79 protein-coding genes, 6 tRNA genes, 1 pseudogene and 2 riboswitches are annotated in these 85,646 nt (G+C 73.9%); of the genes and pseudogenes, 56 read left to right on the top strand and 30 right to left on the bottom strand.

The window, feature by feature from the left end:
- Positions 1 to 12 precede the first annotated feature (12 nt).
- From ACFFHC_RS08240 to ACFFHC_RS08210, 7 genes are all read left to right on the top strand, one after another.
- Positions 13 to 651: an ATP-binding cassette domain-containing protein gene (locus ACFFHC_RS08240; protein ID WP_379804554.1), complete on the top strand. Its 639-nt coding sequence runs from the start codon at positions 13 to 15 to the stop codon at positions 649 to 651.
- Positions 652 to 665: 14 nt separating this feature from the next.
- A complete protein-coding gene (locus tag ACFFHC_RS08235) occupies positions 666 to 1,895 on the top strand; it encodes a hypothetical protein (protein WP_141494823.1) in 1,230 nt (409 codons plus the stop codon).
- Positions 1,889 to 2,491, top strand: coding sequence for a hypothetical protein (locus ACFFHC_RS08230; protein WP_070705689.1), 603 nt, complete (start codon positions 1,889 to 1,891; stop codon positions 2,489 to 2,491). Before ACFFHC_RS08235 ends, ACFFHC_RS08230 begins: the two co-directional genes overlap by 7 nt.
- Before the next feature lie 111 nt (positions 2,492 to 2,602).
- Positions 2,603 to 3,820 carry an alpha/beta hydrolase family protein gene (locus tag ACFFHC_RS08225; RefSeq protein WP_379804530.1) on the top strand — a complete coding sequence of 406 codons (1,218 nt, stop codon included), beginning with the start codon at positions 2,603 to 2,605 and terminating at the stop codon, positions 3,818 to 3,820.
- Between the two features lie 83 nt (positions 3,821 to 3,903).
- Entirely contained in the window at positions 3,904 to 5,202 is a 1,299-nt protein-coding gene (locus tag ACFFHC_RS08220) for a polyphosphate kinase 2 family protein (protein WP_379804527.1), read from the top strand.
- Between the two features lie 5 nt (positions 5,203 to 5,207).
- A complete protein-coding gene (locus ACFFHC_RS08215; protein WP_379804523.1) occupies positions 5,208 to 6,056 on the top strand; it encodes an aldo/keto reductase in 849 nt (282 codons plus the stop codon).
- 2 nt (positions 6,057 to 6,058) lie between these two features.
- Complete coding sequence (locus ACFFHC_RS08210) at positions 6,059 to 7,450, top strand: protein adenylyltransferase SelO (protein ID WP_379804520.1); 1,392 nt, start codon at positions 6,059 to 6,061, stop codon at positions 7,448 to 7,450.
- A gap of 105 nt (positions 7,451 to 7,555) precedes the next feature.
- On the opposite strand, the gene ACFFHC_RS08205 is transcribed toward ACFFHC_RS08210, so the two are convergent.
- Positions 7,556 to 8,176, bottom strand: a complete 621-nt coding sequence (locus tag ACFFHC_RS08205; protein ID WP_379804517.1) for a superoxide dismutase — start codon at positions 8,174 to 8,176, stop codon at positions 7,556 to 7,558.
- A gap of 103 nt (positions 8,177 to 8,279) precedes the next feature.
- Here ACFFHC_RS08205 and ACFFHC_RS08200 point away from each other — a divergent pair, with 103 nt between their 5' ends.
- The gene (locus tag ACFFHC_RS08200; RefSeq protein WP_379804514.1) at positions 8,280 to 8,720 is read left to right on the top strand and encodes a Fur family transcriptional regulator; all 441 of its coding nucleotides are present in this window, start codon (positions 8,280 to 8,282) and stop codon (positions 8,718 to 8,720) included.
- Positions 8,721 to 8,895: 175 nt separating this feature from the next.
- Here ACFFHC_RS08200 and ACFFHC_RS08195 read toward each other — a convergent pair.
- From ACFFHC_RS08195 to ACFFHC_RS08175, 5 genes are all read right to left on the bottom strand, one after another.
- A tRNA-Gly gene (locus ACFFHC_RS08195) sits at positions 8,896 to 8,971 on the bottom strand.
- Between the two features lie 24 nt (positions 8,972 to 8,995).
- Positions 8,996 to 9,070: transfer RNA gene (locus tag ACFFHC_RS08190), tRNA-Val, on the bottom strand.
- 48 nt (positions 9,071 to 9,118) lie between these two features.
- Positions 9,119 to 9,189 (bottom strand) — tRNA-Cys (locus ACFFHC_RS08185).
- Positions 9,190 to 9,226: 37 nt separating this feature from the next.
- A tRNA-Gly gene (locus tag ACFFHC_RS08180) sits at positions 9,227 to 9,299 on the bottom strand.
- Positions 9,300 to 9,449: 150 nt separating this feature from the next.
- Positions 9,450 to 10,280 carry a thioesterase family protein gene (locus ACFFHC_RS08175; protein WP_379804511.1) on the bottom strand — a complete coding sequence of 277 codons (831 nt, stop codon included), beginning with the start codon at positions 10,278 to 10,280 and terminating at the stop codon, positions 9,450 to 9,452.
- Between the two features lie 61 nt (positions 10,281 to 10,341).
- On the opposite strand from ACFFHC_RS08175, the gene ACFFHC_RS08170 reads away from it, so the two are divergent.
- The 4 genes from ACFFHC_RS08170 to thrS all read left to right on the top strand — a co-directional run bounded on the left by ACFFHC_RS08170 (position 10,342) and on the right by thrS (position 14,134).
- Entirely contained in the window at positions 10,342 to 11,286 is a 945-nt protein-coding gene (locus ACFFHC_RS08170; RefSeq protein WP_379804508.1) for an aminotransferase class IV, read from the top strand.
- Positions 11,283 to 11,780, top strand: a complete 498-nt coding sequence (locus tag ACFFHC_RS08165; RefSeq protein WP_379804504.1) for a TIGR02611 family protein — start codon at positions 11,283 to 11,285, stop codon at positions 11,778 to 11,780. Before ACFFHC_RS08170 ends, ACFFHC_RS08165 begins: the two co-directional genes overlap by 4 nt.
- Positions 11,781 to 11,874: 94 nt before the next feature.
- Positions 11,875 to 11,948, top strand: a tRNA-Val gene (locus tag ACFFHC_RS08160).
- 203 nt (positions 11,949 to 12,151) lie between these two features.
- The gene (thrS, locus tag ACFFHC_RS08155) at positions 12,152 to 14,134 is read left to right on the top strand and encodes a threonine--tRNA ligase (protein WP_379804501.1); all 1,983 of its coding nucleotides are present in this window, start codon (positions 12,152 to 12,154) and stop codon (positions 14,132 to 14,134) included.
- Between the two features lie 131 nt (positions 14,135 to 14,265).
- Here the strand turns inward: thrS and ACFFHC_RS08150 are convergent, their stop codons facing one another.
- Positions 14,266 to 14,757 carry a C40 family peptidase gene (locus ACFFHC_RS08150; RefSeq protein WP_379804498.1) on the bottom strand — a complete coding sequence of 164 codons (492 nt, stop codon included), beginning with the start codon at positions 14,755 to 14,757 and terminating at the stop codon, positions 14,266 to 14,268.
- Between the two features lie 301 nt (positions 14,758 to 15,058).
- Between ACFFHC_RS08150 and ACFFHC_RS08145 the strand changes: the two genes are divergently transcribed.
- On the top strand, positions 15,059 to 15,613 hold the full coding sequence (locus tag ACFFHC_RS08145) for an HIT family protein (protein ID WP_101848878.1): 555 nt from the start codon (positions 15,059 to 15,061) through the stop codon (positions 15,611 to 15,613).
- 90 nt (positions 15,614 to 15,703) lie between these two features.
- Here the strand turns inward: ACFFHC_RS08145 and ACFFHC_RS08140 are convergent, their stop codons facing one another.
- Entirely contained in the window at positions 15,704 to 15,970 is a 267-nt protein-coding gene (locus ACFFHC_RS08140; RefSeq protein WP_379804494.1) for a GlsB/YeaQ/YmgE family stress response membrane protein, read from the bottom strand.
- Between the two features lie 184 nt (positions 15,971 to 16,154).
- Here ACFFHC_RS08140 and pgsA point away from each other — a divergent pair, with 184 nt between their 5' ends.
- From pgsA to ACFFHC_RS08075, 13 genes are all read left to right on the top strand, one after another.
- Positions 16,155 to 16,790, top strand: a complete 636-nt coding sequence (gene pgsA, locus ACFFHC_RS08135; protein ID WP_141494615.1) for a phosphatidylinositol phosphate synthase — start codon at positions 16,155 to 16,157, stop codon at positions 16,788 to 16,790.
- Positions 16,787 to 17,983, top strand: coding sequence for a glycosyltransferase family 4 protein (locus ACFFHC_RS08130; RefSeq protein WP_141494616.1), 1,197 nt, complete (start codon positions 16,787 to 16,789; stop codon positions 17,981 to 17,983). The genes pgsA and ACFFHC_RS08130 overlap by 4 nt, the downstream gene beginning before the upstream one ends.
- Complete coding sequence (locus ACFFHC_RS08125; RefSeq protein WP_379804488.1) at positions 17,980 to 18,618, top strand: hypothetical protein; 639 nt, start codon at positions 17,980 to 17,982, stop codon at positions 18,616 to 18,618. Before ACFFHC_RS08130 ends, ACFFHC_RS08125 begins: the two co-directional genes overlap by 4 nt.
- A gap of 59 nt (positions 18,619 to 18,677) precedes the next feature.
- Entirely contained in the window at positions 18,678 to 19,574 is an 897-nt protein-coding gene (gene pdxS, locus ACFFHC_RS08120) for a pyridoxal 5'-phosphate synthase lyase subunit PdxS (RefSeq protein ID WP_070704230.1), read from the top strand.
- Complete coding sequence (gene pdxT / locus ACFFHC_RS08115; protein WP_379804485.1) at positions 19,571 to 20,263, top strand: pyridoxal 5'-phosphate synthase glutaminase subunit PdxT; 693 nt, start codon at positions 19,571 to 19,573, stop codon at positions 20,261 to 20,263. The genes pdxS and pdxT overlap by 4 nt, the downstream gene beginning before the upstream one ends.
- A gap of 71 nt (positions 20,264 to 20,334) precedes the next feature.
- Complete coding sequence (locus tag ACFFHC_RS08110; RefSeq protein ID WP_070704225.1) at positions 20,335 to 21,096, top strand: YebC/PmpR family DNA-binding transcriptional regulator; 762 nt, start codon at positions 20,335 to 20,337, stop codon at positions 21,094 to 21,096.
- Between the two features lie 4 nt (positions 21,097 to 21,100).
- A complete protein-coding gene (ruvC, locus tag ACFFHC_RS08105) occupies positions 21,101 to 21,727 on the top strand; it encodes a crossover junction endodeoxyribonuclease RuvC (protein WP_379804480.1) in 627 nt (208 codons plus the stop codon).
- Positions 21,724 to 22,353, top strand: coding sequence for a Holliday junction branch migration protein RuvA (gene ruvA, locus ACFFHC_RS08100; protein ID WP_379804477.1), 630 nt, complete (start codon positions 21,724 to 21,726; stop codon positions 22,351 to 22,353). Before ruvC ends, ruvA begins: the two co-directional genes overlap by 4 nt.
- The gene (ruvB, locus tag ACFFHC_RS08095; protein ID WP_141494618.1) at positions 22,350 to 23,426 is read left to right on the top strand and encodes a Holliday junction branch migration DNA helicase RuvB; all 1,077 of its coding nucleotides are present in this window, start codon (positions 22,350 to 22,352) and stop codon (positions 23,424 to 23,426) included. Before ruvA ends, ruvB begins: the two co-directional genes overlap by 4 nt.
- Before the next feature lie 98 nt (positions 23,427 to 23,524).
- On the top strand, positions 23,525 to 25,429 hold the full coding sequence (gene secD / locus ACFFHC_RS08090) for a protein translocase subunit SecD (RefSeq protein ID WP_379804473.1): 1,905 nt from the start codon (positions 23,525 to 23,527) through the stop codon (positions 25,427 to 25,429).
- Positions 25,429 to 26,625 (top strand): protein translocase subunit SecF, encoded by a 1,197-nt coding sequence (secF, locus tag ACFFHC_RS08085; protein WP_101848886.1) that lies wholly within the window; start codon positions 25,429 to 25,431, stop codon positions 26,623 to 26,625. The genes secD and secF overlap by 1 nt, the downstream gene beginning before the upstream one ends.
- Complete coding sequence (locus ACFFHC_RS08080) at positions 26,622 to 27,203, top strand: adenine phosphoribosyltransferase (RefSeq protein WP_379804469.1); 582 nt, start codon at positions 26,622 to 26,624, stop codon at positions 27,201 to 27,203. Before secF ends, ACFFHC_RS08080 begins: the two co-directional genes overlap by 4 nt.
- 105 nt (positions 27,204 to 27,308) lie before the next feature.
- Complete coding sequence (locus tag ACFFHC_RS08075; protein ID WP_379804466.1) at positions 27,309 to 29,534, top strand: RelA/SpoT family protein; 2,226 nt, start codon at positions 27,309 to 27,311, stop codon at positions 29,532 to 29,534.
- Positions 29,535 to 29,571: 37 nt separating this feature from the next.
- Here ACFFHC_RS08075 and ACFFHC_RS08070 read toward each other — a convergent pair whose 3' ends face one another.
- Both ACFFHC_RS08070 and ACFFHC_RS08065 read right to left on the bottom strand, forming a co-directional pair.
- Positions 29,572 to 30,900, bottom strand: a complete 1,329-nt coding sequence (locus tag ACFFHC_RS08070; protein ID WP_379804463.1) for a M18 family aminopeptidase — start codon at positions 30,898 to 30,900, stop codon at positions 29,572 to 29,574.
- On the bottom strand, positions 30,897 to 32,459 hold the full coding sequence (locus tag ACFFHC_RS08065; protein ID WP_101848889.1) for a DUF349 domain-containing protein: 1,563 nt from the start codon (positions 32,457 to 32,459) through the stop codon (positions 30,897 to 30,899). Before ACFFHC_RS08065 ends, ACFFHC_RS08070 begins: the two co-directional genes overlap by 4 nt.
- A gap of 124 nt (positions 32,460 to 32,583) precedes the next feature.
- Here ACFFHC_RS08065 and ACFFHC_RS08060 point away from each other — a divergent pair, with 124 nt between their 5' ends.
- Positions 32,584 to 33,282 (top strand): MBL fold metallo-hydrolase, encoded by a 699-nt coding sequence (locus ACFFHC_RS08060; protein ID WP_379804459.1) that lies wholly within the window; start codon positions 32,584 to 32,586, stop codon positions 33,280 to 33,282.
- Here ACFFHC_RS08060 and ACFFHC_RS08055 read toward each other — a convergent pair.
- On the bottom strand, positions 33,264 to 33,884 hold the full coding sequence (locus ACFFHC_RS08055; protein ID WP_101848891.1) for a hypothetical protein: 621 nt from the start codon (positions 33,882 to 33,884) through the stop codon (positions 33,264 to 33,266). The two genes, ACFFHC_RS08060 and ACFFHC_RS08055, sit on opposite strands and share 19 nt — an antisense overlap.
- 27 nt (positions 33,885 to 33,911) lie before the next feature.
- Here ACFFHC_RS08055 and ACFFHC_RS08050 point away from each other — a divergent pair, with 27 nt between their 5' ends.
- From ACFFHC_RS08050 to ACFFHC_RS08005, 10 genes and pseudogenes are all read left to right on the top strand, one after another.
- On the top strand, positions 33,912 to 34,865 hold the full coding sequence (locus ACFFHC_RS08050) for a site-specific tyrosine recombinase XerD (RefSeq protein ID WP_379804455.1): 954 nt from the start codon (positions 33,912 to 33,914) through the stop codon (positions 34,863 to 34,865).
- A 130-nt stretch (positions 34,866 to 34,995) separates the two neighbouring features.
- Positions 34,996 to 35,958, top strand: a complete 963-nt coding sequence (locus ACFFHC_RS08045) for a ParA family protein (RefSeq protein ID WP_379804452.1) — start codon at positions 34,996 to 34,998, stop codon at positions 35,956 to 35,958.
- A 21-nt stretch (positions 35,959 to 35,979) separates the two neighbouring features.
- Positions 35,980 to 36,846, top strand: a complete 867-nt coding sequence (locus tag ACFFHC_RS08040; RefSeq protein WP_379804449.1) for a segregation and condensation protein A — start codon at positions 35,980 to 35,982, stop codon at positions 36,844 to 36,846.
- Positions 36,839 to 37,417, top strand: a pseudogene (gene scpB / locus ACFFHC_RS08035) (SMC-Scp complex subunit ScpB); the annotation flags it as partial. The gene ACFFHC_RS08040 and the pseudogene scpB, both read left to right, overlap by 8 nt.
- A gap of 170 nt (positions 37,418 to 37,587) precedes the next feature.
- Positions 37,588 to 38,442, top strand: a complete 855-nt coding sequence (locus ACFFHC_RS08030) for a pseudouridine synthase (protein ID WP_070705441.1) — start codon at positions 37,588 to 37,590, stop codon at positions 38,440 to 38,442.
- Complete coding sequence (gene cmk / locus ACFFHC_RS08025) at positions 38,442 to 39,194, top strand: (d)CMP kinase (RefSeq protein WP_379804443.1); 753 nt, start codon at positions 38,442 to 38,444, stop codon at positions 39,192 to 39,194. The genes ACFFHC_RS08030 and cmk overlap by 1 nt, the downstream gene beginning before the upstream one ends.
- Positions 39,191 to 40,735 (top strand): ribosome biogenesis GTPase Der, encoded by a 1,545-nt coding sequence (gene der, locus ACFFHC_RS08020; RefSeq protein ID WP_379804440.1) that lies wholly within the window; start codon positions 39,191 to 39,193, stop codon positions 40,733 to 40,735. Before cmk ends, der begins: the two co-directional genes overlap by 4 nt.
- Positions 40,736 to 40,838: 103 nt before the next feature.
- Positions 40,839 to 40,915 (top strand) — tRNA-Pro (locus ACFFHC_RS08015).
- Positions 40,916 to 41,054: 139 nt separating this feature from the next.
- Positions 41,055 to 44,930 carry a Pls/PosA family non-ribosomal peptide synthetase gene (locus ACFFHC_RS08010; RefSeq protein WP_379804437.1) on the top strand — a complete coding sequence of 1,292 codons (3,876 nt, stop codon included), beginning with the start codon at positions 41,055 to 41,057 and terminating at the stop codon, positions 44,928 to 44,930.
- A gap of 59 nt (positions 44,931 to 44,989) precedes the next feature.
- Positions 44,990 to 46,306 carry a M1 family metallopeptidase gene (locus ACFFHC_RS08005; protein WP_379804434.1) on the top strand — a complete coding sequence of 439 codons (1,317 nt, stop codon included), beginning with the start codon at positions 44,990 to 44,992 and terminating at the stop codon, positions 46,304 to 46,306.
- 36 nt (positions 46,307 to 46,342) lie between these two features.
- On the opposite strand, the gene ACFFHC_RS08000 is transcribed toward ACFFHC_RS08005, so the two are convergent.
- Entirely contained in the window at positions 46,343 to 46,873 is a 531-nt protein-coding gene (locus ACFFHC_RS08000) for a 4'-phosphopantetheinyl transferase family protein (RefSeq protein WP_101848896.1), read from the bottom strand.
- Between the two features lie 57 nt (positions 46,874 to 46,930).
- Here ACFFHC_RS08000 and fdhD point away from each other — a divergent pair, with 57 nt between their 5' ends.
- The 10 genes from fdhD (at position 46,931) to ACFFHC_RS07950 (ending at position 56,865) form a co-directional block, all read left to right on the top strand.
- Positions 46,931 to 47,785: a formate dehydrogenase accessory sulfurtransferase FdhD gene (fdhD, locus tag ACFFHC_RS07995; protein WP_379804430.1), complete on the top strand. Its 855-nt coding sequence runs from the start codon at positions 46,931 to 46,933 to the stop codon at positions 47,783 to 47,785.
- A 61-nt stretch (positions 47,786 to 47,846) separates the two neighbouring features.
- The gene (locus ACFFHC_RS07990) at positions 47,847 to 48,674 is read left to right on the top strand and encodes a DUF881 domain-containing protein (protein ID WP_101848897.1); all 828 of its coding nucleotides are present in this window, start codon (positions 47,847 to 47,849) and stop codon (positions 48,672 to 48,674) included.
- Positions 48,671 to 49,003, top strand: a complete 333-nt coding sequence (locus ACFFHC_RS07985) for a small basic family protein (protein ID WP_379804427.1) — start codon at positions 48,671 to 48,673, stop codon at positions 49,001 to 49,003. The genes ACFFHC_RS07990 and ACFFHC_RS07985 overlap by 4 nt, the downstream gene beginning before the upstream one ends.
- The gene (locus tag ACFFHC_RS07980) at positions 48,996 to 49,736 is read left to right on the top strand and encodes a DUF881 domain-containing protein (RefSeq protein WP_379804424.1); all 741 of its coding nucleotides are present in this window, start codon (positions 48,996 to 48,998) and stop codon (positions 49,734 to 49,736) included. The genes ACFFHC_RS07985 and ACFFHC_RS07980 overlap by 8 nt, the downstream gene beginning before the upstream one ends.
- Positions 49,737 to 49,798: 62 nt before the next feature.
- On the top strand, positions 49,799 to 50,179 hold the full coding sequence (gcvH, locus tag ACFFHC_RS07975; RefSeq protein WP_379804421.1) for a glycine cleavage system protein GcvH: 381 nt from the start codon (positions 49,799 to 49,801) through the stop codon (positions 50,177 to 50,179).
- 76 nt (positions 50,180 to 50,255) lie between these two features.
- A complete protein-coding gene (locus ACFFHC_RS07970; RefSeq protein ID WP_070705524.1) occupies positions 50,256 to 50,711 on the top strand; it encodes an FHA domain-containing protein in 456 nt (151 codons plus the stop codon).
- Between the two features lie 26 nt (positions 50,712 to 50,737).
- A complete protein-coding gene (gene ftsR / locus ACFFHC_RS07965; protein WP_379804417.1) occupies positions 50,738 to 51,412 on the top strand; it encodes a transcriptional regulator FtsR in 675 nt (224 codons plus the stop codon).
- An 81-nt stretch (positions 51,413 to 51,493) separates the two neighbouring features.
- Positions 51,494 to 52,045 (top strand): MerR family transcriptional regulator, encoded by a 552-nt coding sequence (locus tag ACFFHC_RS07960; RefSeq protein WP_379804414.1) that lies wholly within the window; start codon positions 51,494 to 51,496, stop codon positions 52,043 to 52,045.
- Positions 52,046 to 52,106: 61 nt separating this feature from the next.
- Positions 52,107 to 52,192: riboswitch (glycine riboswitch) on the top strand.
- A gap of 127 nt (positions 52,193 to 52,319) precedes the next feature.
- A complete protein-coding gene (gene gcvP, locus ACFFHC_RS07955) occupies positions 52,320 to 55,223 on the top strand; it encodes an aminomethyl-transferring glycine dehydrogenase (protein WP_238329899.1) in 2,904 nt (967 codons plus the stop codon).
- A 133-nt stretch (positions 55,224 to 55,356) separates the two neighbouring features.
- Positions 55,357 to 56,865 carry a glutamate-cysteine ligase family protein gene (locus ACFFHC_RS07950; protein ID WP_379804411.1) on the top strand — a complete coding sequence of 503 codons (1,509 nt, stop codon included), beginning with the start codon at positions 55,357 to 55,359 and terminating at the stop codon, positions 56,863 to 56,865.
- A gap of 7 nt (positions 56,866 to 56,872) precedes the next feature.
- Here ACFFHC_RS07950 and ACFFHC_RS07945 read toward each other — a convergent pair whose 3' ends face one another.
- A complete protein-coding gene (locus tag ACFFHC_RS07945; protein WP_141494421.1) occupies positions 56,873 to 57,586 on the bottom strand; it encodes a histidine phosphatase family protein in 714 nt (237 codons plus the stop codon).
- A 19-nt stretch (positions 57,587 to 57,605) separates the two neighbouring features.
- Here ACFFHC_RS07945 and ACFFHC_RS07940 point away from each other — a divergent pair, with 19 nt between their 5' ends.
- Positions 57,606 to 58,061: an OsmC family protein gene (locus ACFFHC_RS07940; protein ID WP_070703966.1), complete on the top strand. Its 456-nt coding sequence runs from the start codon at positions 57,606 to 57,608 to the stop codon at positions 58,059 to 58,061.
- Positions 58,058 to 59,389 (top strand): APC family permease, encoded by a 1,332-nt coding sequence (locus ACFFHC_RS07935; protein ID WP_238329898.1) that lies wholly within the window; start codon positions 58,058 to 58,060, stop codon positions 59,387 to 59,389. The genes ACFFHC_RS07940 and ACFFHC_RS07935 overlap by 4 nt, the downstream gene beginning before the upstream one ends.
- On the opposite strand, the gene ACFFHC_RS07930 is transcribed toward ACFFHC_RS07935, so the two are convergent.
- Positions 59,331 to 60,173 (bottom strand): aldo/keto reductase, encoded by an 843-nt coding sequence (locus ACFFHC_RS07930; RefSeq protein ID WP_141494419.1) that lies wholly within the window; start codon positions 60,171 to 60,173, stop codon positions 59,331 to 59,333. The two genes, ACFFHC_RS07935 and ACFFHC_RS07930, sit on opposite strands and share 59 nt — an antisense overlap.
- 85 nt (positions 60,174 to 60,258) lie before the next feature.
- Between ACFFHC_RS07930 and ACFFHC_RS07925 the strand changes: the two genes are divergently transcribed.
- Together ACFFHC_RS07925 and ACFFHC_RS07920 are read left to right on the top strand one after the other, a co-directional pair.
- Positions 60,259 to 61,503: an alanine racemase gene (locus ACFFHC_RS07925; RefSeq protein ID WP_141494418.1), complete on the top strand. Its 1,245-nt coding sequence runs from the start codon at positions 60,259 to 60,261 to the stop codon at positions 61,501 to 61,503.
- A complete protein-coding gene (locus ACFFHC_RS07920) occupies positions 61,500 to 62,834 on the top strand; it encodes a D-arabinono-1,4-lactone oxidase (RefSeq protein ID WP_181443110.1) in 1,335 nt (444 codons plus the stop codon). The genes ACFFHC_RS07925 and ACFFHC_RS07920 overlap by 4 nt, the downstream gene beginning before the upstream one ends.
- 3 nt (positions 62,835 to 62,837) lie before the next feature.
- On the opposite strand, the gene ACFFHC_RS07915 is transcribed toward ACFFHC_RS07920, so the two are convergent.
- From ACFFHC_RS07915 to ACFFHC_RS07900, 4 genes are read right to left on the bottom strand one after another with little or no spacing between them, the layout of a single operon-like run.
- Positions 62,838 to 64,220 carry an aldehyde dehydrogenase family protein gene (locus ACFFHC_RS07915; protein ID WP_141494416.1) on the bottom strand — a complete coding sequence of 461 codons (1,383 nt, stop codon included), beginning with the start codon at positions 64,218 to 64,220 and terminating at the stop codon, positions 62,838 to 62,840.
- Positions 64,221 to 64,229: 9 nt separating this feature from the next.
- Complete coding sequence (thrB, locus tag ACFFHC_RS07910) at positions 64,230 to 65,132, bottom strand: homoserine kinase (RefSeq protein WP_141494415.1); 903 nt, start codon at positions 65,130 to 65,132, stop codon at positions 64,230 to 64,232.
- Positions 65,129 to 66,673 (bottom strand): threonine synthase, encoded by a 1,545-nt coding sequence (gene thrC / locus ACFFHC_RS07905; RefSeq protein ID WP_141494414.1) that lies wholly within the window; start codon positions 66,671 to 66,673, stop codon positions 65,129 to 65,131. The genes thrB and thrC overlap by 4 nt, the downstream gene beginning before the upstream one ends.
- Positions 66,670 to 67,920 carry a homoserine dehydrogenase gene (locus ACFFHC_RS07900; protein ID WP_070705361.1) on the bottom strand — a complete coding sequence of 417 codons (1,251 nt, stop codon included), beginning with the start codon at positions 67,918 to 67,920 and terminating at the stop codon, positions 66,670 to 66,672. The genes thrC and ACFFHC_RS07900 overlap by 4 nt, the downstream gene beginning before the upstream one ends.
- Positions 67,921 to 68,149: 229 nt before the next feature.
- On the opposite strand from ACFFHC_RS07900, the gene ACFFHC_RS07895 reads away from it, so the two are divergent.
- Positions 68,150 to 69,322: a hypothetical protein gene (locus ACFFHC_RS07895; protein WP_181443109.1), complete on the top strand. Its 1,173-nt coding sequence runs from the start codon at positions 68,150 to 68,152 to the stop codon at positions 69,320 to 69,322.
- A gap of 139 nt (positions 69,323 to 69,461) precedes the next feature.
- Positions 69,462 to 70,826 (top strand): MFS transporter, encoded by a 1,365-nt coding sequence (locus ACFFHC_RS07890; protein ID WP_379804397.1) that lies wholly within the window; start codon positions 69,462 to 69,464, stop codon positions 70,824 to 70,826.
- Here the strand turns inward: ACFFHC_RS07890 and ACFFHC_RS07885 are convergent.
- The 8 genes from ACFFHC_RS07885 to ACFFHC_RS07850 form a co-directional block, all read right to left on the bottom strand.
- Positions 70,794 to 72,047 (bottom strand): acyltransferase family protein, encoded by a 1,254-nt coding sequence (locus ACFFHC_RS07885; protein ID WP_379804394.1) that lies wholly within the window; start codon positions 72,045 to 72,047, stop codon positions 70,794 to 70,796. The genes ACFFHC_RS07890 and ACFFHC_RS07885 overlap by 33 nt on opposite strands.
- A gap of 388 nt (positions 72,048 to 72,435) precedes the next feature.
- Positions 72,436 to 73,686 carry a glucose-1-phosphate adenylyltransferase family protein gene (locus tag ACFFHC_RS07880; RefSeq protein WP_101848908.1) on the bottom strand — a complete coding sequence of 417 codons (1,251 nt, stop codon included), beginning with the start codon at positions 73,684 to 73,686 and terminating at the stop codon, positions 72,436 to 72,438.
- Positions 73,687 to 73,701: 15 nt separating this feature from the next.
- The gene (locus ACFFHC_RS07875; protein WP_202876732.1) at positions 73,702 to 74,841 is read right to left on the bottom strand and encodes a ThiF family adenylyltransferase; all 1,140 of its coding nucleotides are present in this window, start codon (positions 74,839 to 74,841) and stop codon (positions 73,702 to 73,704) included.
- Positions 74,838 to 75,731, bottom strand: coding sequence for a thiazole synthase (locus tag ACFFHC_RS07870; RefSeq protein ID WP_141494410.1), 894 nt, complete (start codon positions 75,729 to 75,731; stop codon positions 74,838 to 74,840). The genes ACFFHC_RS07875 and ACFFHC_RS07870 overlap by 4 nt, the downstream gene beginning before the upstream one ends.
- Positions 75,728 to 75,943, bottom strand: coding sequence for a sulfur carrier protein ThiS (gene thiS, locus ACFFHC_RS07865; RefSeq protein ID WP_070706105.1), 216 nt, complete (start codon positions 75,941 to 75,943; stop codon positions 75,728 to 75,730). The genes ACFFHC_RS07870 and thiS overlap by 4 nt, the downstream gene beginning before the upstream one ends.
- Positions 75,940 to 77,118 (bottom strand): FAD-dependent oxidoreductase, encoded by a 1,179-nt coding sequence (locus tag ACFFHC_RS07860; RefSeq protein ID WP_141494409.1) that lies wholly within the window; start codon positions 77,116 to 77,118, stop codon positions 75,940 to 75,942. The genes thiS and ACFFHC_RS07860 overlap by 4 nt, the downstream gene beginning before the upstream one ends.
- 4 nt (positions 77,119 to 77,122) lie before the next feature.
- Positions 77,123 to 77,207, bottom strand: a riboswitch (TPP riboswitch).
- A 12-nt stretch (positions 77,208 to 77,219) separates the two neighbouring features.
- Positions 77,220 to 78,419, bottom strand: a complete 1,200-nt coding sequence (locus tag ACFFHC_RS07855) for a methyltransferase domain-containing protein (protein ID WP_379804386.1) — start codon at positions 78,417 to 78,419, stop codon at positions 77,220 to 77,222.
- On the bottom strand, positions 78,419 to 79,147 hold the full coding sequence (locus tag ACFFHC_RS07850) for a glutamine amidotransferase (RefSeq protein ID WP_101848911.1): 729 nt from the start codon (positions 79,145 to 79,147) through the stop codon (positions 78,419 to 78,421). The genes ACFFHC_RS07855 and ACFFHC_RS07850 overlap by 1 nt, the downstream gene beginning before the upstream one ends.
- A 55-nt stretch (positions 79,148 to 79,202) precedes the next feature.
- Between ACFFHC_RS07850 and ACFFHC_RS07845 the strand changes: the two genes are divergently transcribed.
- A complete protein-coding gene (locus ACFFHC_RS07845) occupies positions 79,203 to 80,000 on the top strand; it encodes an alpha/beta fold hydrolase (protein WP_101848912.1) in 798 nt (265 codons plus the stop codon).
- A 97-nt stretch (positions 80,001 to 80,097) separates the two neighbouring features.
- Here the strand turns inward: ACFFHC_RS07845 and ACFFHC_RS07840 are convergent, their stop codons facing one another.
- The 4 genes from ACFFHC_RS07840 to ACFFHC_RS07825 form a co-directional block, all read right to left on the bottom strand.
- Positions 80,098 to 81,675: an MDR family MFS transporter gene (locus ACFFHC_RS07840; protein WP_101848913.1), complete on the bottom strand. Its 1,578-nt coding sequence runs from the start codon at positions 81,673 to 81,675 to the stop codon at positions 80,098 to 80,100.
- A complete protein-coding gene (locus ACFFHC_RS07835; protein WP_101848914.1) occupies positions 81,672 to 82,313 on the bottom strand; it encodes a TetR/AcrR family transcriptional regulator in 642 nt (213 codons plus the stop codon). The genes ACFFHC_RS07840 and ACFFHC_RS07835 overlap by 4 nt, the downstream gene beginning before the upstream one ends.
- Before the next feature lie 74 nt (positions 82,314 to 82,387).
- Positions 82,388 to 83,443, bottom strand: a complete 1,056-nt coding sequence (locus ACFFHC_RS07830) for a DUF2207 domain-containing protein (RefSeq protein ID WP_379804380.1) — start codon at positions 83,441 to 83,443, stop codon at positions 82,388 to 82,390.
- Between the two features lie 18 nt (positions 83,444 to 83,461).
- A complete protein-coding gene (locus ACFFHC_RS07825) occupies positions 83,462 to 84,490 on the bottom strand; it encodes a helix-turn-helix transcriptional regulator (RefSeq protein ID WP_070705993.1) in 1,029 nt (342 codons plus the stop codon).
- Positions 84,491 to 84,551: 61 nt separating this feature from the next.
- Between ACFFHC_RS07825 and ACFFHC_RS07820 the strand changes: the two genes are divergently transcribed.
- On the top strand, positions 84,552 to 85,367 hold the full coding sequence (locus tag ACFFHC_RS07820) for a DinB family protein (protein WP_070705995.1): 816 nt from the start codon (positions 84,552 to 84,554) through the stop codon (positions 85,365 to 85,367).
- Between the two features lies 1 nt (position 85,368).
- On the top strand, positions 85,369 to 85,646 hold a 278-nt coding region (locus tag ACFFHC_RS07815; protein WP_379804375.1), incomplete at its 3' end, for an alpha/beta fold hydrolase.

Raw genomic sequence — 85,646 nt, 5'->3', positions numbered from 1 at the left:
AGTCCTCAGATCATGCCCGGGACCTCGACCCCTACCCCCAAGCACCCACGCTCAACTCCGAAGAGCCGGAAGACCACGCTCGTCGAGACGCTCGCTGGCCTGCGAAGGCCCAGCACCGGACGGGTGCACCGCTCGGGTCAGGCGGCCTTCGTCGCGCAGTACTCCGGTCGTTTCCGAGGCCTGCGCGTGGCCGAGCAGGTGGCCTACTCGGCCTGGTTGGCCGGGCGAGACCGGGCGGCGTTGCCGCGTGAGGTGGACCGCGCACTGGCCCTGACCGACCTCGGCGGGTTACGTGACCGACCGGTGATGCAGCTGTCGGGTGGTGAGGCCCGTCGCCTCGCGCTGGCCGAAGGACTGGCCGCCCCTGGTGAGCTGGTCATCCTGGACGAGCCCACCGCGGGTCTCGACCCGTTGCAGCGGGCCCTCTTCCATCAGGCGGTGGACCGCGTCGACCGCCCGGTCCTCGTCACCACGCATCTCGTGGAGGACCTGGCCGACGAGGCCGACCACGTCACCCTGCTCGATGCCGGCCAGGTGGTGTTCGATGGGTCACCGGCGGACTTCGTCCGCGTGGACGGCCAGACCCTGTCACCGCAGGCCGCATTCTCAGTGCGGGTTCAGCGAGCCTGGGGGTTGGAATGGGTGTGCTGAGACCGTCTACGCTGATGCGTCTGACCGCCTGGCCGCTCGTTCTCCTGCTCGCCGGGGGACTGCTGGCCTACCACTTGTGGATGGTCGGGGTGGAAACGGTCCATCCCCTCACGAATGCCCTTGACGCCCACGGGGGGTCGGTGCTCGTGCTGCCGGTCGTGGCCGCCGGGGCCACCGTCGTCGCGGCTCGTCTGGTTGAGGGTGAAGTCTTCAGGAGGCGCCTCGCGCCCCTCAAGGAGCTGGCGCTCTGGGCGGTCGCCGTGCTGCCTGTCGCGAGCGTCGGAGCAGTCGTGCTGCTCGGGGGTGCCTGGGTCCAGCTGCTGCGGGCTGGCCACCTGGCTGGCATCGCCGGGTGGCTGGCCGCGGCCATGGTTCTCAGTCCGCTGGCCGCGGCCTCGTGGGGAGCCCTGGCCGGGCGCACCCTGCCCTTGTACGTGGCCCTGCCCACCAGCATCGTGGTCGCCTATCTCGCCCTGGGGGCCTTCGCCTCCATGGAGAACGGCCCTGCTCGGCTCATGATGGCGCCTCCAGTCGCCTGCTGTGTCAGCCAGACGGAACCCACAGCGGGTGCCTCGACTGCCTACCTCCTGACCGTGGCCGCCATGGTGCTCCTGCTGGCGGCCGCGTGGTGGGCCCTCCAGCGACCGGTCGTCTCGACAGCTCTCCTTCTGGCGGCACTGTTGACCGCTCTGGCGGGGTGGCAGGCTGCTCGAACCAGCCCTGTACATGGTCTGCGCCTTCGTCCCGCGGTCGCTGGTTGTCAGGCTGTGGCGTCGGGCGGACTCGACCGAGCAGTGGAACTCTGCCTCTGGCCGGAGAACGAGGACCGTCGCGCAGAGATCGCCGGCGAGGTCGAGCGGCTCGCGGCCGTCGCGGGGGAGAACGGTATCTCCTTCCCGCGTCGCTTCACCGAATACCCGGACTCACAGGGGCGACTCCTGCCCCTCGACGCTGCCGACCACCAGAGCTGGGCCAGGACCCTGCTGTTCTCCGTGGCCGAGGCACCCCGGTGCGGTCCGGATCAGGTCCTGCCGGAGGGTGACGGCCAGGCCACCGCTGCTTCCGCTCCCCCCGATGCCGCACCTTCGGCTTCCGCGTCCGACGTGGACGCAGCTGCCGTGGAGTGGTGGGAGAAGGCGCTGGGAGAGCGTCCGGACCTCTCGCCACGGGCTCGGGCCATCCTCGGGGAGTCTCCCGCAGCACAGCTGAAGACGCTGCGGGAGCACTCGGAGCAGTCGTGTTGAGGGGCCCGGTCTCCTGGTTCCTTCGGCAGCGCCTCACGGGAGCCTCCGCGGCCCTGTGGGCGGCCGGACTGCTCACGACGGTGTGGGTGGGCTCCCGAGACCTTCCGATCCCACGCCTGGCCCCGGGTCTCGTCCAGTACGCGGAGTTCCTGCCGAGCCTCGCGGCGGCGGGCATCGTGGCGAGCATGGTGGCGCCGCGCCATCGCATCCCCGAGGTGCGCTCGCTTCGTGGGGTGGCCGCGTGGGAACGCATGGGGCTGGCGGGGGCCCTCGTGCTGACCTGCGCCGTGTGGGTCGTGGCCGCCGTGGTCGGGACGGAGTCGACCCTCCTGGTCGTGGCCAGCCGTGACCTCCTGGGGTACACGGGGATCGGTCTGGTCTGCCGGGGGCTCGGGTGGGGCCCGTACGCACCGGCTGTCTGTGTGCTGGTCGCAGCTGCCGCGACGGTGCTGGGGTACCCCGGGCAGTGGTTGTTGCACTGGCCCTTGGAGCCGGTCGAGTCGTGGCCGGCAGCCTCTATCGCCGTCACCCTGCTCTGCGCGGGCTGGTGGGTGGGAACCGGCCCCCGCCCGATGTACTCCGACGCGACGCGCTGACATGGGGGGCACGCGAGTGGCTGCTCAGGGCAGGGGATCCGCGAGCCGGACGGACGCGCCCACCTGCTGGCTGCCCCCACCCTGACGGCCGAGAACAACTAGGATCCCGGCATGGCTCTGACGACCGCCGTGTGGCGACGCATCGGGGCGGTGACCGGCTGGGTGGTCGGCAGCGCCGCCGCGCTGACCGGGGCCGCCGTGGTGGGGACGGCGGTCTACTTCGGTCGGCGGGTGCTCACCCCCGATGCGGTGCACCCGGACGACTGCGAGCTGCTCGCCGTGGACCTGCACGCCCGCACGGTGACCTTGGCCGCCAACGGCCTCACCCTGCAGCCCGGCCGCTACGGCCTGTGGACCACGGGCGGCGACCGGCACCTGCGCTTCAGCGACGTGGTCGAGCACCACGAGGAGTCCGGCCGCGTGGTGCGCCGTCTCGACGCCGTGGACGGCCCCGCCCCGGAGCCGGGCCCGGCGCGCCTCAACCCCTACTACTTCCCGCGCGACCCGCGGCAGGCCCTGGGCCTGCCCGCCCGCGACCTGTCGCTGCACTCCGACATCGGCGAGATCCCCTGCTGGCAGGTGCTCCCCGACGGCGTGGCCGACGGTCCGGCGCTGCAGCACGACCGGTGGATGGTCACCGTGCACGGCCGGGCCGCCCGGCGTGAGGAGGGCTTCCGTGCCGTGGCCCCCTTCCGCGAGGAGGGCTGGGCCTGCCTGGTGCCGGCCTACCGCAACGACAGCGAGGCCCCGCGCAGCGCCGACGGCCGGTACAACCTCGGCCTCACCGAGTGGCGTGACGTGGAGGCCGCGCTGGAGTACGCCGTCGCCCACGGGGCGCGCGAGCTGGCCCTGGTGGGCTACTCCATGGGCGGGGCGATCGTGCTGCAAACGCTGGTGCGCTCCCGCTTCGCCGACCGCGTGACGTGTGTGGTGCTCGACGCCCCGGTGGTGGACTGGGGCCAGGTGCTGGCCCACGCCGCGGTGCGGGCCAAGGTCCCGGCCGCGGTGGAGCAGCTGGCCCGCCACCTCATGGGGCGCCACGAGGCCAGGTTCCTCTTCGCCATCACCGAGCCGCGCGACCTGGCGCAGATGAACTGGCTCGACCGCGCCGCCGAGCTGCGGCACCGCATGCTCATCGTCCACTCGGTGGCCGACGAGGTGGTGCCGGTGGGCACCTCCCGGGAGCTGGCGGCGATGCGGCCGGATCTGGTGACCCTCGCGGAGTGGCCGGCCGGGATGCACTGCCGGGAGTGGAACACTGACCCCCAGCGCTGGGAACAGCTCGTGCGCCGCTTCGTGCAGTCGCGTCCCGCGCCCGAGGCGCCCTGACCCGGCGCCGGTGCCGGCCCCGGCGCCCCGGCAGCGGCGCCCTACGCCCGCCTCCCGGGGCGCCGGATGGCAGAGTTGGCCCCATGGCCAAGAAGAAGAACGAGGTCCCCGGACCCTCCGACAAGCAGCTGGCGAAGGCTGCCGGGCAGATCCAGGACGGCGCCACGCCGTTCAGCGACGCCCTGCGCGCGGAGCGTGGTTTCCGCCTGTCCGAGCTGGACCCCCGCTCGACGCCGGCCTTCGAGGGCGACAAGGTGCAGGGCAAGCTGGCGATGATGGCCGCCGACGCCGAGGTGGACGAGCTCCAGGAGCGTCTGTGGGCCAACGGGACCCGCGGTGACAAGCGTCGCCTGCTCGTGGTGGTGCAGGGCATGGACACCTCCGGCAAGGGCGGGGTGATGCGCCACGTCATCGGGGCCATGGACCCGCAGGGCACCCGCATCGCGTCCTTCAAGAAGCCCACGGCCGAGGAGCTGCGGCACGACTTCCTGTGGCGCATCCGCCAGCAGGTCCCCGCGCCCGGTGAGATCGGTGTGTTCGACCGCTCCCACTACGAGGACGTCCTCGTGGTCCGCGTGCACGACCTCGTGCCGCCGGCCGAGTGGCAGAAGCGCTACGCCCTCATCAACGCCTTCGAGCGCCAGCTGGCCGCCCGGGGCGTGACCATGGTGAAGGTGATGCTGCACGTCTCGCCCGAGGAGCAGGCCGAGCGACTGCTCGACCGCCTCGAGCGCCCGGACAAGCACTGGAAGTTCAACCCCGGAGACCTCGACGAGCGGGATCACTGGGCGGACTACCAGAAGGCCTACCAGGTGATGCTGACGCGCACCTCCACCAAGGGTGCGCCCTGGTACGTGGTGCCGGCCGACCGCAAGTGGTACGCCCGCCTGGCGGTGCAGCAGCTGGTGCTGGAGCACCTGCGTGGCCTGGACCTCCAGTGGCCGGAGGCGGACTTCGACGTCGAGGCCAGCACGGCCCGCCTGCGCTCCCAGCGGGGGCTGGCCCCCGAGGAGGGGGCTGAGCAGGACGCCGCCGAGGTGTCGGAGGCACCCGCTCCCGGCACGGACCGGGGCGCCCAGTCCGAGACGCTGCCCTTCGGCAGCGCGGACGCCCCGGGAGTGACCGAGGTGGCCATGGCCCGTCCGGCCCCGGCGAAGAAGGAGGACGAGCCCAAGAAGGCCAAGAAGTCCGGTGACAAGAAGGCCGCGAAGGCCGAGAAGCCGAAGAAGGCCAAGAAGGCCGCGAAGGCCGGCGACAAGCCAGCCGAGAAGCCGGCCAAGAAGGCCAAGAAGTCCGGCGACAAGAAGGCCGCGAAGGCCGAGAAGCCGAAGAAGGCCAAGAGCACCAAGAAGTCCACGAGGTCGACGAAGAAGGGATCCTGACCCCGATGGTGAACCCCACTGACGTCCCCACCCTGACACTCAACAACGGCGTCGAGATCCCGCAGGTCGGGTTCGGCACCTTCAAGGTCGACCCCAAGGGTGCCCAGCGCGCCGTCGAGGCCGCTCTGGAGGCCGGGTACCGCCACATCGACACCGCCGCGGTGTACGGCAACGAGGAGGGCGTGGGCGCGGCCATCGCGGCCTCCGGCATCGCCCGCGACGAGCTCTTCGTGACCACCAAGCTCCGCAACGGCGAGCAGCGCAAGGATCTCGTGCACCCGGCGTTCGAGGAGTCCCTGCGCAAGCTGGGCCTGGGCCACGTGGACCTCTACCTGGTGCACTGGCCGGCCCCGGGGCTGGGCACCTACCGCGAGGCGTGGACCGAGCTCGAGGGCATCTACCGCGAGGGCGGCGCCCGCGCCATCGGCGTGTCCAACTTCCTGCCCGAGCACCTGCACTCGGTGCTCGAGGTGGCCGAGGTGGTGCCGGCGGTCAACCAGGTGGAGTTGCACCCCAGCTTCCAGCAGCCCGAGACCCAGCAGGCCAGCCTCGAGAAGGGACTGGCCGTCGAGGCCTACGCCCCCATCGGTCAGGGTGCCGACCTCGAGCTGCCGGCCGTCACCCGCATCGCCGAGGCCAAGGGCGTCACGCCGGCCCAGGTGGTGCTGCGCTGGCACCTGCAGTCCGGCCGCGTGGTGATCCCCAAGTCGGTCACCCCGGAGCGCATCGCGAGCAACATCGACCTGTTCGGCTTCGAGCTCTCCGAGGAGGAGATGACCGACCTCACCGCCCAGGACACGCCCGAGCGCATGTTCCCGGACCCGGCCACCGCCGACTTCACGATGCTGGACTGAGCATGACCACCCGCCCCCGCCTGGAGCAGGGGTACGCCGCGGCCGTCCCGGAGCTCTCGCTCCCGTGGGCGGCCGCGCCCGTCCCCGAACCGGCCCTGCTCGCCCTCGACGAGCAGCTGGCAGCCTCCCTCGGCCTCGATGCCGGGTGGCTCCGCTCACCCGAGGGGTTGCGTTTTCTCTGCGGGGACGTCTCGGCGCTGCCCGAGGCGCCGCCCACCGTCGCCCAGGCCTACGCCGGCCACCAGTTCGGCGGGTTCTCGCCGCTGCTGGGCGACGGGCGGGCCCTGCTGCTCGGTGAGCTGGTGGACCCGGCCGGGCGCCGCTGGGACCTCCACCTCAAGGGCTCGGGGCGCACCCCCTTCGCCCGCGGGGGAGACGGGAGGGCGGCCGTGGGCCCGATGCTTCGCGAGCACCTGTTCTCCACCTTCGCGCACGCGGTGGGAATCCCGACCACGCGCTCCCTGGCGGTGGTGGGTACGGGCGAGCGGGTGCAGCGCGAGACCCTGCTCCCCGGGGCGATCCTGGTGCGCGTGGCGGCCAGCCACCTGCGGGTGGGCACGGTGCAGCACGCGGCGGCCTCCCACGACCGTGACGTGCTCGAGCGCCTCGTCTCCCACGCGCTGGACCGCCACCACCCGGCTGCGCGGGACGCGGCCCGGGCGGCGGGGGAGCCGGACGGCCTCACGCTGCTGCGGGCCGTGGCCGACGCCCAGGCCGACCTCGTGGCCCACTGGATGGGCGTGGGCCTCGTCCACGGGGTGATGAACACCGACAACATGACCCTCTCGGGCGAGACGATCGACTACGGCCCCGTCGCGATGCTCGAGGCCCACGACCCGCAGGCGGTGTTCAGCAGCATCGACCACCAGGGGCGCTACGCCTACGCCAACCAGCCGGCCGTGGCGCAGTGGAACCTGGCCCGCCTGGCCGAGGCGCTGCTGCCGCTGGTGGACGCCGATCCCGACCGTGCCGTGGAGCGGGCCACCGAGGTCGTGGTGGGCTTCGCGGACACCTACCGCCGCGCCCACACCGCGGTGTTCTCCGCCAAGCTCGGCCTGCCGGAGCCGGACGCCCAGGCGGTGGGGGAGTTCCTGGACCGCCTGACCGCCGAGCGGGCGGACCACACGGGAGCGTTCGCGTCCCTGGCCGACGAGGCCGAGGCCGCGGGGGAGACCGACCGTGCCGCCCGCCTCCGTGCGGCCAACCCCGTGTACGTGCCCCGCAACCACGTGGTGGAGGAGGCCCTGGCCGCGGCCGCCGACGGCGACCTCGCGCCCGTGGAGCGGCTCACCGCCGCGTTGCGGGAGCCCTTCGCACGCCGCCCGGGCCTGGAGGACCTGGAGCGGCCCGCCCCGCCCGGCGCGCCCCCGCACGTCACCTTCTGCGGCACCTGACGCCCCGGGCACACAGAACGGGAGGAGACCGTCGTGCGATCTCCTCCCGTTCCCGGGCCGACGGCGCCTCTCCCGCTACAGTGACGACGCCGTCGGTGGTCTGTGTCAGGGCGTGATGAGCCCCTGGGTGCGGCTGGCCCCCTCGAACCGCGCCGCGACGTCCTGCCAGTTCACGACCTCCCACCACGCCTTGACGTAGTCGGGCTTGACGTTGCGGTACTGCAGGTAGAACGCGTGCTCCCACATGTCGATCATGAGCAGCGGCACCTGGCCGGCCGGCAGGTTGCCCTGGTGGTCATACAGCTGGCAGATGTAGGGGCGCTGGCCGAGGGTGTCCCAGGCGAGGATCGACCAGCCCGATCCCTGGATGCCCAGGGCGCTGGCGGTGAACTGCTCGCGGAAGGCGTCGAAGCCACCAAAGTGGGTGTCCAGGGCGGTCTTCAGGGCGCCCTCGGGTTCGCCGCCGCCATCGGGGGACATGTTGTTCCAGAACACCGTGTGGTTGAGGTGGCCACCCAGGTTGAAGGCGAGGTTCTTCTCCAGCATGTTCACCGTGGAGAAGTCGCGCTGCACGCGGGACTCGGACAGCTTGTCCATGGCCGTGTTGGCGCCGTCCACGTACGCCTTGTGGTGCTTGGAGTGGTGCAGCTCCATGATCTCGGCGTTGATGTGCGGGGCCAGTTCGCCGTAGTCGTACGGCATGTCGGGCAGGGTGTACTGGTCCATCGCAGCCTCCTCGTCGGTGGTTCGTCAGGTGAGACAGTGTCTCAGGAAGAGAGTGTGCCACGTCGCCCGCGGGACGGGCAGGGGGGTGGCGCAGACTGGTGCCATGACCCCCGATCCCGTAGTGCTGCAGCACGCCGAGGACGCCCTGCGCGCGCAGGGCGTGCGCGTCACCAAGCCTCGCCGTGAGGTGCTCGCCCTCCTCGCGGCGGTGGCGGACCTCCCCACGGCCGACGAGATGCTCGAACGTCTCGACCCGGCCGCCGGGGCCACGCGCGCCACGCTCTACCGCACCCTGCAGGTCGGCGTGGAGGTCGGCGTCGTCTGTCACGTGCACACCGGGCACACGCCCACGCGCTACCACCTGAGCGCCCCCGACGCCGAGGACCACGTCCACCTGTTCTGCGTGGAGTGCCAGCGCCTCGTCACGGCGCCGCGGTCCCTCCTGGGCGGGGCAGAGGAGCAGCTCGGCCGGGAGGGCTTCCTACTGGACCCCTCGCACCTGGCCCTGTCCGGACGCTGCCGTCGCTGCGCCGCCGGCAGCTGAGGGGGAGGGGAGGGGTGCTGACCCCCGCGAGGTGGAGCGGGCTTCCCGGCGTGCGGGCGCTCGGCTCCACTGCGATGCCGGGCCGACCCGGAACCGGCTCCCACCTGCACCGCACGCTCCCGGAACGTGGACATGCGGAAGGGCCCGCACCCTGGTGGGTGCGGGCCCTTCTCGATGGAGCGGACAACCGGGCTCGAACCGGCGACCTCAACCTTGGCAAGGTTGCGCTCTACCAACTGAGCTATGTCCGCCTGCACCAGCCGTGCGGCTCGTGCTGGTGGGCGATACTGGGTTTGAACCAGTGACCTCTTCCGTGTCAAGGAAGCGCGCTACCACTGCGCCAATCGCCCGAGTCGATCAGTGACCGACAAGGTGGCAACGGATTTCCCGTCGCCTCGAGGTGGAGACGGGATTCGAACCCGTGTATACGGCTTTGCAGGCCGCTGCCTCGCCTCTCGGCCACTCCACCGTGAGGTGCGAGACCTCAGGGAGGTCGGAGACCTCAGAGCGGACAACCGGGCTCGAACCGGCGACCTCAACCTTGGCAAGGTTGCGCTCTACCAACTGAGCTATGTCCGCCTGCGCGCTGTGTCCTCGGCGTCTGTGACGTCCGGGGGCCCTGCGGCGCTGGGAAACAATAACCAACTTCGGCCCGAGTGCCAAGTCGGGGCGTGTCCGGGTGGGGATTCCGCACCACGGTGCGGAATCCCCACCCGGACAGCGCGTGCCTCAGAGGTTCTCCGGCATCGGGCGCACGGTCAGCGACTGCTCGATGCGGGCGAAGGCCCCCTGCTCGTCGTGCATCCAGGTGGAGGTCAGGCCGGCGCCGGTCGGCCCCCACATCACCTGCCCGTCGAGCCCCACCCAGCCGCGCTGGGGCTGGCGCCACACGTGGATGGAGATCTCCACGTTCGGGAACATCCACTCCGCCGGGCTCTGTCGCGGGCCGATGCCGTTGGCCGTGTCCGAGAGCGCCATGGCCGCGGCCACGGGGGAGACCTCCACGCCCTCCACCAGGGGGTGGTCGGTGTGCAGCCACGCGCGCCCGCGCCCGGGGCCGTGGCCCGGCACCTCCTTGAAGGTGAGCGAGTCGATGAACCCGCCGCTCCACACGTTCATGCCCTCCCAGTCGGGCAGCGTGTCCGGCGCCGGGAGCTGCTCGACCTCCTGCCCGGCCACGGCGGCGGTGTCCACGACGGCGATGCGCCAGGCGTGGGCCCGCACCACCACGCGGTCGGCGATGGTCATGGTCGCCTCGAGCAGCTCGATGGTGCGCCCCGGCCGCACCGTGCGCACCTCGATGGTCGAGGGCATCGCCGGCATGACCCCGTAGGCCTCCAGCGTGATGCGGGAGAGCTGCATGTCCTCGCGCTTCTCGTGCTCGTGCAGCTCGTGGGTGAGCAGCCCGACCACGGGGGCCAGGTGGTGCTCCCACGGTCGCCACGCACCCTGCACGTGGATCGTCGGCTGGTAGCGACCACCACCGAGGGGCTGGAAGTAGGCGGGGCTGTCGGTGGGCAGGGCGGCGACGACCTCGTCGGGGTCCGGCAGAGCATTCATGCCGGTCAGGGTAGGGCGCCGCCCCGCGCCCGGTGTGACGGCGCCCACCTAGCATGTGGCCATGAATGACACGCAGCCCATCGTCTGGGTCGACGGCGCCCTCGTGCCCGCCGACCGCGCCGCCGTGCTGGCCCTCGACCACGGCATCACCGTCGGGGACGGGGTCTTCGAGACCGCCGAGGTGCGCCACGGTCAGGTCTTCGCCCGCACCCGCCACCACGACCGCATGGACCGCTCGCTCGCCGGCATCGGGCTGGCCCCGCTGGACCGGGCCCGTCTGGACGCCGGCATCGATGCCGTGCTGGCCGCCTCCCGCGAGGCCCACGGCGAGGCCCTGCCGCTGGAGCGCCTGCGCTACACCGTCACCGGCGGGCGCGGGCCGCTCGGGTCCGGCCGCTACGACACCGAGCCCACCTACATCGTGGCGCTGGCGCCGGACCCCGGCATGGAGGGCCCGACCACCGTGGCCGTGGGCCCGTGGCGGCGCAACCTGCACTCCACGGTCACCGGGCTCAAGACCACGTCGTACGCCGAGAACGCGGTCATGCTGCTGGCGGGCTCGAAGCTGGGCGCCACCGAGACGCTCTTCGCCACCAGCGAGGGCGACCTCTGCGAGGGCACCGGCTCCAACACCTTCGTGGTGACCGACGGCGTGCTGCGCACCCCCGGCCTGGACCGCGGCCCGCTGGCCGGCGTGACCCGCGGCCTGGTCATCGAGTGGGCGCGGGAGGCCGGCATCGAGGTGCGCGAGGAGCAGGTGCCCATGGCCGACCTCGCCACCGCCGAGGAGGTCTTCATCACCAGCTCGATCCGCTCGGTGCAGCCGGTGGAGCGCCTCGTGGAGATCACCGAGTCGCCCCTGCCCACCGCCCCCGGCCTCGCCGCCCCCGTGGCGCCGTCCGAGCAGTACGGCGTCTCCTTCGACCGCACCCTCGAGGTGGGCCCGGTCACCCGTCGCCTGCAGGCGCTCATCCGCGAGAACGCCGCCGCCACCCCCGACCCGTGACGCCGAGCCACAGGGCGCCGGCGGGCCCGGGTGGGTCCGCCGGCGCCGGCGCGGGGGAGCACGTGCCGCTGCACGAGCGGGACTGGGCCTGGCGCAACGCGCTGCGCTCGATGCCGGTCGTCGGGCCGTTCTACAAGGTGCTGGTGGGGGTCGTGGGCCTGTTCGTGGTGGTCCTGGGGCTCATCCTCGTTCCCTTCCCCGGCCCCGGGTGGGCCATCGTCTTCCTCGGGGTGCTGCTGTGGGCCACCGAGTTCCCCCCGGCCTCGCGGCTGCTCCACTGGGGGCGCCTGCAGCTGGGGCGGTTCACGCACTGGGTGGCCCGGCGGGGGTGGCCGGCCCGCATCGGGCTGGGCGTCCTCACCGCCGTGACGTGCACGGTCATCGTGTGGTGCGTGCTGTGGCTGATTGGCCCGCCGCCGGGGCTGCCGGCCTCCTGGGAGGGCCTCCTGCTGCGCTGGGGCCACCTGCCGGGCGAGCCCGTCTGGGCCCGCTGACCGGGGTCGGGCGGGCCGCCAGCAGGCGGAATTGGCACCCTCCGCCGAGATGGGGTACTGTCTGCCCCCGCGCCGGTCACACGGCGAAGCGTACGGGCGCATAGCTCAGTTGGTTAGAGCGTTCGCTTCACACGCGAGAGGTCAGGGGTTCGAGTCCCTTTGCGCCCACCCGTTGCCGCCCCCGGAGTCCACCAGGACCCGGGGGCGTTCGCGTCCCCGGGGAGGACTGCGGTGACCCTGGGCGCGGGGCGTGGGGCGGTGGCCGCGCCGGTGGGGGAGCGGGCTGCGGCACGTAGACTGCGCGGGCGCGCGGAATCCCGCGCGCCACACCCCATCGAGATGCAGCACGCGCTGCACGGACAGGAGCAGTCATGGCCCCCATCAGTCTGACCGTGAACGGCGAACCCCGTACGGCCGAGACGGGGACCACTGGCACCGACCTGTTCGGCGAGGACCGCGCCGTCGTGGCCACCCGCGTCAACGGCGAGCTGCGCGACCTGTACCGCGAGGTGGCTGACGGCGACGTCGTGGAGGCCGTGCTCATCAGCGAGCCCGACGGGCTGGACATCCTGCGCCACTCGACGGCCCACGTGCTGGCCCAGGCGGTGCAGCAGGAGTTCCCCGAGGCCAAGCTCGGCATCGGACCGCCCATCACCGACGGCTTCTACTACGACTTCGACGTGGCCGAGCCGTTCACGCCCGAGGACCTCAAGAAGCTCTCCAAGGCCATGCAGCGCATCGTCAAGGAGGGCCAGACCTTCGTGCGCCGGGAGATCAGCGACGCCGACGCCCTCGAGGAGCTGGCCGCCGAGCCGTACAAGTGCGAGCTGGTGGGTCTCAAGGGCGGGGCGGCCGAGGAGGCCGCCGACGGCGCCTCGGCCGAGGTGGGCGGCGCGCAGCTGACCATCTACGACAACGTGAAGCGGGACGGCTCCGTGGCCTGGGGCGATCTGTGCCGCGGGCCGCACCTGCCCAGCACCAAGCTCATCGGCAACGGCTTCGCGCTCACCCGCTCGGCGGCGGCCTACTGGCGCGGCTCGGAGAAGAACCCGCAGCTGCAGCGCGTCTACGGCACGGCGTGGCCGTCCAAGGACGAGCTCAAGGCCTACCAGGAGCGCCTGGCCGAGGCCGAGCGCCGCGACCACCGCAAGCTCGGCGCGCAGATGGGGCTCTTCAGCTTCCCCGAGGAGGTGGGCCCCGGCCTGCCGGTCTTCCACCCCAAGGGCGGTGCCCTGCGCAAGGCGATGGAGGACTACGTCTACAAGCGCCACATCGAGGAGGGGTTCCAGTACGTCACCACGCCCCACCTGGCCAAGGAGCAGCTCTTCCACACCTCCGGGCACCTGCCGTACTACGCGGACGGCATGATGCCGGAGCTCGACGACGACGGGCAGGCCTACCGCGTCAAGGCCATGAACTGCCCGATGCACAACCTCATCTACCGCAGCGAGCAGCGCTCCTACCGTGACCTGCCGCTGCGCTTCTTCGAGTTCGGCACGGTGTACCGCAACGAGAAGTCCGGTGTGCTGCAGGGCCTCACGCGCGTGCGGATGATCACCCAGGACGACTCGCACTCCTACGTCACCGAGGAGCAGGCGCCCGGCGAGATCCGCCACCTGCTGGACTTCGTGCTCTCCCTGCTGCGGGACTTCGGGCTGGACGACTACTACCTGGAGCTCTCCACGCGCGACGAGGAGGGCGACAAGAAGGACAAGTTCATCGGCACCGACGAGCAGTGGGAGAAGGCCACCTCCGTGCTGCGCGAGGTGGCCGAGTCCACCGGGCTCGAGCTCGTGCCGGACCCGGGCGGTGCCGCGTACTACGGCCCGAAGATCTCCGTGCAGGCGCGCGACGCCATCGGCCGCACCTGGCAGATGTCGACCATCCAGTACGACTTCAACCAGCCGGAGCGCTTCGGTCTGGAGTACTCCTCGGCCGACGGCGGCCGGGAGCGCCCGGTGATGATCCACTCGGCCAAGTTCGGTTCCATCGAGCGCTTCATCGGCGTGCTCATCGAGCACTACGCCGGGCAGTTCCCGGTGTGGCTGGCGCCCACCCAGGTGCTCGGTGTGCCGGTGGCCGACGAGTTCACCCCCTACCTGCGGGAGGTCCTCGACCAGATGAAGGCGCAGGGCATCCGCACGGAGCTCGACGACAGCGACGACCGCTTCCCCAAGAAGATCCGCAACGCGAGCACGTCCAAGGTGCCCTTCACCCTCATCGCCGGTGGGGAGGACCGGGACGCCGGGGCGGTGTCCTTCCGCTTCCGTGACGGCTCGCAGGAGAACGGGGTGCCGGTGGCCGAGGCCATCGCCCGCATCCGCGAGGCGATCGGCACGCGCGCCCAGGCCTGAGCGCGGGGCGCCCGCCGGCGCAGGACCCGGCGGGCGCCTGCCGCTGCGTGCCCCCTGACGTGAGAAGGCCCCCACCGTCCGGGGGGGGCCTTCCCGATGTCACGTCCTCGTCGGTGACGAGGTCCCGCTGCTCAGTAGAAGCGGCGGGTGGTGTAGCGCCAGGTCCAGATGCGGTCGCAGACGACGCGACGGCCCGGACGCGGGGCGTGGAAGATGTAGTTGCGGCCGTTCCACGGCACGTAGAAACCCACGTGCGAGGCGTGGTTGTAGTTGCCGACGAACAGCATGTCGCCGAGCGTCGCGTTGCGGCGCGAGATGGCCTTGGCGCGACGGTACTGGGTGGCGGCGGAGCGCGGCAGGGTGATGCCGTGGCGCTTGTACGCCCACTGCACGAGGCCGGAGCAGTCGTAGGCGGAGGGGCCGTTGGCGCCGTACACGTACGGCTTGCCCTCCTGGGTGCGGGCGGTGCGGTAGATGTTGCGGCGCGAGGAACGGGTCAGGGCGCTGGCGCCCGTGGCACCGCCGACGGTCACGGCGGCCGCACCGACGGCGGCCGCAGCCGTCCCGGTGAGCACGGAGCGACGGGTCGCGACGGCAGGCATCTCGAAGGTCGTTGCAGACATGAGGGATCTCAGGATCGCTTGCGGAGTATGACCTGTCGGGTTCGGCTCCTGTGAAACCGGCCAGGGGGACACCTGGCTTCACCCCGAGACGGCTGGAGGCCGTCAGTTGTGGGTACCCCGTTCCCGCCATCGACTTTCGTCGGACATCAACGGCGTCGTGGCGGGACTCAGCGCGACGTCGTCACCCCCGCAAGGGATCGGGGGCGTGGACAACGTAGGGCATGCTCTCCGGGAAGGTCAACCCATGGGGGGAGGGCGCGTCTCCACCCACGGGCTGGAGTGGCGTCGGTAGCCTCCACCCATGACGACCGACCCGTCCGAGTCGAGCGCCGACCTGCCCGGTGTGCAGGACGGCTTCCAGCGCCTGTGGGTGCCCCACCGGATGGCCTACCTGGAGGCCAATCCCGCGCGGGGAGGCGAGCCCCGGGGGTGTCCCTTCTGCGAGGCCCCGCGCAAGGACGACGCCAGTGGCCTGGTGGTGGCCCGCGGGACGCACTGCTTCGTGGCCCTCAACCTCTTCCCGTACAACCCCGGCCACCTGCTCGTGTGCCCCTACGCGCACGTGCCGGAGTACCTCGACATCGCCGACGAGGCCCTGGCGGAGTTCAGCGCGATGACGCAGCAGGCCATGCGCACGCTGCGCGCGGCCTCGGGGTGCCACGGCTTCAACCTCGGCATGAACCAGGGGTCCGTGGCCGGAGCCGGGGTGGCCGAGCACCTCCACCAGCACGTGGTGCCGCGCTGGTCGGGGGACTCCAACTTCTTCCCCGTGGTGGCCCGGACGCGTGCCCTGCCCGAGCTGCTCGAGGACACCCGCGCCAAGCTGTCTGCCGCCTGGGACGACCACGCCGCGTGACGGGCGCGCGGCACGTCTGAGAGGTGCCCGGGACGTGCGTGGGCCCCGCCGGACCGTGTCCGACGGGGCCCACGCGAGTGGGTGACCGGCTCAGCGACGGTGCGTGAGCTTGCCCACGATGAACAGCAGCAGGCAGGCACCCACGATGGAGGCCAGGAAGCTCGGGATGCTGAACGGGTCGTCCATGAAGTTGCCGTCAGCGAACAGGATGTTCCAGAGGAAGCCGAACAGGCCTGCACCCACGACACCGGTGATGACGTTGGCCGGGATGCCCATGGAGGCGTCCGTGCCCATGATCTTGCTGGCGATCCAGCCGGCGACACCGCCGACGACGATCCACGCGATGATGGTCCACATGAGGGACTCCTTTCGTCAGTGCCCTCGGAGGGGGAAGGTGACTGCCCGAGTGGGCAGTCGGAGGGCGCTTGCACCGACTCTAGGACCTCGCGGCCGTGATTTCCTGTCGAGGGGAATGGGCCCGGGGCCGTCCCGGGGACGCGCCGACCGGCGTGCCGCGGCGGCGGACTAGGCTCTGAGCGCCATGTTGAGCCGTCATGCCCGCCCCGCCCTCGCGCGCGTCGTGGACCCCCTCGCCCGAGCGCTCCTGCGCGCCGGCCTGGGGCCCGACGCGGTGACCGTGGGTGGCCTGCTGGGCGTCGTGGTGGCGTCCCTGTGGTTCTTCCCCCGCGGGCAGTTCCTCGCCGGGACCCTCGTGGTGACGCTCTTCGTGCTCTCCGACCTGCTGGACGGCGCGATGGCCCGCCAGCAGGAGCGCTCCCGGCCGTGGGGGGCCTTCCTCGACTCCACCTGCGACCGGGTCGGGGACGCCGCGGTACTGCTCGGCATCGCCTGGTGGGCCCTGCGGGTGGCGGGCACCGGCAGCGACCCCGTGCTCCCGGCCGACCACGCCGGGGTGCTGGGCGCCCTGACGCTCGGTTCGCTGGTGGCCGGCTTCCTCGTCAGCTACGCGCGGGCCCGTGCCGAGGGGCTGGGCGTCCGTGCTGACGGGGGCCCGGCCGAGCGGGCCGAGCGGCTGCTGCTCGTGCTGGTGACCACGGGGCTGGTGGGCCTGGGCCTGCCGGTCGTCCTCCTCACCCTCTCGATGGGGGTGCTCCTGGCCGCCAGCCTGCTCACTGTCGCGCACCGAGTGGCCACCGCCCGGCGGGAGCTGGTGTGAGGCGCCACATCGGACTGGTGTGCCCCTACCCGGTGGACATGCCCGGTGGTGTGCAGGCCCACGTGCGGGACCTGGCCTCCACCCTGGACGCAGCCGGCCACCGCGTGAGCGTGCTCGCCCCCGTGGCCGGGTCCGGGGCGGCCCTGCGCCGCGCCTGCCGGGCCGAGGAGGACGCCCCGCTGTCCCCGCTCGCGGCCGGCACCTGGGGCCTCCCGCCCTCGGTGGGCCTGACCGTGGTGCCCGGGGCGCTGGCCGTGCCCTACGCCTGGTCGGCCTCGCACGTGACCACCGGCCGCGGTGCACGCCGCGCGGTGGGTGACTGGGTGCGGGACGTGGCCCCGGACCTTGTGCACCTCCACGAGCCCATGGCGCCGAGCCTCTCCCTGACCGCGGCCGACGTGGTGCGCGACCGCCTGCCGATGGTGGCCACCCACCACAGCGCCTTCAAGCCGGGGCACTCCCTGCGCCAGGTGCTGCCGCTGACCCAGCAGGTGCTGCGCCCGGTGGCGGCTTCCATCGCCGTCTCGCGCCCCACCCGGCGGTCCGTGCGCGAGTGCCTCGGGGTGGAGCCCCGCGTCATCCCCACCGGGGTACGCGTCTCCCGCTTCACCGACCCGCCACCCCGGGCGCCGTGGTCCGAGGGGCCGGGGCGCCCCACCATCGCGTTCATCGGTCGGTCCAGCGAGCACCGCAAGGGCCTGCGGACCCTGCTGGAGGCCCTCCCGGGCATCGTGCAGCGCACCCCGGGGGCGCGCGTCTTCGTGGCCGGTCCCGGGCAGCCCGCCGCCCGCCGGGTGGTGGACCAGGAGTTCCCCCACCTGCGCACCTCGCTGGTGTGGCTGGGGGAGCTCAGCGAGGCCGACAAGGCGTCCCTGATGCGGAGCGTGTCGCTCATGGTGGCGCCCCAGGTGCAGGGGGAGAACTTCGGAGTGACGCTCGTGGAGGCCATGGCCGCCGGGGCGCCGGTGGTGGCCAGCGACCTGCCGGCCTACCGGTCGGTGCTCGACGGGGCGGGCCTGCACTTCCGCGCCGGTGACGCCGACGACCTGGCCCGGGTCCTCGAGGAGGTGGTGCTCGACCCCGGCCTGCGCGCACGGATGCGCCGGGCCTCGGTGGAACGGGCCGCCCGCTTCGACTGGCAGGTGGTGGGACGCGAGGTCATGCACGTCTACGAGGAGGTGGTCCGGGCGTGACCGCTCGAGATCTGGACCCGACGGCCCTGGTGCGGGCGGTCGGCGCAGGCACCCTGGTGGCCCTGCTGGTGCTCGCCGTGGGGGCGGTGCTGCTCTGGCGTGCCCGGGCGGCAGGCCGGGCACGGGAGGCCCACGCCCGCATCGAGGCCTCGCGGGCCGCGCTGGACGCGGCCCTGATGCGCCGCGCCCTGGCCGCCCGCGAGTTCGCCAGCATCGGCTGCCTTGACCCGGCCAGCGCGGTCATCGTGCTGCGCACCGTGGGCGACGTGCTGGACGCCTGCGACGCCGCCGGCCCCGGCGAGGTCATGGGCCCCGACCGGCTCGAGGCCGAGGAGCACCTCACCGAGGCCCTGCGTCGTGCCTTCCACCAGCGCCACGGCAGCGGGGGCGCCAGCGGCGGGGAGCTCGGACCGCAGCGCCTGGCCGCCAAGCAGGCCCTCGCCCGCGCGTCGGAGCGGGTGCACGCCCAGCGGCTGCACCACAACGAGGAGGTGCGGGCCACCCGTCACATCGTGGACGGCCGCACCGCGCGCCTCCTGGGGCTCTCGCGCGGGGTGAGCCGCCCCGAGCCGCTGGAGGTGGAGGACGACGTCCCGCACCTGCGCTCGGCCGACGGTGAGCGCGACGTAGACTGAGGGACCGGCCCTCCGCGCCCGGAGGCGTCCCCCCCCAGCACAGCGAAAGGCACACCGACGTGACTGAGCAGAACCCCACCACCGGCACCGCCCGCGTGAAGCGCGGCATGGCCGAGATGCTCAAGGGCGGCGTGATCATGGACGTGGTCACCCCCGAGCAGGCCCGCATCGCCGAGGATGCCGGCGCCGTGGCGGTCATGGCTCTGGAGCGCGTGCCGGCCGACATCCGCACCGAGGGCGGCGTGGCGCGCATGAGCGACCCGGACCTCATCGACGGCATCATCGAGGCGGTGTCGATCCCGGTGATGGCCAAGGCCCGCATCGGCCACTTCGTCGAGGCGCAGGTGCTGCAGTCCCTCGGCGTCGACTACGTGGACGAGTCCGAGGTGCTCACCCCGGCCGACTACGCCAACCACATCGACAAGTTCGCCTTCGACGTGCCCTTCGTCTGCGGCGCCACCAACCTGGGCGAGGCCCTGCGCCGCATCACCGAGGGCGCGGCCATGATCCGCTCCAAGGGCGAGGCCGGCACCGGCGACGTGTCCAACGCCACCACCCACATGCGCACCATCCGCGCCGAGATCAACCGCCTCACCACGCTGGCCGAGGACGAGCTGTACGTGGCCGCCAAGGAGCTGCAGGCCCCCTACGAGCTGGTCAAGGAGGTGGCGCAGAACGGCAAGCTGCCGGTCGTGCTGTTCACCGCCGGCGGCATCGCCACCCCGGCCGACGCCGCGATGATGATGCAGCTGGGCGCCGAGGGCGTCTTCGTGGGCTCGGGCATCTTCAAGTCCGGCAACCCCGCCGAGCGCGCCAAGGCCATCGTCCAGGCCACCACCTTCCACGACGACCCGGCCAAGATCGCCGAGGTCTCCCGCGGTCTGGGCGAGGCGATGGTGGGCCTCAACGTCGAGGGCATCGCCGAGCCCCACCGCCTCGCCGAGCGCGGCTGGTGAGCACGACCGACCACACCCACGGCGCTCCCTCGTCCCACGACGGGGGAGCGCCGCTGGTGGGCGTGCTGGCCGTCCAGGGCGACGTGCGCGAGCACGTGCACGCGCTGGAGGCCAGCGGCGCGCGGACCGTCGCGGTGCGCCGTCCCCAGGAGCTCGCCGCGGTGGACGGTCTGGTCGTCCCGGGCGGGGAGTCCACCGTCATGGACAAGCTCACCCGCCTGTTCGGGCTGCGCGAGCCGCTGCTCGAGCGCATCGCCGCGGGCATGCCGGTCTACGGTTCCTGCGCGGGGATGATCATGCTGGCCGACCGGGTGCTCGACGGGCACCCCGAGCAGCAGACGCTCGGCGGCATCGACATGACGGTCCGGCGCAATGCCTTCGGTCGCCAGGTGGACTCCTTCGAGACCCACCTGCCCGTGCCCGCCCTGCGCGAGGGCACCACCGAGCCGGTGCACGCCGTGTTCATCCGGGCCCCGTGGGTCGAGGAGGTGGGCGAGGGCGTCGAGGTCCTGGCCCGCGTGCCGCGCACCGACCCGGTGGACGGCGAGCACCCCGAGCCGGCGGCCGCCGAGCGGGTGGTGGCCGTGCGCCAGGGCGCACTGCTGGCCACCTCCTTCCACCCCGAGGTCACCGGCGACCGCCGCGTCCACGAGTACTTCGTGGAGATGGTGCGCGCCGCCCGCGACTGAGGCAGCCGCACCACGGGTCGTTAGGATGGCCCGCTGCAACCAGACCTTTCGTACCGAGCAGAGGGAGCACCGTGGCCGGTCACTCCAAGTGGGCAACGACCAAGCACAAGAAGGCGGCGATCGACGCCAAGCGTGCCAAGCTCTTCGCCAAGCTGATCAAGAACATCGAGGTGGCCGCCCGCACCGGCGGCGGCGACCCGGCGGGCAACCCGTCCCTGTTCGACGCCATCCAGAAGGCCAAGAAGAGCTCGGTGCCCAATGACAACATCGACCGTGCGGTGAAGCGCGGCTCCGGTGCCGAGGGCGGTGGCGCGGACTACCAGACGCTGACCTACGAGGGCTACGCCCCCGGCGGCGTGGGCCTCATCATCGAGTGCCTGAGCGACAACAAGAACCGCGCCGTCATGGAGGTGCGCACCGCGCTCACCCGCAACGGCGGCCAGATGGCCGACTCCGGCTCGGTGGCCTTCAACTTCCACCGCAAGGGCGTGGTCGTGGTGCCCGCCGGCGAGAAGTCCGAGGACGAGCTCATGGAGATCGTCCTGGAGGCGGGCGCCGAGGAGCTCACGGACATGGGCGAGGCCGGCTTCGAGGTGACCACCGAGCCGTCGGACATGGTGCCGGTGCGCACCGCCCTGCAGGAGGCGGGCGTCGACTACGACTCCGCCGACGTGAAGATGCTGCCGATCACCCCGATCGAGCTGGACGCCGAGGGGGCGCGCAAGCTGTTCCGCCTCATCGACGCGCTCGAGGACTGCGACGACGTGCAGGAGGTCTACGCCGCCGCCGACGTGCCGGACGCGGTGCTGGCCGAGCTGGACTCCGAGGACTGACCCGGTGCGGGTCCTCGGCGTCGACCCCGGCCTCACGCGGTGCGGCCTGGGCGTCGTCGAGGGCCGCCGCGGGGGTGCGCTGCGGATGGTGGCGGTCGACGTGGCCCGCACCAACACTGACGCCCTGCCCGAGCAGCGCCTGCTGGCGGTGAGCCGCCGCATCGAGGAGTGGATCGAGCGCTACGAGCCGGACGCGGTGGCGGTGGAGCGCATCTTCGCCCGGTCGGACGTGAGCACCATCATGGGCACCGTCCAGGCCAGCGGGGTCGCGCTGGTGGCCGCCGCGCGCGCCGGGGTGGAGGTGGGCCAGCACACCCCGAGCGAGGTGAAGGCCGCCGTGTGCGGCAACGGCCGGGCGGGCAAGGAGCAGGTCACCGCGATGGTGACGCGCATCCTGGCGCTGGACACCCCGCCCCGCCCGGCGGACGCCGCCGACGCGCTCGCGCTGGGCATCGCCCAGGTGTGGCGCGGCGGGGGAGAGCGGCAGCTGGCCGCGGCGGCCGGCACCGGTCGCCGCACCGGCGCGCGCTGGGACGCGGCCGTGGCCGCCCAGTCCGAGGCCCGGGCGCGGGCCGCCGAGCGGTGGCGCGCGGCAGAGCAGAAGGCCCGAACGAGCAGGAGGACCCCGTGATCGTCTCCCTGGAGGGAACCGTGGCCCACGTGGGCCTGGACCACGTCGTGCTGGAGACCGGCGGCGTGGGCCGGCGTGTCCTGGTGCCCCCGCAGGTGTCGTCCGAGCTGCGCACCGGGCAGCCGGCCCGCCTGGCGACCTCGCTCGTGGTGCGCGAGGACTCGATGACCCTGTACGGCTTCCTCGACGACGACGCCCGGGAGGTGTTCGAGACCGTGCAGTCGGTCTCCGGCGTGGGGCCGCGCCTGGCGCTGGCGCTGGTGGCCGTGCTCTCCCCGGCCGAGCTGGCCCGTGCGGTGGCCGCCGAGGACCTGGCCGCGCTGACGAGCGTGCCCGGCATTGGGAAGAAGGGGGCACAGCGGCTGGTGCTGGAGCTCGCCGGAAAGCTGCCCGCGGTGCCCGTCGGCGCCGAGGGCGAGGTGGCTGTGGTCGACCCGGCGCCCACCGCGGCGGCCGACGGACCGGCGTGGGCCGGGCAGGTGCGCGAGGCCCTGGAGGGGCTGGGGTGGAACACCGCCCAGGCCACCCGCGCCACCGACGCGGTCGTCGCGCGTCACGAGGGGGACGACCCGGTGCCCGCGCTGCCGGAGCTGCTGCGCGAGGCCCTCCGGGAGGCGTCGTCGTGACCGACCCCTGGGACCGTTCGGCGGACGCCGGGCCCGAGGCCGCCCCCCGCATCGTGGACCCCGCGGCGGCGGGGGAGGACGCCGGCCTCGACGCCGCTCTGCGCCCGCGGCGCCTGGCCGACCTCGCCGGGCAGGACCGGGTGCGCGACCAGCTGCACCTGGTGCTCGAGGCCGCCCGCCGCCGGGGCGCGCCGGCCGACCACATCCTGCTCTCCGGGCCGCCGGGGCTGGGCAAGACGACGCTGGCCATGATCGTGGCCGCCGAGATGGGCGCCCCGATCCGCATCACCTCCGGGCCGGCCATCCAGCACGCCGGCGACCTGGCCGCCATCCTCTCCTCGCTGGCCGAGGGGGAGGTGCTCTTCCTCGACGAGATCCACCGCATGTCGCGGGCCGCCGAGGAGATGCTCTACCTGGCCATGGAGGACTTCCGCGTGGACGTGGTGGTGGGCAAGGGCCCCGGGGCCACCGCCATCCCGCTGGAGCTGCCGCCGTTCACCGTGGTGGGCGCCACCACGCGCTCGGGGCTGCTGCCCGCGCCGCTGCGCGACCGCTTCGGGTTCACCGGGCACCTCGACTACTACGCGGCCGAGGACCTGGCCACGATCCTCACCGTGAACGCCCGCAAGCTGGGCGTGCAGGCCGAGCCCCGGGGCATTGCGGAGATCGCCGGCCGGTCCCGGGGCACGCCCCGCATCGCCAACCGGTTGCTGCGGCGCGTCCGGGACTGGGCCCAGGTGCACGGCCGCCAGGTGGTGGACGCCGAGGCCTCGCGGGAGGCCCTGGACCTCTTCGACGTCGACCTGCAGGGCCTGGACCGGCTGGACCGCGCGGTCCTGGAGGCGCTGTGCCGCCGCTTCGACGGCGGCCCGGTGGGCCTGACCACGCTGGCCGTGGCCGTGGGGGAGGAGCCCGACACCGTGGAGACCGTGGCCGAGCCCTACCTGGTGCGCGAGGGTTTCGTGGTGCGGACCCCCCGGGGGCGTGCCGCGACCCCCGCGGCGTGGCGCCACCTGGGCGACGAACCGCCGCCACCCGCGGGTCGCTTCGGCCACCCGGCGCCCCTCGCCTAGACTCACTCCCCGCCGTGCCCGAGGGGGCGGCCCCAACCCACGAACCGAGGTAAGTCGATGCCCATGCCGCGCGAACGGGCCCGCTTGGGGGTGCGCCGATGAACATGCGTGCCCAGCGGGCCAAGGCCGTGAACACCCTGCTGACGCTGCTGCTGCTCCTGATGCTGTTGTTCGGAGGCCTGGGCGCCGCCCACCTCTTCGCCAAGCCGCAGGCGTCCCTGACCCCGATGCTCGGGCTGGACCTCGAGGGCGGGCAGCAGCTCATCCTCGAGCCGGCCGTCGAGGGCGGTCAGGTGACCAGCGGCCAGGTGGACCAGGCCGTGAACATCATCCGGCAGCGCGTGGACGGCTCCGGCGTGGCCGAGGCGGAGGTGACCACCCTGGGTGGCCGCAACATCTCCGTGGCCATGCCCGGTACCCCCGACCCGGCGGTCATCGAGTCGCTGCAGGCCTCGAGCCGCATGACCTTCCGTGAGGTGCTGGCCGTGGAGTCCGGTGCCCCGGCGCCGAAGAACCCCAAGAACCTGCCGGGCTACGAGGGCAGCTCGTCGAAGGACGGCAAGGCCTCCGGCAAGGAGTCGGGCAAGGGCTCGACGGGCGGCTCGAGCGCCCCGGCCACCATCGCCGAGGGCGTGTGGCCGGCCCAGTCTCCGCCGAAGGCCACCAACTCCTCGAAGGACTCCAGCGCCTCGTCGTCGGGCAAGGACTCGGGCAAGGCCTCCGACAAGGCGGCTCCGAGCGCCTCGGCCTCGCAGGGTTCCGGGGACGCCGCCTCCTCGCCGGCCCCGACGGGCTCGGACGACGCGCAGCAGCCCGCGCAGGGCGACGGCACGCCGCACGGCAAGGACATCACCATCCCGGCCGCCGTGCAGAAGCGCTTCGACAGCTACGACTGCGGCACGGACAAGACCCGCGAGGAGGCCCAGTCCGCCGGCGACGACGACTTCGTGGTGGCCTGTGACCCCACCGGTACCGAGAAGTTCCTGCTCAGCCCCACCCGCATCGAGGGTTCGAGCATCGCCGACGCCTCCTCCGGCCCGGAGACCAACCAGCAGGGCCAGCCCACCGGCAAGATCGCCGTGAGCCTCGAGCTGGACGGCAAGGCCGCCGACACCTTCGCCGACCTCTCGGCGGTCATGGCCGCCCAGCCCAAGGACTCGCCGTACAACCGGTTCGCGATGCTGCTCGACGGCGAGGTCATCTCCGCCCCGGGCATGAACCAGGTCATCACCAACGGCCAGGCCTCCATCACCGGCGACTTCACCGCCGAGGAGGGCAAGGCCCTGGCAGACCAGCTGAAGTTCGGTGCCCTGCCGTTCTCGTTCAAGCTCCAGTCCTCTGAGCAGATCAGCCCCACCCTGGGTGACGAGCAGCTGCGTTGGGGCATCTGGGCCGGCGTGATCGGCCTGGCCCTGGTGGCCGTCTACTCGCTCTTCCAGTACCGCGCCCTGGGCCTGGTCACCCTGGCCTCCCTCGCGCTGGCCGCCCTGCTGGCCTACCTCGCGGTGGTGCTCCTGGGCTGGCAGTACAACCTGCGCCTCACGATGGCCGGCATCACCGGCCTCATCGTGGCCATCGGTGTGACCGCGGACTCCTTCATCGTGTACTTCGAGCGCGTCCGCGACGAGGTGCGCGAGGGGCGGCCGCTGCGCAACGCCGTGGACACCGGCTGGGCCCGTGCACGCCGCACGATCCTCATCTCGGACGCGGTGAACCTGCTCGCAGCGGTGATCCTCTACCTGCTCAGCGAGGCCAACGTGAAGGCCTTCGCGTTCATGCTGGGGCTCACCACCATCATCGACCTCGTGGTGGTCATGCTCTTCACCCACCCGGTGGTGACGCTGCTGGCGCAGACCCGCTTCTTCGGTGACGGCCACAAGCTCTCGGGCATGAACCCCGAGAGCCTGGGTGCCCGCCGCACCACCTACGTGGGCCGGGGCCGGGTGCGTTCCCTGCCCGACACCCCGCCGACCACCGGCACGACCACGGAGGCCGCTCTCTGATGGGTTTCGCACAGTTCGGCAACGACCTGCACACCGGCCGCCGCCAGTTCGACTTCGTCGGCCGCCGCAAGCTCTGGTACACGGTCTCGGCGGTGCTCCTGGCGCTCTCGCTGCTCGGCCTGTTCGGCCGCGGCCTCAACCTGGGCCTGGAGTTCACCGGCGGCTCGGACTTCCGGGTGGCCGGGGTGAGCGACACCACGGACTACGAGGCCCGTGCGGCCCGGGCGCTCGACGCCCAGGTGGGCGCCGGGGAGACGGTGCGCTCCAGCGTCATCGGCGGCGAGACGGTCCGCGTGCAGACCGGCAGCCTCGAGGGCGGCTCGACGGGCCTGGACAAGGCCCGCAGCGCCCTGGCGCAGGAGTTCGACGTGCCCGCCAAGGACGTGGCCGGCTCCCTGGTGGGTCCGTCCTGGGGCAAGGAGGTCAGCCGCAAGGCCGTGATCGCCCTGGGTGTCTTCCTCGGCCTGGTCTCGCTCGTGCTGGCCCTGTACTTCCGCACCTGGAAGATGGCGCTGGCAGCCCTGGTGGCCCTGCTCCACGACCTCGTGTTCACCGTCGGCGCCTTCGCGCTGGCCGGTTTCGAGGTCTCCCCGGCCTCGGTCATCGGCTTCCTCACCATCCTCGGCTACTCGCTCTACGACACCGTGGTGGTGTTCGACAAGCTGCGCGAGAACGTCGACGACGCGATGAAGCACAAGAACCGCACCTACGCCCAGGCGGCCAACACGGCCGTCAACCAGACGCTGGTGCGCTCCATCAACACCTCGGTGGTGGCGCTGCTGCCGGTGGCGGCCATCCTCGCGGTGGGTTTCGGCAAGCTGGGTCCGGGCACGCTGCTGGACCTCTCGCTGGCCCTGTTCATCGGCATCGCGGTGGGCACCTTCTCGTCGATCTTCATCGCCACGCCGCTGCTCGTGCAGCTGCGTCAGGGCGAGCCGGGCATCCGCGCCCACGACGCCGAGGTGCGCCAGCGCCAGCGCGCGCGGGCGCAGGCCATCATCGCCCGCAAGCGCGAGGCGGCGGCCGCCCCGGCCGGTGCCTCGCCGGAGGCCGAGGACGGCGACGGCGACACCGTGGCGGGCCCCGATGCGGCGACGACCGCCGTGCCGGTGGCCGCCGGGGCCCCCTCCACGGGTGAGGGGCGCACCATCGCCACCGGTCGTCCCCGCCACCCCGCCGCCTGGGGCTCCCAGTGAGCGCCCCGGTGCACGGCGCCCAGGGCGCCGAGGAGCTGCCGCAGGGCGAGGCCCTCACCGAGCTCGTGGCCTCGCGCCTCGACGACATCCCGGACTTCCCGCAGCCGGGCGTGGTGTTCAAGGACTTCACCCCGCTGCTGCGCGACCCGCACGCCAGCCGTGCGGTGGTGCACGACGTGGTGCGCCGCCGCGCCGGGTCGGTGGACGTCGTGGTGGGCATCGAGGCCAGGGGGTTCATCCTGGGCGCGGCCATGGCCTATGCGATGGGCGTGGGCTTCGTGCCCGTGCGCAAGGCCGGCAAGCTGCCCGGCGAGACCCTCTCGGCCAACTACACCCTCGAGTACGGCACGGCCACCATCGAGGTGCACACCGGCGCCCTGCAGCCCGGTGACCGCGTGCTCGTGGTGGACGACGTGCTGGCCACCGGCGGCACCGCGGCCGCCTGCGTGCAGCTCGTGCGCGAGGCCGGGGCGGAGGTAGCCGGCGTCGAGGTGGTGCTGGAGCTCGGCTTCCTCGACGGTCGCGCCGCGCTGGAGGACGTGGGTGTGGACGTGGTGAGCCTGCTCGTCCAGGAGTGAGACCACCCCACCGCACCCAGGGCCCTGCCGGCACTCGCCGGCGGGGCCCTGTCCGTTGCGTCACGTCGGCACCGGTGAGGGTGTGACGCCGCGTATCATCCCGACATGAGCCAGCAGACGCGCCCCACGACGGGCTGGACCGTGCGCGAACGCCTGGCCCGACTGGGGACCTCCCGCACCGACACCCCCGAGCTGGCCCCCCTCATGCGCCGCCTGCGCCAGCGCGGCGACAAGGCCGACCTCTCGGTGGTGGAACGCGCCTACCAGGTCGCCGCCCGGGCGCACGAGGGCCAGGTCCGCAAGAGCGGGGACCCGTACATCACCCACCCGGTGGCCGTGGCCGGCCTGCTGGCCGACCTCGGTATGGACGCCTCCACGGTGGCCGCCGCCCTGCTCCACGACACGGCGGAGGACACGCCCTACAGCCAGGAGCAGCTGGAGGCCGACTTCGGCCCGGAGATCGCCCTGCTCGTGGACGGGGTCACCAAGCTCGACAAGGTGGAGTACGGCGACAGCGCGCAGGCCGAGACCGTGCGCAAGATGGTCGTGGCCATGTCCAAGGACATCCGGGTGCTGGTCATCAAGTTGGCCGACCGGCTGCACAACGCGCGCACCTGGCGGTACGTCTCGCCCGCCAGCGCCCGGCGCAAGGCCGTGGAGACCTTGGACATCTACACCCCGCTGGCGCACCGGTTGGGCATGAACGCCGTCAAGTGGGAGCTGGAGGACCTGTCCTTCCGCTTCAGCCAGCCCGAGGTGTACGAGGCCGTGGTGCGGCAGGTGGCCGCCGCCGCGCCGGAGCGCGAGAAGTACCTGGGGGAGATCCGCCAGCGCCTCGAGGGCGCCATGGCCGAGGCCCGGCTGCCGGGCGTCATCACCGGGCGCGAGAAGCACTACTGGTCGATCTACCAGAAGATGACGGTGCGCGGCCGGGCCTTCGAGGACATCCACGACCTCGTGGCCCTGCGCATCCTCGTGCAGGACGTCTCGGACTGCTACCACGCCCTGGGCCTGGTGCACTCGATGTTCACCCCGCTGCCCAACCGCATCAAGGACTACATCGCCACCCCCAAGGGCAACGGCTACCAGTCGCTGCACACCACGGTGATGGGCACCGGCGGCAAGCCGGTGGAGATCCAGATCCGCACGCACGACATGCACCGCCTGGCCGAGTACGGCGTGGCCGCGCACTGGCGCTACAAGCAGGGCGGGCAGCCGCAGCGCTCCACCCAGGACCTCTCGTGGCTCCGGGAGACCATGGACCTCGCGGTGGACGCCAGCAGCGAGGACTTCATGGACACGCTGCGCTTCCAGATCTCCTCCCCGGAGGTCTTCGTCTTCACGCCCAAGGGCAAGATCGTGTCGCTGGCCCAGGGCTCGACCCCGGTGGACATGGCCTACGCCATCCACACCGACGTGGGGCACAAGGCGGTGGGCGCCAAGGTCAACGGCCGGATGGTGCCGCTGGACACCCAGCTGGCCAACGGCGACTCGGTGGAGATCCTCACTGCCAAGGGCGAGGGGGCCGGCCCCTCGCGCGACTGGTTCACCTTCGTGGCCACGCCCCGGGCCCGGTCCAAGATCAAGCAGTGGTTCAGCCGGGAGCGCAAGGCGGAGATGACCGCCGCCGGCCACGACATGCTCGTGCGCGCCCTGCGCAAGGCCGACCTGCCGGTCAAGCAGTGGACCCGCCCGGAGGCCCTGCAGCCGGTGGTGGAGAAGCTCAGCGTGCACGACCGGGACGGCGTGTTCCAGGCCGTGGGGGAGCGGCGTGCCTCGGTGGAGCACGTCATCGAGCTGCTGCGCCAGGCCCACGGCATGGAGGAGCCCGAGCCGCTGGTTCCCGCCGATGCCGTGGCGGCGCCGACGCGTCGTCGTCACCCCGGCGAGGCACCGGTGCACATCGTGGGCTCGGACGACGTGTGGAGCCACCTGGCGGTGTGCTGCGCGCCGGTGCCGGGCGACGACATCGTGGGCTACGTGACCACGGGCCGTGGCGTCTCGGTGCACCGCCGTGACTGCCCGAACGTGGAGCAGCTCGTGCAGAGCCCGGAGAGGATGGTGCGTGTGGCCTGGGACGAACGACCGCGGGGCGCGTTCACCGCGCGCCTGGTCATGGAGGGACTCGACCGGGAGGGGCTGCTGGCCGACGTGATGCGGGTGACCGCCGAGCTGGGGCTGGTGCTCTCCGACGTGGCCTTCTCCTCCCCGGACGGGCGCACCGCCTACGGTCGGCTGGAGTTCGAGCTGGCCGAGGTGGACTATCTCGACCACGTGGTGTCCACGCTCAAGCAGATCCGCGGCATCTACTCCGTGACCCGCGCCGCCTGAGGGCGACGCGGGTCACGGGGGCGGGGCCGGACGGCCCTCAGGCGGGGTCGAGGAAGGCCGCCAGGCAGGCCGCGTACATGGCCTGGTCGGCGGTGCCGCACACCTCGCGGATGCTGTGCATCGACAGCGTGGGGGCGCCGAAGTCCACCGTGGTGGAGCCGGTGAGTGCCGCCGTCATCGGGCCCACCGTGCTGCCGCAGGGCAGGTCCGAGCGCACCACGAACTCCTGCATCGGCACCCCGGCCTGCTGGCAGGCCAGGCGGAAGGCCGCCGTGCCCAGTCCGTCGGTGGCGTAGCGCCCGTTGGTGTTGACCTTGAGCACCGGTCCGCCGTTGACGGCGATGTGGTGGCCGGGCTCGTGGCGGTCGGCGTAGTTGGGGTGGGTGGCGTGCGCCATGTCGCCCGAGGCGATGACCGTGGAGGCCAGCGCCCGCAGGTGGTCCTGGCGGTCGCCGCCGCGGGCCAGCACGATGCGCTCGAGCACGGCCGGCAGCAGCTGGGAGAAGGCGCCGCGCTCGGTCATCGAGCCGACCTCCTCGTGGTCGAACAGCGCGATGAGCGGGATGGCCGCGCCGTCGCCCATGGGCGACCCCACGGCATCGAGCAGGGCGCGCACCGCCGCGTAGGAGGTGGCCAGGTTGTCCAGCCGGGCCGAGGCGATGAGGCCCCCGTCCAGGCCGATGCGGGCCGCCCCGGTGAGGTCGTAGGCCATGAGGTCCCAGCCGAGGACGTCCGCCTCGGCCACGCCCAGGCGCCCGGCCAGCCAGGTGGTGAAGGCCGGCGCGTCGGGGGAGACCGACCAGTGCGGCACGAGGTGGCGCTGCGCGTTGAGGGCCTCGCCCTCGCGCACGTCCCGGTCGAGGTGGATGGCCAGGCGCGAGACGCGCAGCAGGGCCTCGTCCACGTCGAGCAGCTCGGTGCGCACGCCGTCGGTGCCCTGCGGGTCGCGCAGGGTCACCCGGCCGGCCAGGCCCAGGTCGCGGTCGAGCCACGAGTTGGTGATGAGCCCGCCGTAGGGCTCCACCGCCAACTGGGCGAACCCGGCCGAGGACACGTCCGGGCGCGGCTTGATGCGCAGCGTCGGCGAGTCGGTGTGGGCACCCACCACGCGGAAGCCGGTGGCCGGACCGGCACCGGCCGGGAGGTGCTCGGTGCTCCACGCCACGAGGGAGCCGCCGCGCACCAGGTAGTGGCGCCCCGGGCCCTCGGGGAAGGCCTGCGTCTCGTCCACCTCGGTGAACCCGGCACCCTCCAGCAGCGCGGCGGCCGAGGCCACCGCGTGGAAGGGGGTGGGGGAGTCGTCCAGGTAGGCGATGAGGCCGGCGGCCACCTCGTCGGTGTCGAACCGGTCCAGCCGCGCCATCATGCCTCCCCGCCGAACTCGGCCACTCCCTGCTGCGCCTGGTCGAGCCACGCCTGCTTGGTCTCCAGCTCCTTGCGCACCTTGGCGGCGCGCTTCTCGTCGCCGGCGGCCTCGGCCTTGGCCAGCTTGGCCTGCAGGTCCTCCACGGCGCCCTGCAGCTGGGTGGCGAAGAGGCTGGCGCGCTGGGCGTGCTCCGGCGAGGTCTTCTTCCACTGCAGGTCCTCGGCCTCGCGGACGGCCTGCTCCACGGCGCGCATGCGGCCCTCGATGCGCTTGACGTCGGCGCGCGGCACCATGCCGGCGGCCTCGAAGCGCTCCTGGATGCCACGCAGCTGACGCTTGGTGGTGTCCAGGTCCTTGACCGGCAGCAGCGCCTCGGCCTCGGCCAGGAGGGCCTCCTTGGCGGGCAGGTTGGCGGCGTACTCCTCGTCCTTGGCGGCGGCCTCGGCGTCCTTGGCGTTGAAGAACTGGTCCTGGGCGGCGCGGAACTGCTGCCACAGGGCGTCGTCCACCGAGCGCTGGGCGCGGCCGGCGCGCTTCCAGTCCTGCATGAGGCGCTTGAACGCCCCCGCGGTGCGCGGGTCGTCGGTGCGGGTGGCCAGGCGCTGGGCCTCCTTGACGAGCTCCTCCTTGACCACGCGGGCCTGGTCGCGCTCGGCGTCCAGCCGGGCGAAGTGGGCCTTGCGCACCTTGTCGAAGGTGTTGCGGGCACTGGCCAGGCGCTGCCAGAGCTCGTTCTCGGTGGGCTTGTCCAGGCGGATCTGGGCGCGCTGCATCGCCTTCCAGTCGTCCACCATGTGCCGCATGCGGTCGCTGGCGGCCTTCCACTGCATCTGCGCCGGGTCGGTGGCGGCCAGGGTCTCGGCCTCCACCACGAGCTTCTCGCGCTCGGCGGCGGCCTCGGCGCGGGCCTCGGCGCGCTGCGCCTGGTCGCTGCGCTCCTTGTCGCGCAGGGCCTCGGTGAGCTCGTCGAGCACCGAGGAGAGGGTGGCGTAGTCGCCCACCATCGGCGTCTCGGCCAGATGGGTGCGCACGGCCTCCAGGGACTGGCGGCCCTCGGCGGCGGTCACGCTGCCGGCGTGGATGCGCTGGGCCAGGAGCACGGTGGAGGCCACGACCTCGTCGAACTTGCGCACGAAGTAGGCCACGGCGTCGGCGGCGTCCGCGCCCGGGTAGCTGCCCACCACGGTGGTGGTGCCGTCGGCGTCGGTGCGCACGACCTCGCCGGACTCGGCGAGCGAGCCGAAGGCGGACTGGTCGGTCTCGGTGAGGGCCGAGGTGTCCACCAGCGGGCCGGGCACCGGAGTGGGGGTGAACGAGGCGCGCTGGGCGGCCGGGCGCTGGCGGCCCTCGCCGCGTGCGGCGCCCTTCTCGGCATCGGGGGAACCGCCCACCGGGGTCACCGGCGGGGCGGGGCGCTTGCGGGCCAGGGCGCCGGGGGAGGGCACGGCCGCGGGGGTCGGGGCGGGGGTGGGTGCCGCGTCGGTGGGCGCCTGCTCCTGGCCGGCCGGGGTGCCCTCGGGGCCCTCGGGGGTGGACGTGGTCTGATCAGCCGCGTTCATGGTTGCCTCTCTCGGCGGACGGTTCGCTCGGGCCAGTCTAGGTAGTCGCCGTGGCCCGGGTGCGCCAAGGTGCGTGGGGCGCGCCGCCGGTGGTCCGCGGGCGCGCCCGCCTACGCTGGCGGCCATGTTCACCCTCGCCATCCCGGCCACCGCCTTCGGCACCAACTGCTACGTCGTGGCCCCCGAGGCCGGGGAGGAGTGCGTCGTCATCGACCCCGGGTTCGGGGTGGTCGACCGCCTGCGGGAGGCGCTGCGCGAGAACGGCCTGCGCCCCGCGGCGGTGCTGCTCACGCACGGGCACCTGGACCACACCGTGAGCGTCACGCCGGTCTGCGGCGGCACCGTGGGCGCCTACGTGCACACCGACGACCGCTACCGGCTCACCGACCCGCGCAAGGGCCTCTCGGAACCGATGTGGGCGATGCTGCAGCGCGAGTACGGCGGCTCGTTCACCTGGGCCGAGCCGGAGGTCGTGCACGAGGTCACCGACCGGGCCACCCTCGAGTTGGCCGGCATGACCTGGCAGGTGCGCCACGCCCCGGGGCACACCGAGGGCAGCGTGCTCTACGACGTCCAGAAGGTGCCCGAGCAGGTGCGCCGCGCCGGCTCGGACCTGCAGGCCAGCTCGTTCACCGGCGACGTGCTGTTCGCCGGTTCGATCGGCCGCACCGACCTGCCGGGCGGGGACCCGGTGGCCATGCAGCGCTCCCTGCGCGAGGTGGTGCTGCCCACGCCGGACGCCACGATGGTGCTGCCGGGGCACGGACGCCCCAGCACGATGGCCCACGAGCGGGCCAGCAACCCCTACCTGCGGGACCTCTGAGGCAGCTGCACCCCGAGCTCCCGTGCCTGGGCGCGGGCCAGCTCGTGCACGACCTCCTCGTCGCCGCGCCGCCAGGCGGCCACGGGGTCGCGGTCGATGGAGGCCAGTGTGCCCACCGGCAGCGTGGCCAGCCCTCGCAGGGCGAGCAGGGCCTCGGGGTCGTCCACGCGCCGGAGGTTGGCGGCGGTGGCCGCCGAGCGCACCGCGAAGTGCAGGCGCACCGGCAGCCAGACCAGCAGGGCGGTGAGCACCGGCAGGCCGGTGACCGCGAGCCACATCGTGTCGGCCAGCCGCTCCCCGGAGGCCAGCAGCTCCCGGCCGGTCTCGGTCACCGGGTCGCCCACGCCCAGCAGCCCGTCGAGCACGCCCGAGGCGAGGTCGCCCACCAGCGGCAGGTCGGACAGGCGCTGGTCGGCTCCCTGGACGCCGTCGTTGATGCGGTCGCCGCTCTCCACGAGGCGCTCGGCGGGGGCGAAGCGCTCGAGCACGTGGTGGTGCGCCGCGCGGCCGACGAGGACCCACAGCAGGGTCCACCCGGCCATGGCGAGGTCGGAGAGGACCTGTACGGACCGATGGGCGGGGGCGGAGGAGTACCAGGCCATGGGGCCAGCCTGCCTCACACTGGGGGGATGAGGAGCAATGGGTCGACGGGCGTGGACGGGCCACTGTGGCCGGCGGTGGAGGAGTGGCTGGCCCACCTGTCGGTGGAGCGGGGGTTGGCCGCCAACACCCTCGCGGCCTACCGGCGCGACCTCGTGGTCTGGGTGCGCTTCCTGCAGGAGGCCGGGTGCCGGGAGTGGGCGGCGGTGACCACGCAGGACGTCCGCGACCACCTGCAGGCGCTGGCGGCCTCGGGACGGGCTCGGTCGTCGGTGACGCGGATGCTCGTGGCGGTGCGCCGCTTCCACGCCTTCGCCCTGCTGGAGGGCTGGGTCCCCGCCGACGTGGCCGCCGACGTGACCCCGCCGAGCACGGGCCAGCGCCTGCCCAAGGCGCTCTCGGTGCAGGAGGTGACCCGGCTGCTGGAGGCCACCGCCCCGGTGGAGGGGGGCGCCGCGCCGCGGGAGCTGGCCCTGGCCCGCCGGGACCGGGCGCTGCTCGAGCTGCTCTACGGCACCGGCGCGCGAGTGTCCGAGGTGACCGGGCTCGACGTGGACGACGTGGACCTCCGGGGACGCGTGGTGCGCCTGCTGGGCAAGGGCGGCAAGGAGCGCCACGTGCCGTTGGGTGGGGCGGCGGCCCAGGCCGTGGGCGACTGGTTGGCGGCGGGTCGTTCCGTGCTGGCGGCGAGCGGGGGTGCCGGTGCGGCGCTGCTGCTCAACCAGCGGGGGCGCCGGCTGGGGCGGCAGTCGGCCTGGGCCGTGGTGGCCGAGGCCGGTGAGCGGGCGGGCCTGGGGGAGCGGCTGGGGCCGCACACCCTGCGCCACAGCTACGCCACGCACCTCGTGGCCGGCGGTGCGGACGTGCGCGTGGTGCAGGAGCTGCTGGGGCACGCGTCGGTCACCACCACCCAGATCTACACGCGGGTGACCCCCGGTCACCTCCGCGAGGTCTTCCAGGCGACCCACCCACGCGCTCGATGACGTGCCGAAGCGAGGAGAGCGCATGACCCTGAGGTCGAGGGTCACCCACGGGTCGAGTTGAGGATGAGGGGGCGACGGTGCCTCGGGGGCGCCTGTAGGGTTGCCCCGTCGATCAGGAGAGGAAGGCACCGTGAGCGAACGCTCGGACACCCAGGACCACGCGGCGGCCACGCAGCTGCCGCTCGAGGGAGTCGAGGCCGCGGCGGCGACCGAGGCGCCGGTTGCTGCGCCGCGGGTGTCCCGCGCCGTGGCCCTGGCGGACAACCCCCGCCTGGACGACTTCCCCCGGCCGCCGGAGCTGACCTCCCACGGCCCTGCCCGCGTCATCGCCCTGTGCAACCAGAAGGGCGGGGTGGGCAAGACGACCACCACCATCAACCTGGGTGCTGCCCTGGCCGAGATGGGGCGCCGGGTGCTGCTCGTTGACTTCGACCCCCAGGGCGCCCTCTCGGTGGGCCTCGGCGTGCGCTCCTCCGGCTCGGAGCACAGCGTCTACGACCTGCTCATGCGCCCGGCCCGCGAGCTCGACGTGCACGACGTCATCCGGGCCACGAGCACCCCGGGCCTGGACGTCCTGCCCGCCGACATCGACCTCTCGGCCGCGGAGGTGCAGCTGGTCAACGAGGTGGCCCGCGAACAGGCCCTCGAGCGCGCGCTGCGTCCGGTGCTCGAGGAGTACGACGCCATCCTCATCGACTGCCAGCCGTCGCTGGGCCTGCTCACCGTGAACGCGCTCACCGCCGCCCACGGCGTGATCATCCCGCTGGAGACCGAGTACTTCGCCCTGCGCGGCGTGGCGCTGCTGGTGGAGACCATCGAGAAGATCACCGACCGCCTCAACCCCCTGCTGCAGATCGACGGCATCCTGCCCACGATGGTGGACGGCCGCACCCTGCACAGCCGCGAGGTCGTGGCCAGCGTCACCGACCACTTCGGCGAGCTGGTCTTCACCACCCCCATCCGTCGCACGGTGAAGTTCCCCGACGCCACCCTGGCCGCCGAGCCCATCACCCGCTACGCCCCGCACCACACGGCCGCCTACGCCTACCGCCGCCTGGCCCGCGAGCTCATCGCCCGCGGCGCGGTGGCCTGAGCGATCGGCCACACTGCCCCCGTGACCGACCTGCCCCCACCCGCCGCCGGGACCACCCCCGGCGGCGTGCTGACCCACCGGCGGCCGGTGCCCTTCCACGTGCACCAGTCGGCCTACGAGGGGCCCTTCGACCTGCTGCTCGGCCTCATCGCCAAGCACCGGCTGGACGTCACCGAGATCGCCCTGGCGCAGGTGACCGACGAGTTCATCGCCCACCTGCGCGAGGCCCAGCGGGCCGCCTCGGAGGCCGAGGCCGGTGGGGACCGCGCCGCCTCGGCCTGGCTGCTGGGGGAGCTCTCGGAGTTCCTCGTGGTGGCCTCCACGCTGCTGGAGCTCAAGGCCAACCGCCTGCTGCCGGCCGAGACGCGCTCGGAGGTGGAGGACCTCGAGTTCATCGAGGCCCGCGACGTGCTGTTCGCCCGCCTGCTGCAGTACCGCGCCTACAAGCAGGTGGCGGCGTGGATGGCGGAGCGCACCGGCCAGGCGGGCGGTGCGGTGCCGCGCATGGCGGGGCTGGAGGAGCGCTTCGCCGCCGTGCTGCCCGACCTGGTGATGACCGTCACCCCCGACCAGCTCGCGATGGTGGCCGCCGGGGCGCTCAGCCCCCGCCCGGAGCCGGTGGTGGGAGTCGAGCACCTCCACGCCCCCACCGTGAGCGTCACCGAGCAGGTGAGCCTCATGTCCGCGCGGCTGCGGGAGGCCGGGCGGCTGACCTTCGCCGAGCTCATCGGGGACGCCGCGACCCGGCTGGAGGTGGTGGGCCGTTTCCTCGGGGTGCTGGAGATGCTCCGGTCGGGGACGGTCGACGTGACCCAGTCGGCACCCCTGGGCCCGATGGAGGTCGTCTGGTCGCCGGGTGCGACCGGGCACACTGGACCCCGTGAGTGACCCGACCGTGACCGCCCCCGACGAGGCCCCCTCCTGGGCCGACGACCTGCCCGCCGCGCTCGAGGCCGTGCTCATGGTCGTGGACGAGCCCGTGCCGGCCGCCGACCTCGCCGAGGGCCTGGGCGCCCCGGTCGAGGAGGTCCGGGCCACCCTGGAGCGCCTCGCCGAGGAGTACACCGAGGCCGGCCGCGGCTTCGACCTGCGGCAGGTGGCCGGCGCCTGGCGGATGTACTCGCGCCCCGCCTACTCCGAGGCCGTGGAGCGCTTCCTCGTGGGCGGCCGGCAGGCGCGGCTCACGCAGGCGGCGTTGGAGACGCTCGCCGTCATCGCGTACCGTCAGCCGATCAGTCGCGGCCGGGTGGCCGCGGTGCGCGGCGTCAACGTGGACGGTGTGGTCCGGACCCTCGTGGCGCGCGGCCTCATCGCCGAGGTGGGCGCCGAACCCAGTGGGGCGGTGCTCTACGGCACCACCCACCAGTTCCTCGAGCGGATGGGGCTGGCCGACCTGGCCGAGCTCCCCGACCTCGCGCCCTTCCTCCCCGACGCCGGGGACGTCGACGCCATCGCCGAGGGTCTGGGTGCCCCGCGTCGGCCCGGCGCCCGGGAGACCGAGGCCGCACCGGAAGGTGGCGCCGCCCCGGAGGGCGATGTCGCGCCCGACCCCGGGGCCGTACCCGAGCCCGACCCGCACGACACCGCGCCCGAGGACGGGCCGACCCAGCAGCAGGAGAGTGAGCAGTCATGACACGCCGTGAGAACGCACCCCGTCGCGCCAGCGGCCAGGGCAAGCGGGGCACGGGCGGCTTCGGCCCGGTGCGCAAGCGCCGCGTCCGCCCCACCGCCGCACAGGCCGACCACGACGTGCACACCGCCGACGGCGAGCGCCTGCAGAAGGTTCTGGCCGCCGCCGGGCTGGGCTCCCGCCGCGCGTGCGAGCAGATGATCGCCGACGGTCGCGTGGAGGTGGACGGCGTGCCGGTGACCGAGCTGGGCGTGCGCATCGACACCTCGCGCCAGAAGGTGGCCGTCGACGGCCTGCCGGTGCAGACCGACGACTCCAAGGTCTACCTGGTGTTCAACAAGCCGGTGGGCGTCATCTCCACCATGGAGGACGACGAGGGCCGCCTCTCGGTGGGCGACTACACCTTCACCCGCAAGGAGCGCCTCTTCCACGTGGGCCGGCTCGACCAGGAGACCTCCGGCCTGCTGCTGCTCACCAACGACGGCGACTTCGCCCACCGCATGCAGCACCCCAGCTTCCAGGTGCTCAAGACCTACGTGGCCAAGGTGCCCGGCCCGGTGGCCAAGGGCCTGGGCAACACCCTGCGCGAGGGGGTGGAGCTCGACGACGGGCTGGTCAAGGTCGACCAGTTCTCGGTCATCGACTCCCAGCCCGGGTGGGCGCTGGTGCAGCTGGTGATCCACGAGGGCAAGAAGCACGTGGTGCGCCGCCTGCTGGAGGCCGTCGGCCACCCCGTGGAGGAGCTCGTGCGCACGCAGGTGGGCGAGGTCCGCCTCGGCGACCTGCGCCCGGGCAAGATGCGCGCGGTGACGCCCGACGAGCTGGCCCGCACGATGAAGCTGGTGGACCTGTGATGCGCCTGCCCTACTCCGCCACCCGCCGCCACCCCCGCATCGCCGACCTGGACGTGCCGGTAACCGTGGCCATCGACGGCCCGTCGGGCTCCGGCAAGTCCACCGTGGCCCGCACCGTGGCCATGGCCTTCGACCTGGCCTACCTGGACACCGGGGCGATGTTCCGCGCGCTCACCTGGGCGGCACTGGATGCGGGCGTCGACCTGCGCGACGTGGACGCCGTGGCCCACCTTTCCCGCACCGCGCCGCTGCACCAGTCCACCGACCCGGCGCAGCCCGGCGTCTGGGTGGGCCAGGAGAACGTGGGCCGCGCCATCCGCGAGAGCCGCATCTCCTCGCAGGTCTCCGCGGTGGCCACCAACCTCGACGTCCGCGGCGAGCTGGCCCGCCGGCAGCGGGAGATCATCGCCGGCACACACGCCGCGGGCCGCGGCATCGTGGCCGAGGGACGCGACATCACCACCGTCATCGCGCCCGACGCGCGGGTGCGGATCCTGCTGACCGCCAGCGAGGAGGCCCGCCTGGCCCGCCGCCAGCGGCAGACCGGCGGCAAGGCCGTCACGGCGGCCACCCGCGACGAGGTGGTGCGCCGCGACCGCGACGACTCCACCGTCTCGAACTTCACCACCGCCGCCGACGGCGTCACCACCATCGACACCTCCGACCTGGACCTGCCCGGTTCGGTGGAGGCCGTCGTCACGGTGGTGCTCGACCGCGCCGGCACCGGCTCGACCCCCGAGGGAGCAGCATGACCGAGCACGACGACCAGACCCTGCCCGAGGACGGCCCCGAGGTGGAGTACGTGGTGCCGGACGACCCGGCGGTGCTCGAGGAGGCCACGGCGCCGGACACCGAGGTGGAGACCGCCTACGCCACTGCGCTGAGGGCCGGGCTGGAGGAGTTCGAGCTCGACGCCGAGGACGCCGCGCTCATCGAGGGCGGCGACGGGTTCGACGAGTACGGCAACCAGGTGACCTCGTTGCCGGTGGTGGCCATCGTGGGCCGCCCGAACGTGGGCAAGTCCACGCTGGTCAACCGCATCCTGGGCCGCCGCGAGGCCGTGGTGCAGGACGAGCCGGGCGTGACCCGCGACCGCGTGACCTACCCGGCGGAGTGGAACGGCACGCCGTTCATGGTCATGGACACCGGTGGCTGGGAGCTGGACGCCAAGGGCATCCAGCGCCACGTGGCCCAGCAGGCCGAGGTGGCCGTGGAGCTCGCCGACGTCATCGTGTTCGTCGTGGACGCCACCGTGGGTGCCACCGACGCCGACGAGGACGTGGTGAAGCTGCTGCGCCGCGCGGACAAGCCGGTGCTCCTCGTGGCCAACAAGGTGGACGACGTGCACCTGGAGGGCGAGGCCGCCGCGCTGTGGAACATGGGCCTGGGTCAGCCGTGGCCGGTCTCGGCGCTGCACGGCAAGGGCTCGGGCGACCTGCTCGACGAGATCCTCGCGCACCTCCCCGACGAGCCGGCCTCCGATGCCGGGCGCGTCGTGGGCGGGCCGCGTCGGGTGGCGCTGCTGGGCCGCCCCAACGTGGGCAAGTCCTCGCTGCTCAACCGGCTGGCGGGGGAGGACCGCGTGGTGGTGGACAACGTGGCCGGTACCACCCGCGACCCGGTGGACGAGTACATCCAGCTGGGCGGGCGCACGTGGATGTTCGTGGACACCGCCGGCATCCGGCGCCGCGTGCACCAGACCCGCGGCGTGGACTTCTACGCCTCCCTGCGCACGCAGAGCGCACTGGAGAAGGCCGAGGTGGCCGTCGTCCTCATCGATGCCGGGGTGGAGATCGCCGAGCAGGACATCCGCGTGGTGCAGCAGGTCATCGACTCCGGCCGTGCGCTGGTGATCGCCTACAACAAGTGGGACACCACCGACGACGAGCGCCGCCACTACCTGGAGCGCGAGATCGAGCGCGAGCTGGTGCAGGTGCCGTGGGCGCCGCGGGTCAACATGTCCGCGGCCACCGGGCGCCACGTGGACCGCCTCGTGCCGGCGCTGGACACCGCCCTGGAGAGCTGGGACGCGCGCATCCCCACCGGCCGCCTCAACTCGTTCCTCGGCGAGGTGGTGGCCGCCCACCCGCACCCGGTGCGCTCGGGCAAGCAGCCGCGCATCCTGTTCGCCACCCAGGCCAGCAGCCGACCGCCCACGTTCGTGGTGTTCGCCTCGGGCTTCCTGGAGCACTCCTACCGGCGCTTCCTGGAGCGCAAGCTGCGGGAGCGCTTCGGCTTCGAGGGCAGCCCCATCGAGATCTCGGTGCGCGTCCGGGAGCGCCGCCGCCGCTGAGCGCACCCACCACCGGGCCCCGCAGGCACCACGCCGAGGGGGGCCGGTTGGGGGAGAGCCCGCCCGATGGGTTATGGTTCTCTCCGCTCCGCACGCGGGGCATCGGGCTGTGGCGCAGTTTGGTAGCGCACTTGACTGGGGGTCAAGGGGTCGCAGGTTCAAATCCTGTCAGCCCGACCAGTGGGAGCCCCACCTCCGGGTGGGGCTCCTTTGCTGCGCGCACGCCCCGGCGTGCCGTGCCGACGGGTCCCCGCCGGCGCCCCGGCAGGGCCCCCGTCCGCCGGGTTCGTCCCCACTCCGTCGCTGGGAGGATCCAGCCATGACCACCGCCCCGACGCCCCCCGAGCAGGACCCGCTGCGCGCCGGCCACCTCGCCCCCGCGCCGCGCACCCTGGTGGACCTCTTCCTCGAGACCGTCGAGAGCTCCGGTGACGCGCCCGCCGTCGCCGCCGGCGGCAGCGTGCTCACCTACGACGAGTTCCACGAGGCCTCCGCCGAGCTCGCCGCGCGCCTCGCGGAGCTCGGCATCGGCGCCGGCGACAAGGTGGGCGTCCGCGTCCCCTCGGGCACGGCGGACCTCTACGTGGCGATCATGGGCGTGCTGCTGGCCGGTGCGGCCTACGTGCCGGTGGACGCCGACGACCCCGACGAGCGCGCCCGCACCGTCTTCGAGGAGTCGCAGGCCGCCGCCGTGGTGGGCGCCGACCTCGTGATCTCCTCCCGGCTGGACGCACACCGCGAGCCGGTCGAGCCCGCCCTGCCGGACCTGGCGGACGACTGCTGGGTGATCTTCACCTCGGGCTCCACGGGCAAGCCCAAGGGCGTGGCCGTCACGCACCGCTCCGCGGCCGCCTTCGTCGATGCCGAGTCGCGCCTCTTCCTGCAGGGGGCCCCCATCGGGCCCGGCGACCGGGTCATGGCCGGCCTGTCGGTGGCCTTCGACGCCAGCTGCGAGGAGATGTGGCTGGCCTGGGCGCACGGGGCCTGCCTGGTGCCCGCCCCGCGCTCCCTGGTGCGCTCCGGTGTGGACCTGGGCCCGTGGCTCGTGGCCAACGACATCACCGTGGTCTCCACCGTGCCCACGCTGGTCTCCATGTGGCCGGCCGAGGCGATGGACCGGGTGCGCCTGCTCATCGTGGGCGGGGAGGCCTGCCCGCCGGAGCTCGGCGCGCGCTTCGCCACCGAGACCCGCGAGGTGTGGAACACCTACGGGCCCACCGAGGCCACCGTCGTGGCCTGCGCCGCGCAGGTGACCGCTGAGCCACCGGTGCGCATCGGCCTGCCGCTGGACGGGTGGGACCTGGCGGTCGTCGACGCCGAGGGGCAGCCGGTCGCCCCCGGCGAGGAGGGCGAGCTGATCATTGGCGGCGTCGGTCTGGCCCGCTACCTGGACCCGGAGAAGGGCGCCGAGAAGTACGCCCCGATGCCGACGCTCGGCTGGGAGCGCGCCTACCGGTCGGGTGACGTGGTGGTCAACGACCCCGCCGGGCTGCTCTTCCGTGGCCGCGCGGACGACCAGGTGAAGGTGGGCGGGCGCCGCATCGAGCTGGGGGAGATCGACTCCGCGCTGCTGCAGCTGCCGGGTGTGGCGGGCGCCGCCGCGGCGATCCGCAGGACCGAGTCGGGCAACACCCTCATCGTGGGCTACCTGACGGTGGACGAGGCGTTCGACCGCGCGGCCTCCCTGGCCCGCCTGCGCGCCGACATGCCCGCCGCCCTCGTGCCGCGGCTGGCCGTGGTGCCGGACCTTCCCACCCGCACCAGCGGCAAGATCGACCGCGACGCCCTGCCGTGGCCACTGCCCGAGGAGGAGGGCGCCGGCGACAGCGCCCTGGACGAGACCGGGCAGTGGCTGGCCGACATCTGGAACACCGTGCTGGGAGCCCGGCCGACCAGCCCCGACGAGGACTTCTTCGAGCTGGGCGGCGGGTCGCTCACCGCGGCGCAGATCGTGGCCCGCGTCCGTGAGCGGTACGTCAACGCGACGGTGGCCGACGTCTACGAGCACCACACCATCGGTGCCTTCGCCAGCTGGCTGCAGGGACTGGACGGCCCCACCGGCCGCCTCAACGAGCAGGTGCCCCCGGTGGGCCGCGGCGTGCAGGCCGTGCAGCTGCTGGCCCTGCTGGGGCTGCGCACGCTCACCGGCCTGCGGTGGGTGTTCTGGGTGGCCCTGGGGGCCCGCGTGCTGGACCTCCTGGGCTGGGAGGCGGCCTCGCTCGTGCCGATGGCGCCCTGGTGGGCGCTCGGCCTGGGCTGGGTGCTCCTCGTGCTGCCCGCCGGCCGCCTGGCCCTGGCCGCCCTCGCGGCCCGGGTGCTGCTGGCCGGGGTGCGCCCCGGTACCCACCCGCGGGGCGGGGGAGTCCACCTGCGCCTGTGGCTCGCCGAGCGCTTCGCCGACGAGGCGGGCGCGGGCCTGGTCTCCGGTGCCGGGCTCGTGCGCTGGTACGCCCGCCTGCTCGGCTGCCGGGTGGGGCGCGGCGTGGACCTGCACGCCATGCCGCCGATCACCGGCCACCTCACGCTGGGTGAGGGCTGCGCGGTGGAGCCCGAGGTGGACCTGCAGGGTCACTGGGTGGACGGCGCGACCCTGCACGTGGGCCCCATCGAGGTGGGGGAGCGAGCCCGCATCGGCGCCCGCTCCACGCTCGTGGGCGGTGCCCGCGTCGGCGCCGACGCCGAGGTGGCCCCCGGGTCCACCGTGTTCGGCGACGTGCCCGCCGGCGAGCGGTGGTCGGGCTCCCCGGCCATCCGCGCCGGCCAGGCCCGTGGCCCGTGGGCCGACGCCCCGCGCCGCCGCCCGGTCTACACCGGTCTCTACGCCCTGACCGGCGTGCTCATCTCGCTGCTGCCGCTCGTGGCCACGCTCGTCGGCGGACTGGTGCTCTGGCGCCCGCTGGCCGGGGCCGACTCGCTGGGAGAGGCCGTCCGCACCGCCTTGCTCTGGCTGCCGCTGGCGGGCCTGGCGGGCTACGCCACCCTCGCGCTGCTCATCCTCGTGCTGGTGCGTCTGGCCGGCATCGGCCTGCAGGGCGGCCACCACCCCACGCAGAGCCGCCGCGCCCTGCAGGCCTGGGCCACGCTGCGCCTCATGGACGAGGCCCGCACCTGGCTGTTCCCCATGTACGCCGGCGCCATCACCACGCTCTGGCTGCGCCTCCTGGGCGCCCGCATGGGCAAGGACGCCGAGGCCTCCACGGTGCTCATGATCCCCAGCCTCACCCGGGTGGGTGCCGGGGCCTTCCTCGCCGACGACACGCTCATCGGCGGGTACGAGCTCGGCGGTGGCTGGATGCGCGTCGAGCGCGTGAAGATCGGCCGCGGGGCCTTCGTGGGCAACTCCGGCATGACCGCGCCGGGCCGCAAGGTGCCCAAGAAGTCCCTGGTGGCGGTGCTCTCGGCCGCGCCGCGCCGCAAGAAGGCCAAGGCCGGCGCCTCCTGGGTGGGCTCGCCGCCGGAGAAGCTGCGCCGCGCCCCCTCCCAGGTCGACGCGGCACGCACCTACGCCCCGCCGCGCCACCTGCGCGTGCTGCGGGCGATGGTGGAGTCCTGCCGCGTGCTCGCGCTGCTGGCGCACCTGGTGCTGCACCTGCTGGGTGCCGCGGCCCTCTGCTGGCTCGCCGCCCGATGGGGCTGGGGCGCCGCCGCGGCCGCCTCCGGTCTGGTGCTGCTCGCCTGCGGTGTCCTCGCCGTGCTGGTGGCGGTGGTGGCCAAGTGGCTGCTCGTGGGGCGCTGGAAGCCCTCGGAGCACCCGCTGTGGTCCGGCATGGTCTGGCGCGGTGAGCTCGCCGACGCGTTCGTGGAGTCCGTGGCCGTGCCGTGGATGCTGCGCGCCGTCCCGGGCACCGCCCTGCTGAACCTGTACTTCCGGGTCATGGGTGCCCGCGTGGGCCGTGGCGTGTGGTGCGAGACCTACTGGCTGCCCGAGCACGACCTCATCGAGCTGGGCGCCGGTGCCACGGTCAACCGCGGCTGCGTCGTGCAGACCCACCTCTTCCACGACCGCGTGCTGGCCATGGACACGGTGCGCCTGCGGGCCGGGTCCACCGTGGGCCCCAACTCGGTGGTGCTCCCCGCCTCCACCCTGGGCCGCGACGCGACCGTGGGACCGGGCTCCCTGGTGATGCGCGGCGAGTCCGCGCCCGACCGCACCCGGTGGGTCGGCAACCCCATCGGCCCGTGGGTCGAGGACTAGGCTGACGCCTTCCCCCGAGCCCGAAGACCACCCGACGAACCCTCTGCGAACAGGCGCCCATGACCCACCCCGACCCGTACCTGCGCGGCCACGGCGACACCCGCTACCGCGTCCACCACTACGACCTGCAGCTCAGCTACGCCGTGGTGACCAACCGCCTCGACGAGCGGGCGCGGCTGCACGTCGAGGTCGTCGAGCCGACCCACCACCTGAAGGTCGACCTGCGCGGCCTCCAGCTGGGCGGTGCCACCGTCGACGGTGCCCCGGCCAGGTACCGGCGCACCAGCGGTGGCTGGTCGGTCGCCGTCGGGGACCGGCGGGCCGGGGAGCGGCTCGTGCTGGAGCTCAAGGTGTCCGGCAAGCCGCGCCCGGTGCCCGGCACCCACGGTGAGGCCGGGTGGGAGGAGCTGACCGACGGCTCGATGGTGGGCTCGCAGCCGCAGGGCGCGCCGTCGTGGTTCCCGTGCAACAACGACGCCGCCGACAAGGCCACGTACCGCATCGAGGTGCTCACCGACGCCCACTACCAGGTGGTGGCCAACGGCACCCGCACCGTCTGCGAGCGCCAGGGGCGCCGCACCCGCTGGGTGTACGAGATGGACCGCCCGATGTCGCCCTACCTGGCCACCCTGCAGGTCGGCCGCTACGTGGAGACGCCCTGCGAGGCGTCGGTCCCGGTGAGCATCGTCCACCCGCCGACGGTCCGGGTGGGGGAGGGCACCTCGCTCGAGCACCAGGGGCGCATGGTCGACTTCCTCAGCGGGCTGTTCGGCCCCTACCCCTTCGCGCAGTACCGCGCGGTGGTGGTGGACGACGACCTGGAGATCCCGCTGGAGGCCCAGGGCCTGAGCACCTTCGGCCGCAACTACGTCGAGTCGGTCTGGGAGAACGAGCGCCTGGTCGCCCACGAGCTGGCCCACCAGTGGTTCGGCAACGCCGTCACCGGTGAGCTGCTGCGCGACATCTGGCTGCACGAGGGCTTCGCCTGCTACGCCGAGTGGCTGTGGTCCGACCATCGCCGCACCTGGGAGCCCGGCCCCTCCGTGCAGGAGCAGGCCGCCCGGCACCACGCCGAGCTCGAGGACCTGCCGGCCGGGGTGACCCTCGCGGCCCCCACCATGCGCCGCATGTTCGACGACTGGGTCTACAAGCGGGGCGCGCTCACCCTCCACGCGCTGCGCGCCGTGGTGGGCGACGAGACCTTCTTCGACCTGCTGCGCACCTGGGTGCAGGCGCACTCCGGCGGCACGGCCAGCACGGCCCAGTTCGTGTCCCACTGCGTGCAGGGGTCCGGTGCGCAGGGCGCCCTGGTGGAACAGACCCTCCACGCCTGGCTGCACGAGCCGCAGCTGCCGCCGCTGCCCGAGCTGGCCTGAGCCCGGGCACCGCCCGGGCGCGAGGTGCCGCGCGGCTCAGTGCCAGACGAGCCGCACCGGGCCCGGGGGCGTGACCGCCACGGCCGCGGTCTGCCCCGCATGGTCCAGGTCCACCAGCGTGGCCGGCGGCCCTGCCAGCACCGTGCCGTCCATCGCCAGCCGGACCGTCCGCGGGTCGGTGGCCAGCCCCGTGCCGTGCGCCTTGAGCAGCGCCTCCTTGCGCACCCACAGGCGGGTGCGGGCGGCGTCGTCGGCGCAGGTCTCCCGCGGGTGCAGGGCCACGGCGTCGAAGCCCGCGAAGGCCACGGCGCCGTGGTGCTCGGTGTCCACGCCCACCCCGGCGCCCACGCAGAGGGCCACGAGCGCCGGGCCCGGGTCGCGGGGGCGGGAGAGCGACACCGAAGCGCCCTCCACCCCGCGCAGCACCGGCCGGCCGTGTGCGGCGGACCCGCACTGCGGGCAGGCGTGGGCGAGGGACAGGCCGGGGGCGCCGGTGACGGCGGCGGCCAGGGCGAGCAGCGCGGTGTGCGCGTCGCCGGGGGCGCGCGCCAGGTGGACCTCGGGCACACCGGCACCGTAGTCCGTGCCCCGCACCCGTCCCGCCCCTCGTGCGAGGATCGCCCGATGGGCCGCCTCACCGTCCGCCGACCGATCCTCCGCCTCCGGGGCCAGGAGCCCGCCCGCCGGGTGGTCGACACCCTGGCCGGCGAGGAGCCGCTGGAGATCCGGGTGGCCGGGCGGCCGCTGGCGGTCACCATGCGCACCCCGGGCCACGACGTGGAGCTGGCCACCGGCTTCCTGGTCTCCGAGGGCGTGCTGCGCCGCGGGGACGACCTGCGTGCCGCCATCCACTGCGGCGGGCCGGGTACCGGGGGAGGGGAGCCCAACACCTACAACGTGCTCGACCTCGAGCTGGCCGAGGGCGTGGAGCCGCCGGGGGAGGCGGTGGAGCGGAACTTCTACACCACCAGCAGCTGCGGCGTGTGTGGCAAGGCCAGCATCGAGGCGGTGCGCACCACCTCGGTGCACGACCTCACCACCGACCGCTGCCGGGTCTCCCGCGCCACCCTGGCCGCGCTGCCCGGGGCCCTGCGCGAGGCCCAGCGGGTGTTCGACAGCACCGGGGGCCTGCACGCCGCGGGCTTGTTCGACGCGGCCACCGGCGAGGCGCTCGTGGTGCGTGAGGACGTGGGGCGCCACAACGCGGTCGACAAGGTGGTGGGCTGGGCCGCCCAGCACGACCGCCTGCCGGCCCGCGGCACGGTGCTGCAGGTCTCCGGGCGGGCCAGCTTCGAGCTGGTGCAGAAGGCGGTCATGGCCGGCATCCCGGTGCTCAGCGCGGTCTCCGCGCCCTCCTCGCTGGCGGTCGAGCTGGCCGACGAGCAGGGACTCACGCTCCTGGGTTTCGTCCGCGGCGACTCGATGAACCTCTACACGCACGCCCACCGGGTCGGGGGGGTCGACGCCGCCACCTCGTGACCCGCCCGCGGTAGTAGGCTCCGACCCTCAGCAGGCCCCGCGGACGGCGAGGGAGGTGGCCATGGCGCAGCAGGAGCCCGACCAGCGGCCGCGCAACCTCATCGAGGAGCTGCTGGCCAACCCCGTCGAGCCCGCGTACGCCGCGGCCCACGAGCGGCGCCGTCGTGCCGGCGAGGGTCCCGCCCCCGCCCGCCGGGCCCCGGCCGGACTGGCCCTGGGTGCCACGCTCGTGCTCATCGGTCTGGTGCTGGTGGCCGGCTACCAGAACCTGCGCGAGGACCTGCCGGCCGACGCCCCCCGCGCCCAGCTGGCCGCCCGCCTCCACGAGGAGCAGGACCTCTTCGCCGAGGAGGCCGCGGCGCTCGACCGGGAGCAACGGGCCGTGGAGGAGCAGCAGGGCCACCTCCTGCGCGAGGGGGGCAGCGGTGAGCTCGCCGCGCAGGTCGAGGCCCGTGGCGTCGCCGCTGCGGCCACCCCCGTCACCGGTGCGGGGCTGGTCCTGCAGCTCGACGACGCGCCGGGGCCCGACCCCGAGCAGCGGGTCGTCGCTGCCGACCTCCAGCGCCTGTCCAACCTGCTGTGGGCCTCCGGGGCGCAGGCCGTGAGCATCAACGGCCACCGCCTGAGCTCCCTGGCCGGCATCCGCTTCGCAGGCCAGGCCCTGGTGGTGGACTTCCGCGCCCTGGACCGCCCGTACACGGTGGAGGCGGTGGGTCCGGCCACGATGCCGGACCGCTTCGCCGAGCTGGGGGGTCAGGACCACCTGCGCCACCTGCGTGACGAGGTGGGCCTGCGCACCAGCACCCGCCGGGCCGCGGACCTCACGGTGCCGGCCGACCCCACCCTCACGCTGCACCACGCCCGCCCCGTCACCGTGGAGACTCCATGATCCCCGCCCTCGGCCTCGTCCTTGGCATCCTGCTGGGCGTCTGGCTCCAGCCCGACGTGCCCTGGTGGCTGGAGCCCTACCTGCCCATCGCCGTCATCGCCGCGATGGACGCCGTGTTCGGTGGTGCCCGCGCCGCGCTGGACGGCATCTTCTCCGAGCGCGTCTTCGTGGTCTCCTTCCTCTCCAACGTGGTGGTGGCCGCCTTCATCGTCTGGATCGGCGACCAGCTCGGGGTGGGCTCGCAGCTCACCACCGGGGTGGTCGTCGTGCTGGGGCTGCGCATCTTCAGCAACCTCGCCGCCATCCGGAGGCACCTGTTCCATGCCTGAGTCCCCGCAGCCCGGCGCGCGTCCCCCGCGCCGTCCCCGCCCCCTGCCGAGGCCCCGGCGCACCGGCTGGCGGGCCTTTGGCGGCCGCGGCAGCACCACCGCCGCGGTCCTGCTGGGCCTGCTCGGCTTCGCGCTGTCCACCAGCAGCCTGGACCCGCAGCGCGATGCCGTGCGCGACCTGAGCGAGGCCGAGCTGGTGGAGCTCCTCCACGACGTGGAGGCCCACGACGACGAGCTCGATGGCCAGCGGGTGGCCCTGGAGGAGCAGAAGGCCGCCCTGGAGGCCGGGTCTGGGCGTTCCGAGGCCGAGAAGCAGGCGCGCCGCCGCTCCCAGGAGCTGGGCATCCTTGCCGGCGTGGTGCCGGCCGCCGGCCCCGGCATCCAGATGACGGTGCCGGCGGCCGGGGAGCTCGGGGCCGGGACCCTGCTGCAGGCCGTGCAGGAGCTGCGCGACGCCGGCGCCGAGGCCATGGAGGTGAACGGTCACCGGGTGGTGGCCGGCAGCTGGTTCGTCGACGACACCGAGGGGCGGGTGGTCATGGACGGTGAGGTGCTCCACCCGCCCTACCGGTTCCGCGCCATCGGGCCCGCCGAGACCCTGGCCACCGCCATGCGGATCCCCGGCGGCGTGGTGGAGTCCGCCGCCCAGGAGGGCTCCCGGGTGAGCGTGCTGGTGCGCGACGAGGTACGGGTGGAGGCCACCGTCCCGCTGGAGGAGGGCGCCGGACGGTGACGACTGTGGCACGGGACACTAGGATCGACCCACCATCACCCGAAGGAGTGCGAGGAGCGCCCATGGACTACCCCCAGGACCTGCTGTACACCGACAAGCACGAGTGGCTGCGTGAGGCCGGCGACGGCGTCTACCGCGTGGGCATCACCGACTACGCCCAGGACGCGCTGGGTGACGTCGTCTTCGTGACGCTGCCGGCCGTGGGCGACACCTTCTCCCGCGACGACGCCGCCGGTGAGGTGGAGTCCACCAAGTCCGTCAGCGACGTGTACTCCCCGCTGAGCGGCGAGATCACGGCCGTCAACGACGCGCTCGACGCCACCCCCGAGAACGTGAACTCCGACCCCTACGGCGAGGGCTGGATGTTCGAGATCAAGGTCTCCGAGGCCTCCGAGGTCGAGGACCTCATCGACGCCGAGGCCTACACCGCCACGCTCGACTGAGCGCAGCACCCCCGGACGACGGGTGCCGGGGGCGACCCCCGGCACCCGTCGTCGACCACCAGAAAGGACCAGGCGCATGAGCTCCACCCCGGGCGGTACCCCGCACGCGACGGGCCCCGCCACCTCCCGCATCGACCTGGCGACCGGGTCGCCCGTCCCCACCCACCCGCGCACACCGGTGGCGATGACGGACGTCGACGCGCAGATGATCGCCGCCCTGCGCCCGGGCACCGCCCTGCTGCTCATCCCCGCCGGCGCCTCGGCCGGTGCGCGCTACCTGCTCGACGAGCCGGAGACCACGGTGGGCCGCGCCGCGGACGCCGACATCCTGCTCGACGACGTGACCGTCTCGCGCCACCACGCGCGCTTCGTGCTCTCGCAGGAGGGGTGCCGCCTCGTGGACAGCAAGTCCACCAACGGCACGTACGTCAACGGCGAGCCGGTGGAGCAGGTCGACCTGCAGGAGGGCGACGAGGTGCAGATCGGCAAGTACCGCCTGGTCTTCCACCCCGCGACCTCCCCGGTGGCATGACGGGGGCGAGGCACACCATCGGCCAGGTGGTCCGCGAGCTGTCGGCGGACTTCCCGGACCTGACCATCTCGAAGGTGCGCTTCCTGGAGGGCAAGGGGCTCATCACCCCGGAGCGCACCCCCGCCGGCTACCGGCTGTTCTCCGACGACCAGGTGGAGCGCCTGCGTTTTGTGCTCACCTCCCAGCGCGACCGCTTCTGGCCGCTCAAGGTGATCGCCGACGCCCTGGACCAGATGGACCGTGGCCTGTCGGTGGACCTCGACGCGCCCGCCCCCGGACGGCCCGCTCCTCCGCCCGCCGGCGCGCTGCCCGGGGCGACCGGGCCGGCCGTGCAGGCGGTGGACTTCTCCAGCCGCGAGGCGGTGCGCGTCAGCCGGTCCGAGCTCTGCCGCAGCGCCGGCATCGAGCCCTCCCAGCTGGACGACATCGCGTCCTTCGGCCTGGTGCACGCCGACCGCGAGGGCTGGTACTCCTCCCACGACGTCGACATCGCCCGCGCGGCGGCCACCTTCGCATCCTTCGGGCTGGAGCCCCGGCACCTGCGCATGTTCCGGCTGGCCGCCGACCGCGAGGCGGCGCTGGTGCAGCAGACCCTCACCGCCTCGCGTCCCGCCCCGGACGAGCGGGAGGGGATGCGCAACGAGCTGGCCGCGGCCTGCCTGGCGCTCCACGTGGCCCTGGTGCGCGCCGAGCTCGGCTGACCGCCCGACCGCGGCCGGCCCGACCGGCCGGTCGGCGTGGCGGCGTTGCCTGCCCGGGGACGGCGCAGTAGCGTCGCCCCCGTGACGACGACGCCGCCCGAGCAGGGCCACCCGGGGGAGCAGGTCCCGCTGTTCGACGACCCGGTCGCCGCTGCCCGGGACGCCGTGGGCTACCGCGGCCCGCAGGCCTGCGCCGCCGCCGGCGTCACCTACCGCCAGCTCGACTACTGGGCCCGCACCGGCCTGCTGCGCCCCAGCGTGCGAGGCGCCCAGGGCTCGGGCACGCAGCGGCTCTACTCCTTCCGCGACATCGTCGTGCTCAAGATCATCAAGCGCCTGCTCGACACCGGTGTCTCGCTGCAGCAGATCCGGGTGGCCGTCGAGGCCGTCGCGGACCGTGGCGCGGACGACCTCGCCTCGCTGACGCTCATGTCCGACGGTGCCTCGGTGTACGAGTGCACGAGCGACGACGAGGTCATCGACCTGGTACGCGGCGGGCAGGGCGTCTTCGGCATCGCCATCTCCAGCGTGTGGCGTGAGGTGGAGGGCAGCCTGTGCGAGCTGCCCGGTGCCGACGAGCGCGAGCGCGTGGTCGACGAGCTGGCCGCCCGGCGCGCGCGCCGCGGCGCCTGAGGCGGCACGGGCCCGAACCCTCCTCGGCGGGGGCGTGACGTAATACACTCGCCGGTGCCGTCGACCCCGCAGGGGAGAGTCCCGCACCGGGACGCCGAAGGAGCAACCTCCCCGGAATCTCTCAGGCCCACGGACCCTGCGCGGTGAGGCAACTCTGGCCGGCCCCAGCGCCCACAGAGGGGGAGAGATCGTGACCCACGCAGCGACTCCAGGAGGACCCTTGGTTCCCGACGGCACCACGCCCACCCCCGCGCACGAGGCCACCGAGGCCCCCGTGTTCGACGCCAGCGACGAGCTGGGCCTGCACCACGAGCCCGACTTCGTGGGGCGCCACATCGGCCCCCGCGACGAGGACGTGGCCCACATGCTCGAGGTGATCGGCCAGCCCTCGCTGGACGCCATCATCGCCAAGGCCGTACCGGGCGCCATCCAGGGCGACGAGCAGCTGCCGATGTCGGCGGCCCCCACCGAGCAGGCCGCCACCGCCGAGCTGCGCGCCTACGCCGAGCGCAACACCGTGGCCCGCTCCATGATCGGCCTGGGCTACTACGGCACCCACACCCCGCCGGTGATCCTGCGCAAGATCCTGGAGAACCCGGCCTGGTACACCGCGTACACGCCCTACCAGCCGGAGATCTCCCAGGGCCGCCTCGAGGCGCTGCTGAACTTCCAGACCATGTGCTCCGAGTTGTCGGGCCTCACCACCGCCGGGGCCTCCCTGCTCGACGAGGGCACCGCCGTGGCCGAGGCGATGACGGTGATGCGCCGCACCGCCAAGGTGGGCGCCAAGGACAACTCCGCCGTGCTGCTGCTGGACTCCGGCCTGCTGCCGCAGTCCATCGCCGTCACCGAGACCCGCGCCGAGCCGCTGGGCATCCCGGTGGTCGTGGCCGACCTGGCGGGCGTGGACTCCGTCGAGGGCCTGCGCGCCGCCGCCGGCGACCGCGACGTGTTCGGCGTCATCGTGCAGTACCCGGCCGTGGACGGTGCGATCCGCGACTGGTCGGCCCTGGCCGAGGCCGCCCACGAGGCCGGCGCCCTGGTGACCGCCGCCGCGGACCTGCTGGCCCTCACCCTGCTCACGCCCCCCGGCGAGTGGGGCGCCGACGTGGTGGTGGGCACCACCCAGCGCTTCGGCGTGCCGATGGGCTTCGGTGGCCCGCACGCCGGCTTCATGGCCGTCCGCTCCGGCCTCGAGCGCACCCTGCCGGGCCGCCTCGTGGGCGTCTCCAAGGACGACGAGGGCAAGGTGGCCTACCGCCTGGCCCTGCAGACCCGCGAGCAGCACATCCGTCGCGAGAAGGCCACCTCCAACATCTGCACCGCCCAGGTGCTGCTGGCGGTCATCGCCTCCATGTACGCGGTGTGGCACGGCCCGGAGGGGCTGCGCTCCATCGCCCGCGACGTGCACGGCAAGGCCCGCCGCCTGGCCGGCTCCCTCTCCTCGGCCGGCCTGGAGGTCGTGCACGAGGACTACTTCGACACCCTGGCCGTCCGCGTACCGGGCCAGGCCGGCAACATCGTGGCCGCCGCCCGCCGCGAGGGCGTGCTGCTGTGGAAGCAGGACGAGGACACGGTGCTGGTGAGCGTGGACGAGACCACGCTCTCGGCCGACCTCGAGGTCGTCGCCGAGGCTTTCGGCGTCTCGCTGGCCGACCGCCTCGGCCCGGCGATGGAGCTCACCTGGCCGCAGCAGCTGCAGCGCACCAGCGACTTCCTCACCCCCGAGGTCTTCCACGTGCACCGCTCGGAGACCCAGATGCTGCGCTACCTGCGCGAGCTCTCCGAGCGCGACTACGCGCTGGACCGCGGCATGATCCCGCTGGGCTCCTGCACCATGAAGCTCAACGCCACCACCGCGATGGAGCCCATCACCTGGCCGGAGTTCGCCAACCTGCACCCCTTCGCCCCGGCCGAGCACTCCGAGGGCATCCGCGCCCTCATGGACGAGCTGAGCCAGTGGCTGTGCGACATCACCGGCTACGACGCCGTCTCGCTGCAGCCCAACTCCGGTGCCCAGGGCGAGCTGGCCGGCCTCATGGCCATCCGCGCCTACCACGCGTCCCAGGGCCAGGAGCACCGCGACGTCTGCCTCATCCCGGCCTCCGCGCACGGCACCAACGCGGCCTCGGCGGTCATGGCCGGCATGAAGGTGGTCGTGGTGAAGACCGCCGAGGGCGGCGACATCGACATGGACGACCTGCGCGCCAAGGTGGAGAAGCACGGCCCGCAGCTGGCCGCCATCATGGTGACCTACCCGTCCACTCACGGCGTGTTCGAGGACACCATCGCCGACCTGTGCGGCCTGGTGCACGACGCCGGCGGCCAGGTCTACGTCGACGGCGCCAACCTCAACGCCCTCATCGGCGTGGCCCGTCCGGGCAAGTTCGGCTCGGACGTCAGCCACCTCAACCTGCACAAGACCTTCACCATCCCGCACGGTGGTGGCGGTCCGGGCGTAGGCCCGATCGGCGTGCGCGAGCACCTGGCGCCCTTCCTGCCCAACCACCCGCTGGTGCCCGGCGCCGGCCCGGCCACCGGGGTCGGCCCCATCGCCGCGGCACCGTGGGGCTCGGCGAGCATCCTGCCGATCCCGTGGGCGTACATCCGCATGATGGGCTCGGCCGGCCTGAAGAAGGCCACCCGCGTGGCCATCCTCTCGGCCAACTACCTGGCCAAGCGCCTCGACGAGCACTACCCGGTGCTCTACACGGGCAACGAGGGCCTCGTGGCCCACGAGTGCATCCTCGACCTGCGCCAGATCACCAAGGACACCGGCGTCACCGTGGACGACGTGGCCAAGCGCCTCATCGACTACGGCTTCCACGCCCCGACCATGTCCTTCCCGGTCTCCGGCACGCTCATGGTGGAGCCCACGGAGTCGGAGTCGCTTGACGAGCTGGACCGCTTCGTGGACGCGATGGTGGCCATCAAGGCCGAGATCGACGCGGTGGGCCAGCAGGGCGACGCCGACGACTCGGTGCTGCGCCACGCCCCGTACACCGCCCGCTCGATGGCCGGCGACTGGCCGTACTCGTTCACCCGCGCCGAGGCCGTGTACCCGGCCGGCGTGAACCCGGCGACCAAGTACTTCCCGCCGGTGCGCCGCATCGACGGCGTGTACGGCGACCGCAACCTGGTCTGCTCGTGCCCGCCGCCGGAGGCCTTCGAGGACTGACCTGCTGCGCGGCAGGGGCCCTGTCCGGGTCCCTGCCGGCGCGGGACGGCGCCCCCGTCACGTGGGACCGGCCACCCTGCGGTGGCCGGTCCCACGTGCTTGGATGGAGCCCCGCACGGCGAAAGGCAGGACCATGGGCGCAGAGGTCGAGAAGACCGAGTACTCCTCGGCGGACCGGGTGCGGTTCCGCGAGGAGGTCAACCACGAGCTGGAGACCTTCACCTGGCTGCTCGCGCACGCAGAGTTCGACTCCACCTTCCCCAAGATCGGGATCGAGATGGAGCTCAACCTCGTGGACGCCGACATGCAGCCCTCCCTCAACAACGAGGCGGTGCTGGGGCACCTGGGGGAGCACTTCCAGTCCGAGCTGGCGCGCTTCAACATCGAGGTGAACGTGGAGCCGCGCCCGGTGGCCACGGGTGCCTCGCCGTCGCTGGAGCACGTGGTGCTGCACCACCTGCAGGAGGCGCACGACGCGGCCGACGCCGAGGGCTGCCGCATGGTGCCCATCGGCATCCTGCCCACGCTGCGCGAGGAGCACCTGGTGGGGGAGTGGATCTCCGCCGGCTCGCGCTACCGGGCCCTGGAGAACGCGTTGCTCAAGGAGCGCGGCGAGGGCGCCACCATCGACATCACCGGCCCCACCGGGGAGCGGGTCAAGCAGTACACCGAGACCATCGCCCCCGGCGCCGCGGCCACCTCGCTGCAGCTGCACCGGCAGGTCTCGCCGGAGAGGTTCGCCACCTTCTGGAACGCCGCCCAGCTGGTGGCCGCCGTGCAGGTGGCGGTGGGTGCCAACTCGCCCTTCCTGTTCGGCAAGCGGCTGTGGGCCGAGACCCGCATCCCGCTCTTCGAGCAGATGATGGACACCCGCACCCCGGAGCTGCGCAACCAGGGTGTGAAGTCCCGGGCCCTGTTCGGGCGCGATTGGATCGCCACCCCGGCCGACCTGTTCCGGGAGAACATCGGCTCCTACCCGGGGCTGCTGCCCGAGCCGTTCGAGCTGCCCTCCACCGAGGGTGGTCCGAGCAGCGACCGCTCCGGGGCCGGCAAGGGGCGGGCCCCCAAGCTGCCGCGCCTGATGCTGCACAACGGCACGGTGTGGCGCTGGAACCGCGGCATCTACGACGTGGTCGACGGCGTGCCGCACCTGCGCGTGGAAAACCGCGTGCTGCCGGCGGGCCCGACCGCGGCGGACACGATGGCCAACTGCGCGCTCTACTACGGGCTGCTGCGCACCCTGGTGGACACCACCCCCGAGCCGTGGCTGGGCTTCAGCCACGCCGAGGCGGAGCGCAACTTCTACGCCGCGGCCGAGCACGGCATCGAGGCGGAGCTGGCCTGGCCGGGCACCACCGGCACGATGCCGGTGACCGAGCTGGTGGCCGAGCACCTGCTGCCGCTGGCGCACGCCGGCCTGGTCTCCGGGGGCACCACCTCCGAGGACGCCGACACCTACCTGGGCACGGTGCGGCGCCGCTGCGAGAAGCGCACCAACGGCGCCACCTGGCAGGTGCAGGCCGTCGAGCGGCTGGAGGCCCGCGGCCTGGACCGCGACGCGGCGCTCACCGAGATGACGCGCCTGTACTGGGAGGCCAACGCCACCCACCAGCCGGTGGACCAGTGGGAGCTGCCCGCCTGAGACCCGCTCAGGGCGTCAGGTTCCACCGGTGGACGGTGGGCGTGGTGCGGTGGTGCCCGAGCACGCTCAGGCTGCCGGCCTCGAGCTCCAGGGCGTCGGCCAGGTAGGGCGTCTGGCGCAGGTACACCGCGGCCAGCACGCGCAGGTGGTGCCCGTGCCCCACGAGCACCACGTCGCCGTGTTCCAGGTGGCGCCACACCCGCCCCAGCACCCGGCTGGCCCGGGCGGCCACCATCTCCACCGTCTCGCCGGGGGTCTCGCCCGGTGGCACGCCGTCGAAGACGGTCCACCCGGGGCGGCCCTCGGCCTGCGCCTGGGCGGTGGTGCGGCCCTCCTCGGCGCCGTAGTCCCACTCCACGAGGTCGGCGTCCAGCGCGTCGGGCTCCAGGCCGGCCAGGCGGGCGGTCTCGGTGGCGCGCTGCAGCGGGGAGCAGCGCACGTGCACCAGGTCGTACTCCGCGAGCAGGTCGGGCAGGCCGCCGACCGCGGCGCGTCCGGCCCCGGTGAGGGGCAGGTCGGTGAGCCCGGTGTGCCGGCCGGCCCGGGACCACGCGGTCTCGCCGTGGCGCACCAGCAGGAGCCGGCCCGGGCCGGGCTCGGAGGGACGCACGTCCACCGGGCCGGCGTCGGCGTACCGGTGGAGGCCGCCCAGGGTGGCGGCGGCCGAGGCCCCGGTCACGCTCGGGCCGGTGGGCGAGGCGGTCTTCGCGTCGGGCTCCATGTGCGGCAGGCTATGCCCCATGAGCAGCGAGACCCCGACCCCGCCCAGCCCCCGCTCGGTCCGCCTGGAGCGCACCGACTTCGCCACCTTCACCGTGACCAACGAGCGGGGCGCCAGCATCACCATCGGGGACGGGAGCGATGCCGACTTCACCCCGGTGGAGCTGCTGCTGGCCGCCGTGGCCGGCTGCTCGGCCATCGACGTCGACTTCATCACCCACAAGCGCGCCGAGCCGGAGTCCTTCGTGGTGGAGGCCCGGGGCACCAAGGTGCGCGACGAGGACGGCAACCACCTGACCGACGTGCAGGCGGCCTTCGACGTGACCTTCGCCGAGGACGAGGCCGGCCGGGCCGCCACCGAGGTGCTGCCGCGGGCCGTGGCCTCCTCGCGCGACCGCCTGTGCACCGTGAGCCGCACCGTGGCCCTGCCCACGCCGGTGGAGTTCACCCTCGCCGACGGCCGGTCGGTGGAGTGAGCGCCCGGCGCCTGACCTTTCTCGACGCGCTCACCATCGGCCTGGCGGCCATGGTGGGCGCGGGGGTGTTCGGGGTCTGGGGCCCGGCCACCGCCGCCGCGGGCGCGTGGCTGCTGCCCGCTCTGGCCGTGGCCGCGCTCGTGGCCTGGTGCAACGCCAGCTCCAGTGCCCAGCTCGCCGCCCGCCACCCGGGGGCCGGGGGCACCTACCTCTACGGCCGGGAGCGGCTCTCCCCGTTCTGGGGCTACCTCGCCGGGTGGTGCTTCGTCGTCGGCAAGACCGCCTCCTGCGCCGCGATGGCGATGGTGGCCGGCTCCTACCTGTGGCCCGGCCGGGAGCAGCTGCTCGGGGTGTTCGCCGTGGTCGCGCTCACGGCCGTCACGCTCGGCGGCGTCGTGCGGTCGGCCCGGGTGGCGCGCGTGGTGGTGGGGCTGGTGCTCCTGGGCATCGTGGGCACCCTGCTCGTCTCGTGGCTCCTGCCGCCGGACCCCACCCTGTGGACCCCCACCCGCGATGCCGCGGTGGTGCCGGGCCGTCCCTCGCCGCACGGGCTGCTGCAGGGCGCCGGGCTGCTCTTCTTCGCGTTCGCCGGGTACGCCCGCATCGCCACCCTGGGCGACCAGGTGGTCGAGCCGCGCCGCACCGTCCCGCGGGCCGTCGCGTGGGGCCTGGGCACCGTGCTGGTGCTCTACGCCGCGGTGGCGGTGACCCTGCTGGCGCGCCTGCGACCGGAGGGCATCGTGGCCAGCGCCGCCCCGTTGCGCGACCTGGCCGGGGGCGCGTCCTCCTGGTGGGCCGTGGTCGTCGGCGTGCTCGCCGGGCTGGCCGCCGTCGGGGCCCTGTGGGCGCTGCTGCTGGGCGTGGCCAGCACCCTCAAGGCGATGGGGCAGCGCCGCGACCTGCCGCCGGCCCTGGGCGTCACCGCCACCGCCTCCACCGGCGAGCGGGTGCCGCGCGTGGCCGCCCTCGCGGTGGCCGGTGCGGTGGTGCTGCTGGTGCTGCTGCTTGACCTGCGCGGCGCCATCGGCTTCTCCGGCGTGGGCGTGCTGCTCTACTACGCGGTGGCCAACGGCGCGGCGTTCACGCTGCGCGACGAGTGGCGCGCCGGGTGGGTGGTGCCGGTGGTGGGCCTGGTCGGCTGCGTCGTGCTCGTGGCGAGCCTCCCGGCCACCAGTCTCGTCGGCGGCCTGGTGATGGTGGCCGTCGGCGTGGTGCTGTGGTTCGTGCGCCGCGGCGAGCCCCGCGTGGCCGATGCCGACCGGGTGCCGGTCAGCGCTCCTCGTGGTGGTCGGGGTCCCCGCCGAACAGGCGACCGTCCGGCCGCGTGAGGGCGGTGATGGCGGCCACCTCGTCGTCGGACAGGGAGAACCCGAACAGGTCGAGGTTCTCCCGCTGGCGCTCCGGCGTGGCCGACTTGGGCAGGGGCAGCACCCCGCGCTGCAGGTGCCAGCGCAGCACCACCTGCGCCGGGGTGACGCCCAACCGCTCGGCCGGTGCCGCCACGGCGGTGTCGGTGTAGCGCGGCTGGCGCTTGCCCAGCGGGCTCCACGCCTGCGTGAGGATGCCGCGGCGGGCGTTCTCGGCCAGCAGGCCGGCCTGGCTGAACGAGGGGTGGACCTCCACCTGGTTGACCGCCGGGGTGACGCCCACCGAGCGGATGACCCGGTCCAGGTGGTGGGGGTGGAAGTTCGAGACCCCGATGCTGCGGGTCAGGCCCCGCTCGCGGGCCTGCACCAGGCCGTCCCAGGCGTACTCGTACTCGCCCTGCGAGGGGTTGGGCCAGTGGACCAGCACGAGGTCGAGGTGGTCGGTGCCCAGGCGGCGCAGGGACTCCTCCACGCACTCCACGGCGCTGCGGTGGCGCCGGCCGGGCACCTTGGTCACGAGCGCGACCTCCTCACGGTCCAGGCCGCTGGCAGCCACGGCGCGACCCACCTCGGTCTCGTTGCGGTAGGAGACGGCCGTGTCGAGCAGTCGGTAGCCGGCGTCCAGGGCGTGGCGCACGGCCGTGACGCCCTCGGCGCCGGTGAGCTCGTAGGTGCCGAAACCCACCACGGGAAGGGTGGTGCCGTCGTGCAGCGTGTGGCGGGCGGTGGGGGAGAGGTCGACCATGCCCCCAGCCTAGGCGTGACGTCGTGTACCGACATCCCCGCGCGGCGTGTGTGCTGCGCGTCACCGCGGAGGTTAGGTTCTCGGCATGGACCCCCGGGCGCACGACACCACCCCCTGGCCACGCCTCGACGCCGCCACCGCGCACCTGCCCGCGCCGGTGGCCGCGGTGTCCCTCGATGCGGTGGACCGCAACCTGGACCGACTCGTGGAGGCGGCCGACGGCATGCCGCTGCGCGTGGCGAGCAAGAGCATCCGCGTGCGGGCCGTGGTCGAGCGCGCCCTGGCCCACCGTGGCGTGGAAGGCGTGCTCGCCTTCACGCTGCCCGAGGCCATCTGGCTGGCCCGGGTGGGCACCACCGACGACCTGCTCGTGGCCTACCCGACGGTGGACGCCGCCGGCCTGGACGCCCTGGTCTGCGAACCCGACCTCGCCGCGGCCATCACCCTGACCGTCGACGACCCCGCCCACCTCGCCGCGATCGCCGAGGCCCGCGCCCGCACCGGTGGCTGCGAGACCGTGCAGGTGGTGCTCGAGGCCGACGTCTCCCTGCGCAAGGGGCCCGTCACCATCGGCCCCCGCCGCTCGCCCCTGCACGGGCCGCAGGCGGTGGAACGCGCCGCGCGCCGCGTGGTGGCCGAGCCCGGCATCGCGCTGCGCGGACTGCTCACCTACGAGGGCCACGTGGCCGGGGTGCAGGACGTGCCCGTGGCCGGCGACCTGCGCGACCGCGCCTACCGCTGGGCCGTCCGCGGCATGCAGGGCGTCTCGCGCCGCGGGCTGTACGCCGAGCGGCAGGCCGTGGTGGACGCGGTGGCCGCGGTGCTCGGCCACGCCCCGGAGCTCGTGAACGGCGGCGGCACGGGGTCGGTGGCGTGGTCCTCGGCCGACCCGGCGCTCACCGAGGTCACCGTGGGCTCCGGCCTGTTCGTGGGCCACCTGTTCGACCGCTTCCGCGCCATCGACCTGGAGCCCGCGTTCGGCATCGGCCTGGACGTGGTGCGCACCCCCGAGCCGGACATGGTGACCCTGCTGGGCAGCGGCTGGGTGGCCACCGGTGCCGTCGCCGCCGACCGCCTGCCGGTGGCGGCCTGGCCCCCGGGCCTCGAGCTCACCGGCACCGAGGGGGCCGGCGAGGTGCAGACGCCCCTCACCGGTGCCCTGGCCGCCCGGGCCGCCGGCCACCGCCTCGAGGTCGGCTCCCGCGTGTGGATGCGCCACGCGAAGTCCGGCGAGCCCGCCGAGCGGGTCGACGAGGTGGTGCTGGTGCAGGAGGACGGCAGCACCCACACTGTGCCCACCTACCGTGGCGAGGGAAAGGCCTTCCTGTGAACACCACTCGGACCACCGGCTTCCGCAACTGGTCGCGCACCGTCGACCTGCCCGACGCCCGGTGCACAGTCGCGGACTCCACCGAGGCGGTGCAGGCCGCGGTACGCCACGCCGTGTCCTCCGGCCGCCCGGTGCACCCCGTGGGCAGCCGGCACTCCTTCACCGGGGTGGCCGCCCCGCGCGGGGGCGCCCGCCCGGGCACCTCGCTGGCCGTGGACGGCCTCACCGGCGTGGTCGACGACTCCCGTGCCGCCGAGGGGCTCCTCACCCTCGGCGCCGGCACGCCCCTGCACGCCCTGCCCGCCCTGTTGGCGCCCTACGGACTGGCCCTGGAGAACATGGGCGACATCGACCGCCAGACGCTCGCCGGCGCCCTCTCCAGCGGCACCCACGGCACGGGCGCGGCGTTCGGCTGCCTCGCCACCCAGGTGCGGGGCGTCACCCTCGTGGACGGCACCGGCCAGGTGCACCGCATCGGCGCCGTGGACCCGCGCCTCAAGGGCGCCGCGGTCTCGCTCGGGGCGCTCGGCGTCATCGTGGACATCACGCTGCAGCTGGTGCCGGCCTACTGCCTGGACCTGCAGGTCGAGAACGAGTCCGCGCCGGAGGTGTTCGCCACCTGGCAGGAGCGCACCGAGGCCCACGACCACTTCGAGGCCTTCTGGTTCCCGCACAGCCCCAGGACCATCACCAAGAGCACCCGTCGGTGCCAGGCCGACACCCCGCCGGTGCCGCGGAGCTGGTTCGGCCACCACGTCGAGGACGGGCTGGTCTCCAACGCGGGCCTGGCGGCCCTGGCGCACCTGTGCGACCGGCTGCCGGGCCGCACGCCGTGGCTCAACCGCACCTTCGGCGGGCTCACCCCGCACCGGGTGGTCGGCCCCTCGCACACCGTCTTCGCCAGCGCCCGCACGGTGCGCTTCCGCGAGATGGAGTACGGCGTGCCGCTGGCCGACCTCCCCGAGGTGATGGCGGAGGTCTCCGCGGCCATCCGCCGTCGCCGCTGGCCGGTGGGCTTCCCGCTGGAGATCCGCAGCACCGCCGGTGACGACCTGTGGCTCTCGATGGCGCAGGGCGGCCCGCGGGCGTTCGTCGCGGTGCACACGGTGCACGGTGACGGCCGCGCCCGGGCGTACTTCGCCGAGCTGGAGCGCATCCTCGTGGCCGCCGGGGGCCGCCCGCACTGGGGCAAGATGCACTCCCTGGGCGCCGAGGCGCTGGCGGGGCTCTACCCGCACCTGGGCGACTTCACCGCCCTGCGCGCGCAGCTCGACCCGCACGGGGTGTTCGCCAACGAGTACACCGACCGCGTGCTCGGCCCCGTGGGCTGAGGCTCAGAGCAGGCGGCGCAGCAGCTCCCGCTTCACCGGGCCCGAGGGCGGGTAGGCCAGTCCCAGGGTGTCCGGGCGCAGCGGCTTGTCCAGTACCGAGCGCTCGTGCGTGAAGGTCCGCACCGACGCCTCGCCGTGGTAGCTGCCCATGCCGCTGGCGCCCACGCCGCCGAAGGGCAGGGAGTGCACGCCCACGTGCGCCATCGGCACGTTGATGCCCACGCCGCCGGAGCGGGTGCCGGCCAGCCAGCGTTCCTGCACGTCGGCATCGCGGGTGAAGAGGTAGAGCGCCAGCGGGGAGGGGCCGTCGGCCACCCGGTTGATGGCGGCCTGCACGTCGGGCACGGTGACGACCGGCAGCACGGGGCCGAAGATCTCCTCGGCCATGGCCGGGTGGTCGTCGTCCACGTTGGTGAGCACGGTGGGGGAGACGTAGAGCGCGTCGAGGTCCACCTCGCCGCCCACCGCGGCGCCCTCCACCATCGCGGCCAGGCGCTCGGCGTGCTTCCGGTTGATGATGCGTCCGTAGTCGCGGCTGGTGCGCGGGTCGAGGCCGAACATGTCGGTGATGGCGCGTTCCAGCTCGGGTACGAGGGCGGCCTGGGTCGCCGGGGTGCACAGCACGTGGTCGGGTGCCACGCAGGTCTGGCCCGCGTTGCTGAACTTGCCCCACACGATGCGGCGGGCCACGGCGCGCAGGTCCACGTCCTCGCCCACCCACGTGGGGGACTTGCCGCCCAGCTCCAGGGTCACCGGGGTGAGGTGCTCGGCGGCGGCCCGCATGACGATGCGGCCGACCTTCTCGCCCCCGGTGAAGAACACGTGGTCCCACTTCTGCTCCAGCAGGGCCGTGGTCTCGGGCACGCCCCCGGTCACCACCTGCACCACCTCGGGGTCCAGGTACTGCGGCACCAGCTCGGCCAGCACGGCGGCGGTGGCCGGTGCGAGCTCGCTGGGCTTGAGCACCACCGTGTTGCCCCCGGCCAGGGCGCCGGCCAGCGGTGTGAGCACGAGGTTCACCGGGTAGTTCCACGGCCCGATGACGAGCACGGCGCCCAGCGGCTCGCGGCGCACCGTGGCGCGGGCGGGCTGCATGGCCAGCGGCACGGAGGCGGCCCGGGGCGACAGCCACTCGTCCAGGTGCTTGAGGAGCTGCTCCACCTCGCCCTCCACCACCGCGAGCTCGGTGGTGCGCGCCTCGGCCTCGGGCTTGCGGAGGTCCTCGCGCAGGGCGGCGAGCAGGCGCGGCTCCTCCTCGCGCAGCAGGGTGCGCAGGGCCCGCAGTTGCTCGCGGCGGGCGTCGAGCTCGCGCAGGCGGCCCGTGGCCCAGGTCTCGTGGGCCAGCTCGCGGACGGTGGCGGCGGTGGACTGCTCGGGGGACGTCATGGTCCCAGCCTACGCAGCAACGGACTCCTCCACGGCCGCGCCGTGGGCCTCCAGCGGCACCCGCCGCAGCTGCCAGCTCCAGGGGTGGTCGGCCAGGTGGGCGGACAGGGCGGCCTCGGTGCCGGTCGCGGGGGAGAGCACCAGCAGGGTGGGTCCGGCCCCACTCACGCACGCGGCTGAAGCGCCGGACGCGCGGGCGGCGGCCAGCACGTCCTCGACGCCCGGTACGAGGTGCGCGCGGTGCGGCTGGTGGAGGCGGTCGTCCACCGCCTCGGAGAGCGCCTCGGTGCGACCGGTGGCCAGGGCGGCCACGAGGAGCGCGCTGCGGGCGGCGTTGTGCACCGCGTCGGCGAAGGGCACCGATGCGGGCAGCGCGGCGCGGGCCTCGGCGGTGGCCACGGGGTGGTCGGGCACCAGCAGCAGCACCTCGGGCAGTGCGCCGGGGGCCACCGGCACGGGAAGGCTGTGCACCCGCCCGTCGGCCGCCGCCACGGAGACCACCACGCCGCCCAGCAGGGCCGGGGCCACGTTGTCCGGGTGCCCCTCGGTGAGGGTGCCCAGGCGCACCAGCTCGTCGTCGTCCCAGTCGGTGCCGTGCAGGGCACGGGCGGCCAGCACGCCCCCGACCACGCAGGTGGCCGAGGACCCCAGACCGCGGGAGGGTGGCACGTCGCCGGCCACCGTGCAGCGCACCGCCACCGGCTCGATGCCGTGCTCGGCGCAGGCGCGTTCGTAGGCGGCCACGGGCAGGCTGTCGCCGGCGTCGGTGCGGGCGGGGTCGTCGGCGGCCACCACCTCGAGGGTCACCCGGTTGTGCAGGGCCACCGCCAGGCCCAGGGCGTCGAAGCCGGTGCCCAGGTTGGCCGAGGTGGCCGGCACCCGCACGGTGACCGACCGGCCGGTGGCGCTCATCGGTGCAGGACCTCCTCGATGGTGGACGGCACCTCGGGGACCTCCACCACCTGCTCGTGCAGCACGGCTGCGTCGCGCAGGGAGCTCAGGCCCAGCGGGGCGCCGCGCTCGTCGCCGGCGGTGGTGGCCAGGCGCACGAGGGTGTCGAACTCGTCCTCGTCGGCCTCGTGGCCCAGGGCGGCGAGGACCGCGGGGGCGAACTTGTACGGGCTGGCCGTGGCGGCCACCAGCGCCGGTCGGGCCGGGGGCTGCTGGCCGCCGGTGAGGTCGCCGCGCCGGTACTGCGCCAGCACGTCCAGGGCCACCGCGGTGTGCGGGTCCACCAGCGTGCCGTGCTCGGCGTGCACCGCGCGCAGGGTCGCGGCCGCCTGCTCGCCGGTGGCGGTGCCGGCCACCACCCGGTGCCGGGAGGCGTCCGCGCCCTCGGGCAGGTCCGCCGGCTCCCCGGGCAGCGCGCCCCAGTCGAAGACCCGCTCGTCGGCCAGCTGCGCCATCGCCGCGCGCACCCGGTCGCTGTCGCGCCCGCTGGTGTCGTGCAGGAAGCGCTCCAGGTTGCTCGAGACGAGGATGTCCATCGAGGGCGAGTCCGTGCGCACCAGCCCGCGTCGGGCGTCGTAGGTGCCGGTGGCGAAGAAGTCCGCCAGCACCCGGTTCTCGTTGGTCGCGCACACCGCGGTGCCCAGCGGCACGCCCGCGGCGCGGGCCCAGGTGGCGGCCAGCAGGTTGCCGAAGTTGCCGGTGGGCACCACCACGTCCACGGGTTCGCCGGCGGCCACCATGCCCGCCCGGCGCAGGGCCGCGTAACCGGTCACGTAGTAGACCATCTGCGGCAGCAGGCGCCCCAGGTTGATGGAGTTGGCCGAGCTCACCGCGTACCCGCGCCCCGTGAGCCGTTCCCGGGCGCCCGCGTCGGCGAAGAGGGCCTTCACCGCCCGCTGGGCGTCGTCGAAGTCGCCGTGGATGCCCAGCACGTGCACGTTGCCACCGGCCTGCGTGCGCATCTGCTGCTTCTGCATGAAGCTCACGCCCTCGGTGGGGTAGAGCACCACCACCTCGGTGTCGGGCACGTCCTTGAAGCCCTCGAGCGCCGCCTTGCCGGTGTCGCCGCTGGTGGCGGTGAGCACCAGTGTGGTGCCCTGCTGCCCCTCGGCGGTGCGCGCCAGCGTCACCAGGTGGGGCAGCAGCGTGAGCGCGACGTCCTTGAAGGCGTGCGTGGGCCCGTGGAAGAGCTCCAGCAGGCCGATCGTCCCGTCCGCCTCGCCGAGGACGGTCAGCGGTACCACCTCCTCGGTCTCGAAGCGGGCCGCCGCCGCCTCGACGGCCTCCCGCAGCCCGTCGGCCGGCAGGCCGCCCTCCCCGGTGAGGTAGGGCGCCATGACCGCCGTGGCCACCTCGGCCCAGGGGGCGTCGAGCAGGGACTCCACGTCCAGCGGCTCGATGCGCTCGGGAACGTAGAGCCCGCCGTCGGGGGCCAGGCCGTCGAGCACCGCCCGGGCCGCGCCCACCGCCGGTGCCTGACCGCGGGTGCTGGTGAACCTCATGCCGCCCCCTCGCCGGCGGCCTCCCAGCGGACGACGCAGCTGCCCGGGTCGTCCAGCCAGGGCTGCAGCACGGCCCGGCGCAGCGGACCGGTGATGCCCGCCACCGGGTCGGAACCCAGCCGGTCCTGCAGCAGGGCCTCGGCCTGCCCCGCCAGGGCGGCGCTGCTGCGCAGGTACCAGCGGCCGGTCACCGTGGCGTTCGCGTCGTGCAGCGGGGCGTCCGAGAGCGGGCTGGTGGTGGGCACCGCACCCAGCAGCACGTCCACCACGTCGGTGAGCACCGCCGAGGCGGTCTCGTAGCGCCCCGCGCCGGGCCCGGCGAAGGTCAGGGCACCCACGTGGTCGGCCTCGAAGGTGACCGCGTTGGTGGACCCGGTGATGCTGGCCGCCCAGTGCTCCGGCGGCACGGCGACCGGCTCGACGACGGCGGTCACCTCGTGGCCGCCGGGACCCTGCACGGCGTGCGCCTCACCCACCAGGCGCACCACGCGCGGGCCGCCGGGCGCCGTGCGCAGCGCCTGCAGGTCGGCCGCCGACACCCGCTCGATGCCGGTGCACAGGATGTGAGGCTCGGTCACCGGGCCGCCGAACGCCATCGAGGCCAGGATGCGCAGCTTGCGCAGCGAGTCCGCCCCGCTCACGTCGGCGCTCGGGTCGGCCTCCAGGTAGCCCAGCTGCTGGGCCTCGGCGGCCACCACGCCGTAGTCCCGCCCGGACTCCATGGCCGAGAGGATGTAGTTGCACGAGCCGTTGAGGATGCCGCTCACCGAACGCACCCGGTCCACGCGGACGAGGTCGCGCAGGGCCCGCACGCACGGCACCCCACCGGCCACGGCGGCCTCGAAGAGCAGGTTCACCCCCTGCTCCTGGGCCAGCGCGGTGAGCTCCTCGCCGTGCGCGCTGAGCAGCGCCTTGTTGGCGGTGACCACGTGCTTGCCCTGGCGCAGCGCCTCGCCCACCAGCTCCAGGCCCTCCTCGACGGGCCCGGCCACCTCCACCACGAGGTCCACCGACGGGTCGGTCACCGCCCCCCGGGCGTCAGTGCTCAGGGTGCCGGCAGGGGCGGGGACGTCGCGCTCGCGGTGCAGGTCGCGCACCACCACGTGACGCACCACCACGTCGGTGCCCAGCTGGTCCAGCCAACGCCCACGGTGCCGGCCCAGCAGGTCGACGACCCCCTGGCCCACCGTCCCGTAGCCCAGGACGGCCACCCCCACGCTGCGCACGCCCTCGGTCTGTTCCGTCATGTCGGCCTCCTGGGTGGTCTCGTCCCGGGTCTTCCAGTCGTCTCGTGGTCTGGTCCCGCCCGGCCACCGGCTGGGCCGGCGGTGGCGCCAGCCTAACGACGCCTCCCCGCCTGGTAGGAGGGGCCGTGCCCGGGTCTCCGCCCGGGGCCGCGCGGGGGCCGTCGGTGCCTCGGGCGATACTTGGGGCAGGTGCCGAGAGCCGGCACGCCGATGACCCCGAGGGGGCACCATGAAGCGCACGACCCTGACGCTGCTGGCCGCGATGAGCACCACCGTGGTGCTCGCCGGGTGCAACGAGGACAACGGTGGCGGCGGGGGCTCCGCCCAAGCCGACTCCGACCCGAAGGCCGCCGTGTCGCAGGCCTTCGACAAGGCCAACGAGGCCAAGGACCAGACGGCCACGATCTCCCTGGACAGCTCCTCGGAGTCGCTCAAGAAGCTCACGGAGTCCTCCGACTCCTCCACCCTGAGCTCTGACGACCGGATGGCCGTGGAGAAGGTCACCGAGCTGCTGCCCAAGTCCAAGATCACGGTCTCGACCCACTCGCGCGACCAGGCCCTCTCCGAGGAGAAGGACGCCAAGGACCTCGACACCGCCATGACCCTGCACATCGGCGAGGGAAAGGTCGAGTTCCGCCAGGTCGAGGGCGGCATGTACATGCGCGCCGACGTGGACAAGATCGGTCAGGAGACCGGCCTGTTCACCGCCGACCAGCTCAAGATGGGCCTCACCGGCGGCTCCGGTGCCCCGGCCGACGACCCCTCGATGCAGTTCCTCACCAAGGCCCTCTCCGGCGAGTGGGTCGGTGTCTCCTCCGAGCAGGTGGAGTCCGAGCTGCAGAAGCAGGGGCTCACCCTGGAGGACCTCACCAAGGAGGCCACCGGCGGCACCGAGGTGTCCGCCCAGCAGCAGCTGAAGATGCAGCAGGACCTCAAGACCTTCATGGACGAGCACGGCGAGTTCACCCGCGAGGGAGACGTGGTGCACGTGGCTGTGCCGGTGGAGGAGAGCTGGGACGACTTCGCCGCCATCGTGAACCAGAACATCACGGACCCCTCGGAGAAGCTGCCGACGCTCACCGAGGAGAACAAGAAGGCCATCAAGGACGACGCCAAGGCGACCATCGACGTGACCCTCGACGGCGACCAGCTCAAGGGCCTGGACCTCGACTTCACCCAGGTCAAGGACTTCGTGGACCCGGCCTCGCTGGACGCCACCGAGAAGAAGGACTACGACGAGTTCGTCCAGCAGGTCGGCGACGGCCCGCTCGGCCTGAAGATCGAATACGGCCAGGAGGGCGCGCCGGCCAAGCCGGACCAGTTCACCGAGGTGCCGCAGGAGCTGCTCGACGCCGGCGCGGCCAGCGCCACGGGCGCTGGTGGCGCGGAGATGGCCGGCTGACCCGACCCGTCGCACCGCCCCGCCGGGGGCACCCGCTCACCGCGGGTGCCCCCGGCGTGGCCGTTCCCGCACACTGGGTCCACCGGCCCACCGACCCGTCCACCCACCCCAGGAGCCCCATGACCCAGCGAGCCGCCTCGTGACCGCCGCCCAGACCGCACCCGGCCCCGGGGCGGGCCTGCCGCGCTTCCTGGCCCCCTTCGCCACCCGGGACTACCGCCTGCTGGCCACCAGCCTGCTGCTCGTCTCGTTCTCCGCGGGGGTGTGGACCGTGGGGCTGGTCTACGCCGTCAAGGGCCTCGGCGGCCGCGAGGTGGACCTCTCGGTGGTCACGGCCGTGGGCTCGATCGGGCTGGTGCTCTGCGCGCTCGTCGGGGGCGTGGCCGCCGACCGGCTGCCCCTGCGCGGACTGCTGGCCGGCTGCTCGCTGCTGTTCGCCGTCGTCGGCGGGGTGGTGGCGCTGCTGGGGGCCACCGGCGCCCTGCAGATGTGGCAGCTCATGGTCGCGGCCTTCCTGGCCATGGCCTGTGCCGGCATCTACAACCCGGCCTACTCCGCACTGCTGCCGCGGGTGCTGCACGACGACCAGCTGCTGGCCGCCAACGGCCTGGAGGCCGCGAGCCGCCCGGTGCTGCAGCAGGCGGCCGGTCCGGCCGTCGCCGGCTTCGTGGTGGGGGCGGTGGCGCCCTCGGCGGCGATGGCGGTGGTGACCGTGGCGCAGGCAGGGGCCGTGGCCTGCGTGCTGGCGCTGCGCACCGGAGGGCTGTTCCGGCGTGCGCTGCCGGTGGAGGAGCAGGGACCGGACCAGTCGGTCTGGCGCGACTTCACCGAGGGCGCCGCGTACACCTGGCGCACCCCCTGGCTGGCGGCCACGCTCGTGTGGTCGGTGGTGGCGGTGTTCCTGTTCATCGGGCCGATGGAGGTGCTGCTGCCCTTCATCGTCACGCGCCACGGGGGCGGACCGGACACCTTCGGGCTGCTGCTGGCGTGCCTGGGTGCGGGGGCCGCGGTGGGGGCCATCGGCGTGAGCTCCCGCCGCCTGCCGCGGCGCTACCTCACGGTCATGATCACGGTGTGGTCGGTGGCGGCGGTGCCCTTCTTCGCCCTGGCGATCACGGACAGCTTCTGGCTCATGGGCCTGGTGCTCTTCGTCTTCGGCCTCGGCGACGGAGCGGGCATGGTCATCTGGGGCACGCTGCTGCAGCGCCGGGTGCCGCGGTCCATGCTCGGCCGCGTGAGCTCGCTGGACTTCTTCGTCTCGCTGGCCATGATGCCGGTCTCGATGGCGCTGGCCGGCCCGGTGGCGCAGGTGCTGCCCACCTGGGTGGTCTTCGCCCTGCCGTCGGTAGGCATCCCGTTGGTGGGGCTGGCCTGCCACATGCTGGCCGACCTGGGCGGGGACGAGCTGCGGCACCCGCTGGACCAGGAGGTGGGCCTGGCCGGCGCGCACACCGAGGTGGTGGACGGCGTCTCAGGCCTCCACTCGTCGGCCCGCGCTGAGTAGCACCACCGCCAGCACGAGGCCCGCCGCCCAGGCCAGCTGCTCGGCCGTCAGACCGAAGCCGAGCTGCCACAGGCGGTGGACCGCCACGCCGCCGAGCACCGCACCCAGCACGCCGCGCCAGGTGGTGCTCGTGGTGGCGAAGCGGGAGAACCACACCTCCCACCGGACGGCGCCGAACACCATGACCGCCAGCATCGCGCCGGAGAGCACGAACCACACCGGGCGCACCATCCACCAGCCGGCGATGCTGCGGGGGAGCAGCAGGTCCGGGGCGAGCATGCCGATGCCGATCATCACGGTCATGGCCGGTACGTGCCACAGGTAGACCAGCATGGCCAGTGCGTTGCCGGTGCCGATGCGGCGCCGCCACCGCTCGCCGGGGGACCACCCGAGCAGGCGCCGGCCCACCGCGGTGAGCACGGCCCACTGCGCGATGCCGAGCACGGCCAGGGCGGCGGTGGGCGGGGCTAGGTTGCTCACCGGGGCGTCCCGCACGCCCAGGTTGGTGGGGAACCAGGGACCCGGCACCACCATGGCCACCAGCGCGGCGACGCAGGCGAGCACCACCAGGCCCAGTTGCCACAGCGGGGCGGCGAAGGCGCGGCGGCGCGCGTAGCCGACGCCCAGCTGGTGGCAGAACAGCCAGACGAACACGAGGTTGAGCGCGGTGAGGTCGACCCCGCCCCAGAAGCGCAGCACGTCCACGCCGAACGCGGCGGCCAGCAGCACCGCCGCCGAGGCCCACCCGGTGCGGTCGAAGGCCCACACCGCCAGCGGCGCGGTGGCGGTGCACAGCAGGTAGACCGAGAGGAACCACAGCGGGTTGGCGATCTGGTCGCCGATGGTGACCGCCAGGCCGGGGGCGATGAGCCCGCCGACCACCACCACGAGCAGGGTGACCCCCATGAGCGGCAGCACCGGCGAGGTCAGGCGTCGGGCGCGCAGGCCCAGGTAGGCCCCGAGCGGGTCTCCGGAGGCGCGCCAGCGGTCCACCAGCAGGGTGTTGGTGAAGCCGCCGGCCACGAAGAAGGCCGGCATGGCCTGCAGGAGCCAGGTGAGGGCCCACACCACGGGACCGGAGAGCGCGAGCTCCAGCTGCAGGCCGTCCTCCATCCACAGGTGCAGGTAGCACCAGTGCATGCAGACGACGATGATCATGGCCGCGAGGCGGACGATGTCCACCACGTGGTCGCGTGCGCGTGTGGCGCCCCCGTTGGTCATGCGCGCATTGTGCACTGCCACAGGGCAGGAGGGCCCGATGCGGGTGAGCACGACGGAGCAGCGCAGGGACGGCACGGGGTGGCTGGTGGTGATCGCCGAGCCCGAGCCCGGGGACGGCGGTGGACACGACGCGGCGGGTACCGGCGACGACGGCGGGGTCGGCGGCGTGCGGATGGGGCTGCACCGACTGCACCGCGGCCGCCGCTCTCATGCCCGCGCCCACGGCCCTGTACTTCCTGGAGCGGGCCCTGCAGCACCCGGAGCCGGGGGCGGCGCTGCGGCGCTCGCCGATCAAGGTGGAGATCAGCATCGCCCACGCGCGTGCGCTCGCAGGCCGGGCGGGTGGCTCGCTACCTCGGTCGGCGGGTGCGCCGCCGCTGAGGGCCCCTCAGGCGGTGGTGCCGGGGTCCAGGCGGGCGCCGGGGGCCAGCTCCACGCCCTCGCCGATGGTGCTCTGGCGGCCCACCAGCACGATGTGCTCGTCCTCCAGCTCGTCCGGCCCGGGCTCACCGACCCGTGCGTCCGCACCCACCTGCACGCCCTCGTCGACGATCGCCGTGGAGATGCTCGCCCCGGCGGCCACGTGCACCTCGTCGAAGAGCACGCTGTCGACCACGGTGGCACCCTCCTCGACCACCACGCCCGGGCCGAGCACGCTGCGCTCCACCGTGCCGGCCACGCGGCAGCCGGGGGAGAGCAGGGCGTCGCTCGCCCGACCGGTGGAGGTCACCAGGGCCGGGGGCAGGTCGCGGTGGCTGCTGCGCACCACGAGGTGCTCGGTGGCGAAGACCTGGTCGGGATCGGCCACGAGGTCGCGGTGGCCCTGCAGGTAGGCCGAGGGGCGGCCCATGTCGCGCCAGTAGCCCTCGACCCGGTGGCGGCGCACCGAGCCACGCTCCACGAGGCGGGGCAACACCTCCTCGGGCAGGTCGCCGGGGCCGTCGTCGTCCGCCTCGGCGGGGTCGCCGGGGCAGGACGCGCGGTCGGCGCGCACGGCATCGAGCACCTCGCGCAGTGCCGGCCAGGAGTAGACGACCACCTCGGCGGAGATCTCCGGGTCGTCGCCGGGCTCCTCGGGCTTCTCGGCGATGTCGGTGACGCGCTCGCCGTCGAGGGTGAGCACGGCCTTGTGGCGGGCCACCTCGGGGGAGGCCGGCAGGGAGAGGACGGTGCACTCGGCCCCCGAGGCGGTGTGGGCGGCCACCGCCTCGGCGAGGTCGGCCACGAGCACCTGGTCGGCGCTCAGCGTGATGACCACGTCCGGGCCGTGCGCCTCGACGGCGTCGCGGACGGCCAGCAGGTCCTCGGTGTTGGACTCGGAGAACGCCGGGCCGTCCGCGTGGCCGCTCTCGGGCACCATGCGCCGGTAGCCGCCGCGCACCCGGTCCAGGTCCCACGGACGGCCGTGCTGCAGGTGGTCGTCCAGGGTGCTGGCCATGTACTGCACGCTCACCCACACGTCGCTGATGCCGGCGTGGGCCGCCGCGGAGACCGCGAGGTCCACCAGCCGGTAGGACCCGGCGTAGGGTAGGGCCGGCTTGGCGCGCTCCTGGGTGAGCACCTCCATGCGCGAGCCCTGGCCACCGGCCTGGACGATCGCGAGCACGCGCGGGGCGTCGGGCGCGGGGGTGCGGGTCATCGGTCCCTCCTGGGGTCAGGTGGCGGGGTCGGTCCGGCGGCCAGTCTGCCCCGGATCGGCCCACGCGTCCCATCCACCCACCAGGTGCCCCACCTCACCGCCGCGGGCACGCACCGCGTCGCGGGCCAGCCCGGAGCGCATCCCGCTGGCGCAGTGCAGCACCGCGCCGTGCACGGCGGCGTCGTGGTCGCCGCGCAGCACCTCCTCGAACGGCAGGAAGACCGCCCCGGGCAGGATGCCGACGGTGCGCTCGGCCGGGTCGCGCAGGTCCACCACCACCGGCGGGTGCTCGCCGGCCAGCGCGCGGCGCAGGGCCGCCGGGGTCCACGCGCCGTCCGGGCCGGCGTCCGTGGCGTCCTCGACCGCGTCGCCGCCCTCGGTCCCCGGAGTGGGCACCTCGCCGCGCGGCAGCGTGTAGGTGCTCACCGCCATCGTCCAGGCGTCCACGACGAGCAGGCGGCCCAGCAGTGGCTCGCCGCCCCCGACCAGCAGCTTCACCGCCTCGGCGGCCATGCACGAGGCGACGAGGCCGCACACGGGGCCGAGCACCCCGCCCCGCGCGCACGAGGGGGCGCCGCGCACCTCCTCGGCCGGCGGGTACAGGTCGCGATAGCGCCACCCGCGCCGGGCGTCGAAGGTGCTCACCTGGCCGGTGGTGCCGCTCACCGCGCCCCACACGTGCGGCACACCCAGCTCGGCGCAGGCGGCGTCCACCGCGTCGCGGGTGGCGAAGGAGTCCGAGCCGTCGAGCACGAGGTCGTGCCCGGCCAGCAGGGCGGTGGCGTTGTCCGGCGTCAGGCGCGTGGGCACGGTGCGCAGGGTGACGGTGCCGTTGAGGCGGGCCACCGCGTCGGCGGCGCTGTCGACCTTGGGGCGGCCCAGGTCGGCCTCGCCGTGGAGCACCTGGCGGTGCAGGTTGCCCAGGTCCACCACGTCGTCGTCCACCACCGTGATCTGCCCGATGCCGGCGCCGGCCAGGTAGAGCAGCGTGGGGGAGCCGAGCCCGCCGGCGCCCAAGACGGCCACGCGGGCGCTCGCCAGCCGGGCCTGGCCGGTGGCACCCACCTGGGGCAGGGCCAGCTGGCGCACGTAGCGGCGGCTCGTGGCGGCGTCCAGCGGCGCGGCTCGGTGGCCCGGCCCCGGGGCGGTGCTCACTGCTCGGGCTCCCAGTCCGCGCCGTCGCCCGCCCCGGGACCGCCGAACTGCGCCATGCCCTCCAGCGTGCTGCTGGCCAGCGCCCGCTCGCGGCGCGGGATGCGCCCGGCCCGCCGCGCCCACCAGCCGGCCCGCACGGCCTCGCGCAGGGCGGCGGCCATGGTCACCGGGTCGTGCGCGCGGTGCACCGCGGTGGCCAGCAGCACGGCGTCGCACCCCAGCTCCATGGCCAGGGCGGCGTCGCTCGCAGTGCCGATGCCGGCGTCCAGCACCACCGGAACCCCTGCCCGCGAGCAGATGAGCGCGATGTTGTGCGGGTTGAGCACGCCCAGCCCGGACCCGATGGGGGAGCCGCCGGGCATCACCGCGGCACAGCCCAGGTCCTCCAAGTGCGCGGCCAGCGCCGGGTCGTCGGAGGTGTACGCCCACACGGTGAACCCGTCGGCCACGAGCTGCTCGGCAGCCTCGGCGGTCTCCAGCGGGTCGGGCAGCAGCGTGTCGTGGTCCATGACCACCTCGAGCTTCACCCAGTCGGTGCCCAGCGCCTCCCGGCCCAGCCGGGCGGTGAGCACGGCCTCGTGGGCGGTCTGGCACCCGGCGGTGTTGGGCAGCACCCGCAGGCCCAGGTCGCGGACCACGCCGAGCAGGGACGGGCCGCCGGCCAGGTCGGCGCGGCGCAGGGCCACGGTGGTCACCTCGGTACCGCTGGCGCGCAGCGCGTCGGCCAGCAGAGTGTGGTGGGTGGCGCCCCCGGTGCCGGTGACGAGCCGGGAGGTCAGGCGCGTGCCGGCCACCTCCCAGCCCGGGTCCTCCAGCGGGGTGTGCGAGGGGATACCGGGCGGTGCGGTGGGAGCGGTCGTCGTCGGGGTGGGGCTCGGCTCGGTGCTCATCCGCCGGCCACCGGGGTGAGCAGCTCCACCTGGTCACCCTCGGCGAGCACCGTGAGGCCCCACGCACCGGCGGGCACCACCTGCTGGCCCACGGCCGCGGCCACCCCGGCGTGACCCGGGCCGAGCACCTCGGTGACCAGCTGCTCCAGGGTGGTGCCCGGCGGCACGGTGCGTTCGGTGCCGTTGAACCGGATGGTGGTGGGCGTGCTCACGAGGCCTCCTCGAGGGTGGACGGGACGGACGGGGACCAACGGGCTGGTGGGGTCCGGGCGACGGACGGGGCCGACGTGCGCACCGCGGCGGCGGCGGCAGCGGCGGCCCGGTGGCACAGCAACACACCGTGGCGGCCGTGACCGGTGGAGAGCACCACCCGCACCGGGCCGTCGGAGCCGGGCAGCGTGTGCTCGCGCAGCAGCGGGCCCGGTGTGGCGAGGGTGGGCCGGTGGCCGCTGAGCGCCTCGGCCAGGTGCATCTCGCGGACGCCCGGGTAGAGCGCGGCGGCGTCACCGAGCAGGTCGAGCACCTCGCCGGCCGGCACGCGCTCGTCGGTGCCCCGCTCCACGCTCGTGGCCCCCACCACGAGCTCACCGTCGGTGCGGGGCACGAGGTACACCTCGCGGTCGTCCACGCGGCCCCGCAGCACGTGGCTGGGCACCGGCGCGGTGGGGGTGCCGTGCAGGCGCAGCACGGTGCCGGCCACGGCGCGTACGCCGGTGGGTGGCAGGGCACCGGGCAGCAGGGCGTCGGTGCGGTGCCCGGCGCAGACCACCACCACGCTGGCCCGCAGCGTGCAGCCGTCCGCGAGCACCACGGAGCCGTCGTCGGCCAGGCGTCCGGCGGCATCGACCAGCCGCACCCCGCGGGCGGCGCAGGAGGCCCGCAGCGCCGTCACGAGCCGCCGCGGGTCCACCTGGTGGTCGCCCTGCACGGCCACCCCGCCGGCCACTCGGCGCGAGAGCCCCGGCTCGGCGCGCCGCAGGGACCGGCGGTCCAGGGGCGCGGCCTCGAGACCGGCCGCCCGAGCGGCGTCGGCCAGGTGGGTGGTGCGGGCCAGGTCGTCGGCGCCCAGGGCCACGTGGAGGGTGCCGGCGGTGCGCAGGTCCAGACCGATGCCGGTCTCGGTCTCGAGCGCGGCGGCCTCACCGGGCCAGCGCCCCATCGCGTCGAGGGCGAGCGCGTGCACCTCCGGCTCGGTGGTGCGGAACTCGCTGGTGGGTGCCAGCATCCCGGCGGCACGGTGCGCGGCACGGAGGTGCTCCCCGGCATCGACGAGGACGACCCGGTGGTCGGCCGCCAGCAGGCGCGCGGTGGCCGCCCCCACCGGTCCGCCGCCGAGCACGACGACGTCCGCCGGCCCCTGGGGCTGCTGCTGGATGGCGCTGTGCACGCCGACCTCCCTCCGCCGGTACGACCCGGATCAGGTGCGACGGTCGGCGATGCCTCGCCCTCTCAGCCCGGCTCCAGGGCTCCCGTGGTTCGGCCAGCACCCTAACGCGGGCCCAGCAGCACCAGCACCTCGGCGTGGTCGGTGTTGGGGAACATGTCCACCAGCCGTGCGGACAACGGCTGCCAGTGCGGCATCGCCGCCAGGTCGGTGGCCAGCGTGACGGGGTTGCACGAGGAGTAGACGAGCGTGCCCGTGGGCGAGGCCGGGTCCGCGGCGGCCGAGAGGCCGTCGAGCAGCACCGGCAGGTCCGGCCCCAGGCCACGCCGCGGCGGGTTGACCACCACGGCCTGCGTGGCCCCGGCCGCGGCCACCACCGCCGCGGGGTCCGAGGCGTCGGCCACCACGAAGCGTGCCCCCGCCGCGCCCGGGACGCCCGCCAGGTCCCGCGCACCGCGGGTCGCGCCGCGCACCGCATCGGCCGAGACCTCCACGCCCACCGCCTCGATGCCGGCGGCGGCCGCGTGCAGCGCGAACCCGCCCACGCCGCAGTACAGGTCGGTCACCGTGGCCGCACCACGGTCGGTGAGCCAGTCGGTCACCTGCGCGTAGAGGGCCGCCGCGACGGCGGTGTTGGTCTGCAGGAAGGAATCCGGGCCCACGTGGAGCACCACCGGCCCCATCGGGACGGACAGCAGCGTCTCCTCGGTGAGTGGCACCTCCTGCGCACCGGAGAGGGTGGCCTTGTGCTCGGGGTGGATGTTGGCGCTCACCACCCGCAGCCGCGGCAGGTCGGCCAACAGGCCGGGCAGGTGCTCCCGGACCCGCTCCAACGGCCCGGTGGTGCGCAGCACCAGGCGCAGCATGAGCTCCCCGGTGGGGGAGGCGGTGAGCACCAGGTGCTTGAGCTCCCCGCGGCGGCGGGCCACGTCGTAGGGCGGCAGGGCAGCGCGGGTCACGAAGCGCGCGAGGCGGTCCAGCACGGTGGCCAGGGCCGCCTCGTGCAGGCCGCAGGTGCGCAGGTCCACCCCGCGTCCGTCCGCGTCGAGGATGCCCAGGGTGGGCGCACCCGCGGTGCCGCCCACCACCAGCTTGGCCTTGTTGCGGAAGCCCGCGGCGGCGCTCGGCAGCGGCTCCTGCCAGACGTGGTCGGGCACCAGGGGGCCCAGGCGCTCGCGGACGGCGGCATCCTTGGCGGCCAGCTGGTCGGCGTAGGGCGTGCCCATGAGCGTGCAGGAGCGGCACCGTCCGGCGGAGAAGTGGCCGCAGTGCAGGGGAGGGGTCGAGCGCAGGTCCACGCCCATCACCCGTACAGCACGGCGAAGCGGGCGAGCAGGCGGTGCGAGGCGGACACGTCCGTGGTGCGGGCCGCGGCCACGATGTCGGCCGCCTCCTCGGGGGCGAAGTAGCCGTGGTGGGCGTAGACGGCCACCCGGGCGGCCAGCCCCTCGGCGTCGAGCTCGGGGTGGAACTGGGTGGCGCGCACGTGTCGGCCCACGCGGACCAGCTGCACGGGGCAGGCCGCGGAGCCGGCCAGCACGGTCATCCCCGACGAGGGGGTGGCGACGGCCTCCTTGTGGCCCACCCACGCGCGGAACTGCCGCGGGACGCCCTCGAGCAGTGGGTCGTCGGCACCGGCCTCGGTGAGGGTGACGACCGGTGCGGCGAGCTGCTCCCCGTGCGTGGTGTCCACGGTGGCCTGCTGGTGGACGCCGAGCACGCCCATGCCGTAGCAGAGGCCCAGGGTGGGGAAGTCCGCCGCCACCACGGCGTCGAGCACCGCGGTCAGGTCGGCCTCCACCCGGCGTTGCACGGGGTCCTTGGACCCGGGCGGGTCGGAGACGGTGAACGGGCTGCCGCCGATGATCACGCCGGCCCACCGGCCGAGGTCCAGCCCCGGCATCGGCCCGGCTTCCAGGCGCCACTGCACGACGCGCTCCGGCGGGACCCCCATGTGGCGTGCCACCGCCTCGTGCTCCTGGTGGGCCAGGTCGTCCTCGGCGCGCGTGGACAGCAGGAGGAAGGGGAGCATCGCCCCATTGTGCGGCACACTGTGCACGCCCTCGAAAACCCGGTAGGAGACCCCCATGGCCAGCACCCTGAACACCCACTTCGTCGAGGGAGGGGACGAGCGCATCGTCTTCCTCCACGGCCTCATGGGACAGGGACGCAACTTCCGCACCGTCGCCGGCGACCTGCAGGACTACGCGAGCTCCCTGCTGGTCGACCTGCCCAACCACGGCGCCTCGGAGCACACCGAGGAGTTCGACTACCGGGAGATGGCCCGCGCGGTGGAGGCCACCGTCCGCGAGACCTGGCCCGAGGGGGCGGCCAACGTGGTGGGTCACTCGATGGGGGGCAAGGTGGCCATGGCCGTGGCGCTGCTCTTCCCGGAGATGGTGGACCGCCTGGTGGTGGTGGACATCTCCCCGGTGAACAGCGAGAACGCGAGCGAGTTCAGCCACCTGCTGGGCTCCCTGCAGGCCCTCGACCTGGATTCGATGGAGCGCCGCCAGGAGGTGGACGAGGCCCTGGCCGAGCAGGTGCCCGACTACACGACCCGCGCCTTCCTGCTGCAGAACCTCACCCGCACCGAGGGCGACCGCTGGAGCTGGAAGGCCAACCTGCCGATGCTGCTGGAGAACCTGCCGGTGGTCATGGGCTTCCCCGAGGAGCTGCGCGAGCGCCAGTTCGACGGGCCGGTGCTGTGGATCGCCGGTGGCGACTCCGACTACGTGCAGGAGGAGTACCGCCCGGCGATGGAGGAGCTCTTCCCCAAGGTGCGGCTGGTGACCGTGAAGGGCGCCGGGCACTGGGTGCACTCGGAGAAGCCGGAGGTCTTCCACCAGACGCTGCGCAACTTCCTGCTCGAGACGCTCACCTGAACCGGCGGCACCCGGCGCCGCGCGTGCCCCGGCCCCGCCCCCTGTCGCAGGGAGCGGGGCCGGGGCACGTCCGGGCCGGGCTACGGCGTCGGACCCGTCAGTCCAGCGTGGTGCGCAGCTCGTCCTCGCGGATGAAGCACAGCAGCACGGTGGCGATGAGGCCACAGGGCACCAGCCACAGGTAGATCGGCGTCAGCGCGTCGGAGTACGCACCCACGATGACCTCGCGGATCGGGCCCGGCAGGTGCTGGATGCGGTCGGGCGTCAGCGAGGACTCCGCACCACCGCCCTGGCCGGGCTTCATCGGCAGCCGCTCGGCCACCAGGTCGTGCAGGCGCTGGGTGAACAGCGAGCCCACGAGCGCCGACCCGAGGGTGGCGCCGATCTGGCGGAAGAAGTTGTTGGCGGCCGTCGCGGTGCCCACCTCGCGCAGCGGGAAGGCGTTCTGCACCACCAGCACGAGGATCTGCATCGACAGGCCCAGACCCACGCCCAGCACCGCGAGCGCGGCGCACACGTGCCACAGCGGGTCACCGACCTCCAGCAGCGAGAGCAGCCACAGACCCACCGAGATGATGGCCGAGCCGACGATGGGCAGCGTCTTGTAGCTGCCGGTGCGGCTCACGCGGTTGCCCGCCCAGACCGACGTGGCGAGCATGGCGCCCATCATCGGGATCATGAGCAGGCCGGCCACCGTGGCGGACTTGCCGTAGGCCATCTGCAGGTAGGTGGGCATGTAGCCCAGGGCGCCGAACATCGCGATGCCGATGAACAGGCCCGCCACCGTGGAGAGGGTGAAGTTGCGGTGGGCGAACAGGTGCATGGGCAGGATCGGCTCGGTGGCGCGGCGCTCCACGAGCACCAGCAGCACCCAGGCCACCATGGTGCCGGCGATCAGCCAGAGGATCTGCCAGGAGTCCCACGCGTAGGTGTGGCCGCCCCAGGTGACGGTGAGGATGAGGCCGGTGGTGGCCAGCGCGGCCACGACCATGCCGGCCCAGTCGATGGAGACCTTGGCGGGGGTGTGGGGCAGCTTGAGGAAGCTGACGGCGCCGAAGAGCGCGATGGCACCCAGCGGCAGGCTCATCCAGAACGCCCAGCGCCAGCCGGGGCCCTCGGTGAACCAGCCACCGAGCAGCGGGCCGGCCACCGAGGCCAGGGCGAAGACGCCACCCATGACGCCCATGTAGCGGCCGCGCTCACGCGGCGGCACCACGTCGGCGATGATCGCCTGCGAGAGGATCATCAGCCCGCCACCGCCGAGGCCCTGCACCACGCGGGACACGATGAGCCAGGGCATGTCCTGGGCCAGGGCGCCGATGACGGAGCCGGCCACGAAGGTGGTGATGGCCGCGATGAGCAGCGGCTTGCGGCCGATGAGGTCACCGAGCTTGCCGTAGACCGGCATCATGATGGTGCTGGCCAGGATGTAGGCGGTGATGACCCACTGCATCTGGTTCACGCCGTCGAGCTCGCCGACGATGGTGGGCAGCGCCGTGGAGAGCACGGTCTGGTTGAGGGCGGCCAGCAGCATCGCCAGGACCAGGGCCGCGAAGATCCAGCCGATGTGGCGCGAGTTCTCCTCGCGGCTGGCCGTGGCCCCGGGGGCCGGGCCGGTCGCTGGGTTCTCGGTGGGGGTCTTCTCGGCGGGGGGCGTGTAGCGGGTCGCTGTCACTCGGGGCTCCTGAGCAGGTGGTGGAACAGGTCGATGCTGCGGCGCACCGCGGCGGGAGTGAGGGCCTCGCCGGGCACGTGGTCGGGGTCGGTGGTGGCGTGACGCAGCACGGCGCCGGCGAGGCTGGCCCACATGCGCAGGGCGTGGGCCGGGCCGCCGGGTGCGTCGGCCAGGCGGGGGTCGTCGGCGAACCGGGACTCCAGGGCCTCGATGACGAGGTCCTCGGAGCGGGCCAGTGCCTGGAGGCGGAAGCGCCCCAGGGCGGGGTTGGTCTGGATCAGCTGCTTGCGCAGGGCCGGGGTGCCCTCCGGGGTGGAGGTGCGCATGGTGGCCAGCAGCAGCTCCGTGGCCTGGGCCACCGGGTCGCCGGAGGGGCCCATGCGCTCGAGCGCCTCGGTGGGGACGTGCGGCTCGGTGTAGCCGTAGACCGCCTCGTCCTTGGACGTGAAGTAGTTGAAGAAGGTGCGGGTGGAGACGCCGGCGGTGGCCGCGATGGCCTCCACGCTCGAGGCCGTGGCGTCGCCGGAGAGGGCGGCCTCGGCGGCGGCGCGGTGCAGGGCCGCCCAGGTCTCCCGGCGGCGCCGTTCGCGCAGCGAGGTGGGTCCCGCCGGATCGTTGGGAGGGGTGGAGGAGGGCATGGGTGCAATTCTTGCATGAGTGCAAGGTCTGCACGGGTGCAGGAATGTGAGTGATGCCTCACCAATGCGGTGGGTCAGTCACCTCCACCCCCACCGTCGCCGCCGCCGTCGCCACCACCGTCGCCGCCCCCACCGTCGGAGGAACCGCCGGCGTCACCCCATCCGCCGTCGGTCGAGCCGGACTCGACGAAGGCGTCCAGCCCGCCCCACCCGGCGACCGCGTCCCCGGCCCACGCCTCGTGCAGCCAGGAGGTGTCGCCCATCCATGCCGGGTCGTCGTGGTCGGACCCGTCCGTGGAGCCACCGGACACCACGCCGCCGTCCCCGCCGGCCTGCCGGGCGAGGCCGAGCTGTGCCTCCAGCTCGTCCGCCGCCCGGGCGTGGTGGCCGAGCACCACCGCCAGCGGCACGAGGGCGGCCGCCGCCGAGGCGGAGGCGGACCACCCGAGGGACATGCCCCCTCCTGCGCCGGGGTCGGACAGCGCCTCGTCGAGCGCCCGCAGGTGGCGCACCTGTTCCCGTCCGGCCGGCGTGAGGCGCGGGGCACCCCCGAGGCGGGAGATCAGCAGGAATCCTGCGAGCAGCACCAGCAGGCCGAAGAGGGGGACGGAGAAGGGCTCCGGCGCCAGGGACACGACCACGGCTGCCCCCAGCACGGTCAGGGGCGTGGCCAGGGGCCACCAGGTACGACGCAGCAGGCCCCGCTGGCGCAGGTCGCGACGTACCTGGCGTGTCACGCGCCGCAGCCGGCGCTGTGCCGAGCGGTCGGTGCCGGGCATGACCACGGCCTTCGGCGGGTCGCCGAACAGGGCGCGTACCACCGCGCCCGTGGTGGCCGGTACCGGGCGGATGAGGTCACGGGCGACGACCTCGTGCTGGCCAGAGGTGCCGCGCCGCACGTCCACCACGCCGCGCCGGGAGAGGTCCACCACCTCACCCACCACGCCCCGGCGGCCCCGGGGAAGCAGCAGTGCCGCCTCGAGGGGCGTGAGCGGTGGGGGCGGGGAGGCGAGGACCACGTGGGGCGGCACGGTGGCTTCGGGGCGGGTGGCGGCTCCGTCCCGGGAGCGCACGAGCCACTCCACCAGGACCACCACGAGCAGGGCGACGATCGTCGGGATCCAGTCCATCCCCCCGAGTGTGCAGGGTCAGGCACGCAGGGACGCACCCCGGGTCGGAGGTCCGGCGGCGTCGCCCACCGCCGCGGCGAGTCGCCCGGCCAGCTCCCGCACCGCCTCGGCCAGCTCGGGGCCCTCCAGCACGGTGAACGCGAACGGCAGGCGGGCCAGGTACTCCCCGGCGTACATGGCCGGGTTCTGGGTGGTGCCCCGGAGCAGGCAGCCTTGCGGGTGGTCGGTGAGCTCGCCCCACGAGCCGCCCACCCAGGGGGCCACCTCCTGGCGCGGGGCGTGGACCAGCACGGCCGTGGGGTACCGCCACCCGCGGCCCAGGTGCTCCTCGAGGGCGGCGACGGGGTCGATCTCGGCCGGCGGGGTGAACCGTTCGGTGGCCACCTGCGCCGCGGTCACGCGGTCGAGGCGGTAGGCGCGCACAGCGTCCACCCGCCGGGCGTGGCACAGCAGGTACCAGCGCCCGTGGCGGGCCACCACGGCGTGCGGTTCCACCACGTCGCGCAGCACCCGCCCGGACTCCGTGCGGTAGTCCAGCTCCACGCAGTGCGTGGTGGCCACGGCGCCCACGAGCAGGCTCACCACGGCCGGGTCCGGGCGGGCGGCCCGGCGGTCCGGGGTGGAGCCGGCCAGGTCGCGCACCGCGGTCGCCTCCTGGGACACGGCATCCGGCATGGCGCGCAGCAGCTTGGCCAGCGCCGCGCCCACCGGCTGGGTCTCGTCGCGGGCCTCGTGGCGGCCGTCGACCACGGCCATCACCAGGGAGAGCGCCTCGGTCTGGCTGAACACCACCGGCGGCAGGCGCACGCCGCGTCCCAGCCGGTAGCCGCCGCCGGGGCCGCTCGTGGCGCCCACCGGCACGTCCGCCTCCCGCAGGGTGGCGATGGTGCGGCGCACGGCGCGTTCGCTGACCCCCAGGTGCTCGGCCAGCTCGGAGGCCGTGACGCGGGGTCGACGCTGCAGGAGGTCCAGGGCGCGCAGGGCCCGGACGGTGGGGGAGTCCGAGGCAGGGCCGGGATGGGTGGGGCGCGCTGAGGCATCGGGCACGGGACCACTCTCGCAGACTTCACGGACGCGAACCGTCCGGGAAGGGCCCTAGCGTGGGGGCATGGACGAGCACGTCGACGGAGTCGACCTCAGCGGGGCCACCCTCCAGCACGTCCGGGTGGCCGGGGCCAGCATGACCAAGGTCGACGCCAGCGGCGCCGACATCCGCGGGCTGCTCATGGAGGGCGCCCGCATCCGCGGAGGGGCGATCGTGCACACCCGCATCGACTGCGACGTGTTCGACCTCGTCATCAACGGGGTGGACGTGGCGCCCCTCATCGACGCCGAGCTGAACCGCCGCGACCCGGACCGGGCCCTGCTGTTCGCCACTGACCCCGACGGCATCCGCGCCGCGTGGGCCCGGTTGGAGGAGCTGTGGGAAGGCACCATCGAGCGCGCCCGCACCCTGCCCGGGGACCAGCTGCACGCCAGCGTGGACGGCGAGTGGTCCTTCGTGCAGACGCTGCGCCACCTCAACTTCAAGAACGCGGCGTGGGCCCAGCGCGTGCTGCGCGGCGAGCCCGACCCCTACGCGCCGTTGGACCTGCCGTGGGACGAGGCGCCCGCCATCGAGGGGTTCACCCCGGTGCGTGACGCCCGCCCGGGCCTGGGCGAGGTGCTGGCCGAACGGTCCCAGCGCTGCGAGCAGGTGCGGGCGGCCCTGCGGCCGCTCGACGATGCGGCGCTCGCCGGCACCGTCACGCGCGCCGAGCCCGGGTGGCCGCAGGTGGAGGACCTGCCGGTGGCCGAGGCGGTGCACGTGCTGCTCATGGAGGAGTACGAGCACCGGCTGTTCGCCGAGCGTGACCTCGACGCCCTCACCGGCGTCTCGACCTCTGCCGACCCCACCACCCCACCGACCTCCCAGGAGCCCTGACATGACCGCACCCACCCCGTCCACGGACGTCCCCGACCCCGCCGAGGCGCCCACCGGCACCACCGTGCTGCTGCTCGGCGGGCTGTGGCTCGACGAGCACGCGTGGGACGCCCTGCTCCCGCTGCTCGAGGCGGCGGACCTGCGCGCCCATGTGGTAGCACTGCCGGGGGCCAGCACCACCGCGCCCGACCCCGAGGGCGTCACCCTCGACGACCAGCTGGGGGCCGTCCTGGCCACCATCGACGCCACGAGCCCCGACGGGCCGGTGGTGGTGGTCGG

The organism is Kytococcus schroeteri, from assembly GCF_042433515.1.
GTDB lineage: Bacteria > Actinomycetota > Actinomycetes > Actinomycetales > Dermatophilaceae > Kytococcus > Kytococcus schroeteri.
This window is presented reverse-complemented; position numbering and strand designations above follow the sequence as displayed.

Coding starts and splice junctions, on each gene's coding strand:
- ACFFHC_RS07925 (WP_141494418.1), top strand. CDS start 60,259: ATGGACCCCCGGGCGCACGACACCACCCCCTGGCCACGCCTCGACGCC.
- ACFFHC_RS08140 (WP_379804494.1), bottom strand. CDS start 15,970: ATGTGGACCATCATCGCGTGGATCGTCGTCGGCGGTGTCGCCGGCTGG.
- ACFFHC_RS08215 (WP_379804523.1), top strand. CDS start 5,208: ATGGTGAACCCCACTGACGTCCCCACCCTGACACTCAACAACGGCGTC.
- ACFFHC_RS07990 (WP_101848897.1), top strand. CDS start 47,847: ATGGCGCAGCAGGAGCCCGACCAGCGGCCGCGCAACCTCATCGAGGAG.
- secF (WP_101848886.1), top strand. CDS start 25,429: ATGGGTTTCGCACAGTTCGGCAACGACCTGCACACCGGCCGCCGCCAG.
- ACFFHC_RS07915 (WP_141494416.1), bottom strand. CDS start 64,220: ATGACGTCCCCCGAGCAGTCCACCGCCGCCACCGTCCGCGAGCTGGCC.
- ACFFHC_RS08060 (WP_379804459.1), top strand. CDS start 32,584: ATGTTCACCCTCGCCATCCCGGCCACCGCCTTCGGCACCAACTGCTAC.
- thrB (WP_141494415.1), bottom strand. CDS start 65,132: ATGAGCGCCACCGGCCGGTCGGTCACCGTGCGGGTGCCGGCCACCTCG.
- ACFFHC_RS08210 (WP_379804520.1), top strand. CDS start 6,059: ATGACCACCCGCCCCCGCCTGGAGCAGGGGTACGCCGCGGCCGTCCCG.
- ACFFHC_RS08065 (WP_101848889.1), bottom strand. CDS start 32,459: ATGAACGCGGCTGATCAGACCACGTCCACCCCCGAGGGCCCCGAGGGC.
- ACFFHC_RS07870 (WP_141494410.1), bottom strand. CDS start 75,731: ATGAGCACCGAGCCGAGCCCCACCCCGACGACGACCGCTCCCACCGCA.
- ACFFHC_RS08225 (WP_379804530.1), top strand. CDS start 2,603: ATGGCTCTGACGACCGCCGTGTGGCGACGCATCGGGGCGGTGACCGGC.
- ACFFHC_RS07930 (WP_141494419.1), bottom strand. CDS start 60,173: ATGGTCGACCTCTCCCCCACCGCCCGCCACACGCTGCACGACGGCACC.
- ACFFHC_RS07895 (WP_181443109.1), top strand. CDS start 68,150: ATGAAGCGCACGACCCTGACGCTGCTGGCCGCGATGAGCACCACCGTG.
- thrS (WP_379804501.1), top strand. CDS start 12,152: ATGGCCCCCATCAGTCTGACCGTGAACGGCGAACCCCGTACGGCCGAG.
- fdhD (WP_379804430.1), top strand. CDS start 46,931: ATGGGCCGCCTCACCGTCCGCCGACCGATCCTCCGCCTCCGGGGCCAG.
- ACFFHC_RS08235 (WP_141494823.1), top strand. CDS start 666: ATGCGTCTGACCGCCTGGCCGCTCGTTCTCCTGCTCGCCGGGGGACTG.
- ACFFHC_RS07985 (WP_379804427.1), top strand. CDS start 48,671: ATGATCCCCGCCCTCGGCCTCGTCCTTGGCATCCTGCTGGGCGTCTGG.
- ACFFHC_RS08200 (WP_379804514.1), top strand. CDS start 8,280: ATGACCCCCGATCCCGTAGTGCTGCAGCACGCCGAGGACGCCCTGCGC.
- ACFFHC_RS08220 (WP_379804527.1), top strand. CDS start 3,904: ATGGCCAAGAAGAAGAACGAGGTCCCCGGACCCTCCGACAAGCAGCTG.
- ACFFHC_RS07945 (WP_141494421.1), bottom strand. CDS start 57,586: ATGGAGCCCGACGCGAAGACCGCCTCGCCCACCGGCCCGAGCGTGACC.
- ACFFHC_RS07820 (WP_070705995.1), top strand. CDS start 84,552: ATGGACGAGCACGTCGACGGAGTCGACCTCAGCGGGGCCACCCTCCAG.
- ACFFHC_RS07940 (WP_070703966.1), top strand. CDS start 57,606: ATGAGCAGCGAGACCCCGACCCCGCCCAGCCCCCGCTCGGTCCGCCTG.
- ACFFHC_RS07845 (WP_101848912.1), top strand. CDS start 79,203: ATGGCCAGCACCCTGAACACCCACTTCGTCGAGGGAGGGGACGAGCGC.
- cmk (WP_379804443.1), top strand. CDS start 38,442: ATGCGCCTGCCCTACTCCGCCACCCGCCGCCACCCCCGCATCGCCGAC.
- secD (WP_379804473.1), top strand. CDS start 23,525: ATGAACATGCGTGCCCAGCGGGCCAAGGCCGTGAACACCCTGCTGACG.
- ACFFHC_RS07885 (WP_379804394.1), bottom strand. CDS start 72,047: ATGACCAACGGGGGCGCCACACGCGCACGCGACCACGTGGTGGACATC.
- ACFFHC_RS07980 (WP_379804424.1), top strand. CDS start 48,996: ATGCCTGAGTCCCCGCAGCCCGGCGCGCGTCCCCCGCGCCGTCCCCGC.
- ACFFHC_RS08145 (WP_101848878.1), top strand. CDS start 15,059: ATGACGACCGACCCGTCCGAGTCGAGCGCCGACCTGCCCGGTGTGCAG.
- ACFFHC_RS07835 (WP_101848914.1), bottom strand. CDS start 82,313: ATGCCCTCCTCCACCCCTCCCAACGATCCGGCGGGACCCACCTCGCTG.
- ACFFHC_RS08240 (WP_379804554.1), top strand. CDS start 13: ATGCCCGGGACCTCGACCCCTACCCCCAAGCACCCACGCTCAACTCCG.
- ACFFHC_RS07880 (WP_101848908.1), bottom strand. CDS start 73,686: ATGACCCGCACCCCCGCGCCCGACGCCCCGCGCGTGCTCGCGATCGTC.
- ACFFHC_RS07850 (WP_101848911.1), bottom strand. CDS start 79,147: ATGCTCCCCTTCCTCCTGCTGTCCACGCGCGCCGAGGACGACCTGGCC.
- ACFFHC_RS07950 (WP_379804411.1), top strand. CDS start 55,357: ATGGGCGCAGAGGTCGAGAAGACCGAGTACTCCTCGGCGGACCGGGTG.
- pgsA (WP_141494615.1), top strand. CDS start 16,155: ATGTTGAGCCGTCATGCCCGCCCCGCCCTCGCGCGCGTCGTGGACCCC.
- ACFFHC_RS08010 (WP_379804437.1), top strand. CDS start 41,055: ATGACCACCGCCCCGACGCCCCCCGAGCAGGACCCGCTGCGCGCCGGC.
- ACFFHC_RS08175 (WP_379804511.1), bottom strand. CDS start 10,280: ATGAATGCTCTGCCGGACCCCGACGAGGTCGTCGCCGCCCTGCCCACC.
- ACFFHC_RS08005 (WP_379804434.1), top strand. CDS start 44,990: ATGACCCACCCCGACCCGTACCTGCGCGGCCACGGCGACACCCGCTAC.
- ACFFHC_RS08050 (WP_379804455.1), top strand. CDS start 33,912: ATGAGGAGCAATGGGTCGACGGGCGTGGACGGGCCACTGTGGCCGGCG.
- ACFFHC_RS07970 (WP_070705524.1), top strand. CDS start 50,256: ATGAGCTCCACCCCGGGCGGTACCCCGCACGCGACGGGCCCCGCCACC.
- gcvH (WP_379804421.1), top strand. CDS start 49,799: ATGGACTACCCCCAGGACCTGCTGTACACCGACAAGCACGAGTGGCTG.
- ACFFHC_RS07900 (WP_070705361.1), bottom strand. CDS start 67,920: ATGACGGAACAGACCGAGGGCGTGCGCAGCGTGGGGGTGGCCGTCCTG.
- ACFFHC_RS08030 (WP_070705441.1), top strand. CDS start 37,588: ATGACACGCCGTGAGAACGCACCCCGTCGCGCCAGCGGCCAGGGCAAG.
- ACFFHC_RS08070 (WP_379804463.1), bottom strand. CDS start 30,900: ATGATGGCGCGGCTGGACCGGTTCGACACCGACGAGGTGGCCGCCGGC.
- der (WP_379804440.1), top strand. CDS start 39,191: ATGACCGAGCACGACGACCAGACCCTGCCCGAGGACGGCCCCGAGGTG.
- ACFFHC_RS08075 (WP_379804466.1), top strand. CDS start 27,309: ATGAGCCAGCAGACGCGCCCCACGACGGGCTGGACCGTGCGCGAACGC.
- ACFFHC_RS08205 (WP_379804517.1), bottom strand. CDS start 8,176: ATGGACCAGTACACCCTGCCCGACATGCCGTACGACTACGGCGAACTG.
- ACFFHC_RS07855 (WP_379804386.1), bottom strand. CDS start 78,419: ATGGGCGTGGACCTGCGCTCGACCCCTCCCCTGCACTGCGGCCACTTC.
- ACFFHC_RS08150 (WP_379804498.1), bottom strand. CDS start 14,757: ATGTCTGCAACGACCTTCGAGATGCCTGCCGTCGCGACCCGTCGCTCC.
- ACFFHC_RS07830 (WP_379804380.1), bottom strand. CDS start 83,443: ATGGACTGGATCCCGACGATCGTCGCCCTGCTCGTGGTGGTCCTGGTG.
- thrC (WP_141494414.1), bottom strand. CDS start 66,673: ATGAGGTTCACCAGCACCCGCGGTCAGGCACCGGCGGTGGGCGCGGCC.
- ACFFHC_RS08055 (WP_101848891.1), bottom strand. CDS start 33,884: ATGGCCTGGTACTCCTCCGCCCCCGCCCATCGGTCCGTACAGGTCCTC.
- ACFFHC_RS08170 (WP_379804508.1), top strand. CDS start 10,342: ATGAATGACACGCAGCCCATCGTCTGGGTCGACGGCGCCCTCGTGCCC.